Source organism: Mitsuokella sp. UBA4253 (assembly GCF_002395285.1).
In the GTDB taxonomy this organism is placed as follows: Bacteria; Bacillota; Negativicutes; order Selenomonadales; family Selenomonadaceae; genus Mitsuokella; species Mitsuokella jalaludinii.
Genome location: NZ_DGWR01000004.1, coordinates 171,163 through 286,505, shown reverse-complemented (window position 1 = coordinate 286,505; position 115,343 = coordinate 171,163). Strand labels below are relative to the sequence as shown.

Below are 115,343 nucleotides of genomic sequence, written 5' to 3'. Positions count from 1 at the left end.
TTGCCGTGGCCGAAAATGCCCTGGCGCTCGATGAGGGCCTCGGCCGGATTGACCGCGAGCCCGAAATCCTTGGCGATCAGCGAGAGGACTTCGAGTGGCTTGACGCTGCCCGACTGCGTGATGACGATGTCCATCGTCAGCTGGAGCTCACCATCTTCCATGTGGAAGGCCACCGGCTTCTTCATGTACTGCTTCGTCTCGATGTCGCGCGTCTTCTTCGGCGTCACGCGGTGCCAGACGGCCTCCTCTGCCCTGTTGTAGGCGCCGATGCTCGCCTTTGCCTGCGCCTCGGTGCCAGCAAACGGCACGCGCAGGGTGTAGATGGCCTCGTCGGCCTCCGACATCAGGGCCTTGTGCTTGCCGCGGATCTCGCGCAGCTTCAAGAGCTTGGCGCCCGGCGGCAGTTCCTTCTGCAGGCGATCGAAGATTTCGGGCTGGCATAAGGGCTTCGTGAGCTCAAAGTCCATGTACTCCGAGGCGCTCGTGACACCGAGCGAGAGCGCCGAGGCGAAGGCCACCTTCATGTGCGGGTTGAAGCCCTCAGAATAGGCCATCGGCAGCTTGGCGCGGTCAAATGCGCGCAGGAAGAGGTTCGCATAGTCAAGATGCGAGACGTAGCGGAGCTCCTCTCCCTTCGTGATCTCGGCGCGCCATGCGTAGAGCGTGCGCGGGCGGCCGGGGCCCTTCGGGTCATGCGACTGCTCGCTCTCCTGTTTCGCTGCGTCAGCCCTCTTTTCCTGCTCGCTCTGCGCTTCCTGATTTTCCTGTTCGAGGCGCGCGTCTTCCTGCTTCTTGTAGTCGATGACGTGCACGCCGAGGTTCGGGCAGATGCCGCAGGCCGTGCAGCGGCCGCGGCGACAGTCTTCCGTCAGGCTCGCGTTCATCGCGTGATGCCACTCGCGCAGCAGGAACTCCTGGTTGACGCCTGGCGAGGTGACGAGCCACGGCAGCGGCTCGTTGAAGTTGCGCGTGCGCATGTTGTAGTAGCCCATGTCGATGCCGCACTTGCGGAAGGCCTCGTGCCAGACATCATCGCGGTAGAGGTCCGACCAGCCGTCGAACTTCGCGCCATCCTGCCAAGCCTGATGAAGCACCTTGGCGAGACGGCGGTCGCCGCGCGCGAAGACGCCCTCGATGACAGAGAGGCGCGCATCATGGTAGTTGAAGGTGATGGCGCGGTCCGTGATGTGCTCCTTGAGGAGCTGCTGGCGGCGCTGGAACTCCTCGATGGGCAGTTGGCCGAACCACTGGAACGGCGTGTACGGCTTCGGCACGAAGCAGGCGACGGAGATCGTGACCTTGCAGCCGCGCTTGCCCTTGATCTCGGTGTAGAGGTCGACGACCTTCTTGGCGAGCTCGGCAATGCCGATGACGTCCTCGTCCGTCTCCGTCGGCAAGCCCATCATGAAGTAGAGCTTGACCTGCTTCCAGCCCTGACGGAAGGCAGCGCCGCAGGCCTTCATGAGGTTCTCTTCCGTCACGCCCTTGTTGATGACGTCGCGCAGGCGCTGCGTGCCCGCTTCCGGCGCGAAGGTCAGGCCAGACTTCCTCACCTGCTGCATCTTGTGGGCGAGGTCGATGGAGAAGCTGTCGATGCGCAGGGACGGCAGGGAGAAGCTGACCTTCTCGTCGCGGAAGTCCGCCATGAGGTCATCGACGAGTCGGCCGAGGCAGGAGTAATCGGCCGACGACAGCGAGGTCAGGCTCATCTCGTCGTAGCCCGTCGCATCGACGAGGCCGCGGGCCATCTTGCGCAGGTTCTCCTCCGTGCGCTCGCGGGCCGGGCGGTAGCAGATGCCCGCCTGGCAGAAGCGGCAGCCGCGCGAGCAGCCGCGGAAGAGCTCGAGCATGATGCGGTTGTGCACGATGTCCATGTACGGCACGACGGGATGCTCGACCGAGATAGCATCGTCCATATCACGGATGACACGCTTGTAGATGACGGGCTTGGCCGCCTCAACAAGCGGGCGCAGGGCTCGGTAGTTGCCCTCTTCGTCGTACTCCGGCTCGTAGAAAGACGGCACGTAGATGCCCGGGACATCGAGCAGGCGCTGCAAAAAGCCCTTGCGGCCGCCCGGACGCCCCTCTCTCTTCCAGGCCATGAAAGCGTCCGACACTTCGACGATTGCCTCTTCGCCCTCGCCGACGATGAAGAAGTCGAAGAAGTCGGCAATCGGCTCGACGTTGTAGACGCACGGGCCGCCGCCGACGACAAACGGCATCGCTTCGCCGCGGTCCTTCGCGAAGAGCGGGATGCCCGCAAGGTCGAGCATGTTGAGCACATTCGTGTAGATCATCTCGTACTGGAGCGAGAAGCCGACGAAGTCGAAGGCTGAGATCTCCGTCTTCGTCTCGAGCGAGAAGAGCGGCATCTTGCGCTTGCGCATCTCTTCTTCCATGTCCGTCCAGGGCGCGTAGACGCGCTCTGCCGCGATGTCCTCGCGCCGGTTGAGCACTTCGTACAGGATGGCGAGGCCGAGGTTGCTCATGCCGACCTCGTAGACATCTGGCAGGGCCAGCGCCCAGGTGCAGTCCACAGCCGCGTGGTCTTTGATGACGGCATTCCATTCGCCGCCCGTGTAGCGCGCCGGCTTCAGGACGGACTGCAGCACTTCGTGTTCGAGTCGTACCATTGATTGATTTCCTCCGTATCTCAAAAAAAGCCTCCCCTCTCTCGGGACCGAAACAGGGAAGGCCGGGCCTTCTGGCCCATCTAAAAGACAAGTTTTTGTTTGCGCCGCTCGATGTTGAGCAGGATGGCGATGGACATGATGTTCGTCGTCAGCGAGCTGACACCGTAGCTCATGAGCGGGAGCGGGATGCCCGTGACCGGCATGATGCCCATCGTCATGCCGACGTTGACGAGCACGTGGAAAGCCAGCATCGAGGTGATGCCCGTGGCCAGCAGGCGGCCGAATGTGTCACCCGCATCGCGCGCCGTCACGACGCCGCGCCAGAGCACGATGAGGTACAAGAAGAGCAGGAATACCACGCCGATAAAGCCAAGTTCCTCGCCCACGACGGCAAAGATGAAGTCCGTGTGGTTCTCCGGCAGGAAGTTCAGCTGGCTCTGCGTGCCGCCGAAGAGTCCCTTGCCGAACAGCATGCCCGAGCCGATGGCAATCTTGGACTGGATGATGTGGTAGCCAGAGCCCAAGGGGTCGACGTTCGGGTTCATGAAGACCGTCAAGCGCATCTTCTGGTAATCCTTGAGGAAGTGCCAGAAGATCGGGAAGGCCGCGATGCCCGCAGCGAAGATGCCCAGGAGCAGCTTCCTGTTGATGCCGGCGACGTAGACCATGCCGAAGAAGATGGCCATGAATACGAGCGAGGTTCCGAGGTCTGGCTGCTTGAGGACCAAGAGGAACGGCACGCCGACGTAGGCCGCGACGGGCAGGAGATCGTGTATCGTGTTGAGGTGGCCGACCTTATTGTCGAGCATCGTCGCGATCGAGATGATCATGATGAGCTTCGAGAACTCAGACGGCTGGATGCTGATCGGGCCGATCGTGATCCAGCGCTGGGCGCCAAGAGCCGACTGTCCGACAAGCATGACGGCCACGAGCAGGACCAGGTTGAAGATGTAGAGCTTGTTGCCGTACCCTTCGAGGACCTTGTAGTCAAAATTCATGAGGAAGGCCGCCAGTGCGACGTTCACGAGCGCAAAGATGCCCTGACGCTGGACAAACCAGTAGCGTTCCTCACTCGGTGTATTGATGTGCGTCGCACTGCCGATGATGACGAGGCTCATGACGATAATGGCCGCCGTCGCAGCAATGAGGATGTAATCCGTCCGGCGCAGATAACGTTTGTTCATCATTCCGTACGTCTTCTCACTTCTTCCCCGCATCATGCTTCATGCGGTTGACCGGGATATTCGCGACGAGGGCAACGGAGTTGTCGTCGTTCTCAAGCGAGATATCCATATCCTTCTGATTGATATCCATGTAATTCGAGATGACCTTGATGATGTCATTCTTGAGGTTGTCCATGACTTCTGGCGAGACATTGGCGCGGTCATGGATCAGCACGACCTTGAGGCGGTCATGCGCGATCTGCCCCGATCTCTCTTTCTTGCCAAAAATCTTCTTGACCAAATCCAGCATGCCTTTCCCTCCTTATGCTCCAAATACGCGGCGCTTGAGCCTCTGGAAGAAGCCCTCCTTCGGGAATTCCATGAAGGGGATGTCCTCGCCGCAGATGCGGCCAACGATGTTGCGGTAGGCCTGTCCTGCAAGCGAGTGCTCCATCGTGATGCAAGGCTCGCCCTTATTGGTGCTCGTGACGACCATCTCGTCGTCCGGCACCTGACCGATACAGTCGATCGAGAGGATGTCGTTGATATCGTTCATGTCGAGCATGTCACCGCTCTCGACCATCTGCGGGCGGATGCGGTTGACGATGAGCTTGATGTCCTCCTTGTCGGCGCGCGAGAGCTCACCGATGATCTTGTCGGCATCGCGGACAGCCGAGATTTCCGGCATCGTCACGACGATGGCCGTGTCAGCGGCGGCGATGGCCGTCTTGAAGCCCTGCTCGATACCGGCGGGGCAGTCGATGAGGATGAAGTCGAACTCCTTGCGCAGGTCCTCGCAGAGCTTGACGAGCTGCTCTGGGTTGACGCTCGTCTTGTCCTTGACCTGGGAGGTCGGCAGCAGGAAGAGGCTCTCATACTTCTTGTGGCGCACGAGGGCCTTCTTGCAGGGCACGCGGCCTTCTGCCACATCGATGAGGTCGTACATGATGCGGTTCTCGAGGCCGAGGAGCAGATCGAGATTGCGCAGGCCCGTATCCGTGTCGACGAGAACGACTTTCTTGCCGCGCATGGCGAGGCCGACGCCGAGGTTTGCCGTCGTCGTCGTCTTGCCGACACCGCCCTTGCCCGAAGTGATTACATAAACTTTGCTCATACCCCTTATTCCTACCTTTCTATCGGTTCGATGACAATCTGCCCATCTTTTATCGAAGCGCGCTCGGCGCGCTCCGTCATCTCCATGTGGTCCGGCGAGCGCGCGATGAGATTCGCGATGCGGATCTGCGTCGGCATCAGGTGATCGGCGATGATAAAGGAATCCGTATCGCCTGACGCGCCAGCATGCACGAGGCCGCGGCACGTGCCGCGGATGTCGATGCTGCCGCCTGCGATGATCTGCGCGCCGGGATTGACGTTGCCGCAGACGAGCACGGAGCTCTCCGTGCGGATCTCCTGGCCGCCGCGCAGCGTGCGGTTGACCACGACCATCTCCTGCACATGCGGGTCCTTCTTGCGGGCAGCAGATGAAGCGGCCTTCTGCTTCTTGGCGGCCGGAGCTGCTGGCTCTTCCTCAGGCTCTTCCCCCATCGTCCTGCAGATCAGGCCATGCTCGTGGAAAAGCTTCTGGAGCTTCACGAACTCCTCCTTGAGGAAGCGCTCACGCGGCACGAGCACGAGTGTGCCGCGCAGGAAAAAGCCGGAGCCGGACTCGAGCTTCTGCTCGATGTGCTTCCAGATGTCATCAAAAGAGGCGCCCTCTGCAAAACTCAGCTGCAGCCCTTTTCTCCCGCCCTTGATCTTCACAATCTCATCATGCATAATGACTGCCGATTCTCCTCTCTATCTTACGACCTTCATGACCTTACGACCGCTCATCACTTCTTATCGCCGCCGTCCTGGTTGAGGCCAAAGGCTGCCTCGAGGATCTTGCGCCCGATCGGCACGGCCGACTGGGAACCGTAGCCGCCGTTCTCGACGATGACGGCCACGACGACATTCGGATTGTCGAACGGGCCGTAGGCGACGAACCAGCCGTGATCGCGTCCCTGTGAGTTCTCGGCCGTACCCGTCTTGCCGGCGATGTCGACCGTGAAGCCACGGAAGCTCGAAGCTGCCGTGCCGTACTTCGTGACATCGTGCAGGCCGTCCTGGACGAGCTTGATGTCCTCTTCCGGAACGTCGAGCTGCGACAGGAGTTCCGGCTGGAAGTCCTTGACGACACTGCCGTCCGGCGCGATGATGCGGTTGACGACATGCGGCTTGTAGCGCTTGCCGTCAGCTGCGATCTCGCCCATGACCATGGCCGCCTGCAGCGGCGTCACAAGGTTGAAGCCCTGGCCGATGGCCGCATCAAATGTCTCCGACAGATACCATTCGCCGTCATCAAAGTTCTTCTCCTTGTAGCGGCGGTTGGCGACGAGACCCGATGCCTCGTACGGCAGGTCGATGCCCGTCTTCGCGCCCAGACCGAACATGCGCGCGTACTTTTCGAGGCGGTCGATGCCGAGGCGGTTGCCCATCTCGTAGAAGTAGACGTTATCCGAGTGCGCGAGGGCCGAGCGGAAATTCAGCCAGCCGAGCGCCTCGCCGTCGGCGTTGCCCTTCGGGATGATCCAGTGGTGGCCAGAGTCGAAGATCTGCTCGTCCGGCGTGACGACGCCCTCCGTCAGGGCAGCCGTACCCGTGACAATCTTGAAAGTCGAGCCCGGCGGATACTCACCCGTGATGGTCTTGTTGTCCATCGGGTGATACGGATTGTTGTTGAGCTGATTCCAGTCCTTCGACGAGATGCCGTGCGCAAAGAGGTTCGGGTCGAAGGCCGGGCGGCTGACCATCGCGAGAATCTCGCCCGTCTGCGGATTCATGACGACGGCGGCCGCTGCATGGGCGCCAATCTGCGTGAGCTGTTCGTCAACGGCCTTCTCGGCCGCCTGCTGCAGTTTGATGTCGATCGTGAGCTCGAGGTCATCGCCCGGCACCGGCTCCTTGCGGCCGAGAATCTGCACGGGCTTGCCCGACACGTCGACCTCGACCTGCTGGCCACCGTTCTCGCCGCGCAGCTCCTTGTCGTAGATCTTCTCGATGCCGAATTTGCCGATGATGTCGCCGGACTTGTAGCCCTCGTCCTTCATCTTCTCGAGCTCGGTGTCGTTGATCTCACTGACGTAGCCAAAGGTGTGCGCGCCTTCCTGCTTGAGGATGTAGTCGCGGATTGGCGTGACCTCGATGACGACACCAGGGTACTGGCTCTTCTGCTCCTCGATGATTGAGACGATGTCCGGCGTGACATCCGTCTTGATGCGGATGGGATTGAAGCCGCTGTGACCGGCAATCTTCGTCTTGATCTCGTCCGTCGGCACCTTCAGGAGATCTGAGAGACGCGCGATGACATCGTCCGAGATCGGCGCTGTCAGCGGCAGAAGTGAAACGGAGAAGCCCGGGCGATTCGTGACGAGCAACTCGCCGTTGCGGTCGTAGAACGTGCCGCGCGGCGCCATCGACGGCACGATGCGGATGCGGTTGCCGTCCGCGAGGCCCGCGTAGTACTCCCCCTGGTAGATTTGCAGGTAGGCAGCCCGCCCGATGAGAACGGCAATGACCAGGACCGATATGATCATCAATGTCCGTAATCTGCTGTTGATTTCATCATTATCCAAAATCGAATCTCTCCCATAACGAAAGGCACCCCGCAAGGTGCCTTAATCATTGCCAAAACGTCTGCTGCCCCAGAGAGGCTGCTGTCATGCTTTTTTCCCGTACCGCTTGTCGAGCTCGTAGGCCAGATGATGGACCGGGTAAGCGAATGCCAGCTGATAGATGAGCATCGGCAGCAGCGTGTACTGCATGTGGCCCATCAGATTAAAGCGATACCCTAATAATATCATAAGTAACGCCAAAATAAAATAGTTCACTGTCGTCACCAGCAAAGACGCGAATACCGGCAGGAAGACCTGCTCCTTGAAGACCTGGTCGGAGAACTTGCCGACGCAGAAGCCGATGAGGACGCGTGTGAACGCATTCACGCCCAAGAACGTCCCACTCGCGATGTCCTGCAGCACACCGACGGCAAAGCCCGAGAGCGCGCCGACGCGCGCCCCCTTGAGGAACGCCGTCGAGGTGACGAAGAGCAGCATGAGATCAGCCGTCACGCCGTGGTAAGCGATGAGCGGCAAGATGGAAGTCTGGAGCGCGTAGAGGATGATGACGAGTAACGCGGTTGCGCCTACATTCTTCATTGTGCGCTCCCCTCCCCGCTGTCCGCGCTGCCATCCGAGCTAGACGAGCTGGAAGAATCAGACGAGCTGTCCGCATCGCCATTTGCAGCAGCGGCCTGTTCCGCCGCCTGGGCTGCCGGATCCGTCTCCGTGCCCGGCGTCTGCATCGGCGTCTTTAAAGGCTCGGGCGGAGCCTCGCGGGAAGCCGTGATGACCATGACATCCTCGAGTTTCTGGAAGTCGACGGCCGGTTCGAGCACAGCGATCTTCAGGAGGCCGCCCTCATCGTTGCGCATCTCTGCGACAGTGCCGACGTTGAGCCCCTTCGGGTAGATCCCGCCGAAGCCGGAGGTCACGACGACATCGCCCTCATCGACATCAGACGTCTTCGGGATGTTGACCATGCGCGGCATGGTCGGGTTGTCCATATCACCCTCGACAATGCCGGCGACGCGGGAGTCGGCGCGCTGGACAAGCGTGCCGACCGACGAGCGCGGGTCGAGCAGGAGCTGGACCTTTGCTGACGTCGGGCCGGCCTCGATGACATGGCCGACGAGCCCTTTCTCCGTCACGACGGCCATGTCGACGTCAACGCCGTCACGCGTGCCGCGATTGATCTCGATGACGCTCGACCAAGTGGCCGACTCGCGGCCGATGACCCTGGCGGCGACGAGGTCGAACTGCGTCGCCGTCTGCTTGTAGCCGAGCAGTGCGCGCAGGCGCTGGTTCTCCGCATCGTACTCACTCGCGTGGAGGTTCTGGATGCGCAGCTGCTCGACTTCATTGCGCAACATCTTGTTCTGCTCGTGCATCGTGGCGAGCTCCCAGATGTTGCTCGTCACGTAGTTGAGCTGGCTGCCGACCCATGAGATCGCACCCTGGAACGGCGTGAGCACAACGGACACGACCTGCTGGGCGACGGGGACCTTGAAGCGCCCGCGCGCCGCGAAGAAGATGATGCAGAAGAGGCTGATGAGCACGAAGATCAGGATCAGGATCTTCTTGCCCGTCCCCTTGTTGTTGTTCCTTCTGTACTTTCCACTCATCACTGTCTCAGCTTCTTTGAAGTCATGACGACGCGCTTGAGGAGCTCGATGTTCTCAAGCGACTTGCCCGTGCCTTCACCGACACAGGACAGGGGATCTTCGGCCACGAGGACCGGCATGCCCGTCTCATGGGCAAGCAGCTGGTCGAGGTTCTTGAGGAGTGCGCCGCCACCCGTCATCATGATGCCGTGATCCATGACATCGGCTGCGAGTTCTGGCGGCGTCTTCTCGAGCGTCGCCTTGACGGCATCGACGATCTTGTAGATTGGCTCGCCGAGAGCCTCGCGGATTTCCTTGGCCTGGATCGTGATCGTCTTCGGCAGGCCGCTGACGAGGTCACGGCCGCGGATGTCCATCGACGTGTCCGTCTCCGGCGTCACAATGGCCGTGCCGATGTTGATCTTGATCTCCTCAGCCGTGCGCTCGCCGATCATGAGGTTGTACATGCGCTTGATGTACTGGACGATGGCCGAATCCATCTCATCGCCGCCGATGCGGATGGAGCGGCTCGTGACGATGCCGCCGAGCGAGATGACGGCGATCTCCGTCGTACCGCCGCCGATATCGACGACCATATTGCCCGTCGCCTCTTCGACCGGAAGGCCAGCACCGATGGCTGCAGCCATCGGCTCTTCGATGAGGTATGCTTCGCGCGCACCAGCCTGCTGTGCCGCGTCGATGACAGCACGCTTCTCGACTTCCGTCACACCGGAAGGAACGCCTACGACGACGCGCGGGCGCACGAACGACTTCGTGTTCATCGCCTTGCGGATGAAATACTTGAGCATGGCCTGCGTCACATCGAAGTCCGCGATGACGCCGTCCTTCATCGGACGGATCGCGACGATGTTGCCCGGCGTGCGGCCGATCATCTGCTTGGCCTCATCACCGACAGCCAAGACGTCTCCCGTATCACTCTTTATGGCGACAACAGAAGGCTCGCGCAGGACAATCCCCCTGCCTTTCACATGGACGAGCGTATTGGCCGTGCCGAGGTCAATACCCATATCGTGAGATAAACCACCAAAAAGACTCCACATTTTACTGATAAACTCCCTTCAGAATTTCCTTATCGAAACAATACATATCATTGTACCACATCTCATACTGGATTGTAACGGCAAAATAGAGGAACGTCAAGAATTATTCAGGAAATCATGCCTTTTTCCTTCAGACTCAGGAAGCGATTGTCCCCGAGGATGATGTGGTCGAGGACAGGAATGTCGAGAATCCGCCCCGCCTTGACGAGCCGGTCCGTGATGGCGATGTCCTCGCGGCTCGGATTCGGATCCCCGCTCGGATGGTTGTGCACTAGGATCATCGAGGCGGCCGCGTAGCGGATGGCCATCGCGAATACCTCGCGCGGGTGCACGACGGAAGCCGACAGACTGCCTATTGAGACATCGCGCAGGCCGAGGATGTGGTTCTTCGTGTTGAGCAGCAGCACGGCAAAGTGCTCCTTCTGCTCATAGCAGAGGTGCGGCATGGCAAAGTGCGCCGCATCCTCGGGGCCATGGACAATGTGGACCTTCTCAGCCGCCTTCTTCGCGAGACGCCGGCCGAGCTCGACAGCAGCCAGGATGCTCGCGGCCTTTGACGGGCCGATGCCGTGGATGCCCGCGAGGTCAGCCACCGTCGTGTGCACGATGGACGTGATGCCCCGCTCCTTGAATTTGCCGAGCACGGATTCCGCGAGGTGCAGGACCGACTGCTCCCGCGTCCCCGTGTGCAGCAGCACAGCGAGAAGTTCCGCATTGCTCAGTGACTCCGGCCCGTAGGCGATGAGCTTCTCACGCGGTCGCTCCTCCATCGGTAGATCTCGAACCATGATTGTCATAGAGATTCACGCCTGCCTTTCCGGCAAGCCGGCAGACTGCGTAGAGGGGAAGCCCCACGACGTTGGAGAACGAGCCCTCAATCGACTCGATGAACTGCGCCGCCCGGCCCTGGATGGCATAGGCACCCGCCTTGTCGAGCGGCTCTCCTGTCTTCACGTACGCATCGATTGCTTCCTCCGTCAGCGGGGCAAAGAAGACGCGCGTCGTCTCGACATCCGTGAAGACCTCGCCCGCATGGACCCAGGCGATGCCCGTCGCGACCTCATGCTCCCTGCCAGCCAGCGCCCGCAGCATCGCCTTTGCCTCTTCGCCGTCCTTCGGCTTGCCATACACTCTGCCGTCTAGGAAGACGATGGTGTCGGCCCCGAGCACGGCATACCCCGGGAAAGCCTCTGCCACAGCCTTTGCCTTGCGGACGGCGTTTTCCACTACGATCTCAGCAGGTGCCAGATTGCCGCCAGTCACTTCTTCCACGGAACTGACCTTCACTTCAAAGCTGGCGTCGATCTGCTGCAGGAGTTCCCTGCGGCGCGGCGACGCAGATGCCAGAATAAACATGGTATCCTTCCTTTCTCAAATCATCTCAATGCGATCTCAGTAGCGGCGGTAGAGAGCGATGGCCACGACGATGCCGAGCATGCTCATGAGATTGGGCATGAAGGCGAGGCCGACCGTCAGCCGGGTCACGTAGAGGTCGATTGTCACAGGTGCCATATCGAAGACCGGGAACGTCGTCACGAGGTAGGGCATGACGCCTTCTAGCGACGGCACATTCTTCAAGAGCTCACCGAGGATGCCGCCGAGGATTGCACCGATGATCACGAACAGGATACACATGCCATATCCACGTCCACCAAACTTAGACAAGAGAACCCCTCCAAACAAAAAAATGTTTACTACTTTATTTATTCTTGCTGCAGTCCAGAAATCCTGCCAGCTGCCAAAACTTCCCTGCATGCAAAAGCCGGCCCCCGAGAGGGCCGGCTCATATGCCGTATCTGTATCCGTTCCCGCTCCGATACCGGTCAGAGCAGATAGCGCAGGTAGACGTAGATTGTCGAGATCGCAATCGTCATGATCATGATCGGGAAGCTGATCTTGAAGTAGTTCAGGAACGAGATCTTAACGCCGCGGTCCGCCGCCATGCCAGCGACGATGAGGTTTGCCGAAGCACCGACGAGCGTACCGTTGCCGCCGAGGCAGGCGCCAAGAGAGAGGCTCCACCAGACCGGCTCGAGATTGTCTACCCCCATCGCGCCCATGTTCTGGATCAAGGGGATCATCGTCGCGACGAACGGGATGTTGTCGAGGACCGAGGAGACGAGTGCCGAGAGCCAGAGAACGAGCAGCGACGTCTTCGTCACATCGCTTTCCGTGAGTGCCACGGCCTTCGTCGCGAGGTCGCGGATAACGCCCGTCTCGCTGAGGCCGCCGACTGCGACGAAGAGGCCGATGAAGAAGAAGATCGTCGCCCACTCGACCTTGCGCATCGAGAAGTCGACGGCGTGCTGGCTGCCGCCCTCGAGGAACAGCAGCAGGAAGGCGCCAAAGAGCGCGACGACAGACGACTCGATATGCGTGAAGGAATGCGTGAAGAAGCCGAGGATCGTCAGGCCGAGCACGAAGAGCGAGCGCGCGAGCAGCTTGCGGTCCTTCAGAGATTTCGTCTCATCCATCTGCATGATCTCCGCCTGCAGCTCCGGCTTCGTGACCATCTGCTTGCGGTAGAGGACGTTCATGACGAAGAGGACTGCCACCATGCAGAGGATGACGACCGGCGTGAGGTTCTCGATGAAGGCGACAAAGGTCAGTTCCTTGACGGCACTGCCGATCATGATGTTCGGCGGGTCGCCGATCAGCGTCGCCGTGCCGCCGATATTCGAGGCGAGAATCTGCGTGAGCAGGAACGGCACGACAGGGATGTGCAGCTTATTGGTGATGGCGAAGGTGACGGGGACCATCAAGAGGACCGTCGTCACATTGTCGAGGAAAGCCGAGAAGACAGCCGTGATGATGCCGAGGTAGATGAGCAGGCGGCGCGGCTGCGCCTTCGCGGCCTTCGCCGTCTTGATGGCAACGTAATCGAAAAGCCCCGTCTTGGCCGTGACGCTGACGAGGATCATCATGCCGATGAGCAGGCCGAGCGTGTTGAAGTCGATGTGATGCAGGGCCGTGTCCACTGGCATGATGCCTGCAATGATCATGATGATGGCGCCCATCATGGCGACGATCGTGCGATGGACCTTCTCTGAGACGATCAGCATGTACATCAGCACAAAGATAATGGCAGCTAGTGTTTCCATAAAGTTCCTCCTTGATGAATGGCGTTCTTCCTTCTTCCCCATGTGCCTGCAATAAAATAGACGGAGCCTCTATTTGAACAGACTCCGCCTAAAATTCCCCTATGCAATTCACATATGTCTAGTATAACACAGATAATCCCCGATAGCAAGACAAACTTCACGCTCAGGTGGAAAAGCCCAACAAAAAAGCTCCGGCGAACCGGAGCATCTCTCTCAAATGGTGCGTCTGGCAAGATTCGAACCCGCGACCCACGGCTTAGAAGGCCGTTGCTCTATCCAGCTGAGCTACAGACGCATATGGATGGTCGGGATGACAGGATTCGAACCTGCGACATCCTGCTCCCAAAGCAGGCGCGCTACCAAACTGCGCTACATCCCGTTATTACGTACTTTACTATTATAATGACTTATCGCTGCCTTGTCAACGCATCCGCCAAAAATTTTGGAGGCATTGCGTCAGGAGGGCGGAAGAGACGTTGACAACTTTACAATTGGATGCTAACGTTAGTCATGCCGAATCTTTTATCATCACGCTATCATACGAATCATTGCCTACAGGAGGGTTCCCTATGATCAAAGAAGCCATTGAGAAGATCGTCAGCAAACAGGATCTCACTTACGACGAAGCCTACACCGTCATGAATGAGATCATGAACGGCGAGACGACACAGGTCCAGAATGCCGCCTATCTCGCAGCTCTCTCGACGAAGAGCACGAAGGCGGAGACGATCGATGAAATATCGGGCTCGGCCATGGCCATGCGCGACCATGCGCTCAAGGTCGAGCATGCGATGGATGTGCTCGACATCGTCGGCACGGGCGGCGACCACGCGCACAGCATCAACATCTCGACGACAGCAGCCATGATCATCGCCGCAGCAGGCGTCAAAGTCGCCAAGCACGGCAACCGCGCCGCTTCCTCGAAGTGCGGTGCCGCCGACTGCCTCGAAGCGCTCGGCGTCAACCTCGACCAGCCGCCCGCTAAAGTCGTCGAGGAGCTCGAGAAGATTGGCATCTGCTTCATGTTCGCCCAGAAGTACCACGCCTCGATGAAGTACGTCGGCGCCATCCGCAAGGAACTCGGCATCCGCACCGTCTTCAACATCCTCGGCCCTCTGACGAACCCGGCACATCCGACGCGCATGATCCTCGGCGTCTACGATGAGTACCTGCTCGAGCCGCTCGCCAACGTCCTGCTGACGCTCGGCGTCAAGAGCGGCATGGTCATCTACGGCCAGGACTGCCTCGACGAATTCTCGATGAGCGCTCCGACGAGCGTCTGCGAATTCAAGGACGGCTGGTATCGCCGCTACACGCTGAAGCCGGAGGACTTTGGCTTCACGCGCTGCACGAAGGATGACATCCGCGGCGGCGATCCGGCTGAGAACGCAGCCGTCACGCTCGCCATCCTCAAGGGTGCCCAGGGACCGAAGACCGACATCGTCCTGCTCAATGCCGGTGCCGCGATCTACGTGGGCGGCAAGGCTAAAAACATCGCCGAGGGCATCGAGGTTGCCCGCCAGATGATCGCGTCGGGCGCTGCCCTCAAGAAGCTCGAGGAATTCAAGCAGCTCTCAAATGCCTGAACATCATCCGGCAACGAAAAAGAGGAACCCAGACGGGTTCCTCTTTTTCGTTGTTTATCTCATGCGAGTTCACTCGTTGCGGAGCTTCTGGACCTCGTCGAGCAGGTACTCGTTGAGGACCTTGATGTAGGTGCCCTTCATGCCGAGCGACTTCGACGAGATGACGCCGGCCGACTCGAACTTGCGCAGGGCATTGACGATGACCGAGCGCGTGATCTTGACCTGGTCCGCGATTTTCGAGGCGACGAGCAGGCCTTCCGTGCTGTCGAGTGCCGAGAGAATGGCATAAGCAGCCTTGCGTTCCGAGAAGGACAGCGTGTTGATGGCAATCTGGACCGTCGCTTTCTTGCGCGCCTCAATCTCAATCTTCTCGGCGTGGTCGCGCAGCATCTCCATGCCGACGACCGTCGCGCCGTACTCGCAGAGCAGCAGGTCATCGTCATCGAACTCTTCGTCATACTTGGCGACGATCAGCGTGCCGATGCGCTCGCCGACGCCGTAGATCGGCACAACCGTCGTGTTCTTGCCGTTGAAGAGGCACTTCGTATTCTCTTCATAGGCGCACATGCCCGTTTTCGAGCGCAGGTTGGCACACGTCTCATCCATGCGCATGAGCCAGTTGACATAGTGCTTCGGGAACTCGCCCTGGTCGATGACCTTGTCGATCATGAGATCGCATTCAAAATCGTCGACAAAGGCATAGCCGTAAATCTTGCCCTTCTTGTTGGTGATATAGACATTTGCATTCAGGACATTGCTGAGGACACGCGAGATGCCATCATATTCTACATTTTCAGAACGCTGAAGCAGACGATTGATCTTGCGGGTTTTTTCTAGTAAAGATGCCATGGTATACGCTCCTTTGATCTCTTGACGAATGAATTCCGAAAGTTTTATTTTTGAACACCTTTAGTTTATCATACTTTTCAAAATAGTCAAAGAGAATCTGCTGATTTTTTTATTTTTTTCGCGAATTCTGGCCAATGAGATGCGCACCGCAATAAAAAGCAAGCAGGATACAGGCAATCCTGTACCCTGCTTACCTGACGGACCTGTATCAGAGGATGAACTGCGAGAGGTCGCGGTTGATCACGATGTCGGCCAGGCGCTCGTTAACGTAATCGGCATCGATGACGACATCCTTGTCGGTGAGCTCCGGCGCGCGGAAGCTGATGTCCTCGAGGACTTTCTCGAGCAACGTGTGCAGGCGGCGGGCGCCGATATCTTCGGCCTGCTCATTGACGTCGCAGGCGAGCTCGGCGATACGGCTGATGGCATCCGGCTTGAAGGAGAGCGTGAGCCCCTCCGTCGCAAGCAGCGCTTCGTACTGCTTGATAAGGGCGTTCTGCGGCTCCGTCAGGATGCGCTCGAAATCCTCCTTGCGCAGCGACTTGAGCTCGACGCGGATCGGGAAGCGGCCCTGGAGCTCCGGGATGAGGTCCGAAGGCTTCGCCATGTGGAAGGCGCCGGCTGCGATGAAGAGGATGTGGTCCGTGCGGACCGGGCCATACTTCGTCGAGACCTGCGAACCTTCGACGATTGGCAGGATGTCGCGCTGCACGCCTTCGCGCGAGACGTCAGCACCCGAGCTGTTGCCCTTGACCGCGACTTTATCAATCTCATCGAGGAAGACGATGCCGCTGTACTCCGTGACCTTGACAGCCTCTTCCGCAACAGCTTCCATATCGATGAGCTTGCCGGCCTCTTCCTGCGTGAAGATCTTGCGGGCCTGCGCGACCGTGACTTTGCGCTTCTTGTGGCGCTTCGGCATGATGTTGCCGATCATATCCTGCAGGTTGTCGCCCATGCCCTCGAGGCTCGAGCCCGAGAACATGCCGACCATCGGACGGCGCGACTCCTCGACATCGATCTCGATGAGCTCGTCTTCGAGCTCGCCCTTCTCCAGGCGCTTGCGGACCCATTCGCGGCCGGCCTGATACTTCTTCGGCTCGTCCGCCGGCTTGTCCTTCTCTTCCTCATCATCGCCGCCGAAGAGGCGGCCGAGCGGGTTCTGTGATTTCTTCGGCTCTGGCACAAAGACATCGAGGATGCGCTCTTCTGCCTGCTCTTTCGCCTTGTCCTGCACGTCTTCGAGGCGCTCCTGGCGGATCATGCGCACAGCGGCCTCGGTCAGGTCACGGATGATCGATTCGACATCGCGGCCGACGTAGCCGACCTCCGTGAACTTCGTCGCCTCGACCTTGATGAACGGTGCGCGGACGAGCTTCGCGAGGCGGCGGGCGATCTCCGTCTTGCCGACGCCCGTCGAGCCAATCATCATGATGTTCTTCGGGATGACCTCTTCCCTCATGGCTCCCGTGAGCTGACGGCTGCGCCAGCGGTTGCGCAGGGCGATGGCCACAGAGCGCTTCGCCTCATCCTGTCCGACGATGTAGCGGTCAAGCTCTTCTACAATCTCGCGCGGCGTCTGTTCGTTGACGCCGATACTTTCGATACGGTTCTCCATCAGTCAAGTTCCTCCACTCTGATATTGTGATTCGTGTAGACGCAGATATCGGCCGCGATCAACAGCGCCTCCTTCGCGATGTCCTTCGCCTCCATGTCGGTGTGCTTGACGAGGGCACGCGCTGCCGAGAGGGCGAAGAAGCCGCCCGAGCCGATGGCAGCGACATCGCCGTCCGGCTCGATGACCTCGCCGTTGCCGGATAGCATCAGGAGCGTGCTCTTGTCGGCCACGAGCAGCAGGGCCTCGAGCTTGCCCATCATCTTGTCGGTGCGCCACTCCTTAGCGAGCTCGACAGCCGCACGCTGCAAGTTGCCGTTGTAAGTCTCGAGCTTGGCCTCGAATTTCTCGAACAGCGTGAACGCGTCGGCAACGGAGCCGGCAAAGCCGGCCAGCACGCGGCCGTGGTAGATGCGGCGGACCTTGCGGGCCGTCGACTTCATGATCGTGTTCTGGCCGAACGTCACCTGGCCGTCGCCTGCGATGGCCGTCTTGCCATCCTTGCGCACGGCACAGATGGTCGTCGCATGGAACTGTAATTCTGTACTCATATATAATCCCTCATTTCTGGGTAATCGCTTTTATCAGCAGCCAAAGATCTGCGGTTTGAACGCCTCGATCGCTGCCAGAGCTTTCTCGGCTAGCAGCTGTTTCTTCTGTTTCTTGTCGCGGATGCGGCGCCCATTGGCATCGCGAATCTCGACGGGCGGCAGGATGCCGAAGTTGACATTCATCGGCTGGAAGTGCTTGGCCTCGCTCGTCGTGATGTAGTGGCAGAGCGCGCCGTGGCAACTCTCCTCCGGGAAGACGAGCGGCTGCTCACCGCGCGCTATGCGCGCCGCATTGACGCCGGCTACAAGGCCCGATGAGGCCGACTCGATGTAGCCCTCGACGCCCGTCATCTGACCGGCAAAGAGCAGATGGTCCTCGCCTCGAAGCTGCAGCGTCGGGCGCATGTGGCGCGGCGAGTTCAGGAAGGTGTTGCGGTGCATGACGCCGTAGCGCAGGAACTCCGCGTGCTCGAGGCCGGGGATCATGCCGAAGACGCGGCGCTGTTCCGGCCACTTGAGATGCGTCTGGAAGCCGACGATGTTGTAGAGCGTCGCGCCCGCATTGTCCTGGCGCAGCTGCACGACGGCATAGGGGCGCACCCCCGTCACGGGGTGCTCGAGTCCGACGGGCTTCAGCGGGCCGTAGAGCAGCGTGTCGATGCCGCGGCTCGCCATGACTTCGACCGGCATGCAGCCCTCGAAGAACTTCTCCTTCTCGAAGTCCTTCGTCGGCGCCTTCTCCGCCGTCACGAGCTCATGCCAGAACGCCTCGTACTCTTCCTTTGTCATCGGGCAGTTGATGTAGGCAGCCTCGCCCTTGCCATAGCGCGAGGCGCGGTATGCCTTCGTCATGTCGACCGACTCGAGGCTGACGATCGGCGCAGCGGCGTCGTAGAAATACAGCGAGTCGTTGCCCGTGCGCGCGGCGATATCGTCGGCAAGGCTGCCGGCCGTCAAGGGGCCGCTCGCCACGATCGTCACAGCATCCTCTTCCATCGGGATCTTCGGCACTTCTTCATGCACGACTGTGATCTGCGGGTGGTTCGTGACCTTCTCGGTCACGTAGTCGCTGAAACCGTGGCGGTCGACAGCGAGCGCACCGCCGGCGGGCACACGCGTCGCATCGGCTGCCTCCATGATGATGGAGCCAAGGCGGCGCATCTCTTCCTTGAGCACGCCGACTGCATTCTCGAGGCCCGCGCCGCGCAGCGAATTGCTGCAGACGAGCTCGGCAAAGCCGGCCGTCTTGTGCGCCGGCGTCGACTTCTCGGGACGCATCTCGTAGAGCGTGACTTCCGCACCTTGTCTGGCTGCCTGCCAGGCGGCCTCGCTGCCGGCCAGGCCGGCGCCGACTATGATGACTTTTTTCATGGATTCTCCTTCTTAGCGGGCGCTCCCGCCGTCTCTGCCGATTGTTCTGCGGCTTCAGCTGCCGCCTTCTCCGCCTCGCGCTTGCGCTTGGCTTCGGCGCGCTCGCGCATCTTCTCGAGTTCCTTGTTGATGGGGTGGTTGATGCGCGTCTCGCAAGCATCATTGCTGCAGTAGAGCATGCCGCGCCCGTTCTTGAAATGATGCTTCAAGAGGAAGGCACCGCATTTCTCGCACTTCTGCTGTTGCGGCGTATCCCAGGTCGTGTAATCACAGTCCGGATAGTTCTCGCAGCCATAGAATGTGCGCCCGCGGCGCGTGCGGCGCTCGACGATCTTGCCGCCGCACTTCGGACACTTGACACCTGTATCTTTCAAGAGCGGCTTCGTGTTGCGGCATTCCGGGAAGCCCGGGCAGGCGAGGAACTTGCCGTAGCGTCCCTGCTTGATGACCATCAAGCGGCCGCAGTGCTCACAGCGGACGTCCGACACCTCTACGGGCAGTTCGACGTGGCCGATGGCCTCGTCGGCCTTCTCGAGCGTCTGCTCGAACGGACCGTAGAACTCCCGCAGCAGCTGGTTCTTGTGGACCTTGCCCTCGGCGATCTCATCGAGCTCGTTCTCGAGATTGGCCGTGAACTTGACATCGACGATGTCTTTGAAGTACTCCTCGAGCATGTCGACGACGACGAAGCCGAGCTCCGTCGGCTGGAAGTGCTTGTCGATGCGCTGGACGTAACCGCGCGCCTGGATCGTCTCGATGATCGGCGCGTACGTGCTCGGGCGGCCGATCTCCTTCTCCTCGAGCGTCTTGACGAGCGAGGCATCGTTGTAGCGCGGCGGCGGCTCTGTGAAGTGCTGCTGCGGCAGCGTCTTGGCGATGTTCAGGACATCGCCTTCTTCAAGCTCCGGCAAGAGGACGTCTTTTTCCTTCTTCGTCGTCTCAGCACCGGCGTAGACTTTCGTGAAACCGGCGAACTTGAGGCGGGAACCGTTGGCGCGCAGGTCATAGCGGTCGCCGGCCTTGATGGCGATTGCCATCGTGTCGTAGATGGCCGGCGTCATCTGGCTGGCGGCAAAGCGCTGCCAGACGAGCGTGTAAAGCTTGAGCTGGTCCTTGTTGAGGTACTTCTCGAGGCTCTCCGGCGTGTGGACGAGGCTCGTCGGGCGGATGGCCTCATGCGCATCCTGCGCTTTCTTGCCCGTCACGTAGACGTTGGCCTTCTCTGGCACGAATTCCGGGCCGAACGCTTCGAGCAGGAACGACTTCGCCTCCTGCTGCGCGAGCTCCGAGATGCGCGTCGAGTCCGTGCGCATGTAGGTGATGAGACCGGTCGAGCCGTGGCGACCGAGCTCAATGCCCTCGTAGAGCTGCTGCGCGAGCATCATCGTCTTGCGCGAGGTGAAGCCGAGCTTGCGCGCGGCATCCTGCTGCAAGGAGCTCGTCGTAAACGGCGCCGCGGGCTTGCGCCTGCGCTCACTGCGCCGCACGGATACGACCGTCAGCGCTTGCTTGGCGAGGTCTTCCGTGACGGCCATCGCTTCGCTCTCATTGTGCAGGGCAATCTTCTTGCCCTCCTCATCGGTGACAGCGAGGCGCTTGCCGTCGATCTGCACGAGGTCGGCCTGGAACATCGCCGATCTCTCCTTGCGCAGCTTGAGTCCGACCGTCCAATACTCATCCGAATGGAACGCCTGGATCTCCTTCTCGCGGTCGCAGATCAGTCGGACTGTCACCGACTGCACGCGGCCGGCCGACAGACCCTTGCGCACCTTGCGCCACAGAAGAGGCGACAGCTTGTAGCCGACGATGCGGTCGAGCATGCGGCGCGCCTGCTGCGCGTCGACCTGATCGAGGTTGATGGCGCGCGGGTGCTTGACGGCCTCCTGGATGGCCGGCTTCGTGATCTCGTTGAAGACGATGCGGCAATCCGATGACGGGTCAAGTCCTAGGATGAACGCCAGATGCCAGGCGATTGCCTCTCCTTCGCGGTCCGGATCGCTTGCCAGATAGATCTTGTCGGCATGCTTCGCGTCCTTCTTGAGCGCCTTGATGAGATCGCCCTTGCCGCGTATGTTGATGTACTTCGGCGCGAAGTCATTCTCGATGTCGATGCCGAACTGGCTCTTCGGCAGATCGCGCAGATGACCCATGGAAGCGCGCACCATGTACTTCTTTCCCAGATATTTCTCGATGGTCTTGGCCTTGGCCGGAGACTCGACAACGACGAGCGTTCTCTTTGTCTTCGTCTTGGTTCTTGTCTTTGCTTTTGGTGCCGTACTTGCTTTTGTTGCAGCCAAACCGTCACTCCCTCTCGGCACGCCTGTAGGCATGCAGTTCATTTTCTATGATCAGTCCCTTGAGCTCCATCTGCAGGAGCGTGAAGGACAGATTCGGCATCTCTCCATCCGGCAGGCTCATGAGGATCTCGTCGGCGCTCAGCGCGCGGTCAAAGGACAGGACCTGATAGACCCTGCGCTCGTCCGGCGTCATGCTCTTCTGCTTCTTGGCCGTGACCTTCTGCACGAGCCCCATGTCCTCGAGGATATCGCCAGGCTTCGTCACAAGCCTCGCTCCCTGCTGGATCAGGTGGTGGCAGCCCTCACTCATCTTAGAGAAGACGCTGCCCGGCAGTGCATAGACCTCGCGCCCTTCACTAAGGGCGAGTTCCGCTGTAATCAGCGAGCCGCTCCTCGCGGCCGCCTCGACGACGAGCGTCCCCTCAGACAGACCGCTGATGATGCGGTTGCGCGCGGGGAAGAAGGCCGGTAGCGGCTGGACGCCCGGCGCGTACTCCGAGATGACCGCGCCGCTCTCCGCAATCTGCGCGAGCAGACGGCGATTTTCAGCCGGATACGCCACATCGATGCCGCAGCCGAGCACGGCGACCGTGCGGCCTGTCTTGAGCGCACCGCGATGCGACCTCGTATCGATGCCGCGCGCTGCACCGCTGACGACCGTCAGGCCCGCAGCGGCCAGCTGCTCGCCGAACTCGAGCGCCAGCGCCTCACCGTAAGGGCTCAGGCGCCTCGAGCCGACGATCGCGACGCGGCGCTCCTTTGGCATGAGCGTCCCGCGGCAGTAGAGCACGGGCGGCGGCGAAAAGATTTCCTTCAATAAATACGGGTAATCCTCATCCTGCAGCGTGCAGAGATGGACGCCGCGCTGCTCACAGATATCCGCCAGCGCTTCCGGCATATCGGGATGGTCCCTGCGGAATGCGTCAATCGTGCTGACGAGCCCCTGCGGCATCTTGACGAGCCTGCTCATCTCAAGAGCCGGCATCTGCCAGAGGCTCACGGCATCCAGGCCTGTCTGTAACAACTGGCCGAGCCTGCGGCTGCCGAGTCCCGGGCACTGCGCGAGTGCCGCCAGATAGAAATCCTGCCTTGCATCCATAGCATCGCCTTCTTCCTGGTCTATACGTTATATCATCTTACCCAAAAATCGGATAATATGCAACCTCTCGGCGTAAAGTTTCAGAAAAAATACACACTGACGTGATGACAAGAAAGGCCATCTGCCCAAGCAGACGGCCCGTTGTCATTCCGTGAAAAGTTCATCCCAGTAAGCAAAGGCAAACATCAGGATGATCAGGAACAGAAGAAAGAGATCCCCCATGGTTCCACCCCTTCGGTAAAATCCGTAAAATCCGGTAAAAACGTAAAAAAAGGGAGAGAGACGCTTGCCCCTCTCCGAAAAGATTACATGACGCGACGGGCACCGATATAGCAGGAACCCCAATAGGAACTGTACAGGGATGCAACTGATACACCCTGGCTCGACGATGCGTTGATGAAATCACCATCGCCAAGATAGATGCCGACGTGCGACGGACCCGGCTCATACGTCGAGAAGAAGACGAGGTCGCCCGGCACGAGCTCGCTCGTGGAAACCGAGTAGCCGACCTCATACTGTGCATCAGCCGTGCGCGGCAGGTAGACACCGGCATTGGCGAATACATAGCGGACGTAACCCGAGCAGTCAAAGCCGTTCGGCGTCGTGCCGCCGAAGACGTACGGGACACCAAGGTAGTTCATGGAATCCGATACGACGCGGCGTGCGATGGAGTTCGTCGTGGAGCTGACTGCCGGCATCGATTTGCCGAGCAGAGCGGCATACGTGGAAGGACCGACAAGTCCGTCTGCGTTGATGCCCTGCGTCATCTGGAAGCTCTTGACTGCCTCGACCGTGGCGGGGCCATAGGCACCGTCTGCCGTGACGTCGTAGCCCAGATTGGCCAGCTGGCCCTGGATTTCTGCTACATCGCTGCCCTGATCTCCGACGCGAAAAGCTGAAGCCCCCGCCACCGAAAACCAGCACATAAGGATCATGGATACTGCGAAAATGATACGCATTGCTTTACTCAAAAAGCCACTCCTCTCTCTCTTCGCTTACGAGGTTAGCTGCCGGGTTAGGGTAGAGAAGACCACCCTCGCCTATTTCACCATGAAGACCGCTCGGCCTGACACCGTGAGCCAGACGTTCACCCCAAAAAACTTGGTTCCCCCGCTCCTGGGCTGGACTCAGCTTATTCTTTTTGCGCCCATTTGATTTATAATCATACGACAGGAGTCGTCGTACTTCGAGAAGTTAAATCATAAAAAGTGCTTCCTTCTGTTTTCAAGCTCGTTCGTTCTCATTTCTTTCAGGTTCTTTTCAGATTAACCTCAGATATGAAAACAGGCTGCCAGAAGGGGCAGCCTCATTGCTTGCAGATGTTATAAGTCGTCAATAAGCCGAGTTCTGTTCCGCTCACGCGGTGACAATCATTTATCTAGGCACGGCAGTTGCCTGCCGGCTCAAGCGACTCAACCCGGAAGGTTCCGCGGGCCGCATCATCCCTTCCCTATTTGGTCTTGCTCCATGTGGGGTTTACCGAAGCCAGCCAGTCACCTGACTGCTGGTGCGCTCTTACCGCACCTTTCCACCCTTACCTGACGAGTCAGGCGGTCTAAATCTCTATGGCACTTTCCCTGAGGTCACCCTCGCTGGACGTTATCCAGCACACTGCCCTGTGGAGCCCGGACTTTCCTCATCAGCCTCGAGGGCTGCCGCGATTGTCCTGACAACTTATATCAACACAGCGAATTATAGCACTTTAGCACGTATCTGTCAAATCAGCTCCTAATCTATCCCGAAAATACGTGTTTTCTCACGTTTTCCCCGCAAGCCTGGACATTTGGCCTTTTCTTTTCCCGCGCATTTCACTATAATGTACGTATACGATTTAAAATCTTCAGAAAAGAAATCACGTTGTCCATCATCAAGAAAGAAAGAGGGAAACACCATGAGCACACCACATATCGCTGCCGAGAAGGGCGAGATCGCTGAGCGCATCCTGCTGCCGGGCGACCCGCTGCGCGCCAAGTTCATCGCCGAGAACTTCCTCGACAATCCGAAGCAGTACACCTCTGTCCGCAACATCCTCGGCTTCACGGGCACCTACAAGGGCGTTCCCGTATCGGTCCAGGGCACGGGCATGGGCATCCCTTCCATCTCCATCTACGTGCACGAGCTCATCCATGAATTCGGCTGCAAGAAGCTCTTCCGCGTCGGCACCTGCGGTGCCATGCACCCGGATGTCCACCTGCGCGACGTGCTGATCGCACAGGCAGCCAGCACGGACTCTTCGATCATCCGCAATATCTTCGGCGGCTCGATCAACTTCTGCCCGATTGCCGACTACGACCTGCTCTCGAAGGCAGTCGCCAACACGAAGAAGCTCGACCTCAAGGCTACCGTCGGCAACATCATCTCGGTCGACCGCTTCTACGACGAGGAGATCGACAACGACAAACTCCGCAAGTACGGCATCCTCGCCGTCGAGATGGAAGCAGCTGCCCTCTACACGCTCGCAGCTGAGGCACATGTCCAGGCACTCGCCCTCTTCACGGTCAGCGACCATCTGCTGACGGGTGAAGGCTGCACGACGGAAGAGCGCCAGACGTCGTTCAACGACATGATCAAGATCGCACTCGAAACGGCAATCGAAGACTGAGCATCAAGCTGACTTCTCTTTCTCAACATATATTTTCCATTCTTTTTCTTCTTTCCAATCTTCATGTCCAAGAAAAACGACCACATCAGACGATGTGGTCGTTTTGTCGTTTCTGTGTTCAATTCTCCTGAGGGAAGGCTCACGCCTCTGCCAGGAAGGCCATGTAGCCCTTCTTCGTCTCGTAGATGTCGACCTTGCTCGTCGCTTCCCACGGGGCGTGCATCGAGAGGACGCCGACGCCGCTGTCGATGACCTGCATGCCGTAGAGGCTCATGATGTAGGCAATCGTGCCGCCGCCGCCGAGATCGACGCGGCCGAGCTCAGCGAGCTGGAAGTGGACATCGTGCTTCTCGAGCATGCGGCGGATCTCGCCGAGGTATTCGGCATTGGCATCGTTGGAGCCCGACTTGCCGCGCGCCCCCGTGAACTTGTTGAAGACCATGCCGCGCCCGAGGTAGGCGACGTTCTTCTTGTCGTAAGCGCTGGCATAGAGTGCATCGTAGGCACTGGAGACATCAGATGAGAGCATCTTCGAGTTGGCGAGGCAGCGGCGCAGGCCGAGCTCACTGTACTGGCCGCAGGCGTTCATGAGCTCAGCGAGGATGTTCTCGAAGAAATGCGACTGCATGCCCGTCGCGCCGACACTGCCGATCTCTTCCTTGTCGACGAGCAGGCAGCAGGAGGTGCGCTTGCGCGGAGCACTGCTCTCAAGCATGGCCACGAGGCTCGTGTAGGCGCAGACGCGGTCGTCCTGTCCGTAGGCGAGGATCATGCTGCGGTCGAAGCCGAGGTCGCGCGCGCGGCCGGCTGGCACGAGGACGAGCTCAGCCGAGAGGAAATCCTCTTCTTCGATGCCGTACTGCTCCTCGATGAGCTTCAGCACGCCGGCCTTTACCGACTCCTTCTCGCCATCCTTGAGCGGGTAATTGCCGACGAGAATGTCGAGGTCTTCGCCCTCGATGACCTTGGCCGCATTCTTCTTCATCTGTTCCTGCGAGAGATGGATCAGGAGGTCCGTCACGCAGAAGACAGGATCGCCTTCCTCCTCGCCGATGCGGATCTCGACGACCGTGCCATCTTTCTTGACGACGACGCCGTGCAGAGCGAGCGGCAGCGTGACCCACTGGTACTTCTTGATGCCGCCGTAGTAATGCGTGTCGAGGTAAGCGAGGCCGCCGTCTTCGTAGAGCGGGTTCTGCTTGACGTCGAGGCGGCACGTATCGATGTGCGCGCCGAGGATGGCGAGGCCCTGCTCAAGCGGGTCTTCACCGATCTGGAACAGCACGATGCTCTTCTTCATGTTGACGGCGTAGACCTTATCGCCGACCTTGAGCTTCTCCCCCGCCTGCAGTACATCGCAAAGGTCGCGGTAGCCTGCGGCCTTTGCCTGGCGCACAGCCTCCACGACACTCTCGCGTTCTGTCTTGCAGGTGGAGAGGAAGTCACGGTAGCCTGCGGCCAGTTTCTCAAGCGCCTCTTTATCGGCCTCGGTATACGAGGACCATACGGACGCCTTTTCTTCTCTTGCCATATGCAATCTTTCCTTTCAAGTTCAGATCAAATGTATTCAACGGAAGTATTCATCGAGGATCTCCGCGAAATCCTCGCGCGTCACGGCCTTGTTGAAGCGGTCGCGCAGGACGGCACCGTGCACGATGCCGCGCGTGTACCAGGTCGCGTGCTTGCGCATCTCGCGCGGACCGACGTAGTTGCCCTTGTACTTGAGCAGCAGGTCGAGATGGCGCATGATGACAGCTGCGCGCTCCTGCATCGTCGGCCCCGGCAGGCGCTCGCCCGTCTCAAGGTAATGCGTGAACTGGCGGAAGATCCAGGGATTCCCCTGCGCAGCGCGGCCGATCATGACGCCGTCGCAGCCCGTGACCTCGCGGATCCTGTCGAGGTCATCAAAGGTGCGCACATCGCCATTGGCGATGACGGGCACCTTGACGGCGCGCTTGACGGCGCCGATGATCTCCCAGTCTGCACGGCCCGTATAGAACTGCTCGCGCGTGCGGCCGTGCACAGCGATAGCATCGACGCCGGCTGCTTCCGCGAGCTTCGCTATCTCGACGACATTGACTGAGCTGTCATCCCAGCCCTTGCGCATCTTGACGGTCACGGGCATCTTGACGGCCTTGCGGATGGCCGAGAGGATCGCGTAGGCCTTCTCGGGGTCGCGCATCAGGGCCGAGCCCTCCCCGTTCTTGACAATCTTCGGTGCAGGACAGCCCATGTTGAAGTCGAGGATGTCGGCCGTGCCGAGCGATTCGACGAAGGCAGCCGCCTCCGCCGCCATCTCCGGCGTATTGGCGAAGATCTGCATGGCCAGCGGGCGTTCCTCCGGCTCCGACTGCAGCATGGCGAGCGTGCGCTCATTGCGGAAGTGGATGCCCTGCGACGACACCATCTCAGCAAAGCAGAGCGGGCAGCCCATATCGTGCGCGATGATGCGGTAGGCCGTATCCGTCACGCCGGCCATCGGCGCGAGGAATACCGGCGCCTTGAAGCTGTACTCACCGATCTTCATGGGGATGTCCTTTCTGGTTGCGCTCGTAGAGGACGCGCAGACCCGTGAGCGTCAGGAAGTGGTCAATCTTGTCGATCGTGGCAGATTCCTTCGAGATCATGCGCGCGAGCCCGCCCGTCGCGATGACCTTGACCTCTTCCTCCACGCCGTTCTCGCGCATCTCCCGCTTGATGCGGCGCGCGATCTCGTCGATCTGGCCGACATAGCCGAAGATGATGCCCGCCTGCATGCCCTGGATCGTATTGCGGCAGATGATGTTCTTCGGCGGCACGAGCTCGATGCGCGGCAGCTGGGCTGCGCGCTGGAAGAGCGCCTCCGAGCTCGTGCCGATGCCCGGCGCGATGACGCCGCCCAGGAAGTCGCCGTTCTTCGCCACGACATCGAAGGTCGTCGCCGTGCCGATGTCGATGACAATCAGCGGGCCGCCGTACTGCTCGTAGGCGCCGACGACATTGACGATCCGGTCCGCGCCGATGGAGCGCGGGTTCTCGTAGTGGAGGCGGATGCCCGTCTTGATGCCGGGCCCGACGATCAGCGGGCGCAGGTGGAAATAGCGCTCGCACATCTTGATGAATGGCACGACGAGCGGCGGCACGACAGACGAGATGATGATGGCATGGATGTCGGCCATCTCGATGCCCTGATAGTGGAACAGGCTGTTGATGAGCATGCCGTACTCGTCGCCCGTCTTCTGGCGGTCCGTCGAGATGCGCCAGTGTTTCTGGAGCTCCTTGCCCTCATAGGTACCCATGGCAATATTCGTGTTGCCGATATCTAGAACTAATAACAAATATAATCCTCCTGTTGTAAAAGCCTGTCTCAGTCCTGCTGCGGGCGGATGGAGACGTCGCCCGCGAGGACGCGTCGGCGTCCTTCTGCCGTATCGACGAGCAGAGCGCCGTCCTCGTCGATATCGACAGCCCTGCCCGTAAAGGCATCCTTGCCGCCGCGCGCATCGATGACGCGCACCATCTGCCCCAGCGTGATGCTGTAGCGGCGCCACATGGAGAATACCTCTGCGAAGCCCTCGCGCAGGATGGAGTCGTAGAGCGCATCCATGTGCTCCAGGACGGCGCGGAAAAACGCCGCGCGCGGAATCTCCTCGCTCTTCACCTGCGAGAGTGAAGTCGCCTTGTCGCGCAGGTCCTCGGGGAAATCCTCTTCGGCGATGTTGACGTTGATGCCCGTGCCGATGATGACGTAATGGATGCGCTCCATCTCGGCGCTCATCTCGGTCAGGATGCCCACGAGCTTCCTGCCATCTGCAAGCACATCGTTCGGCCACTTGATGCCGACCTTCATGCCGAAATCCTCTGCGGCCTGCGCGACAGCGACGGCCGACAGCAGCGTACACTTCGGCGCTTCCTGCGGCAGGAAGTCGGGGCGCAGGATGACCGAGAACCAGATTCCCTTGCCCGCCGGTGAGAAGAACGAGCGCTCGAGGCGGCCGCGCCCCTTGCCCTGTTCCTCAGCGACGACGATGAGGCCGTCCGGCGCGCCCTGCTGTGCGAGCCGCTTCGCCTCGAGGTTTGTCGAATCGACGGTCGGATAGAAGCGGATCTCCCTGCCGATGCGCCTCGTGCGGAGGCCATTCTTGATTTCTTCCGGGCGAAGCGTGTCCGGCGCACTCTGCAGGGAATAGCCGCTGCGCGAGTGGCTGACGATGTCATAGCCATCGCGGCGCAGCTCCTGGATGTGCTTCCAGACCGCCGTGCGCGAAACGCCCAGGCGCTTCGCCATCTCCTCACCAGAAAGGTAGGAATCGCCTGCTGCTCTGAGCAAGTCTAATATCTTTGAGCGCAAAAACGCCACCTCCTCATTGTAACACCACTATATTATACACCGTAGCGGGGTATAAAAAAAGCAGGGATTCTCTTGCGAGAACAGCCCTGCTTTTGCTGCATCTTCTTATTTGTCGTAATGCGTGACGTTGAATTTCGGTTCGGCTTCCTTCTCGTGTTCCTCTTCCGATTCCTTCTCCGTCTCTTTTGCCACTGCCTCAGGCTTCTCTGCCTGCTCTACGGGCAGCGGCGTCACGGCCGGCGTGCCGGACTGCGGCTTGTCGTCCTCGTCCTTGTCGTCTGGATCGGTGATGCTTCCCATCGTCAGGAGCTCTTCGAGTTCCTTGGCCGTCAGTGTCTCGCGCTCCATGAGAGCCTGCGCGATGAGCTCGAGCTTGTCGCGGTTCTCCGTGATGATCTTGCGGCAAGCTTCGTACGCCTCTTCCATGTACTTGCGGACTTCCTTATCGATCTCGCTGGCCACTTCTTCCGAGTAGTTGCGCTGATGGTTGATGTCACGGCCGAGGAATACCTGATGGTTCTGGCTCTCGCCGTAGGCGACAGGTCCGAGCACATCGCTCATGCCGTACTGCATGATCATGCTGCGCACGATGCGCGATGCCTGCTGGATATCCTGCGAAGCGCCCGTGGAGATCTCCTTGAGCACGACTTCTTCCGCGACGCGGCCGCCCATCGCGACCTTGAGGCGGTCGAGGAGCTCGGAGCGCGTCGCGTAGTTGCGGTCTTCCTTCGGCAGCATCAGCGTGTAGCCGCCCGCGCGGCCGCGCGGGATGATCGTGACCTTGTGGACAGGATCGGCGTGCTTGAGCATCATGCCGACGAGCGTATGGCCGCCCTCATGGTATGCCGTCAGGCGCTTCTCTTCTTCGCTCATGACGTGCGACTTGCGCTCCGGACCTGCGATGACGCGCTCGATGGCTTCTTCCATCTCCGTCATGCCGACCTTGTGCTTGTCGCGGCGGGCGGCGAGCAGTGCCGCCTCATTGACGAGGTTCGAGAGGTCCGCACCCGTAAAGCCCGGCGTGCGGCGCGCGATGATATCGAGGTCGACATCCTTTGCCATCGGCTTGCCCTTCGTGTGGACCTTGAGGATGGCCAGACGGCCGCGCACATCGGGCTTATCGACGACAATCTGGCGGTCGAAGCGGCCCGGGCGCAGGAGCGCCGGGTCGAGGATATCCGGGCGGTTCGTCGCCGCGATGATGATGATGCCCTCGTTGGCCGCAAAGCCGTCCATCTCGACGAGCAGCTGGTTGAGCGTCTGCTCGCGCTCATCGTGACCGCCGCCGACGCCAGCGCCGCGCTGGCGTCCAACTGCATCGATCTCATCGATGAAGACGATGCACGGCGCATTCTTCTTCGCCTGCTCGAAGAGGTCGCGGACACGCGAAGCGCCGACACCGACGAACATCTCGACGAAGTCCGAGCCCGAAATCGAGAAGAACGGTACACCCGCCTCGCCTGCGACAGCGCGTGCGAGCAACGTCTTACCGGTGCCCGGAGGGCCGAAGAGCAGGACGCCCTTCGGGATGCGGGCGCCAAGCTCGTTGAACTTCTTCGGGTGCTTGAGGAACTCGACGACTTCTTCGAGCTCCTGCTTCGCCTCATCCGCACCGGCGACATCGCGGAACGTGACCTTGATCTTGTCGGCGCCGCTCATGCGCGCGCGGCTCTTGCCGAACGACATGACGCGTCCGCCGCCGCCCTGCGTCTGCTGCATGATGAAGAACCAGACGCCGATGAGCAGCAGGATGGGGATGACAGACGAGAACATCTGCGACCACCAGGGCGGCTCCGGCGGATTCTCCGCCGCGATGTCGATCCCCTTCGCCGAGAGCTTCTGGTAGAGGTCCGGGTCATTATTCGGGGCATCCGGCGTGATGGTCGTGAACTCCGTGCCATCTGCGAGCGTGCCGTGGATCGTGTTCTGGATGATCACGACTTTCGACACATCGCCCTTGTCTACCTGCTGCAGGAACTGCGTGTACTCCACTTCCTGGCGGTTCGTGTTCTTCGTCGAGAAGTAGTCGATGACGGAGATTGCCACCAGGATGATGAGCAGATAGAACCCTACATTGCGTAGAAACTTATTCAATCCATTGTCCTCCTTTGTCTCAGAGCTTTTGCTCCAGGAGCAGCTGGCCCTTATTCGTAGATCTCAGGCTTGAGCACACCGATGTACGGCAGATTGCGGTATTTCTCCGCATAATCGAGGCCATAGCCCACGAGGAATTCGTCGGGGACCGTATAACCGCAGTAGTCGATGTTCACATCGACCGTGCGGCGCGACGGCTTCGAGAGCAGCGAGCAGAGCTTGACGCTCTTCGGCTTGCGCTCGCGGAAATACTTCATGAGGTAATTCATCGTCGTGCCCGAATCGATGATATCTTCGATGATGATCAGGTGTTTTCCTTCTACATCGTAATCGAGATCCTTGAGGATCTTCACCGAGCCGCTCGACTCCGTGCCGTTGCCGTAGCTCGAAGCGATCATGAAGTCGAAATGGACCGGCAGATTGATGTTGCGCACGAGGTCCGTGTAGAAGACGACGGCGCCCTTGAGGATGCCGACGCAGTAGATCGTCTCCTTCACGTCCTTGTAATCTTCCGTGATCTCTTTGCCGAGCTCTGCGATGCGCTTCTTGAGTTCCTCTTCCGAGAAGACGACTTTCTCGATATCCGCATTCATGTCTTTAGTCATTTGTGTGCCTCTTTTCTTTTATTTGGAAATACAGGATTCTCTTTGTTCGGTCGTTGACCGGGTAATGGCTCGTGCGCCGCCTGCCTGCGATCCAGAGGATCTCCTGGCCGTTCGCCAGCAGCAGCAGCCGGCTGCGCTCTTCGCGCGGGACCTTGTCGTCGATGAGGACGTCCTTGAGTTTCTTGCGCCCAGCAGGAAGCTCGATGAAGTCGCCGGGCCGCCGGTGGCGGAAGACGAGCGGGCCGCGCGCGAGGACGTCGGCATCGAGGTAGAAGGCGCCGGGCCCGGCAGGTGCAGGCCGCTCCCGGCAGAACTCCGCCTCGATGACGAGACCGCCCACTTCGGTCACGCCCGGTATCTCCGGCCGGACGGCAAGGTCCGCCGGCGCCTCCGAGACCTCCTCGGAGGATTGCCGCAGGAAGAGCCTGTCGTACGAGAAGCAGGCCCGATACCCGCCGGAAAGTGCCAGCACCTTGCCGTTCGGCTGCTCAGAGATCGCCAGCTGGCGCAGCTCTTCCACATGGATGAAGCTGAGGTCCCTGCCGCTCCCCGCCGCCTCCCGATAGAGGCGGCGCAGCGCGCGGCGCTGCATGGCCGGATGCTGGCGGCGCAGCGAGGCGAGCATGATCTTGCGCTGTCCCTCTTCCTCGCGCGTCAGATAGGGCCAGATTGCATCGAGCTGCTGCTCGAGGTAATCGCAGTCGGCGCGTGCGAGCTCAGCGAGCTGGCAGAGCGCACGCGCGACTTCTGGATTGCATGACTGCTGCAGGTACGGCAGCACCTTGAGGCGCAGCACGTTGCGCGTGCAATCAGGGAGATCGTTCGTCGCATCGTGGCGCGGCTCAAGGCCGCGCGCCCCGCAGTAAGCGAGGATCTCCGCGCGCCGCGCAAAGAGCAGCGGGCGAATCTTCTTTCCCTCGCGCGGCTTCATGGCAGAGAGGCCGTCGAGCCCCGTGCCGCGCAGGATGCGCATGAGCACCGTCTCGGCCTGGTCATCGGCGTGATGAGCCGTCGCGAGGACATCCGCGCCGACGCGCGCCATCGTCTGCCAAAAGAACGCGTAGCGCAGTTCGCGCGCCGCAAGCTCGAGCGACTTGCCCTGTGCGCGCGCAGCAGAGGGCACATCACCGTGCCCGATGAAGCAGGGCACGCCGCGCTCCTTGCAGAACGCGGCGACAAATGATGCATCGCCTTCCGATGAGGCGCCGCGTATGCCGTGCTCGAAGTGCGCCACAGTCAGGGCGAGGCGAAGACGCCCGCGCAGCCGCAGCAGGATGTCGAGCAGGGCCAGGGAGTCCGGCCCGCCGGAGCAGGCCACGAGCACGTGCATGCCGCGGTGCAGGAGTCCCTGCGCCCTGGCATAGCGCAATGCTTCTTCAATCATAAAGCCCATAGAGCCATCTGCCTTCAACATAAAGAACAAAAGCACCCCGTCAAGAGTGCTTGTATCATTCCGATTTCAGATGATCAATCCGAGCGGCGGGAGCCACGGCCTCCGCGCTTCGAATCCGTCTTGCGGCGCAGGTCCGTCAGGCGCTCGTCACTGTCCTTGAGGAACTTCGAGAGCTTGTCTTCAAACGAGGCCGTGGAATTGCTGTAGCGGCCACCGCGGCGGAAATCCCGCGGTCCGCGGCTCTGGCGCTGCGGGCGGAAGGAAGAATTCCCTGCCGGAGCCTGTGCTTCTGGCTTCTTCTCCTGAAGCTGCTTGATGGAAAGGGCAATCTTGCCGCGATCATCGATGCTCAATACCTTAACCTTCACCTTGTCATGTTCGGAGAGGAAATCGTGGACATCCTTGACATAGACATCCGCTACCTCAGAGATATGGATGAGACCGGTCTTGCCTTCCGGCAATTCTACGAAAGCACCGAAATTCGTGATGCCCGTGACAACACCCTCAACTACATTGCCAACTTCAATGGACAAATTAATTCTTCCTCCTTAAGTCGTGATGGAAAATACACGCTTTATTATAACCTTGCGCGCTCAGCAGTGTCAAGGAAAGAACGCGATTTCAGTCAGCGCGAGCCTACGGATTTCCCTGAGCTGTACGGCAGTTCTCCCCTGCGCGTCATGCCGAGCTCCTCGCGCGCGATCTTCTCGATGTAATCGAGGCGGTTGAGGTCATCCTTCTCCTTGACGAGGCGCTCGTGCTCAGCCCTTGCCGTCGCGAGGCGCTCCTCTGCCGCAGCCTGATCGGCGCTGACCTGGTTCAGGTAGATCTGCTGCTTGACGAGGATCACGGCAAAATAACCGATGATGATGACCAAGAGGATCGTGAACCAGTTGAAGAGGCCCTTCCTCTGCTTTATCCTTTGCTTCATGAAATCAACTCCTTCTCAACAGCAAATCCTTCAGATCTTCGGCAATGGACGGCGCGGCATCGGGGCGCGCACAAGAAACGGCGGCCCGGCTCATCGCAGCGAGTGAATCGCCGTCCAGGAGTTTCCGGACAGACCGCGCGAGGTCCTCGCGCGGATGGAGCCAGACAGCCGCCCCGTGCTGCGTCGCATAGATGGCGTTCTCCGTCTCAGGCCCCGGGATGGGATCGTGCAGCAGCATCGGCAGGCCGAGCACGAACGCCTCGCTGATGGTCAGCGCCCCAGGCTTCGTGATCAAGAGGTCAGCCGCCCGCATGAGGAAGTGTACCTGATCCGTGTAACCCCAGACGAGCACCTGATGATGCGAGGCGTCCGCCATGTCCTGCACGCGCTCCATCAGGCGTTGATTGCGCCCGGCCACGACGAGGATGGTCAGGCGCGCTTCGATCTCCTCGAGGTCGCGCAGGTTCGACTCGATGCCGCCGAGGCCGAGGCCGCCGCCCATCAAGAGGACGGCTGGCTGCCCCTCCGGTATAGCCAGCGCGCGCCGCACAGTGGCTTTGTCCTTCATCTCCTGCAGGACACTCGCGACAGGGATGCCGGGCACCTCGAGCGTGTTGACGGCAAAGCCATGGCTGATCATGCCCATGCGCATCTCCTCCGTCGCCATGTAGTAGCGGTCGACGGCCGGATAGAGCCAGATCTGGTGCAGGGAGTAGTCCGTCATGACGGTCGCGAGCCGGTACGATTCCTGCTGGCGGCGGCGCAGGAGAGAGGCCGCTCCCTCAGGGAACGGGTGCGTGCAGAGCACGAGGTCCGGCTCGTAGCGGCGCACGAGCCGCTTCATGACCGGCATCATGATCCAGGCAAAGGCGTTCTGGACGAGCGTGCCGCCCGAGGAACCGCCCGAGAGCTTGTAGAAAACGTCGTAGAGGTTCGGCACGAAGGCCAGCATCGCCAGGTAGAATTCCTTCATGAACCAGTGGATGCGCGAGATGCGGCGCGCCATGAAGTCGACCGTCGTGATCTCGGCATCGGGCAGCAGGCGGCGCAGTTCCGTCTCGATGGCCTCGGCCGCCTTGATGTGCCCCGAACCAATCGAGGCCGTGAGTATCAGTATCTTATGCATCAGGCAGTCAGGCCTCCGTCAATCCCGTAGATGGCGCCCGTCACGAAAGACGCGCGCGCCGAGGCGAGGAAGACGATGAGTGAAGCCGCTTCCTGCGCCGTGCCGATGCGGCCGAGCGGATAGACAGCAGCCATCTCCCTGAGGTTCGCTTCACGCCTTTCCCCCGTACCGAGCTGCGCCTCTGTCAGAGGCGTCATGATGTCGCCCGGTGCGATGGCATTGACGCGCACGCCGAAGGCGGCCACCTCGAGTGCGAGCGCGCGCGTGAAGAGCACGACAGCGCCTTTGCTCGCGCAGTAAGCCGTACAGAAGTAGTTGCCGTGGACACCTGCGTCAGACGACACGTTGACGACAGCGCCGCGAGCGGCCTTGAGCGCAGGCAGAGCGGCCTTCGTCATGTGGAAGACGCCCTTGACATTGCAGGCGAGGATATCGTCGAGTTCCTCTTCCCCGAGGTCTTCAAGCGCCCCTTCCCGATAGATGCCCGCCGAATTGACGAGCACATCGAGGCGGCCAAAGCGCGCCACCGTCCCTTTGACCACGCGGCCGCAGTCCTCGACGCTCTTCACATCCCCCTGCAGGAAGCAGATTCGCTCTGCCCCGGCCTCCTGCGCGAGGCGTGCCGCTGCCTCACGGCCGCGCTCCTCGGAGCGCCCCATCAGGCAGACACTGGCACCTTCCTGCAGGAATTCACGCGCCGCTTCCAGTCCGATGCCGGAAGTGCCGCCCGTGAGCAGGACAACCTTTGACGATAAACCGAGATCCAAGCCTATCCCTCCAATACAAGAAGAAGCCGGGCTCCCGAAGGAACCCAGCCTCTCGTACACAAGCCAGATTATGCGTTGACCGCATCTTTCAGGGCCTTGCCAGCCTTGAACACCGGATTCTTCGAAGCCGGGATCTGGATCGTCTCGTTCGTGCGCGGGTTGCGGCCTGCGCGAGCAGAACGCTCCTTGACTTCAAACGTACCGAAGCCAATCACCTGTACTTTATCGCCCTCAACCATAGCCTGCTGGATGCTATCGAAGATAGCGACCACAGCCTTCTCTGCGTCTTTCTTCGTCAGACCTGCTTTTTCAGCAACGCTAGCTATCAATTCAGCTTTATTCACGATTGTAGCCTCCTTAAATAATGGTTTTGCTTATGTGACAGATATTCGCGGCCTGCCGCGAATATCCTGCCTGCTTATCAAAATTTAGCAGAAAACCCTTGAAAAATCAAGGGTTTTCGGAAAAATAACCGCGAACAGGCGCGTTTCGGCTCATTGTGCTGGCACAAAGAGACTCGTCAGATGGTCGACATCCTTCTGGCGGTCGAGCTCGTAGAGCGGAATCTTCCGGATGGATTCGTCGGGCAGGGCGAGATTGTGGATGTAGGTGACCTCGTACTCGTCGGGATAGAACTCCATGAGCATGAGCTTCGTGTCCGAGGCGATGATGGGATCGTAGACCTGCGTGATGACGAGCGACTGGGCCGGGCGCTCCTTGAGCGTGCTGACATCCTCTGCATCGAGTATCGTCAGGCCCTCGATGGGGTCGATGCCGAGGCGCGTGTACATGACCTCGACAAAGCTCATGCCGGGCAGGATGTCGACGGCGGTATCCGTCTCCTTCGCGAGTTCGCGCAGCAGCACGACGGTGCGCTCGGCGACGAGCGGGCTGCCGGGCACGGCGTAGACGAGGTCGCCCTGCTCAGTTGCGCGCCGCAGCAGATCTTCAGCGATATGGCGGTAGAGCGTCTCAAAATCCGGCGCTTCTTCGTAGAAGCCGTCGTATGACGAGAACGTCAGTCCGCGCTTCTCAATCTCTGCGACAGTCGGATGGATGCGCGTGCGCAGTACAAGATGCGCTGCCGCCTGCATAGTCTGCCAGGATTCCAATGTGATGAGGCCGAAGCGGCCCGGGCCAAGTCCGACTACGGTGATCTTTGGCTGTTTCATTCTGTCTCTCTTTCCTTTCCCTTCTGACTCTTCTTGATGGCGCTGGCCTTTTCCCTGGCCTTTACCTCGAGCGCCTCATCGTCACCGGCAGCGATCATGAGCACGCGCGTGACGAAATTCGTGATGTTCTTCTTGTAGCGGTCACTGAGCGCAAAGCGCAGCCCGTTCTTTTCAGGCAGGCTCCGCATGCGCTTGCCAAAGAGGTTGGCAAGTGCGAGCATCCCCTTGGCCGGCATGCGTTTTTCTGGCAGGAAGTAGAGGTCGAGCGCCAGCGGCATCTCCTTGATGGCACGGATGCCGAGGTCGCGCGCGTAGTTCTTGATGCGCGCGACCTCCAAGAGGTGCATGACCGGCTTCGTCGGGTCGCCGAAGCGGTCGATGAGCTCATCGAGCAGGCTCCGTAGCTCCTCATTGCTGCGGATGGCCGCGATGCGCTGGTAGATCTCAATCTTGTGCATGGCGTCTGTGATGAAGCCGCCATCGATGTAGGCTTCCGTCTGCAGGTCGATGACAGGCTCCGGCGGTGCTTCCTCAGGCGCCTTGCCGCTCTGCAAACGCTCTACGGCCTCTTCGAGGAGCTTACAGTACATCTCGAAGCCGACGCTGGCGATGTGACCGTGCTGCTGGGCACCGAGCAGATTGCCCGCGCCGCGTATCTCGAGGTCGCGCATGGCGATCTTGAAGCCTGCGCCGAGCTCGGCGAACTCCTTCATGGCTTGCAGGCGCTTCTCGGCCGTCTCCGTCAGGATCTTGTCCGCCTGATAGACAAAGTACGCAAAGGCCATGTGATGCGAGCGGCCGACGCGCCCGCGCATCTGATAGAGCTGCGACAGGCCGAAGTGGTCGGCGTTGTAGACGATGATCGTGTTGGCATTGGCAACGTCGAGGCCGTTCTCGACGATGCTCGTCGCGAGCAGGATGTCGTAATCGCCCTCGTAGAAGTCCATCATGACGTGCTCGAGCAGTTCCTCGGGCATCTGGCCATGTGCCGTCTGGATCCGCGCCTCGGGCACGAGCGATTCGATGTGGTCGCGCATGCGGTCGATGGTGTCGACGCGGTTGTAGATGAAGTAGACCTGCCCGCCGCGCCTCATCTCACGCTTGATGGCGTTCGCGAGGATCGTATCGTTGTTCTCGACAACGTACGTCTGCACGGGGAAGCGCTCGGCCGGCGGCGTCTCGATGATGCTCATATCGCGCGCGCCGACGAGCGACATGTGGAGCGTGCGCGGTATCGGCGTTGCCGAGAGCGTCAGGACGTCGATGCCGGCGGCGAGCTTGCGGATCTTGTCCTTCTGCTTGACGCCGAAGCGCTGTTCCTCGTCGACGATCAAGAGACCAAGGTCCTTCCACTTGACCTTGTTCTGGTTGAGGATGGCATGCGTGCCGATGAGGATGTCCACCTGGCCGAGGCGCACCTTCTCGATGGTCTCCTTCTGCTGCTTCGCCGTGCGGAAGCGGCAGATGACATCGATGACCGGCGCAAAGCCGTTGAAGCGCGTCGTAAACGTCTGGTAATGCTGCTGCGCGAGGACGGTCGTCGGCACGAGCACGGCCACCTGCTTGCCGTCCATGGCCGCCTTGTAAGCCGCGCGTATGGCGACTTCCGTCTTGCCGAAGCCGACGTCGCCGCAGAGCAAGCGGTCCATGGGCTTCTCTTTCTCCATGTCCGCCTTGATCTCCGCGATGGCGCGCAGCTGGTCTTCCGTCTCCTCGTAGGGGAATGCGTCCTCGAACTCGCGCTGGCTCACATCGTCCGGCGGGAAGGCATGGCCTTTGGCCTCCTTGCGCTTCGCGTAGATCTCGATGAGCTTCTGCGCGATGTCCTCGACCGACTTCTTGGCGCGCGCCTTGGCCTTGACCCACTCCGTGCCGCCCATGCGGTGCAGGCGCGGCACATCGCCCTCCGAGCCGATGTACTTCTGCAAGAGGCCGACCTGGTCCGTCGGCACGAAGAGCTTGTCGTCGCCCGCGTACTGGATGTGCAGGTAGTCCTTGTGGATGCCGCCGACATCGAGCGTCTCGACGCCGAGGTACTTGCCGATACCGTGGCTCTCGTGCACGACGTAGTCGCCCGGCTTGATGTCGCGGAAATGCGAGATCTTCTCGCCGTAGTCGCTGTGCTTGCGGACAGCCGTGTGGCGCTTGTGGCGGCCGAAGATGTCCTTCTCCGTCACGACGACGAGGCGCGCAGAAGCCATCTCGAAGCCCGTGAGCAGGGCCCCGCGGCGGATGTTAATGGCATTGTCATGGAGAGGCTCTGCTGCGCCCTCGATGAGAGACGGGATGCGGCGGTGCGCGAAGAACTCACGCAGGCTGTTCGCCTTCTCCCTATCGCCGAGCAGCACGAGCACGCGCTGCTTCTGCGCGAGCCAGCGATTGGCCTCGTTCTCCAAGAGGTCCATCTGGCGGCGGAACGGCGTCATCGTCGTTGCCGTCACGCCAATCGTCTCAACGGGCACAGCGCCCGGCACCTGCTGCAAGAGGAGTGCCAGGTAGACGACGCGGTTGACGCGCGCGGCTTCCAAGAGTTCCTCCCAGCTGAAGATCTTGCCCTTGATGTCCGGGTTCTCGCGCACCATCGTGCGGATCGTGTCGCGGACGCGCGTCGGCTCATCGAAGAGGACAGTCCCCTTCCCCTCGAGGTACGAGAGGAAGAGTTCCGGCCGGCCCGAATCGTCCGTCTGTGCCAGCGGCATGATGGTCGCCGCGCCGATGTTCTTGGTCGAGCGCTTCGAGTCGAGGTCGAATTCACGCAGCGAGTCGATCTCATCGTCGAAGTACTCGACGCGCACCGGCTCAGCCGCATTGATGGCAAAGATGTCGACGATGCCGCCGCGCACGCTGAACTGTCCGACGCGCTCGACCTCCTCCGCGTGCTCGTAGCCAAGGTCGACGAGGCGCTCCAAGAGGTCCTCGCGCGGCAGGACGTCGCCCATGCGCAGCGAGAGCGAGAGCCGCATGAATTCATTGCGGCCCATGCCCTTCTGCACGGCTGCTTCCGTGCGCGCGAGCACGATGACATGCTCGCCGCGCACGAGGCGGCCGAGCACCTCCATGCGCCTGGCGGCCCGCTCCTGGCTCTTGGCCGCCGCCTTGACGTCAAACGTATCAACCTCCGGCAGTTCGACGATGGGGACCTTCGGGAGCAGCAGCCTGAGATCCTCCTTCCAATCGGAGAGCGTCTCCGACGAGTGGCAGATGATGGCCATCATCTGCGGCATTGAAGCGTAGCAGGCAGCGACAGCGGCGTGCTTCTGTGAGCCGCCGAGCCCGTAGATCAGGGCTTCGCGCGGCTCGCCCTGCGTGTTCTCCCGCAGGCGCTGCAGGGCTCCGTCCTGCAGCATCGCGGTAAATAATGCATTCATACAATCATCCTTCATGTCATTCGGTGCATCATGCCATTCCATGCGATTCACGTCAAAAAGACCCGGCAATGCGGGTCTTCTCTATCGTCATGCTGTTTTACTGAGCAAGAGCGGCCTTGAGGAAGTCGCGGAACAGCGGATGCGGGTTGTTCGGGCGCGACTTGAGCTCCGGATGTGCCTGCGTGGCGACGAACCACGGGTGATCCTTGACCTCGATCATCTCGACGAGGCTGTCATCCGGCAGCGTGCCGGCGATGACCAGTCCCTTCTCCTGCAGGGCGCCGCGGAACTCATTGTTGAACTCGAAGCGGTGGCGATGGCGCTCATGGATGAGGTTCGTGCCATATGCCTCTTTAGCATGCGTGCCATTGGCGAGCGTGCAGGGATATGAACCGAGGCGCATCGTGCCGCCCTTCTTCTCGATGCCCTGCTGCGATTCCATCAGCGAGATGACAGGATGCGTCGTCTCCGGATCGAACTCCGTCGAATGCGCATCCTCCATGCCGCAGACATGGCGGGCAAACTCGATGACGGCGCACTGCATGCCGAGGCAGAGGCCGAGGAACGGGATCTTGTGCTCGCGCGCGTACTGGATGGCCTTGATCTTGCCCTCGACGCCGCGGCTGCCGAAGCCACCCGGCACGAGGATGCCCTTGCAGCCCACGAAGACTTCATCGAGGTCCATATCCGGATTCTCTTCGATTTCCTCTGCGTTGACCCAGTTGATCTTGACCTGCGCATCATTGGCAATGCCGCCGTGATGCAGGGCTTCCGTCACGGAGATGTAGGCGTCCGGCAGCTCGACATACTTGCCGACGACGGCGATCTTGACGCGCTTCTGCGGGTGGTTGATCTTATAGACCATCTTCTCCCACTCGCTCATGTCAGCCGGACCGTAGTCCATGTTGAGCTTCTTGAGCGCGATCTTGTCGAGACCTTCCTTCTGCATCATCAACGGGACTTCGTAGATTGTCGACGCGGTGCGGTTCTCGATGACAGCTTCCGGCTGCACGTCGCAGAACATGGCAATCTTGTCCTTCATCTCCTTGGAGATCGTCTTCTCCGTGCGGCAGACGAGGATGTCCGGCTGGATGCCAATGGCGCGCAGCTCCTTGACGCTGTGCTGCGTCGGCTTCGTCTTGAGCTCACCGGCTGCCGAGATGTACGGCAGGAGCGTGACATGGATGTAGAGCGTGTCATTCGGGCCGACTTCCTTCTTAACCTGGCGGATGGCTTCGAGGAACGGCTGGCTCTCAATATCGCCGACCGTGCCGCCGATCTCCGTGATGACGACATCAGCGCCGTCAGCCTTTGCCACGTCGTAGACCTTCTGCTTGATCTCGTTCGTGATGTGCGGGATGACCTGAACGGTCGAGCCGAGATACTCGCCCTTGCGTTCCTTGTTGAGGACCGACCAATAGACCTTGCCCGTCGTGATGTTGGAGTTCTTCGTCAGGTTGATGTCGATGAAGCGCTCGTAGTGGCCGAGATCGAGGTCCGTCTCCGCACCGTCATCCGTGACAAAGACCTCACCGTGCTGGTAAGGACTCATCGTGCCCGGATCGATGTTGATATACGGATCGAACTTCTGGATCGTGACCTTGATTCCCCGGCTCTTGAGGAGACGGCCGAGCGATGCGGCCGTGATGCCCTTGCCCAGAGAAGAAACAACGCCACCGGTAACGAAAATATACTTTGCCATGGAACTGCCTCCTGCTTGTTCTTTGAAACACATGTTGACTATTCTACCCCGAATCGCATGGGGATGTCAATCCATCGATTATTCCTGGATGCTCTCGAGTTTCTTCTTGCGGTTGCTGCTGGCCTTGGCTGCGGCCTTGCTCGAGCCAGACGTCGAGCGGCTGGAATGGGAGCGCTTGACCTCTGGCGGATTCCATTCCGTCAGCCCCCACTGGCCTTCGCCTTCATAGTGGAAGCGGCTGTCCATGTTGATGAGCGTGTAGACTTCCGAGATGGCAGCCGACAGCGACTGCACCGGCTTGTGCGTCTTCTCGATAACGTCGAGGACGAGATCCTTGTAGTACATTTTCTCCCCCGACTGCGTCAAGATGTAGTACGCTACATCAACTTCCGAGCTTTTCAGAAAATCCATTTCTATATCTCCCTTCGCAAAATGCGTAATCAATCCAAACTCACATGTGTTCCGGTGCCGATACGCCGAGGATGCCGAGGCTGTGGCGGATGACATACGCTGTGACCGTGACGAGCGCGAGGCGTGCCTCCGCGAGGTCGTGGTCGACGCCCATGATGCGGCACTTGTTGTAGAAGCTGTGGAACAGCGCCGCAAGGTCGTAGCTGTAGCGCGCGATGCGCTGCGGCGCGTAGTCGTCAGCAGCCTTCTTGACCTCTTCCGGATACTCCTCGATCTTCTTGATCAGGGCGACTTCACTCTCATCCGTCAGGAGGTCGAGCTTCGGTGCCTTGCCGAGCGCGAGCTTTGTCTCCTGCGCCTGGCGGAAGATGCTGCAGATGCGGGCGTGCGCATACTGGATGTAGTAGACCGGGTTGTCGTTCGACTTCTTCTTGGCGAGGTCGAGGTCAAAGTCGAGCTGGCTGTCGAGCGAGCGCATGAGGAAGAAATAGCGTGCGGCATCTGTGCCGACTTCTTCCATGAGCTCATTCAAGGTGACGCTCTGGCCCGTGCGCTTGCTCATCTTGACGAGCTCGCCGCCGCGGTAGAGGCTGACCATCTGCAAGAGCAGCACGGTGAGCTTCTCCGGGTCGTGGCCAAGTGCCTGCATGGCAGCCTTGACGCGGCAGACGTAGCCGTGATGGTCGGCGCCCCAGATGTTGATGAGGCGGTCAAAGCCGCGCTCGTACTTGTTGTGGTGATAGGCGATATCGGCCGCGAGATACGTCGGCACGCCGTTGTCGCGGATGACGACGCGGTCCTTGTCATCGCCGTACGCCGTCGATCTGAGCCAGAGGGCACCGTCCTTCTCGTAGATGTCGCCCTTCTTCTTGAGGATCTCGACGACCTTGCGCACCGCATCCGGGTGGAGCGTGCGCTCGCTGAACCACTTGTCGAACGTCACGTGGAAGCGCTCGAGGTCCTCCTTGAGGATGGCCAGCTTCTCGTGGTAGGCGAGGTCCTTGAAGATATCGAGGCGCTCTTCCTCACTGAGCGCGAGGTACTTGTCGCCGTCGCGGTCGATGATGCGCTGCGCCGTATCGATGATGTCCTGGCCGTGGTAGCCGTCCTCCGGGAACGTGACCTCCTGGCCGAGCAGTTCGAGGTAGCGCGCATTGACGGAGCGCGCGAGGTTGTTCATCTGGTTGCCGGCATCGTTGATGTAGTACTCGCTCTCGACCGGATAGCCCGCTGCACGCAACAGGTTGACGAGAGCCGAGCCGGCAGCCGCGCCGCGGCCGTGGCCGACGTGCAGCAGGCCCGTCGGGTTGGCGCTGACGTACTCGACCTGGATCTTCGGATGGTCAAGCTTTGGCAGATTGCCGAAGGACTCCCCGGCCTCCAGGATCTTCTGGAAGGAATCGTAGAGCACATTGCCCTTGAGGTAGAAGTTCAGGAAGCCTGGCCCTGCGATCTGCGTGTGATCGAGCCAGTCTCCCTTGATGCGCTTGGCGAGTTCTTCGGCAATCTGGCGCGGATTCCGATGGAAGACGCGGGCCGACTGCATGGCGAAGTTTGTCGCAAAGTCGCCGAACTCTTTCGTTGGCGGCACCTCCAGGACGATCTGAGGCAGCTGGCCTTCCGGCAGAGCGCCTTCCTGGATGGCATCTTTAGCGGCCTGTTCAATGGCCCCTGTCAATATGTCTTTGATTTCCAAAAGTGTTCCTCCTATTCCTGCGCGCACATCCGGCACGCCAACAGTCCGGCCAAAGTCCCCGAGAAGCTCAGAGGCCATGGTCTTCTTCGATCTCGATATGCAGGCGGTTCTGGCTCTGGAAGGCTCCGTTGACCCAGAGACCGTAACGGATGTCGATGCGCCCCGCCACTTCGCCGTAATCGACAGACAGCGCCTCCGTGCGGACAGAGAGGTCGATGTTGCCGTACGGCGTGCGGTAGATGCTCGTATGCTCGCGCCCATTCTCGAAGCGCTGCTCCTGTTCAAGAGCGCCCTTGCGCAAGAGCGTCATCGTACCGCCGCCAATCTTGAGGACGGTCGAGACTCTCGAGCCTTCCGAACCGTCTTTGCCGTCTTGCACAGCATCATCTTCATAGATCACGTAGTGCTTGCCGCGATGGAAATAATGATGGCCCTTCGCAATGGTGCGGACGCTGTCCTTCTGCCCCTGCGCATCCTGCCAGGAGCCCCTGACCTTCACGATGACCGGTTTCTTCTCACTCATCCGCCTGCCCCTTTCTATACATTGTATATCATTATAGACCAAACCGTCGAGCCTTGCCAACTAAAAATTTTATGCCAGGAGGCGCCTGCAGAGCGCCTTCCTGGCATATCCCATCTTGCGTCACATGCGCGCGAGGATCTGGCGCGCCACGTAGACACCGCTGGCGCCGGCCTGCGAGAGGCCGCGCGTGACGCCGGCGCCGTCGCCCGTCGCGAAGACATTGCGCAGCTTCGTCTCGAGCTGGTTTGTCAGGACGACGCGGGCGCTGTAGAACTTGACCTCGACGCCGTAGAGCAGCGTGTCATCGTTCGTCATGCCCGGCGCCACGTAGTTGAGCGCCTGGATCATCTCGATGATGTTGTCGAGGTGACGCTTCGGCAGCACGAGCGAGAGATCGCCCGGCGTCGCCGCGAGCGTCGGCTTCGTGAAGCTCTTGCTCAGTCGGTGCGCATTCGTGCGGCGACCCTTGATGAGATCGCCGTAGCGCTGCACGATGATGCCGCCGCCGAGCATGTTCGAGAACGACGCGATGCGCTTGCCGTACTGATGCGGCGCCTTGAAGGGCTCCGTGAAGTGGTTCGAGACGAGCAGCGCGAAATTCGTGTTGTGGCTCTGGAGCTTCGGGTCGCTGTAGGAATGGCCATTGACCGTCACGATGCCGTCCGTGTTCTCCATGACGACGTGGCCGTGCGGATTCATGCAGAACGTGCGCACAAAGTCGCCGTACTGCTTCGTACGGTAGAGCAGCTTTGCCTCGTAGACCTGGCTCGTGATATCGTTCCATACCTCATCCGGCACCTCGACGCGCACGCCGACGTCGACGCGATTGTTCTCCTGCTCGATGCCGAGACGGTTGCACTCATTGGAGAACCACTCCGCTCCAGCGCGGCCCGGCGCGATGACGAGGAAGTCCGCCTCGATTTTCTCGCCATTTGCGAGCTCGAGCATGTTGTCGCCCTGGCCGTCCGACTCGATGTGGGCGACGGGACACTCAAAGCGGAACTCCACCTTCTCCTTCAGGTACTCGTACGTCTGCTCGAGCATGCGCAGATTGTTCTCTGTGCCGAGATGGCGCACGCTGGCGCTCAGGAGATGCAGGTCGTGCTGCAGGGCCAGGCGGCCGATGTCGGAGTTCTTCGTCGAGAAGACCTGTGATGGCGCGCCGTGCTTCATGTTGATCTTGTCGACGTAGTCGATGAGCTCCATGACCTCCTCGTCCGGCAGATACTCGTTAAGCCAGCCGCCGAACTTCGTCGTGAAGTTGTACTTGCCGTCCGAGAACGCACCGGCCCCGCCGAAGCCGCGCATGATGCTGCACGGCTTGCAGCCGATGCAGCTCTTGACCTTGCCCGCCGAGATCGGGCAGACGCGGTGGTAGATGTCCTTGCCGCTCTCGAAGACGATGACGTGGAGTCCCGGCTTCTTCTCCACCAGTTCATAAGCTGCCATGACGCCGGCGGGGCCGCCGCCGACAATCGCCACATCGTATTTCTTCATGGAAATGCCCCCCATATGGATTCATCCGATATCTCAACTCATTCAACAAAATCTGTGCACAGCAAAAGAGCGCAGTTGACCTTGGCCCCGCCTTGCGCACGTCCGGGCCACCACCTGCGTTCAAACCTTATGTATTATACGGGATATACCATGCGATTGCAAGCGTTTTTATCGATTTTCGCAAAAAAACGCACACAATGTCTTATTTTTATACCTTCTATACAAATAAGTATTGCAATACCCCGCCGTCTTCCCATATAATTGAACTATTCTTGTAAACTTAATTCCGCGAAAAAGGAAATGGGGGATTCATTTTGACTCATGATCTTGCCATCATCAACACGTTTGTGCTCTACATCGGTTTCATGATGGCCATCGGCGTGTATTACTACCGCCGCACACGCAACATGAGTGACTACTTTCTCGGCAACCGCAAGCTCGGTGCCTGGGTCACGTCACTCTCCGCCGAAGCCTCAGATATGAGCGGCTGGATGCTCATGGGTGTGCCGGGCTACGCTTATCTCGCCGGCCTCAACGCCGGCTGGATTGCCATCGGCATCGCCATCGGCACCTGGGCCAACTGGCACTTCGTCGCCGCGCGCCTGCGCAAGTACACGGAGCTCGCCAACAACTCCCTGACGCTGCCGGAGTTCCTGCAGAACCGCTTCCACGACAAGAGCGGCCTGCTGCGCATCGTGCCGGCCATCTTCATCCTGATCTTCTTCGTCATCTACACCTCGTCGGGCTTCGTCTCGGCGGGCCGCCTCTTCGAGACGGTCTTCGGCATCCCCTATGAGTACGCCATCTTCATCGGTGCCGGCTCCGTCGTCTTCTACACGCTCGTCGGCGGCTTCCTCGCCGTCTCGCGCACGGACTTCATCCAGGGCGTCATGATGTTCTTCGCCATCCTCGTCGTGCCGATCTGCGCTGCGATGCAGTGCGGCGGCTTCGAGTCGACCGTCACGGCCATCCAGCACGTGCAGAGCACGATGCTCGAGCCGCTGACGAAGCCGGACGGCTCCACGATGAACGCCATCGAGCTCATCTCGCTGCTCGCCTGGGGCATCGGCTACTTTGGCCAGCCGCACATCCTCGTGCGTTTCATGGCCATCCGTACCTCGAAGGAAGTCAAGCAGGCCACGCACATCGCCATGACCTGGGTCATCCTCTCGCTCGCTGCAGCTGTCGCCGTCGGCATGGTCGGTCGCGTCTACCTGACGACGCCGCTCGAGGGAACGGCATCTGAGACGGTCTTCCTCGTCATGACAAACGAGCTCTTCCCGCCAATCGCCACGGGCCTCATCCTCTCGGCCGTCCTCGCGGCCATCATGAGCACGGCCTCTTCGCAGCTCCTCGTCGCGGCCTCTGCCTTCGCACAGGACTTCTACCGCACGCTGCTGCGCAAGGACGCCGAGCAGAAGGAGCTCGTCTGGATCTCTCGCGCGAGCGTCCTCGTCATCGCGAGCCTCGCGATTTTCCTTGGGCTCAACCCGAACAACTTCATCCTCGACATGGTGTCCTACGCCTGGGCCGGCTTCGGCGCCGCCTTCGGCCCGGCTCTCCTGATGAGCCTCTTCTGGCGCCACACGACAAAGTACGGCGTGCTCGTCGGCATCATCGTCGGCGGTGTCACCGTCCTCGTCTGGAAGCAGTACGCACTCTTCGGTCTCTACGAGATCGTGCCGGGCTTCCTGTTCTCCACGATCGCCATCTGGGCCGTCAGCTGGCTTGACCGTGTGCCGGAAGCCTCGATCCTCGAGACGTTCGACAAGGTCGGCAAGAGCAAGATCTGATCCATCACACCAATGCAAAGAATCCCCATCATCCACAGAGGATGATGGGGATTTTGTGTATAACTCAGCAAAGATCAGAGCAGATAGCGGATCCAGACGTAGACGCTCGAAATCGCGATCGTCATGATCATGATTGGGAAGGCGATCTTCATGAAGCCCAGGAAGGAGATCTGCTTGCCGCGCTGTGCCGCCATCGAAGCGACGACGACATTTGCGCTCGCACCGATCAGCGTGCCGTTGCCGCCGAGGCAGGCACCGAGGGCCAGCGACCACCACATCGGGTCGAGGTTCGAGAGCCCCATCTGACCCATATCCTGGATCAGCGGGATCAGCGTCGCAACGAACGGGATGTTGTCGATGAAGGCCGAGGCAAAGGCGCTCATCCAGAGAATCAGCATAGCCGTCGCATTGACACTGCCATTCGTCAGCTTGATGGCCTCAGCGGCGAGCACCTTGATGACGCCCGTCTCGACGAGAGCGCCGACGAGGACGAAGAGGCCAGCGAAGAAGAAGATGGCCGTCCACTCAATCTTCGAGAGAACCTTCGTGATCATGCCCTCATTGCGCGTGTAAGTGATGAGGAGCAGGAGGCCGGCGCCCGAAAGCGCAGCCGTTGCCGTCTGCAAGCCGAGATAGCCGTGCACGACGAAGAGACCGATGGTCAGCGCGATGACGAAGAGACATTTCTTCAACAGCTTCGGATTGGCGATCTGGCTCTTGGCATTGAGGCGCATGACCTTCTCCTGGAGATCCGGCTGCGTGTGGAGCTCCTTGCCATAGATCGCGATGAGCACGAGTTCTACGAGGATGAAGATCAGGACCGCGATGCCCGAGAGGTTCGCAAGGAAGTCCACGAAGTTCAGGCCGACAGCGCTGCCAATCATGATGTTCGGCGGGTCGCCGATCAGCGTCGCCGTGCCGCCGATATTCGAAGACAGGATCTGCGAGATCAGGTACGGCTTGACGTCAACCTTGAGCTGTGCCGTGATGCTGAACGTGATTGGCACGGTCAGAAGGACCGTCGTGACGTTGTCGAGGAATGCCGAGCAGACCATCGTCAGCGCTGAGAGCGCGACGAGCAGAGCAATCGGGCGCGCCTTGACCTTCTTGGCCGACCAGATGGCCAGGAAGTTGAAGAGTCCCGTCTCGCTCGTGATGTTGACGATGATCATCATGCCCATGAGTAGGCCCAGTGTGTTGAAATCAATGTGACGGATGGCCGTCTCCTGATCGAGCACACCAAACAGGATCATGAGCATGGCGCCGACGATGCCGACAATCGTGCGATGAACCTTTTCCGAAATGATCAACGCGTAAGCAGCCACGAAGATGACGACGGCTGCTGTCGTTGTGCTAACCAATAGAATCCACTTCTTTCCCTAAAAAACTTCCCTTTATTTCTTATACTTCGGGATCAGCACGATTTTCTCCCCATCGCGCTTGATCTGGAAGGTATAATTCTTGACATCCTCGCGGTAGAGCTCCATCTTGAGCTGCAAGAGCGCCCGGGCAAGTTCCTCCGTGAGCTGCGGCGTGAAGCCGGCGCGCAGGAAGTCGGCAGGTGCTTCCACCGACTCCTTCGCCTTCTTCTCCGCTTTCTTCTCGGCCGCGCGGAAGCGGTCTTCTATCGATGTATCTTCTACATAATCTTTGAACATGTCCTTGTCGGACAGATTCTTGGGTATCTTTGACATGTGTTCACCTTCTGCAGAATACAGGATTACTTGTTGACTTTTGCCCAGCTGTCGCGCAGGCCGACGACGCGGTTGAACACGAGGTGGTCAGGCGTCGTATCCGGGTCGACGACGAAGTAGCCGACGCGCAGGAACTGGTAGTGCGTGCCAGCAGCCGTGAGCTTCACGGACGGCTCGACCAGTGCATTCTCGATGACTTCGAGCGAATCCTTGTTGAGCGCCGCGATGAAGTCCTTCGGTACATTGCCGTTCTCATCCGTCTCGATGAGATAGTCATAGAGGCGCACTTCTGCCGGAAGGGCCGTCTTCTCGGCCACCCAGTGGATCGTGCCCTTGACCTTGCGGCCGGCCGTCTTGCCGCCCGTCTTGGAGTCAAGGTCTGCCGTGCAGTGGAGCTCGACGACATTGCCCTCTGCGTCCTTGACGACTTCCTCGCACTTGATGATGTAGGCGTGCTTGAGGCGTACCTCTCCGCCCGGCTTGAGGCGGAAGTACTTCTTGGGCGGCTCTTCCATGAAGTCCTCCTGCTCGATGTAGAGCGTGCGGGAGAACGGCACGAAGCGATGGCCACCATGAACCGGATTGTTGTCGGCAAGCAGCCACTCTTCCTTGTCCTCCGGATAATTCGTGATGACGACTTTCAGCGGGTGGAGCACCGCCATGACGCGGTCTGCATTCTCATTGAGGTCCGCACGCACTTCGTGCTCGAGCATGGAGACATCGACGATGCTGTCGGCCTTTGCCACACCGATCTCCTTGCAGAAGTTGCGGATGGCGGCCGGCGTGTAGCCGCGGCGGCGCAGACCAGAGATGGTCGGCATGCGCGGGTCATCCCAGCCGCGCACATAGCCCTCTTCGACGAGTTGGCGAAGCTTCCTCTTGCTCGTCACCGTGTTCGTGAGGTTGAGGCGCGCGAACTCGATCTGGCGCGGGCGCGTGTTCGGATCAAAGTCCAGGGAGTCGAGCAGCCAGTCGTAGAACGGGCGGTGCTCCTCAAATTCCAGCGTGCAGACGGAGTGCGTGATGCCCTCGATGGCATCGGAAAGCGGATGGGCAAAGTCGTACATCGGGTAGATGCACCACTTGTCTCCCGTGCGGTGATGCTTGGCATGCGCAATGCGGTAGATGACGGTGTCGCGCATGACGAGGTTCGGCGAAGCCATGTCGATCTTCGCGCGCAGCACTTTCGTGCCGTCGGCAAATTCGCCCGCCTTCATGCGCGCGAAGAGGTCGAGATTCTCCTCGACGCTGCGGTTGCGGTACGGGCTCTCCTTGCCCGGCTCCGTCAGCGTGCCGCGGTACGCCTTGATCTCCTCAGCAGAGAGGTCATCGACGTAGGCGAGCCCCTTCTTGATCAGCGTGACCGCGAAGTCGTAGAGCTTGTCGAAGTAGTCCGACGCATAGAACTTGCGGTTGCCCCAGCTGAAGCCGAGCCAGCGGATGTCCTCCTGGATGGAGTCGACGTACTCCGTATCCTCCTTCGTCGGATTCGTGTCATCGAAGCGCAGGTTGCAGAGACCGTGGTTGTACTCTGCCAGGCCGAAGTTCAGGCAGATCGACTTCGCATGGCCGATGTGCAGGTAGCCATTCGGCTCCGGCGGGAAGCGCGTGTGGATGCCCTCCGTGTACTTGCCGTTCTTGAGGTCTTCTTCGATCATGTTCTGAATGAAATTCGGCGTCATCGTGATCTTTTCTGCCATCTGGATTCTCTCCTTATCTCTACCCTTCTCTGCTGAACTCTGCCGAAAAGGAATCTACTACTATCGGTTATCTATGCATGCCTGCTGTGCCATCATCTATGATATCAACACTTCACTTCGTCCATCTGCAAACACCGCTTCTCCACATAGGCGCGCAGGCGCGCGATGCCCTCCGCCATGCCCGGCTGGTCCGGCAGGTAGTGGATGATGCGGTCGATGTAGCCGCGCTTGACAATCTCGCGGAGCGTCCAGCTGAAGTTGATGTCATAGACCCAGAGCAGGCGCACGAGCTTGCGATCACCATGCGTGCGCAGCTTACGGTAATCCGCCTGCCGCCCTTCTTTGAACGCCTCGATGAAATCGGGACTGACGAGCTGGCTCGCATCCGAGGCGATGAACTTCGGCGCCTTGTCCGCGCCCTCAGGGCCCAAGAACGGCGAGAGCACGCGGTAGATGTCGAGCTTGTCGGCATCACGCAGGAGCTTCGCGAAGAGCAGTGCTTTCTCGCTCGGCGCAGGGCCGATCTCCTTCTTGTTGTGGCGGCCGATGGCAAAGCGCACGAGCGCTTCGTCTCCAGGCGCGAGTTTCTTCATGAAATCGAGCTCCGACAAGACCTTGAGGCCGAGGTCGGCATGGTCTTCCGACTCGGCATCGTTGAACGTCTTGTAGAGGCTGTACTGGCGAAAGCGCCCGACATCGTGGAAGAGGCCCATGATCTCAGCAAGCTGGGCATCGTGCTCCGAAAGCTGCAGGTGCTTCGCAAGCTGCACCGCAATCGAGGTCACATATCCCGTGTGAAGCTCCTTGATGCGGATGCCCTGCATGACCTCCTCATCATCGGTATGGAAGGACTTCATGTAGGCATCCATCCAGCTGTGCATTTCCTTGAGCAGTTCCTTCACACCACTCATCTCCTTTATCTCAGGGATTCCCATAAAAATCCCGATAGAATCAATGTTTCTATTATACTACACATCTATCCAGCGTTGCAATTGTTCATCCAAGGATTACAGACCGTATCAGTTCTCTCCTTCATGGTCCGATTCATCGACGAGGATGCCCAGGTCCCTGAGGTCATGCTCGATGGCCTTGAGTGCATCCTCATCGGGCACGCGTATCGTGTGCATGTGGATGCCGCCCGTCACGACGAGCAGGGGATTGGCCTGGCACTTCTGCATCTTCGTCAAGAAACGCCGGACATCGCGGCGGCTCTCGACAAAAAGATCGCCTCGTATCGCGCCGTAGACGGGATGCTCGACGATGACATCGAGCACCGCGCCGCCGTTGTCGACGACGGCCTGCAGCTCTTTCTCCATATCAGCCGCATCGTGGCGGCAGACGATTGTCGCCTTGATATCGTGGTCTTTCGCATCCTCTGGCATGATGTAGCCGCGCGGCGTCGCGAAGATCTGCGCGCCCTCTGCGCGCAAGATGCTGATATCGCCGACGATGATCTGGCGGCTGACGCCGAGTGTGCGCGCGAGCTTCGTGCCCGTCAATGGCTGGCTGGCTTCCCGCAGGCGCTTCATCAACGCTTCGCGCCGTTTCTCCGTGTTCATGATACACCCCCTGCTTTGCTTAACAAAAAAAGCTGCCTTGCGGCAGCTATGTTTCTAAGATGGTGGGCGATAACAGGATCGAACTGCTGACATCTTGCTTGTAAGGCAAGCGCTCTCCCAGCTGAGCTAATCGCCCGAATGGTGACGCCAATGGGATTCGAACCCATGAACCCGCCGTGAAAGGGCGGTGTCTTAACCGCTTGACGATGGCGCCATTGGCTCCTCGAGCAGGATTCGAACCTGCGACAGCCTGATTAACAGTCAGGTGCTCTACCGGCTGAGCTATCGAGGAATGAGGAATAATCGGATACTCACGTACCGACTTGTATTATTATACTGGATGATCTGATAGAATGCAAGCATTTTTTATGCGGTTTCCCACAAAAAAAGACAGCCCGCTAGGAGCTGTCTCTTTATCGTCACAAGACGCCTGTATCAGAAGAATACATCGACACGGCCGAAGAGCTTCTCGGCATCTTTGTCAGCTGCGATGTCCTTGCCGTTGAAGTACTTGGCGAAGAGCTGTACGTTCTTGAACAGCGTGTAGCCCGTGCCGACTTCCCAGCCCTTCTGGCCGCCATCGACACCATCGCCGTACGTCGACCACGGAGCTGCGTACTGGCCGAGCTTGCGGTAAGCGAGGTACATGCCCCAGCTGCCCTTGTTCTGCTGCTGTGCGCCCTTGTAGTCGTACTCGAAGCTGTAGGCATCGTCGTAGTTGTCAGCCTTCGTGTTCTTCGCGTACTCTGCCTTGAAGAAGCTGTTGTGGTCGAAGCGATAGCCAGCGTTGACGAACCAGATGTTGGCCTTGTAGTCCTCATCCTTATCGTTCGTGTACGGTTTCAGCCCCGTATCGAACTTTGCATAATCGAGCGTTGCGCCATCGAGGTGCTCGTAACCCGTGTTGCCGTAGAACTTGTTCTTGGCGTAGCCGAGATTGACTGCCTGGAAGTTCGCTGTATCGTCACCATCTTTGAAGAAATCGCTGTTGCTCTGGCCCTTAAGATCACGTGCCATATCGCCAAACTGCTTTGCGTCGAGGCGGCCGGCTTCGAGCGTGACCTTGAGGTCGTTGCCGAACGTCACGGCAGCGCCGGAGTACGGATCATCCGTCGTGGAAATCAGGTTGATGGCATTCGGCAGCTTGCCAAGCTTGACATTGAAGTTGTCGTAATGGCCCTCAGCCCAGACACGCTTGAGTTTGACATTGTAGTCGCTGTTGCCGCCATCCGTATCCATCAGGCCGTTGGCATCGAGACGAGCATGGACATCCCAGTTCTTGTTGACCTCAGCCTTTGGCTCGAGACGGAAGACGTACTCATCGACATTGTTCTTGCGCTCTTTAGCCGTCGTACCCGCATCGTGACGCGTGCTCGTATACGTGTACTCGAGTACGCCGTTCCACTTGACCTTGTCGGCATTGCGCTCGAGATTTGCCACGCGGACGCCGAGGTTGTTCAGCTCATCGGAAAACTCAGCGGCGAGCTTGTCGATCAAAGCCTTGTCGGCAGCGGAGACATCGCTCTTGGCCATGGCCTTCGCGACCATCTGAGCCATCTCGTAGCGCGTGATGTTCTGGTTGCCGCGGAACGTCGTGTCGCCGTAACCTTCGATGACGCCGTCAGCTGCGAGCTGCGATACTGCATCGTATGCCCAGTGGTCTGCCGGGACATCCGAGAACGGATTGGCAGCTGCGAACGTCGTGCTTGCAGCGCCGACAACGAGTGCCGTAGTGAGTGCGGATACCAGAGTCTTCTTCATATTGAACTCCCCCTAAAAGTGATTGTTTCGCATCGCTCTTTTATGAGTGTCCATGTTTCCTCATATTCCCCCGCGATGCCTTCTTCTTGTTTCATATTGAAACTGTTTTTTAGCATAACATGTGGCAACGGTTTCTGCAAGCGTTTACATTTATTTTCTTTATAAAATTATATTTTCTAACAATCAAACAAATCAAAAAGCGCCATCTGACCTGCCAATAAGCAGGCCAGATGGCGCTGATCCGTGACCCTAGCGGTCATCGACAGTCAATCCCGGATGGAATCGCGTCGGATGTCTTCTTCAATCAATTGCTGCAGCCGCGCTTCGGTCATGTCGGACTCCGAGTAGACAGTCAGCCCGTGCTGGCGCAGCAGCTCTGTCGCCGCACCGGCGCCGCGTATCTTCCGGCCCGAGAAACTGCCATCGTAGATGCGATGTACGCCACAGGACGGGCTGCCATCCTTGAGGATGGCCACCTCTGCGTGATACGCCTCGGCAATCCGCAGGATCTTCTTGGCGCCGAGCAGCAGGGAGGAAGTCAGGTCACGGCCCGTCGCGTCGACAGCCCGCGCCCTGCCCTCAAGGAGCTTGCGCCCCGTGCCGTACTGGATCTCCATCGGCGGGCGCGGCACGGGCAGCATCGCGAAGCACTCCGGGCAGACTGCGACAAAGCGCCCGCGCGCACTACAGGCCTGCAGCAGCGCGTCATCGTTGCTGCCGCCGTTGTACTTGACCTTGTGCCCTAAAAGGCATGCACTGACAAGGATCATCGAACTCCCTCCTCTATCCTCCAGTATATCGACACAGTGTCAGCCAAAGAGCCCGCCATGAACTGCCTGTGTCGCCTGGAACGGCACAATGCGCACGCCGAGATGGCGCGCGAGCGCCTCCATGCTCGTATCGGCGAGCTCGCGCCCCGCGCGAATGGGGATGGCCGCACAGGCCTTGGCATCCTCGAGGGCGTCGTGGTGGCGGAAGTGCAGGTTGAGATAGGCACCGACCGTGCCGAGCTTGTGGTTGGCCAAGTTTGGCCAGGCCCTGCGCGCAATCGCGACGGTATCGCAGTACGAGAACACCGGAGCCTGCAGACCGTGATGCGTAAGGCAGGCGCGCAGGACGCCCATGTCAAACTTCGCGTTGTGCGCGACGACGAGCTGCCCTGCAAGATGCGCCTCGAGTTCCGGCCAGATGCCGGCAAAATCGGCGGCATCTGCCGTATCGGCCTCTGACAGCCCGTGAATCTGCGTGTTGAAGTAGCTGTACCGGTTCGCCGGCGGCTGGATCAAGGTGTAGTATGAATCCACCATCACGCCCGCGCGGATGGTCACGACAGCCACACTGCAGGCAGAATCCCGCGCACCCGTGGCCGTCTCAAAGTCTATTGCCGTGAAGTCCATCATTTTCTCTTGCTCTTGAGGTATTCGTCGATGGCGGCAGCAGCCTTGCGGCCGGCACCCATCGCGAGGATGACCGTCGCTGCGCCCGTGACGATGTCGCCGCCGGCAAAGACGCCTTCCTTCGACGTCGCGCACGTCTCTTCGTCGGCCTCGATGTTGCCGCGCTTCGTCGTCTTGAGCCCAGGTGTCGTGTGTGCGATGATTGGGTTCGGTCCCGTGCCGATGGCAATGATAACCGTATCCATCTCCATGTCAAACTCCGAGCCCTCAATGGGGATCGGGCGGCGTCGGCCCGAAGCGTCAGGCTCACCGAGTTCCATGCGGATGCAGCGCAGGCCCTTGACCCAGCCGTTCTCATCGCCGAGCACTTCGACAGGGTTCGTCAGCAGCTGGAAGTCGATGCCCTCTTCCTTGGCGTGCTCAACTTCTTCCGCGCGCGCCGGGATCTCCGCCTCACTGCGGCGGTAGATGATGGAGACCTTCTCCGCGCCGAGGCGCAGCGCCGTGCGGGCAGCATCCATCGCGACATTGCCGCCGCCGACGACGGCAACATGGCGGCCGACCTGGATCGGCGTCGCGTATTCCGGGAACTTGTAGGCCTTCATGAGATTGCAGCGCGTGAGGAATTCATTGGCCGAGTAGACGCCGTTGAAGCTCTCGCCCGGAATGCCCTGGAAGCGCGGCAGGCCGGCGCCCGTGCCGATGAAGACGGCGTCAAAGCCCTCTTCCTGCATGAGCTCATCGACCGTGTAGAGGCGGCCGGCTACCGAGTCAAGCTCGATCTTGACGCCGAGCTTCTCGATGTTCTCGATCTCCTTCTTGACGACCGTGTCCTTCGGCAGGCGGAACTCAGGGATACCGTAGGACAGCACGCCGCCCGCCTTGTGCAGGGCCTCGAAAATCGTCACATCGTAGCCCTTCTTCGCAAGGTCGCCGGCGCACGAGAGGCCGGCCGGGCCGGCACCGATGACGGCGACTTTCTGCGCATCGTCCGCGCGCTCGACCGGCTTGACCTCCTTGTTCTGGGCAAGCTCGCGGTCAGCCACGAAGCGTTCGAGGCGGCCGATGGCGACGGACTCCCCGCGCTTCGCGAGGATGCAGTGCTTCTCGCACTGATTTTCCTGCGGGCAGACGCGGCCGCAGATGGCCGGCAGGGCATTCGACTCCTTGATCGTCGCGATGGCGCCGTCGAAGTCGCGCTCCTTGATCTTGCCGATGAAGGTCGGGATGTCAATGGAGACAGGACAGCCCTTGCGGCACTGTGGTACCTTGCAGTGCAGGCAGCGCTCTGCCTCGGCCACTGCAGTCTCCTCGTCGTAGCCGAGAGCGACTTCCTCAAAGTTATGGGCACGAACTTCCGGGTCCTGTACCGGCATCTTGTGTTTCTCGAGAATCAGTGCCATTATTTATCCCCTCCGAGTCCGATGTGGCAGATGTGATCTTTCTCTACGGCTTCCTTGTCGCGGTACATGCGCTGGCGGCTCATGAGTCCCTTGAAGTCGACGAGATGGCCGTCGAATTCCGGGCCGTCGACGCAGGCGAACTTCGTCTCCTCGCCGACTGTCACGCGGCAGCCGCCGCACATGCCCGTGCCGTCGACCATGATCGGATTGAGCGAGACGACCGTGTGGATGCCGAGGTCGCGCGTCGCATCAGCGACGCTCTTCATCATGATGACCGGGCCGATAGCCGTGATCTGCGCAATCTTCTCGCCGCGGTCGACGAGCGCCTGCACGGCGTTCGTGACGAACCCTTTGATGCCGTACGAGCCGTCATCTGTCGTCACGAGGACCTCGTCCGTCACGGCCTTCATCTCATCTTCCATGATCAGGATGTCCTTCGTCTTCGCGCCCATGATCGCGATGACCTTGTTGCCAGCTTCCTTCATCGCGCGCGCAATCGGGTACGTCGGCGCGACGCCGATGCCGCCGCCGACAACGACCATCGTGCCGTCGAGCTTGGCAATTTCCGACGGGCGGCCGAGCGGCCCGACGAAATCGAGGATGGTGTCACCCGCCTCGAGGGCGGCGAGCTCCATCGTCGAGGCGCCGATGGCCTGGAACACGATGAGGATCTTGCCCGTCTCGCGGTCATAATCCGCAATCGTCAAGGGGATGCGCTCACCTTCCTCATTGACGCGCAGGACGATGAACTGCCCTGCCTGTGCTTTCTTCGCCACGCGCGGTGCTTCGATGTCCATCGCATAGACATTCGGCGACCATTCCTCTTTTCTCAAGATCTTGAACATAACAACTCTCCTATCTATAAATCAGGCAAGAACGCCCGCGAGGTACGCCTCGAGGTTCGTCTTGATCGGCATCAGGTAGACATTGGCGTCCTCGCGCTCGACGAAGTCCATGACTTCTTTCGCAAAGCCGATGCTCCAGTCGAGTGTCGGCTCGAAGGCATGCGGGAAGACGACGTGATTCTTGCGCTCCCAGTAGCTCTGCGAGCGCGCGCTCATGACGGGCGAGATGCCCCAGTAGACCTCGAGGCCCTGCAGCATGTCGGCGTAGACCGAGAGATACCGCATGTCGAAGAACGGCTGTGTGAAGAAGCCAGCGGCACCTGCCTGCAGCTTGCGCTTGATGCGGTAGAGTTCCTGCGCCATGGAGCCGCGGTACTGATCGATGCCGGCGTAGACCTTGACCTCCGGCATCTCCTTGCGGAACTTCCAGATGACGTCGACGCTGTTCGTCGGGTAGACCTCATGCATCATGTCCTGCGGCGGGTCGCCCTCGATGACGAGGACCTCGCGGATATCGTGTGCGCGCAAATAGCCCTTCATCGCGAGCTCCTTGTCGAGGTCGATATCCATTGCGCGGATGTGCGGCATCGAAGCGGGGAAATACTCCTTGGCGACAGCGGCGCCCTGCCAGCTCCGTATCGGGAAGCGCAGGAGGTCGGGGATGTTGATGACATCGACCCTGTCCTGGAACTTGCCGAGCAAGGCGAGCTCCTGGCGCAAAGCGTCCTCGTCACGTGGAACGAGTTCTACTGAGATACGTTTCATATATGTCCTCCGAAGTGTATTTTTCAAAAAAAGCACCATATATCAATCATATTGTAAAGTCTTTGCCAGTATTTTGCAAGTATGCCGACACGCAAAAAGGCCGCCGCAAAGCGGCAGCCTTCAAAAACGGACAGATTGCACCTCAGAGGACGAGGCCTAGCCATTTCCAATACGTATTCGTCAAGAGCAGGATGGTCAGGTAAGCGAAAATCGTCAGCGGGATGCCCGTCTTGATGAAGTCCTTGACCTCAAACGTATCTGTGCTGTAGGCGATCATGTTCTGCGGCGCATTGACCGGCAGGATAAAGCCGAAGCAGATCGTGTACTGCAGGATCATGACCATGCCGACGACATTGAGCGTCATGTTCTCCGAGGCCCCCTGCAGGACAGAGATGCAGATCGGGATCATCGCGGACGACAGTGCCGTCGCGCTGGCAAAGCCGAGATGGATGAGGATGAGGAAGAGCGCGAGGATGGCGATGATGAACGTCGCCGTCGCATCGTAGAGGCCAAAGTACTCGACGATGACATGGGCGATCCACTCACCCGCCTTCGTCGAGAGGATGGCCGAGCCGAGGCTGATGCCGACACCGAAGAGCAGCAGCGTGCCCCAGTTGATGCGCTCCTGGACTTCCTTCCAGGTCATGATGCCGATGCCCGGCATCATCATCAAGGTGACAGCGACGATCGTCGTCGAGGAGGTGTCAAACGGGTGCACGATCTTCTCCGTCGCCCAGAAGAAGAGCAGGACGACGGAGATGAACATGAGCTTCTTCTCATCCGCCTTCATCGGGCCGAGCGCCGCGAGCTCCTGTGCGATCTTCTCCTTGCCGCCCGGCACTTCATCCATCTCCGGCGGCATGAGCTTCAGCAGGACGAAGTAGAGGATGACGCTCATGATGATGGCGAACGGTGCGGCAGCGATGAACCAGTCGAGCCAGCTGATTGTCGTGCCGAGCTGCTTCTCGATGAAGCCGAGCGCGACCATGTTCTGTGCGGCAGCCGTCTTGATGCCGACGTTCCAGATGCTGTCGGCCTGTGCGACGGCGATCAGCATGATGGCGGCGAACTTGCTCTTGCGCGGCACGCCGAAGACGGCGATGATGCCCATGACGATCGGCACCATGCACGAGACACGGGCCGTCGTGCTCGGCACGAAGAAGCTCAGGACGAAGCCGACGCAGATGACACCCGCCAGCACATGATGCGTCTTCGCGCCGATCTTCGAGAGCACGAAGAGCGCGATGCGCTTGTCGAGCCCCGTCTTCATCATCGCCGCTGCAATCAGCAGCGCCGCACCGACGAGCGCCAGCGCCGTGCTCGAAAAGCCGCTCAGGGCCATCTTGAGCGCACCAGACGTGCCGAGCATCTTCGACGGGTTGACCATATTAGGTGCAGTGCCGAGCAGGAAGGCCATGAGCGACATGATGATGCCCGCTGAGACCGGATAGGCGACAGCCTCCGTCATCCAGATGATGACGGAGAACACGAGGATGGCCAGCATGCGGTGGCCTGCCGTCGAGAGTTCCGGCGGTGTCGGTATCAATAGCAGCAGGATGAGCACGAGGAAGCCTACGGGCAGCCCCATGCGGCTCAGATTCTTTTTCATGATGATTCCTCCCTTTACAAGATGATGGCAGCATACAAGACCATATAAAAAGGCAGACCTCTGACAGGTCTGCCCTTGTCACGACGCGTGCGCCATTGCACTTATATCGCATATTCATATGTACTATACTGAATCTGTATGGATATCATACCGCAAGCTCGCACGCTTGTCAAGTTGTAAACATCATGCAAAAGAATAATCCTCATCACAGAAGAGAACCTTGTAACAGAAAAGCCACTGCATCGCGAAAATGCAGTGGCTCTTATCCATGACAGCAGCTGTGGCGTCATGATCCAATCATCAGAACAGGCCTGTGATCTTGCCGTTGACGTCGATGTCCATGTTCTCGGCAGCCGGATGCTTCGGCAGGCCCGGCATCGTCAGGATGTTGCCCGTCAGGGCGACGATGAAGCCGGCGCCGGCGCTCACGCGCAGCTCCTTGACCGTGATGCGGAAGCCAGTCGGACGGCCGATCTTCGTCGCATCGTCCGAGAGCGAGTACTGCGTCTTGGCCATGCAGACCGGCATCTTGTCGAAGCCGAGCTCCTCGATCTCCTTGAGCTGTTTCTTGGCAGCCGGCGTGAAGTCGACGCCATCGCCGCCGTAGATCTCCTTCGTGATCTTCTCGATCTTTTTAGGGATGCTCTCATTGACATCGTAGATGAAGTGGAAGTCGTTCGGTTTCTCTGTCGCCGCGATGACCTTGTCGGCAAGCTCCAGGCCGCCTTCACCGCCCTTGGCCCAGACCTCCGACAGCGCGACTTCGGCACCGAGTTCATTGCACTTCTTCTCGACGAAGTCGAGCTCTTCCTTCGTGTCCGTCGGGAAGGCATTGATGGCGACGACAGCCGGCAGGCCGAACTTCTGGATGTTCTCGATGTGCTTCGTCAGGTTGGCGATGCCCTTCTCGAGCGCTGCCATGTCGACCTTGCCGAGTTCCTTCTTATCGAGGCCGCCGTGCATCTTGAGCGCGCGGACCGTCGCGACGATGACGACGGCATCCGGTTTGAGCCCGGCGAAGCGGCACTTGATGTCGAGGAATTTCTCGGCACCGAGGTCCGCGCCGAAGCCTGCCTCCGTGACGACGTAATCGGCGAATTTCAGCGCGAACTTCGTCGCCATGACGCTGTTGCAGCCATGTGCGATATTCGCGAACGGGCCGCCGTGGATGAAGGCTGGCGTGCCCTCGAGCGTCTGCACGAGGTTCGGCTTGATGGCATCCTTGAAGAGCAGCGTCAGAGCGCCTGTCACATTGAGCTCTTTGGCGCGGATGGCGCGGCCTTCGCGGCTGTAGCCGATGACAATCTCGCCGAGGCGCTGCTTCATGTCCTCGAGGTCCTTCGCGAGGCAGAGGATGGCCATCATCTCCGAGGCGACCGTGATGTCGAAGCCCGTCTCGCGCGGCGTGCCGTGAGCCTTGCCGCCGAGGCCGATGACGACGTGGCGCAGCGCGCGGTCATTGAGGTCGAGCACGCGCTTCCAGGTGATGCGGCGCACATCGATGTCGAGGGCATTGCCCTGCTGGATGTGGTTGTCGATGACAGCGGCGAGCAGGTTGTGGGCCGTCGTGATGGCATGGAAGTCCCCCGTGAAATGCAGGTTGATGTCCTCCATCGGCACGACCTGTGCATACCCGCCGCCGGCAGCGCCGCCTTTAAGGCCGAAGCACGGGCCGAGTGACGGCTCGCGCAGCGCAACGGCGACCTTCCGGCCCTGGCGGTGGAAGGCGTCCGCAAGGCCGACACTCGTCGTCGTCTTGCCCTCGCCTGCCGGCGTCGGGTTGATGGCCGTCACGAGGATGAGCTTGCCATTCGGCTGCTCCTTGACGCGCTCCCAGGCAGAGAGCGCGACTTTTGCCTTGTACTTGCCGTAAAGTTCCAGTTCATCATCGGAAATGCCAAGCTTTTCCGCAATCTCCTGGATGGGGCGCATCTCGGCTTCCTGTGCAATCTCAACATCGGTTTTCATTTCTGTACCTCCTGCATTCTCTGAGAAACACTTTCTATATTCATGTTATGCCTGAAGCTGCATCTCTGCGGCGCGGACAACATTTTCCATGAGCATGGCGACGGTCAAGAGTCCGACGCCGCCCGGCACCGGCGTGATGGCGCCGGCGACTTCCTTGACGGATTCGAAGTCGACGTCGCCGACGAGCTTCTTCGGCGCGATGCGGTTGATGCCGACATCGATGACTGTCGCGCCCGGCTTGACCATGTCAGCCGTGACGAACTTCGGGCGGCCGACGGCTGCGACGAGAATATCGGCCTCGCGCGTGATGGTCGGCAGGTCCTTCGTGTGACTGTGGCAGATCGTGACAGTCGCATTCTTGCCGAGCAGCAGATGGAGCATCGGCTTGCCGACGATGTTGCTGCGGCCGATGATGACGGCGCGCTGACCGTCAATCGGGATGCCGGCGAGCTCGAGCATGCGCAGGCAACCGAACGGCGTGCAGGGCACGAGTCCCGGCTCTCCCGTCACAAGGCGGCCGACGTTGACGGGATGGAAGCCGTCGACGTCCTTCTCCGGGCGGATGCGCTCGAGGATCTCCGACTCGTGCGCGGCAATCTGCTCGGGCAGCGGCAGCTGCACGAGGATGCCGTGGATTTTCGCGTCCGCATTGAGCGCATCGATCTTGGCGATGAGCTCGTCTTTTGTCGTCGTCTCGGGCATCTCAATGACTTCCGAGTAGATGCCGAGCGCCTCGCACGACTTGTGCTTGTTGCGCACGTAGACCTGCGAGGCAGGATTCGAGCCGACGATGATGACGGCAAGGCCCGGCCGCACGCCGTACTTCTTCTGCAGAGCGGCCGCCTTCTTCTGCGCGTCCTCGCGGAACGCCTGGGCAAAGACCTTGCCCTCCAAAATACGAGCTGTCATAGAATCACCTTTCCTATCTCTCTATCTCTGAAAAAACAACGTCAAGACTATCGGTCAGATATAGAAACTCATCCAGGTACAGGCAAAGATGGCCACCGAGACGATGCCATTGCGCATGAAGTACCGCTGCGTCACGCGGGAAAAATCAGTTGGGCTCACGATGCGATGCTGGTAACAGAGCGTCGCAGCGGCGATGAATACACCAACGAAGTAGAGCGCCGAGAGGTGCATCATAAAGCCGACCGCCGCGAAGCAGGCGATGCAGATGATATGCGCGGCGACGGCGATGCGGAAGGCCCCGGCTGCGCCGTAGCTGACGGCCAGCGAGTGGAGCCCCTGGCTGCGGTCGAATTCCTCATCCTGCGCGCCGTACATCGCATCAAACGCCCCGATCCAGAGCGCGACGGCCAGACAGAGCACGATGAGCGGCGCCGTGATGGTGCCGCTGACGCCGACCCAGCCGCCCGCCGGCGCCATGGCGATGGCGAGGCCAAGGAACATGTGGACCCAGCCCGTCACGCGCTTCATGAACGGGTAGATGATGAACGGGATGGCCGCCACGGGCAGCAGGTAGATGCAGATCGGCTGCAGCTGCAGGACTGAGAGCACCATGAGCACAAGGCAGATGACGATGAAGACGAGCGCCTCGCGCTTCGAGATGCGTCCTGCAACCATCGCGCGGTAGGCCATGCGCGGCTGCTGCTTGTCGTACTTGAGGTCGGCGAGGTTGTCGATGGCCATCGCCGCGGCGCGGCCCGTCGTGATGGCCATCGCGATCCAGAAGAGGTCGATGAGGCGCGGATGGCCGCCCGCAGCGAGCACCGCCCCCATGAAGGCGAACGGCAGGTCGAAGATCGTGTGGTGCAGGGCGACGTTGTTGATGTGTGCTTTGATGGAAATCACTCGAGTCCAAGCTCCTTCCACTTCACATCGACCTTCGCCTTGATGTCCTCAGACATCGCGATCTCATCCGGCCATTCGCGGCTGTGCCCCTCTTCCGGCCAGGTCTTCGTCGCATCGACGCCGAGCTTCGCGCCCCACTTCGCCATCGGCGAGGAGTGGTCGAGCACGTCGAGAGGGCCCTCGACGATCTCGAGATCATGCTTCGCGTCGATGTTGTTGAAGACGCGCCAGGCCACTTCGCTGATGTCCTGGACGTCGACATGTGCGTCGACGACGATGATCATCTTGACGTTCATCATCTGACCCATGCCCCAGAGCGCATGCATGACCTTGCGCGCCTGCATCGGGTACGACTTCTTGATGGAGACGATACAGCAGTCGTGGAAGACGCCCTCGAGCGGCATGTTGATGTCGACGATCTCCGGCTGCATCTGCTGCAGGAGCGGCAGGAAGATGCGCTCCGTCGCCTTGGCGAGGAAGCAGTCCTCCATCGGCGGCTTGCCGACGACGGTTGCCGAGTAGATGGCATTCTTGCGGTGCGTGATGGCCGTGACGTGGAAGACTGGGTAGTCGTCGGCGAGGGAGTAGTAGCCCGTGTGGTCGCCGAACGGGCCCTCGCGGCGCATCTCATCCGTGCGGACATAGCCCTCGAGGATGATCTCTGCCGTGGCCGGCACCTCGATGTCGACCGTCTTGCACTTGACCATCTCGACCGACTTGTGGCGCAGGAAGCCCGCGAAGACCATCTCATCGATGTCGCGCGGCAGCGGTGCTGTCGCCGCGTACGTCACGACAGGGTCTGTGCCGATGGCGACAGCCGCCTCGATGCGCGCGCCGCCCTGCGCCTTCATGTCGCGGAAGTTCTCCGCGCCGTTCTTATGGATGTGCCAGTGCATGCCCGTCGTCTTGCTGTCGTACTTCTGTAAGCGATACATGCCGACGTTGCGCTTGCCCGTCTTCGGGTTCTTGGTGAAGACGAGCGGCAAGGTGACGAACGGGCCGCCGTCATCCGGCCAGCACTTGAGGATGGGGATCTCGTCGAGATTCGGGTTCTCCGTCTCGACGACTTCCTGGCACGGCGCATGCTTGACGTACTTCGGGAAGTTGATGGCCCGCTTGATCATCGGGATCATCGTGACGACGCTCATCTTGTTCTGCAACGAGACGTACGGCAGCTTCATCATCTCGCGGAGCTCATCCGCGACATCGTCGAGCTTCTCGACGCCAAGGGCCATGGCCATGCGCTCGTAGCTGCCGAAGGCGTTCATGAGCACCGGCATCTTCGAGCCCTTGACGTTCTCGAAGAGCAGGGCGACATTCTTCTCGCCCTTCATCTTGGACACGCGGTCCGTGATCTCCGTGATCTCGAGCTCCGGGTCAACCTCTGTCTTGATGCGCTTCAAGAGGCCCCTGCTCTCGAGGTCCTCGATGAATTCGCGCAGATCTTTATAAGCCAAATTTATTCCTCCCTTTCTTCCCTGTCACTTCAGCCCCAGCCTATCTCCGCAGGATGAACCGCACGATGAAGTAGCCGACCTCGTAGAGGACAATCATCGGCAGCGCAATCATCGACTGCGTGAAGACATCCGGCGTCGGCGTGATGATGGCGCCGGCGACGAAGGACAGGAAGATGACGATGCGCTGATACTTCTTGAGCATAGCCGAAGTCAGTATGCCCATCTTGCCGAGGATCGTTATGACGAGCGGCAGCTCGAACACGAAGCCGAACGGCAGGACGAACGTGATGACGAAATCAAAATACTTGTTGACGGAAAAGAGCGCCTCGAGCTCCGCATTGCCGAAGCCCATGAAGAAGCGGATGCCCGCCGGCAAGACCAGGAAGAACGAGAAGGCCAGTCCCGAGAAGAACAGGACGACCGACGTCGGCACGACGATGCCGAGCACCATGCGCTCCTTGGCCGTCAGGGCCGGCAGGAAGAACCGCCATACCTGGTAAAAGACGATGGGCAGTGCCATGAGGAAGCCGGCGACGACAGCCACCTTGAGGTACGTGAAGAACGCCTCAGACGGCTGCATGTAGTAGAGCTTGCCCGCAGGCAGCGTCAGATAATGCATGATCTCCTCGATGAAGTAATATCCAACGCAGCTGCCCAGGCCGACAGCGATGAGACATTTGATGAGCCGGCTGCGCAGTTCCGTCAGATGTGCGATGAGCGACATCGTACCGTCATCGTCCGACTGCACTTCCTGCACCGTCTCTGCCGCTTCGCTCGTCTGCTGCGGCGCTTCTATTTCTTCATATTGTCTTTCTTCTGCCATTTCTGCCATGGGTACCTCTTATCCTGCTCACTTCTGCTCATCTTTCTTGACAGGCGTCTCTTTCGTCTCCGCCGTCACATTGATCATCTTGTCGTCTTTCTTCCCATCCTCGTCATTGCTGGCCGACTTGAACTCGCGGATGCTCTTGCCGAGCGCCTTGCCGACATCCGGCAGTTTTCCCGGGCCAAAGATGACAAGGCCGATGATCAAGATGAGTACGAGTTCCGGTACACCTAATCCAAACATGATATTTCCTCCCCAAATACGAAAGACTGATGAGCCTGCACACGGCTCCACACTATGCTTCTATTATACATGCTGCCCGAGCGGCTGGCCAGTCTGTTTCCCAATAGACACTATAGGCTTGGCTTATGCTTCCATAACCTTGAAATAAAAACGGGCGCAAAAAGTTGCGCCCTGCTTCAGACTGATTGTTTCTCTTTGCCCGCGGCTTCCTTCTTCGCCTGCGTCTCAGCGATCTGCTGGCGCACGCTCTCCTGTGTCGGTGCCTCATAGGCAGGCGCTTTCGGTGCGGCCTGCTGCGGCGCTTCTGCCTGTGCCTTCGCTGCTTCTACAGCAGGCGCCTGTGCTGCGCTCTGCTGTGCCTGTGCCTGCGGTGTGGGCTGCGGCTGTGGCTTTGGCTGAGCCTGCGGCGGGGGTTCCGGTGCGTTCATCGCCTGCGTCAGCGCATTCGATGCCTTGCGGAATTCACGGATGCCCTTGCCGAGCGTACGCCCCATCTCCGGCAGCTTGCCGGGGCCAAAGACGATGAGCCCGATGATCAGGATGAGCACGAGCTCCGGTACACCAATTCCAAACATATTGTCCCTCCATTTACCGTTTCACGATAGCACGATATCCATGCGGTCAAAAATCGCGGTCGCCGATAAAGTCGGCTACCATCTCATACGCTTCGCGGATGGCGTCGGGCAGTCCTTCCGGCAATGCTGCCTTGGCGCGCGCGAGGTACTCGTCCGCCTTCGCCTTGGCGAAGTCCACGCCGTCCGTCGCCTTGACTATCTCTAATGCGCGCTCGACCATCTCGTCCGTCATCTCCATGTCCGTGACGATGCGCTCGAGTTCCTCGGCATCGGGGCTCGTCTCGAGTGCCCGGATGACGGGCAGGGTCACGATCCCCTGGCGGATGTCATTGCCGGCCGGCTTGCCGATTGTCTCAGCCGTCTGCTCGATGTCGAGGAGGTCATCCGTGATCTGGAAGGCCATGCCGATGCAGTGGCCATACTCCGCGAGCTTCTTCATCTCCTCGCGGTCCATGCCGCCGACCATGGCGCCGAGCTCACAGCAGATCTCGAGGAAATCGGCCGTCTTTTTCTGGATGCGCTCGTAGTAGTCGGCCACGCCGCGCGAAGCCTGGTAAACAGCGTGGTCCTGGATGATCTCGCCGACACTGAGGTTGCAGACGAGATCGGCCAGGCGCTTCGAGACGTACGGATCATAGCCCTCCTCTGCAATCAGCGTGAAAGCTCTCGCGAAGATGTAGTCGCCCGAGAGGATGGCCACCTGATTGTTCCAGCGCGCATTGGCCGTCGCCGCACCGCGGCGCGTATCCGCCTCATCGATGACATCGTCATGGACCAGCGATGCCGTGTGGATGAGCTCAAGCGCCTCTGCCAGCGGCAGGACATGCGGCAGGTCAAAGGCTCTGCCGCCGCGAGCCGACAGCAGGCAGAGCGCCGGACGGATGCGCTTCCCGCCCGACGTCACGATGTGCATGCCGACTTCCGTCACCAGGTCATTCGTGGAAGTCACGGCCTCCTGCAGGCCCTGCTCCAGTACTTCAAGATCGCCCTTTATGACATCAAACATCTGGTTTGACAAATTCATCACCTACAAAATCTTACTCTTATTTATGACGCATAACACATTCTATAATTTTACTACAGAATCGCGGATTTGTCATGAAAAAACTCACAAGAAAAGCCTTCCCTGAAAATCTGAGAAGGCTTCTCCTGTACGGCCTGGCCGCCTAGCGCCGACGATATGGGGAATGATGGCGGTATGCCTTTGGTCTTCCCAGTATCTCGGCCATGACGAGGGCCTGCTGCACCTGATCCGGCGTGAATTGCGGCAGGATGGCAGCGCGGCGTGCAGTCTTCTTCTTTGCAAGGCCTGCCTGCTGCGCGTAGACGGCCTCTTCCTCGGCGCGGATGGCAGCTTCTTCTGCGCGGCGCTGCGCTTCGTACGCTGCGGCGCGCGCCTTGTCGGCCATCTCCTCGCGGTAGGCTTCGAGCATGTCCTGCATCTTCGTGCCGGGCTCACGATAGATGCCGCCTTCGTCCGTCATGCCCTGCGGCAGCGGGGCCCCCTTGATATCAGGAATCTCGAAGGGTACGTTCTTTTCCCCGCGCTCCGCCTTTCCCCATGGTTCCGGCATGGGGGGCGGCAGCGTGCGGTCCACATCGCGCGGCGGGAACGGCGGCATTTTCTTGGGCGGCTTCTTCTTGCCGAGCTTATCGCTGAGAATCGCCATGATGGCGAACAAGACGATGACCCATATGGATGAATCCATCCTGATCTCCCCTCTCTCAATCCTTCTGGCCGCGCATCTTCACGCGGCTCGCCGCACTCATTTCACTGGCTGCGTCGGACGCATCTTGTCGTCGGCTCCTGCCGTGCTGATGGCATTTCGCATGTCGGTGTCCGCCTGCACGTTGTTGAGGTTGTAGTAGTCCATGACGCCGAGGCGGCCTTCGCGCAGTGCCTCTGCCATGGCATGCGGGACATCGGCCTGCGCCTCGACGACCTTTGCCTCCATCTCCTGCGTGTAGGCCTTCATCTCCTGTTCCTTGGCCACGGCCATCGCGCGGCGCTCCTCTGCCTTGGCCTGCGCGATGCGCTTATCGGCCTCGGCCTGATCGGTCTGGAGCTCAGCGCCAATGTTGCGGCCGACGTCGACGTCGGCGATATCGATGGAGAGGATCTCGAAGGCCGTGCCGGCATCGAGTCCCTTGCCGAGCACCGTCTTGCTGATGTCGTCCGGGTTGGCGAGCACGTCGTTGTGGCTCTCCGACGAGCCGACTGTCGTGACGATGCCCTCGCCGACACGCGCGATGATGGTCGGCTCGCCGGCACCGCCGACGAGGCGGTCGATATTGGCTCGCACAGTGACGCGCGCCTTGATCTTGAGCTCGATGCCGTTGCGCGCGACGGCCGAGACGACCGGCGTCTCGATGACCTTCGGGTTGACGCTCATCTGCACGGCTTCCAGCACGTCGCGGCCGGCGAGATCGATGGCAGCCGAGCGCTCGAACGGCAGCGGGATCTGGGCGCGGTGCGCCGCAATCAACGCATCGACGACCTTGTCGACATTGCCGCCAGCGAGGTAATGCGCCTCGAGCTGATTGACCTGCACATTGAGCCCCGCCTTATTGGCCTTGATGAGCGGCAGGATGATCTTGGCCGGCGGCACGCGGCGCATGCGCATGCCGACGAGCGTGATGATGCTGACGTGGACGTCGGCGGCGAGCGCCGAGATCCAGAGCCCGAGCGGCACAAAGTGCAGGAACACCATGATAGCCGCTACGATGAGCACGAGAATGAACGCGGATGTGATCAGTGTTGCCATAAGAACGCCTCCAGTATTGTATCGATCTTGTTATTTCGCTGCTTCCTTCGGGAGCTTTTCCACGCGGCGCACGACGACGCGGCTGCCCTGGACCGAGATGACCCGGACGAGCTCGCCCTTGGCGATGAAAGCTCCCTCCGAGACGACGTCGACGGGATGGCCCTCGAGAAGCGCCGAGCCAGAGGGGCGCAGTTCCGTCAGGACAGGCCCCTGCTCGCCGACGAGCCCCGCTTCCTCCACCGCGCTGACGTAGCCGCGCTTGGCCGTCGACTGGTCCTTGAGCACGAAACGCTTCCAGAGACGGCTCGAGGGCAGCTGGTTGACGATCAGCGCAAAGACGCCGACAGCGGCCACCAACGCAAAGATCAGCACGGCCACTGCGGCGAGATTACCGCCGAGCGCCATCACGAGGCTGTAGAGCATGGCCGCCACGCCAACGCCGGCCAGGAGTCCGACAGTCGGCAGCAGCATCTCGACGACGATGCAGAGAATGCCGCCTAAGAACAGCCCGATCTGGAAGAGATCTGCCGCCCCCTTGACATACTGGCTGCCCCAGAAAACGATGGCCGCGACGAGTCCGAACATGATGCCTGCACCCGTGCCGCCCGTCTTGACCTCGACGAGTATCGCCAGGAACATGATGGCCAGCAGCAGGACCTGCAGGACCGGCATGGTGATGCTATCCATAAAGAATCCTCCCTTCTATGATGAAGATGATGATCGTGGTGATGCAATCGTGTTCTCTTTTTATGATTCGACGCGCCTTGCCAAAAACCTTTTCCATGCGCAGATTGCCTTATTTTCGCATCGAAAAAGGCTGCCACTCATGTGGCAGCCCCTCTCTTCTGCAAATCAGCCCTGCAGCATGCTGCGGACAATCGTGTTGACCATCTTGCCGTCGGCGCGTCCCTTGACCTTCGGCATCAGCATGCCCATGACCTTGCCCATGTCCTTCGGCGACGAAGCGCCCGTCTTCTCGACGGCTTCCTTGACAAGAACGCGGATCTCATCCTCGGAAAGCTGTGCCGGCAGATACGGCATGAGCACGTCGATCTCGGCCTGCGTCTTCGCGACGAGGTCCTCGCGGCCGCCCTTCTTGAACTCCTCGATGGAGTCCTTGCGCATTTTGACTTCCTTGCTGATGACGCCGATGACGTCCTCATCGCTGAGCTCTTTGTGGCCGCCATCGATCTCGGCCTGACGAATGGCACCGCGCACGAAGCGGATGACCGACAGGCGGTCCTTATCGTGGCTCTTCATGGCTTCTTTCATATCAGCTGTAAGCTGTTCCTTGATCGACATGATTGATCTTCCTCTCTTCTCATATAAAAAGGCACCCGCGAATCTCTCAACTCGCAGGCGCCTGGCGCAAATGACGGATTAACCTCTGTACTTGCGTTTACGAGCTGCCTCAGACTTCTTCTTGCGGCGAACGCTCGGTTTCTCGTAATGTTCACGTTTTCTCACTTCAGCAAGCGTGCCAGCCTTCTGGGACATACGCTTGAAGCGGCGGAGAGCACTATCGATCGATTCGTTTTTACCAACTTTGATTTCGTTTGCCATCTATTTTCCCCCCCTCCACTTAACATGGGAGTTTGTGTCGTTAGAATTACACCACACCATTATACAGCAGGGCGCAAGTCACTGTCAACACTCTCCAAAAGTTTTAGGACCTGCGCAGAGGGTCAGCCTGGGGGCCATTGCATGGAGCGGCCGCCAAGGAGGTGGAAATGCAGATGCTTTACGGTCTGACCGCCTTCCTCGCCCGTGTTCGCCACGACGCGGAAGCCCTTCTCGGCAATGCCGAGCTCCTGGGCAAGCTGCGGGATGACATCGACGAGGATGTGAGAGACGAGAGCCTTGTCCTCTTCCTCGAGTGCCAGCAGGCTCTCGACGTGCTTCTTCGGAATCACGAGAACGTGCTGCGGTGCCTGCGGCTCCAGGTCACGGAACGCCACGACCGTGTCATCTTCATAGACCAGTTTGGAAGGGATCTCCTTCTGTGCAATCTTGCAAAAGATACAATCTGCCATCTTCATTCACCTCCTTTTGCCACGAACGGCATCAATGGCACGAAACGGGCGCTTAACGCCCATCTATAACAATAATATTCGCCGCCATGAGCGGAAAACCTTCTTCCCGACGGAAAAAAGCAAAAATATTTACCAGCGACTCAGCGCACGCAGTGCGCCCAGACGCCATCGCGCCAGAGCTTGTCAATCTTCACGGTGTAGATCTCGCCGCAATCGACGGTATCGTCGGTGTAGACGCGAATGTAGTTGTCCGTCAGGCCATCCGTGATGCCGTCTTTTTCCGTCTCGAACAGCACGCGCATCTCGCGGCCGATGAAGCTCTTGTGGAATTCCTCTGACTTGCGGTCGGCGAGCGCCTGCATGCGGTGCACGCGCTCCTTCTTGACGGCCTCCTCTACCTGGTCGCGGCGCGCGGCGGCAGGTGTGCCCGTGCGGCGCGAATACGGGAAGACGTGCATGCGGGCGAAGTTCATCTTCTCGACGAAGTCGAGCCCTTGCTGGAAGTCCTCCTCTGTCTCGCCAGGGAAGCCGACGATGATGTCCGTCGAGATGGCGACGCCCGGCACCTCCTGCTCGACGTGCTCGATGAGGCGCGCGAACTCCGCCGTGTCATAATGGCGGTTCATGTCCTTGAGCACCTTGTCGGAGCCGGCCTGCAGCGGCAGGTGGAGGTGCGCGCAGAAACGCTCATCCTCGCGGATCAGTGCGAAGAGCTCCGGCGAGAGCTCGATGGACTCGAGCGAGCCGAGGCGCAGGCGCTTGAGCCCCGGCACGGAGAGCACCTCGCGGCAGGCATCGGCCAGCGTGATGCTGCCAGAAAGATCACGGCCGTAGGCGCCGAGGTGGATGCCCGTCAGCACGATCTCCTTGAACCCCATGGCGACGAGCTTCTCCGCCTCGCGGCGCACGTGCTCCGGCTGGCGCGACTTGACAGGGCCGCGCGCGTACGGGATGATGCAGTACGCGCAGAAATTCTGACAGCCGTCCTCGATCTTGAGGAAGGCGCGCGTGCGCTCCGGGCTGTCGTAGAGCGGGATGTCCTCGAACGTCTTTGCCTGCATAATGTCCGTGATCGTGCCCTGGATGCCGTTCTCATGCATGGCCTTCTCGACGTAGTCAACGATGTGGGCGCGCTCCTTCGTGCCGAGCACGACGCGCACGCCCTCGATGGCCCGGATCTCATCTGGTGCGACCTGTGCGTAGCAGCCGCAGACGGCCACGATGGCCTGCGGGTTCTCGCGGTGTGCGCGGCGGATGATCTGGCGGCTCTTGCGGTCGCCAAGGCTCGTGACCGAGCACGTGTTAATGACGTAGACGTCAGCACATGCGTCAAACGGCACGACTTCATAGCCGCGCTGCTTGAAGAGGCCTTCCATCGTCTCTGTCTCGAACTGATTGACCTTACAGCCAAGTGTGGTCAAAGCAACTTTCAACTTCCTAAATCTCCTTTTTCAAACTGTACAATGCTGAGGCCCGCAATGGCCGCCGTCTCGGCGCGCAGGATGCGCGGCCCGAGCGTGACGCTCTGCCCGCCGGCCTTGATGACAGCCTCTGCCTCTTCGAGCGTGAAGCCGCCCTCAGGGCCGATGAGCAGCAGGTAGCGCTCCGACGTCGTGCGCTGCAGGCACTCCCGCACCGATACATTCTGCTCGTTCTCGTAGCAGAACAGGAACTCCGAATCCATGTCGTCCTCATACCAAGCATGGCAGAGGAATTTCTGGAGCGGCTCGATGGGCCGCACCTCGACGAGCGCGGTGCGCCCGCACTGCTTGGCCGCCTCGTCGGCAATCTTCTGCCAGCGCTGCTGGCGCTGGGCGGCCTTCTTGCTGTCGTAGCGCACGACGCAGTTGTGGCTTGCGACTGGCACGATGCAGTTAACGCCGAGCTCGACAGCCTTCTGCACGACGAAGTCCATCTTGTCGGCCTTCAGGAGGCAGACGGCCAGGACGAGCCGGATAGGTGACTCTGTATCCGCATCGAGGCGCTCCACGAGCTTCATCGTCACCGTGTCGGACGTAAAAGCGGTCATCTCCATGCGCGCGACCTGGTTCTCATCGTCGACGACGATGACTTCCTGGCCAGGCTTCGCGCGCATGACGTGCATGAGATGGTGTGCATCCGCGCCGCCGATCTCGATGGTGTCCGCGAGGATGCCCTTGTAGAAAAGTCGTCTCACTGTGCATCCCCCCGGCTGATGACCATCGCAGCCCAGCCGCTCTCCTCGATGACCTTGTCGATGGCAAAGCCGTGCGAAAGAGCCGCTTCCGTCACATCGGCCACGCGCTCATCGATGATGCCCGAGGCCAGCAGATGGCCGCCCTCGGCCAGATGCGCATCGAGTTCGTCGAAGAGGCGGATGACGATGTCCGCGATGATGTTGGCGATGATGAGATCCGCCTTGCCGGTAAAAGCCTGCAGGAGATCAGAGACGCCAGTCGTCACGCGGTCCTCGACGTGGTTGCGCTCCACATTCTCCTGCGCGACGTGGGCCGCCGTGCGGTCGTAATCCATCGCGATGACCTCGCCGGCTCCGAGCTTGGCAGCAGTCACAGCCAGCACGCCGGAGCCCGTGCCGACATCGAAGACGCGCATGCCGCCTTTGACGGCCGACTCTAGCTCGCGGATGCACATGGCCGTCGTCGGATGCGTGCCCGTGCCGAAGGCCGCGCCGGGGTCGAGGTCGATGACGATGTCGTCGGGGCTCGCCTCGTAATCCTCCCAGGCCGGCTTGATGACGATGAGGCCGCCGACTTTCTCCGTGTGGAAGTAGGCCTTCCAGTTGTCGGCCCAGTCCTCATCCTGGACCGTATGCCATTCGATCGGGCACGATTCCGCGTCGAAGCCGTCGACTTTCGCGAGGTCCCGGACGCGCTGCTCGAACGTGCGCAGGCGGTCGTCAAGCTCTTCGTCAACAGGCAGATACGCCTTAATCGTCACGATATTCGTCTGCTCAGCCTTCGGCAGATTGGAGTAGTCGAAAAGTCCACTGTCGATATAACTGTTGAATTCCTCTGGATCTTCAATGACTACGCCGGATGCACCGACGTCGTGGAAAATCTCCGCGATGAGTTCCGTCTCCTCATGTGATGTCCGGATACTGACTTCAGCCCATTTCAAAGCGCATCGTCCTTTCTTGTTCTAGGTCTTTCCATTATAGGGGATATGTCTGTAAAAAACAAGGTTATCCGTCACTCGGTGCGGACGGCATTGCCGATGCGCTCGCAGAGCTTCTCGATGTAGCGGCCGGCATAGCGGCTGAGCTTGATGTGCGCATGTGTCAGGTAGCCGATCTCCATGAAGTCGTCGACGAGCAGCGGCCGCGCGATGATCTCCTCGCCGTTGAGCTCTTCGTTGATGATGCCGCTCGAGATGGTATAGCCGTCGAGGCCGATGAGCAGGTTGAAGAGTGTCGCGCGGTCCGTGACGACGATGTCCTTGCGCACGGGCAGCGTACTCTGGATCTCCTCGGCGTAGTAGAAGGCGTTGTGCGCCCCCTGCTCGTACGAGAGGCGCGGGTAGTCCGCGAGGTCCTCTAAGCGGACAGCCTCCTTTTCCGCAAGCGGATTCCTCTTGCTGATGAAGACATGCGGCTGCGCGCGGTAGAGCGGCGTGAAGCGCAGGCCGTGGTCGAGGATGGCCCGGCGGACGATTGTCTCATTGGCCGGATTGAGGTAGAGCACACCGACCTCACTGCGCAGCGCGCCGACATCCTCGAGTATCTTGTAGGTCTCCGTCTCGCGCATGTGGAATTCGTATTCTCTCCCCCTGTACTCGCGCAAAAGGTCGACAAACGCTTCGACGGCGAACGAGTAATGCTGTGACGAGACGCAGAAGAGCTGCTTCTTCTTGCGCTTCTTGCCGTAGCGCTCGCGGATCATCGCCTCCTGCTCGAGCATCTGGCGCGCGTAGGCAAGGAATTCCTCGCCCTTGACCGTCAGCGTGATGCCTTTGTTTGTGCGCCGGAAAATCGTGATACCGAGTTCCTCCTCCAGGGCGTGTATGGCCGCTGTCAGGCTCGGCTGCGTGATGAAGAGGCGCTGTGCCGCTTCCGTGATGGAGCCAGACGAAGCCGCCTCGACGACGTAGCGCAGTTGATTGAGTGTCATGCCCATCCCCCTTTTCTCTTACCATCATACCACGCATGCCACAGCAGACGCAATCTTGCCATAGAGTGAATCTATGGCAAAGCGCCCGTTTTAAGTATTTTCCATCGCGCGCCTTTTGCGGTAAAGTAGAGCCATCAACCGATTCGGTCCACAAGAACAGAAGAGAACAAACAAGTTATCCGAGAGTCATCTCGTCAATCTATCAGGAGGCAATCATATGAGCAAGCATCTTTCCACACCATTCCGCTTCGATTACGTCGGCAGTTTCCTGCGCCCCGCAGCGCTCAAAGAAGCGCGCCAGGAGTTCTCTGAGCACGCCATCTCGAAAGAGGCGCTCAAAGACATCGAAGACACGTGCATCCGCGAGCTCGTCGCCAAGCAGAAGGCGGCCGGCTACCACGTCATCACGGACGGCGAGTTCCGTCGCGCGACCTGGCACCTCGACTTCATGTGGGGCTTCCAGGGTATCGCTCATCAGAAGACCGACAAGGGCGTCTGCTTCCACGGCGAGCCGGCTCTCATCGATGACACTTGGCTGACAGGCCCGCTCTCTGCCGAGAACCATCCGTTTGTCGAGCATTTCCGTTTTGTACAGGCGCTCACAGACGAGAACACAGTCGCCAAGCAGACCATCCCGGCACCGGCTCAGTTCTTCCAGCAGATGATCCTGCCCGACAACATCGAGCGCACGCGCAAGGTCTACGCGACAGATGAAGCGCTCATCGAGGCGATTGCTGCAGGCTACCGCACCGTCATCCGTGACCTCTATGCGGCCGGCTGCCGCAACCTGCAGTTCGACGACTGCACCTGGGGCGTACTCGCCGCCGGTGGCAAGAAGGGCGGCAAATTCGCCTACGTCGAAGGCTCTGACCTCAAGAAGCTCGCCGAGCAGTTCGTGACGGTCAACAACCTGGCTATCGAAGGAAGCCCCGACGACCTCGTCATCAACACGCATGTCTGCCGCGGCAACTACCACTCCGTCTACTTCGCCAGCGGCGCCTATGACCCGGTTGCCGACCCGCTCTTCACGCGCGAGAACGTCAATGCCTACTACCTCGAGTTCGATGACGAGCGCTCCGGCGGATTCGAATGCCTCAAGGAAGTCACCCCTGGCAAGAAAGTAGTGCTCGGCCTCATCACAACGAAGCGCCCGGAGCTCGAAGACAAGGCTGCCATCATCGCGCGCATCCACGAGGCGGCCAAGTACGTGCCGCTCGAGGATCTCTGCCTGAGCCCGCAGTGTGGCTTTGCCTCCTGCGAGATTGGCAACAAGCTCACCGAGGAAGAGCAGTGGGCCAAGCTCGCCCTTGTCAAAGAGATTGCCGAAGAAGTCTGGGCATGACCGAGAAATAAAAAATACGGCTTTGCGATGTATTTCGCAAAGCCGTATTTTTATTTCTTGAAGAAGCGCTTGAGGTCGTCGAGGAAGCTCTTCTGCTCCGGATTGACCTTGTCGCCGCTGATCTCGCCGAACTCGCGCAGGAGCTCTTTCTGGCGCCCCGAGAGGTTCTGCGGCGTCAGTACCTTGATGTGGACGAGCTCGTCGCCGCGGCCCGAACCGCGCAGGAACGGGATGCCGCGTCCCTTGATGCGCAGGACCTTGCCCGACTGGATGCCAGCCGGGATCTTGAGGTCGACGGGACCGTCGAGCGTCGGCACCTGTACCGAGCCACCGAGAGCGGCCTGCACGAAGGTGATCGGCACTTCGACGATGACGTCGTTGCCCTGACGCGTGTAAAGCTTGTGCGGCTTGACAAAGATGTAGACGTAGAGGTCGCCGTAGCCGCCGCCATTGCGGCCCGCCTCGCCGGCCCCCGACAGGCGGACGCGCGAACCCTGGTCGACGCCCTTCGGGATATTGACCGTGACCTTCGACGTCTCGCGCTTGCGGCCCGTGCCGTGGCAGTCCTTGCACGGCGTCTTGACGACCTTGCCCGTGCCGTGGCAGTGTGGGCACGTCTGCGTGCTCATCATGCGGCCGAAGGCCGTGTTGCGCACGACCTGCTGCTGGCCCGTGCCGTGGCAGTGTGGGCACGTCTCCGGGCTCGTCCCCGCCGCGGCACCAGAGCCGTGGCACGTCGGGCACTCGACCGTGCGCGGCACCTCGAGCTCCACCTTCTTGCCGAAAGCAGCGTCTTCGAAGCTGATGGAGAGATCGTAGCGCAGGTCATTGCCGCGCTCCGGGCCTGGCTGACGCGCATGGCGGGCACCGGCACCGCCGAAGAACATGTCGAAGATGTCGTTGAAGCCGCCTTCGCCACCGCCGCCGAAGCCGCCGAAATCACTAAAGCCGCCGAAGCCGCCGGCTCCAGCGCCACTGAAGCCGCCCGTGCCGTCAAAGGCACCGGCGCCAAACTGGTCGTACTGCGCGCGTTTCTTCGGGTCCTTCAGGACATCGTAGGCTTCATTGATCTCCTTGAACTTCTCCTCTGCCTCTTTCGGGTTGTCCGGATTGAGGTCTGGATGATACTTGCGGGCCAGCTTCTTATAGGCACGCTTGATCTCCTTTTCATCCGCGCTCTTGTCAACGCCCAGCACTTCATAATAATCGCGTTTTTCGCTCACGTTGCACCATCCTTACAGAAAAATTGGGAGTCCAGAGGGAACCGCGTCAAGCGTCCCCCATAACTCCCAACCTTTAAACAATCATCTGCTTATTTCTTGTCGTCTTTGACTTCCGTGTAGTCCGCATCGACGACATCATCGTCATCTTTCTTCTGCTGCTGAGCGCCCTGAGCGTTCTCGGCACCAGCCTGCGCACCCTGCTGTGCACCAGCAGCCTGTGCCTGCTGATAAGCAGCAGCGCTGAGTTCATAGAGAGGCTTCTGCAGCTCTTCCGTTGCCTTCTTGATGGCTTCCGTATCGTTGCTCTTGATGGCCTCTTTGACCTTCTCGCAGGCAGCCTTGACTTCCGATACCTTGCCGGCATCTGCCTTGTCGCCGAGCTCCTTGATCGTCTTCTCTGCCTGATAGACGAGGTTGTCGGCGTTGTTCTTGGCGTCGATGGCTTCCTTCTGCTTCTTGTCCTCTGCCTCATGAGCCTTGGCTTCGTTGACCATGCGGTCGATGTCTTCCTTGCTCATGCCGCTGTCCGACTGGATCGTGATCTTCTGCTCCTTGCCCGTGCCGAGGTCCTTAGCGGAGACGTGCACGATGCCGTTCGCATCGATATCGAAGGAAACTTCAATCTTAGGTACTCCGCGCGGAGCTGGCGGGATATCCGTGAGTTCGAAGCGGCCGAGCGTCTTGTTGCCGACAGCCATCTCACGCTCGCCCTGCAGGACGTGGATATCGACAGACGGCTGATTGTCCGCAGCCGTCGAGAAGATCTGGCTCTTGTGCGTCGGGATCGTCGTGTTGCGCTCGATGATCTTCGTGCAGACACCGCCGAGCGTCTCGATACCGAGAGAAAGCGGCGTGACATCGAGGAGAAGGACGTCCTTGACTTCACCGACGAGGACACCGCCCTGGATGGCAGCACCGACGGATACGCACTCATCCGGGTTGACGCCCTTCGACGGCTCTTTGTGCAGGATATTGCGGATGGCATCCTGGACAGCCGGGATACGGGAAGAACCACCGACGAGGATGATCTTGTCGATATCGTCAGCCGTGAGGTCTGCATCGGCCATGGCCTTGCGCGTCGGGCCCATCGTGCGCTCGACGAGGTCGCTCGTGAGCTCATTGAACTTTGCACGCGTTAGCGTGAGGTCGAGGTGCTTCGGGCCCGAAGCATCGGCCGTGATGAACGGCAGGTTGATGTTCGTCTGCGTCATGCTCGAGAGCTCGATCTTTGCCTTCTCGGCAGCTTCCTTGAGGCGCTGAGCAGCCATCTTGTCCTGCGAGAGGTCGATGCCGTTCTCCTGCTTGAACTCGCCGACCATCCAGTCGATGATCTTCTGGTCGAAGTCATCGCCGCCGAGGTGCGTATCGCCGTTCGTGGCCTGTACTTCAAACGTGCCCTCCGAGAGCTCGAGGATCGAGACATCGAACGTACCGCCGCCGAGGTCGAATACGAGAATCGTCTCATCCTTGTCCTTGTCGAGGCCATAGGCAAGAGCTGCAGCCGTCGGCTCGTTGACGATGCGCAGGACATCGAGGCCTGCAATCTTGCCGGCGTCCTTCGTCGCCTGGCGCTGGCTGTCGTTGAAGTAAGCCGGGACCGTGATGACGGCCTGCGTGACCGTCTCACCGAGGTATGCCTCTGCATCGCCCTTGAGCTTCTGCAGGATCATGGCCGAGATCTCCTGCGGCGTGTAATCCTTGCCGTCGATCGTGACCTTGTAGTTCGGGTCGCCCATGTGGCGCTTGATGGACGAGATCGTGCGGTCCGGGTTCGACACAGCCTGGCGTTTTGCCAGCTGGCCGACGAGGCGCTGGCCATCTTTCGTGAAACCGACAACAGACGGCGTGATGCGGCTGCCTTCCGGATTCGTGATGACGGTCGGCTCGCCGCCTTCCATAACGGATACGACGGAGTTCGTCGTACCTAAGTCGATACCAATTACTTTAGACATGGTAACATCCTCCTAAACTTTATGTAAAACTTGAATCATCTGGTTTATGCGATCAGGACGCTCAGTTGGAGACGACCTGGACCATGCTCGGTCGGATGACGCGGCCCTTGACCATGTAGCCCTTCTGGAGCTCCTGGGCGACCGTGTCGTCTTCTTTCTCGGGGTCTTCGACCCGCATGACGGCCTGATGGAAGTTCGGGTCGAACTTCTGGCCGACGGCCTCGATGTGCTCAAGGCCGTTCTTCTTGAGGATTTCCTGGAACTGCGTGAAGATCATCTCGACGCCCTTCTGGAAGGCCTCCACATCCTTTGTCTCGGCCGCCATCGCGCGCTCGAAGTTGTCGAGCAGCGGCAGCATGTCCTTGCAGAAATTCTGCGTGACGACAGCGGAAATCTCTTCGCGTTCCTTCGCCGAGCGGCGGCGGAAGTTGTCGAAATCGGCCTGGAGACGCAGCAGGCGGTCTTTCTTCTCCTGAAGGTCTTTGTTCAGGCCGTCGACCTGGCCCTTGAGGGCCTCGATCTCTTCCTGCATCGCCGCATCTGCTGCAGCAGCCGCTTCCGGAGCTTCTTCCTCGGAGCCCTCTGCAGCATCTTCCTGCGCGGCTTCCGCCTCGTCGATCTCCTGCTGCATCTCCTCCAGCTTCTGCTCATCCTTCTTCTTCATTTCATCTTTGATAAATGATGGCAAAACTATCACCTCTTCACTCTATTCCGGGAAACCTGCGGCCCTACCAGTGGAACCGCTTGATGACTTCTGTCAGATTGGAATTCATGTATTCGAGCAGGCTCATGGCCTTCGCGTATTCCATGCGCGTCGGTCCGAGCACTGCAATCGTGCCCAAGAGCTCACCATCGAGATGGTACGTCGCGGTGATGATGCTGCTGTCCTTGAAGTGGCTGTCCTCGTTCTCCTGGCCGATCGTGACCTCGAGACCGTCGCCCATGTGGGCGTGCAGCACATCCTTCATGAGCTCTTCCTTCTCGAGCACGAGGAGGGTCTCCTTGACCTTCTCCACATCGTGGAACTCCGGCTGCTCGAGCATCTGCGTCGTGCCGCCGAGGTAGAGGCGCTCCCGCTTGCCCGAATCGAGCGCCCTGTTGATGACCTCGAGGGCTGATTCGTAGAGCGGCTCATCCTGGATTTCATCGCGGATCTTCGCGAGCGCTGGATGGTCGATGGTCGAGAGCGTGTGGCCGGCGAGATTCTTGTTGATGACGCTGGCCATGCGCTGGAAGTCCTCGAAGCTCGAGCCATTCGGCATCTCGAGAATCTTGTTCTCGATGAAGCCCGCATCCGTCATGAGCACGGTGATAACGCGCCTGTCGTCGAGCGGCAGGAACTGCAGGCAACGGAAAGCCGCCTGCGTCATCTGCGGCGCGAGGACAAGAGAGACATTCTTCGTCACCTGCGAGATGATGCGCGCTGTCTCCTGGAACACCTCGTCGATGCGCTTGACGCGCGCCCTGTACCAGCGGTTGATGAGCTCTTTCTCCTCGTCACTCACGGGCTTCGGGGGGATCAGGCCGTCTACATAGAAGCGATATCCCTTCGACGATGGGATGCGTCCAGAGGAGGTATGCAGCTGCTCGAGGTAACCTAGCATCTCGAGATCTGCCATCTCATTGCGGATGGTCGCCGGACTCACGCCGAGGTCGTACTTCCTCGCCAGTGTTCGCGAGCCGACCGGCTCGGCTGACTCGATGTAATCATCGACGATTGCCTGCAGCACGCGTTTCTTGCGCGCGTCGAGTTCATCCTTCATCTGCATGCCCCCTTCCTTCTGTTTTCATCCTCTGTTAGCACTCTATCTATCTGAGTGCTAACTTTGAATCTATAAAGAATATACACCGAAAAAAACAAAAAGTCAACACCTAAAAGTCAAAAAGTCAAAATTATTTTCGACTTTTTCCTCGCGCACGAAAAAAAGACTGCCGCACGCGCGGCAGTCTCAGCTTCCATCATCTTTCAGTGGATATCCGTCAGTCACTTGGCCTGTTCAAAGGCATCTGCGACGGCAGCCTTGATCGTATCGTAGTCCTGGCCCGGCTGCGCCTCGTACACCTTGTGCCCCTCAATGAAGAGGCTCGGCACGTAGTAGTAGTCCTTGGCATACGCCTTGGCGAGCTCCGGCTGCTCGTTCTCGTCGATGATCTCGATCTCGACACCTGCATAGGCCGGCTGCTCAGCGCGCAGCTCCTCCACGGCCTGCGCGGCCTTGGCGCAGTACGGGCAGCCCTGCATCTTGATCATGGTGATTTTCTTCATGGGAATCGTCCTTTCTATCGCTATCCTTGCTCACGCACCGCCTTCGGCGCCGCTCTTCTGGCGCAGCCAGGCTGCGAGCACCTGCGCGTGGTTCTCCTGCTGGTTCTTCGCGGCGTAGAGCAGCGTCACATCCTGCGTCTCGAGCCACTTGCGGCAGCGCTCGGCAAAGGCCGCAGCGCCTTCGCTCACCTCCAGTTCTTCGGCATAGCCCTCGCGGAATCCTGCAAAGGGCATCTCGCCGCGATGGTAGAGTTTGCGCAGCTCCGGAGACGGCGTGATCTCCTTCGGCCAGGCATCGTAGGGCAAGTCGGCCTTGCGGATGCCGCGCGGCCAGAGGCGGTCGACGAGCACGCGCACGCCATCATCGGGCGATGGCACTTCGTAGACGCGCTTGAGACGAATTTCATGCATGAGCATTCGCTTCCTTTCATTACCTCTACCTTACCATCTGGCAGAGAAAGATTCCGTGACTCGAATCACAGAAGTCATAGCAGGAATTCCTCAAAGGCCACGTTGCCGTACTTCATGCCCAGCTCTGTCAGCCGGACGCCTGCTGCATCCTCTGCGAGCAGCCCCTGGCGCTTGAGCTTGGCAATGGCATCTGCATAGATGGCGTCGAGCGGCACGCCGAATCTCTGCTCGAAGTGCCTGCGGTCGATGCCCCTTGCTGTGCGCAGGGCGAGGAAAGCGAATTCTTCCATGGCAATCTCGCGCGTCATCGCCTCTTCCTGCCGCCGCACGCCGCTCCCGCTGCGGATGCCCTCGATATAAGCGGGAATCTCTCGCACATTCTCGTAGCGCTGCCCCTCGAGATAGGAATGCGCCGCCGCGCCGATGCCAAGATACGGCACATCTTGCCAATACGAAAGGTTGTGGCGGCTCTCAAAGCCAGGCTTGGCAAAATTTGAGATCTCATAGCGCGCATAGCCGTGCTGCGGCAGGAACGATGTCATCGCATCGTACATCGCTTCGACCGTGTCGTCATCTGGAAGAGACAGTTTCCCCATCTCCTGCATCCGGGCAAAGGCCGTGCCCTCCTCAAGCTGCAGTCCGTAGATCGAGATGTGCTCCGGCTGCAGGGAAACCATCGTCTCGAGGTCATGCACGAGCATCGCCTGCGTTTCGCCCGGCAGTCCGTAGATGAGATCCATGCTGACATTGCGGAAACCCGCTGCGCGCGCGAGTTCCATGGCCTCTCTCGCCTGCGCGCCCGTGTGGATGCGGCCGATGCGTTTCAGGAGTGCATCGTCAAAAGTCTGCACGCCAAAGGACAGGCGGTTGACGCCAAGATCATGAAGCAAGGTGAGGTACGCGAGGTCAATCGTACCCGGATTGCATTCCACCGTGAACTCAACCGGCTTTTTTTGCCTCTCTCCTGACGCCGCCGGCAGAGCAAATACCTCCTGCAGCGTCTTGAGCAGGGTTTCCATCAGCTGGAACGGCAGTACACTCGGCGTACCGCCGCCCATGTATATCGTAGCAGGCGTTCCCCATTTGCCGCGATAAAGAGCGCCCTGCACCGTGATCTCACGGCACAGGGCGTCAATATAACCGCTCTCATAGCGCTCCCGTCCTGCAACGGACGGGAAGTCGCAGTAAAAGCATTTCTGGCGGCAAAAGGGAATATGGATGTATACGCCCCATTGTCTTTCCATCAATCTACCTCAATCCATTCGCTTCTCAGTCAATCTTGAGGATAGCCATGAAGGCTTCCTGTGGCACTTCGACGCTGCCGACAGCCTTCATGCGCTTCTTGCCTTCCTTCTGCTTCTCGAGCAGCTTGCGCTTGCGCGAGATATCGCCGCCGTAGCACTTCGCGAGCACATCCTTGCGGCGGGCGCGCACGTTCTCGCGCGCGATGACCTTCGAGCCGATGGCCGCCTGGATCGGAATCTCGAACATCTGCTGCGGGATGATCTCCTTGAGCTTGGCGGCGAGCTGGCGGCCGCGAGATGCCGCCCGATCTTTGTGGACAATGGTCGAGAGCGCATCGACAGGATCGCCGTTCAAGAGGATGTCGACCTTGACGAGCTTCGACTCCTTGTAGTCCGCGAGCTCGTAGTCAAGCGAAGCGTAGCCGCGCGTCGCCGATTTCAAACGGTCGAAGTAGTCGAAGATAATCTCGTTGAGCGGGATGTGGTACGTGATCATGACGCGGTTCGTGTCAAGGTAGTCCATGCCCTTGAACTCGCCGCGCTTGTCCTGCGAGATCTCCATGACGGCACCGACGAAATCGTTCGGCACGATGACCGTCGCCTTGACGTACGGCTCCTCGATGTGCTCGATCTCCGTCTGCGGCGGCAGTTCGGCCGGGTTGCTGACCTTGATCATCGTGCCGTCCGTCTTGTAGACGTGATAAATGACGGACGGTGCCGTCGTGATGAGCTTGAGGTTGTACTCGCGCTCGAGGCGCTCCTGGATGACATCCATGTGCAAGAGGCCGAGGAAGCCGCAGCGGAAACCGAAGCCGAGTGCAACAGACGTCTCCGGCTCAAAGACGAGCGCCGCATCGTTGATCTGCATCTTCTCGAGCGCGTCCTTGAGGTTGTCGTAGTCCGAGCTCTCGACAGGGTAAAGGCCGCAGTAGACCATCGGGTTGACGCCGCGGTAACCCGGCAGCGGCTCAGCAGCAGGGTTCTCCGCATACGTGATCGTGTCGCCGACGCGCACGTCGCGCACATCCTTGAGGGAGCCCGCGACGAAGCCGACTTCACCGACATCGAGGTAGCCGAGGTCGACGGGCTGCGGCTTGAAGCAACCGACATCCGTGACCTCGAAGACCTTGCCCGAGTTCATGAGCTTGAGCTTCATGCCCTTCTTGATGTGGCCCTGCACGACGCGGATGTGGGCGATGACGCCCTTGTAGGAGTCAAAGAACGAATCGAAGATCAGGGCCTGCAGCGGCGCGTTCTCATCGCCCTCCGGCGCGGGGATGTAGTCGACGATCGAGTCGAGGATCTCCTCGATGCCAATGCCCGTCTTAGCCGAAGCCAGTACGGCATTTGACGTGTCGAGTCCAATGACGTCTTCAATCTCTTTTTTGACGCGTTCCGGATCGGCACTCGGCAGGTCGATTTTGTTGATGACGGGGATGATCTCGAGGTCGTGCTCGAGCGCCATGTATACGTTGGCGAGCGTCTGCGCCTCGACACCCTGCGCCGCATCGACGACGAGCAGTGCGCCCTCGCAAGCCGCGAGGCTGCGCGAAACCTCATACGTAAAGTCGACATGGCCCGGCGTGTCGATGAGGTTGAGCTCGTACTCCTCACCGTCCTTGCCCTTGTAGTTCAGGCGCACTGTCTGCGACTTGATGGTGATGCCGCGCTCGCGCTCGATGTCCATGTTGTCGAGGACCTGCGCCTCCATCTCGCGCTTCGAAAGTGTCCCCGTATATTCAATCAGACGGTCCGCAATCGTCGATTTTCCATGGTCAATATGGGCAATGATGGAAAAGTTGCGGATGTTCTTGTTCTGCATGTTCATTTTCCTTTCAATATTCACGTCGTGCTAATCGAAAATATTATACCATTCCCAAGGCTTCTCCTGCAAGAAAAGCAAAGAAATGGTTGCTTTTTCATTTGACCCATGATATTATACTTAGGTAACGACATTAATTAAGGGGGTGAACTACTTGCCGAATATCAAAGCATCTATCCTGAGTGTGAAATCCGACGCTAAGCGCCATGCAAAGAACGCTGCCGAGAAGTCCCGTGTACGCACTGCTTCCCGCCGTGTCCTCGATGCTGTTGAGGCTGGAAACGCTGATGAAGCGAAATCCCTCCTTACGGTTGCATGCAAGACGATCGACCAGGCCGCTGCAAACAAGGTTTATCACAAGAACGCTGCTGCCCGCAAAAAGTCCCGTCTGGCTCGCAAGGTCAACGCACTGGCTAAATAATCTTTGCAGATAAGATAGAAAAGACCCGCTCCGAGGAGCGGGTCTTTTTCGTGTCTCAAGATATGTCTCAAATCATCGCGATGGCCGAGCGCACGACTTCTGGCAGCGGCAGCACAAAGTGGAACACCGTGTAGAAGTGGATGGCACTGCCGCCCATGACGAAGAGATGCCAGATGACATGGCTGTACGGCAGGCGGCGCGCCAGGTAGAAGATCGCACCGACCGAGTAGCAGAGGCCGCCCGCGACGAGCCACCAGATGGCCTCCAACGGCAGCGTCTCCAAGAGCGGCTTGACCATGAAGACGGCAAACCAGCCCATGGCGAGGTAGCAGATCGTGCGCACGATGCGGAAGCGCTTCGCGGCAAAGCACTGGAAGACGATGCCGACGAGCGCCATGCCCCAGACGAGGCCGAAGATGGTCCAGCCGAAGCTGCCGCGCAGCGGGATCAGCGCAAACGGCGTGTAGTTGCCCGCAATCAGCACGAAGATGGCCGCATGGTCGATGACCTTGAAGACCGACTTGACCTTGCGGTTCGTGAAACTGTGGTAGAGCGTCGAAGCGAGATACAAGAGGATCAAGGAGATGCCGTAGACGAGGCAGCTCGTCGTGTGCCAGACACCATCGCCGGCATAGTAGACCAACATGCCGATGAGTGCCGCTACCGCAAGTGCCGCGCCCACGCCATGCGTGACCGCATTGAGTATCTCTTCTAGTGTGACAGGTGCCTTGAGTGCAGCTGTTTGTTTCATTGTATAAGCCTCCCCTCTCATGCGAGGATAATATGATTCGACTCTCCCATTATCCGTCATTTCCTGTCTGTTGTAAACCTGCAGGAGAGGCTCTGCGGAAGCGCATGGCGGCGCATCAAGCCGCTACTGGCCAGTGGATTGCGCGCGCTCCTTCTGGGACGATGACTGCTGCATTGTAGGCCAGGCTCAGGCGCGTCGCCTCCTCGACCTCCTCGGCGGAAGAAGCCGGATTGCGGCGGATCTCATAGACCGCATGCGATGCCTGCTTGACCGCAAACGACTGCGGCGTGTGGAACTGGAGCTCGACGCGCACGCCGGAGGGGCTCACGAGATGGACATTGACGCCCTGATAGAATTTTCCGCCCCAGGCATTGCGGAACTTCTCGACGCGATAGCCCTTTTCGGTAAGGGAAGCCATGGCCTGCGGCACCATCGCGCTGTAATCTGCATCAGAGCAGGTCAGCGTGTAGCGCAAGACATCGCTGATGCCGGCAGCTGCAGCCGAAAGGCTCACCTGGTCTTCATCGGCATCGCTCACGATCTTGCGCGCCAGACTGTCCATGCTCTTGAGGCGGTAATCAAGGCCCTGCAGCTTGGCCGATGAACGCTCCAGCGTCCGCATGTCCGCTGTGACATCCGGCTCTGCCGCAGCAGCGCGGCGCAAGAGCGCCAGGGCGAGCAGGCGGCTTTTCTCCCGGCGCGTGAGCTTCTTGTCACCGCGCAGCTGACGAAGATCTGCCGCATCCGAGGCCGTCACTGCCGAGGCCAGGCTCTCTTCCGGATCGATTGGCGCCGCATACGTCGGCAGCGTATGGATGGGCGCCAGCACAGCCATGACCATCATGACTGCGGCCGTCAGGCTGCGCATCCACTTGCCTGCCCCCATGGTGCGGTATGAGAGATGCTCGGGCTTGAATTTGCGGAACGACCGCGTGAGATGGCGCGCCTTCTTTCCAGCCTGCGCCAAAGTTCCTGTATGTACTTCCGTCAGCTCTTGTCCTGCTTTCATTTGCATTCCCTCCAGACGACGTGATAGACTCTTTCTTTTCTCTTACACATCTATCCTATCACGGGAAACTTGAAAACAACTGATTGCCTCTGAAAACTATATGAAAATAGAAAAAACCGGCCAGAAATTGGCCGGTTTCTTATTGTTGCGCTTCGAGGCAGCGCCGCTGCACCATGCGCAGACGCACAGACAAGAAGATGGCGCCGAAGGCAATGCCGATGATCAGGCCGCACCAGTAGCCATACGGGCCGAGCGCGGTGAAGTTGGCGATGGCCCAGCCGGCGGGCAGGCCGATGACCCAGTACGAGATGATGGCGAGCAGGAAGGTCACATGAACATCCTTGTAGCCGCGCAGCGCACCCTGCAACGGCGAGTCGACGCTGTCCGTCAGCTGCAGGAAGACGGCGAAGACGAGGAAGACGACTAGGAGTTCCTGCACATCGGGGCTCGAGGTGTAGAGCGCCGCAATCGTCTCGCGGAACTGCACGAGCACGATGGCCAGTGTTCCCTCGAACAGGAAGGTCAAGAGGCGGCCGAGACGGATATAGTCGGCCGCCTCCAAAAAGCGCCGCGCGCCGACTTCGAAGCCGACGAGGATTGTCAGCGTCATGCTGGCCGACAGCGGGATCATGTAGACGAGCGTCGTGAAGTTCATCGCAGCCTGATGCGCCGCGACGACGGTCGTGCCGTAGACCGTCATGAAGAGGCCGACAGCACTGAAGATGCTCATCTCACAGAACATCGTGCTGCCGATCGGGATGCCGAGTGCGAGCGCGCGCTTCCACTCCGCAAGGTCAGGCCGCGGCAGGCTGCGGAAGACATGGTAGCTGCGGAACGGCTCAATGGTCAGGACCACGAGCACATTGAGCAGGAAGTTCAGCGAGAAAGCAATGGCCGAGCCGATGCCCGCACCGATGCCGCCGAAGGCGGGGATTCCCCAGGCACCGTAGATGAAGATATAGTTGGCCAGGACGTTTATGGGCACCGTCACGAGCGTGATGATCATCGTCAGGCGCGTGCAGCCATGTGCATCGATGAGGTTGCGCAGGACACCGGCGAGGAAGATCGGCACGATGCCGACGGCAATGGCAAGGAGATACCCCGCGGCGACCTGCCTGACCTTCGGCTCCAGTGCGAGAATATCCAGGATGGCGGGCACAAAGAAGATGCCGAGCAACAGGAAAACACCCGCCAGGCCCAACGACCAGTAGAAGCCCTGGCGCACGACAAAGTCGATGCGCTCGCGCTTGCCCGCCCCGTGGAGCTGTGCGACAATGGGCGTCAGGACCGAGATGATGCCGAGGAATGAGCCGAAGAACGGCATGAAGAGATTCGAGCCGACTGCAACGCCCGCGAGGTCCTGCTCACTGACATGGCCCGACATGACCGTGTCGAAGAAGCCCGTTGCCGTCAGGGCGATCTGCGTGACGAAGATCGGCAGCAGGACCGAGAAGAAGCGCTTTGCCTTCGTCCGATAGGACGGATAGGCCCGAATTGTCAGACTGCCCCTCATTGCTCATCCTTGCGCAGGCAGCAGTTCTTGTATTTCTTGCCGCTGCCGCACGGGCACGGGTCATTGCGGCCGACCTTGGCCTTGTGCACCTGATTGAACGGGATGACGCGCCCCTCGCCCGTCATGGCCATGAGTTCTTCCGGCGTGTGGCCCTTGAGCTGCCAGAGGCGCGTCGCATTGTTGAGTGCGGCCAGAGGCGCGAGGATTGCCTCTGCCTTGTCCTCGTCCTGCATGAGACGAAGGTCCTCCAGGTATTCGACAGCCTCCTGCATCGTGCCGCCGTTCTGGAGCAGGATGATGATCTCACCAGTGATATCGGCCGCTTTCATGACATCGCAGCCGTGTTCCTGCATGAAGAACTGGATAAGAGCCCGGCAGGCAGGCGTGTCCGGCGTGTAGGAATCCGCACCGGCAGCCCATGCCTCTGCGCGCGTGAGTGCGGCAAAATCGAGATCCGAACGGCGCAGCTGCTCATCCTCGAGCGCGTCCTCATCGATCAGAGTGTAGTACTTGACGCCCTGCGGCAGCGCCACGACCGTGTTCTTCCAGCAGGAAGCGTTGAGCATGATGCCGACAAAGTCCATGAAGGAGAGCGCCTGTGCCCGCTCCGCCTCGAGGTACGAGACGACGCGCTCGAAGAGCTGCTCGTAATTGAGATAGCCGCAGGCGTAGAGGATGCCGGCCGCAAAACGCGCCACCTCCGTGTTCAGCAGCACTCTGTCATGGAAGGCCTCCGTGTCCATCTGCCCAAAGACCGCAAGCACCTCTTCCGGCATATACCAGACGAGCTTCTCGCCCGACTTGCCGCAGGAGAGGAAGCCGAGGCCGCGCAGGTAGTCGAGGCGGTCGTCTTCATCGCTGAGCGACTCGGACTGGCCGCCATTTGCAGCAAAGTCGCGGAAGAGATCGTACTCCTCCTCCAGGAGCGACATCATCCAGCGCTCGGCAAAAGACGTGATGGCCGGGCAAAGGCGCTCAGCGAGCTCCGCCTTCTTCAGCGAGCTCACCCCCGTCACATTGAGGTTGAAGCGAATGTCGTCGAGCTCCGCCTTCGTCATCGCCGTCAGCATGGCCGTCAGCGTCCTCTCTTCTGGGAGCTTGTGGCGGTACAGCTGCTTCCTGCGCGCCTCCGCGCCCTCTTGCATCATCTGCTCCAGGCTCTCCTCCGGCTCCACAGCCGTCTGTCTCATATCGTGTTCCAAAAAAGATCCTCCTCTGTTCTCTCGATTCTCTCTGTTTTCTCTGTTCTTTCAAGCCAAAAGGACAGGGATGCCTTGAATCCCTGTCCAAAATCGTTATCCGGCCGCTGCTTTGGCAGCTGCCAGTCATCAGCCAAAGTAGTCGGCAATGCCGTCGGCGATGCCCTGCGCGGCCTTCTGGATGCCCTCTTCGCTGTTGAGCAGCTGCTCTTCCTGCGGATTCGAGATGAAGGCCACCTCGACGAGCGTCGCCGGCATGTCTGTGTGCTTGACGACGTAGAAGTTACTGCTCTGCGTGCCGCGGCTCTGCGTGCCGATCTGGTCGATGACACCCTGGCGCACCTTGTCCGCGAGGTCGCGCGAGCGCTGAGAGCCGAGCGAGTAGTAATAGCCCGTCGTGCCCTTGGCCGCGCTGCTCGAGAACGAATCCATGTGGATGGAGATGAAGATGTCGGACTTCGTGTTGTTCGCGACATCACAGCGCGCCTGCAGTTCCTCGATATCCGAGGCATTCGCGCCCTTCGGCGAGACTTCCGTATCTGTCGTGCGCGTCATGTAGACCGTCGCCCCCTCTGCCACGAGCAGGCGCCTCAGCTCATTGGCGATGCGCAGCGTCACGCTTTTCTCCATGACGCCCGTCGGGCCGATAGCGCCAGAGTCGTTGCCGCCATGACCAGGATCGATCGTGATCTTGCGGCCCTTGAGCCCCGTCAGGGCGGCGATGTCGGCATCCGTGTCATCTGTGATGACTGGCTGCGCATTGCTTTGATTGCTGCTGCCTGTGTCCTTGCCCGCATCCGCCGTCTGGGTGCCCGTGCCAGCAGCATCCTTGGCCGGGCCGTCGATATCTTCGCCAGCCGAAGGCTTTGCGGCCGGCTTCGACTCAGGCTTTGTTGCCGGTTTTGCTGCCGGAGCACTTGTTGCGTTCGAGCTGCTCGGAGAGTCAGACGGCTTCACCGAAGGCTGCGTCACAGGAGATGTCGTTCCCTGCGTGCTGGGCGTCGGCTTCTTCTGCACATCCGGCACAGCGATCACAGCCTTCGAGCTGTCACTCAGGTTGCCGAAATCGAGCACGACGCGGCCCGGCACCGTGCCGCCCTTCAGTGGAAATATCTTGTAGTTGCTGCTGCCGACCTTATTCTCGACGACGAGGCGCACCGTGTTCTTGTTGAACTGGCCGATGCGGATGTCGTTGACAAAGCGGCTGCTCACCGAAATCTCCCGCTTGACTTTTGCAGAGAGCCAAGCTCCCTGTATGTCGACGATGACGCGGTCGGGGTTCTTCAGCGTCATCGTCGTGTAGCGGACCGGCTTGCTCGCATCGACGACGATGCGTATCTTATCCGAGCCGCTGTTGACGCGTACCGCCGTAATCTCAGCCATACCGCTCACGCGCTCGCTGAAATCAGACGCAGCCGCCGAAACGCCTGCCATCGGCAGCACCATGACAGCGATGACAGACAACAAGAACAGTATGCGCTTCATAAGATTCCTCCCCATTCCATGCACGTGCCGCGGTCCATGCGAACCGAGCGCCATGCAGACATTCTACGTTTTATTATCGCCGCTAATCCTGAAAAAATCAAGAAAATGTCTGCAGCCCCACGCAAAAAAAGGAGCGATTGCTCGCTCCCCATGGATTTTGCTGCTCAAAGCATGTTCTGCAGGAATGCCTTCGTGCGCTCCTCCTTCGGATGCGCAAAGAACGATTCCGGCTCGCCCTGCTCGACGATCGTGCCGTCGGCCATGAAGATGACCTGGCTGGCTGCCTCGCGGGCAAACGCCATCTCGTGCGTGACGACGACCATCGTCATGCGCTCCTCTGCGAGCTCCCGCATCGTCTTCAAGACCTCGCCCGTGAGCTCCGGATCGAGCGCCGAGGTCGGCTCGTCGAAGAGCATGATGTCGGGCTTCATGCAGAGGGCGCGCGCAATGGCCACGCGCTGCTGCTGGCCACCCGAGAGCTGCGACGGATAGTAATCCGCGCGGTCCGCGAGGCCGACCTTCTCCAGAAGTTCCTTGGCATACGGCAAAATCTCCGCCTTCTTCATGCCCTTGACCTGGATGGGCGCCTCGATGAGATTCTCGAGCACCGTCATGTGCGGGAAGAGGTTGAACTGCTGGAAGACCATGCCCGTGTGCGAGAGGATCTCCCGCGTCTTAGCAGCATCGGCGTACTCTGCCGCGCCGTGCTCATCCGTATCGGCCAGGAACTCGCCCTCGATCTCGATGGAGCCCGAGTCAATCGTCTCGAGCTTGTTGATGCAGCGCAGGAGCGTGCTCTTGCCCGAGCCGGACGGCCCGATGATCGCGAGGACCTCGCCGCGGCGGACCTCCACATCGATGCCCTTGAGCACAGCGAGGTCGCCGAACGACTTGTGGATATCGTGCATGCGCAGCATGACCTGCGCTTCATTACTTGTCGTATTTGCCATAGTAGGCCTCCAATCTCTTGAACATCCAGGTCAGGACAAACGTCATCGCGAGATAGAAGATACCGGCGATGAGGAACGGCGTCATGTCAAATTCGCGCTGCACGATCGTGCGGGCAACGCGCAGCAGGTCGTTCATCGCGAGGATGTAGATGAGCGACGTATCCTTGACGAGGTTGATCGTCTCATTCGAGACAGGCGGCAGGACGATGCGGATGACCTGCGGCAGGATGATGCGGCGCATCGTCTGCGTGTAGTTCATACCGAGCGTCTTCGCGGCCTCGTACTGCCCCTTCGGCACCGACTGGATACCCGCGCGGAAGATTTCCGCGAAGTACGCCGCGTAATTCAGCGTGAAAGCCAAGAGGGCCGCCGCGATGTCCGGCAGGCGGATGCCGATCATCGGCAGCGCAAAGTAGACGAAGAGCAGTTGCAGCATCAGCGGCGTGCCGCGCATGAGCCAGATGTAGAACTCCATGAAGGCGCTGAGCAGCCGCAGCTTCGAGAGCCTCCCCAGTGCGGCCAGCATGCCGAGCGGCAATGCGATGACCAATGTGATGAAGAAGATCTCGAGCGTGATCTCGGAGCCCTCCAACATCTGTAATATCGTATTGAGCAGATTATCCATCGTTTAATTCTCCCTTGCGGATGTTCCTTTAGTCTGGCAAAGTATTAACATATTCTCCATTGTACAAAAAAAGGCTTGACGAATCAAGCCTTTTTAGAGAGAGAGCTGTATTATTTCGTGATGTCCTTGCCGAACCACTTCTCGGAAATCTTCGCGATCGTGCCGTCGGCCTTCATCTCGTTGAGGACCTTCTGGACATCGTCGCGCAGCGCCGTGTTGTCCTTGGCGAAGGCGATGCCGAACTCGCTGACCGGGCCGACTGCGACATCGACGGCATCGATGGTGTCCGGATGCTTGCTCATGTAGTAGCGGCCGACGATCTCATCGCCGACGACGGCATCCACGCGGCCATTCTCGAGGTCCATGAAGGCCGTTACGAAATCCGAGTACTTCTTGACTTCCTTGACATCCTTCTTGAAGAATTCCGTCTTGTCCATGTACTCCTCAGCCGTCGAAGCGCTCTGCGTGCCGACGACCTTGCCGGCCAGGCTCTTCTCATCCGTGATGTCCGTGCGGCCCTTCTTCACGAAGAGGATCTGGCGGTTGTCCATGTACGGGTCGGAAAACAGCATGTTCTCTTTGCGCTTCTCGGTGATGTCGAGGCCATTCCAGAGGACGTTGACGCGGCCGCTCTTGAGCTCCGCTTCCTTGCTCGACCAGTCGATGGCCTTGAACTCGACCTCGCGGCCCAGGCGCTTCGACGCCTCCTTGGCAAGATCGACATCGAAGCCCGTGATCTCGTTGTTCTCGTCCTTGAAGCCCATCGGCGGGAAATTGTCGTCAAGGCCGACGATGATCTTGCCCTTGTCGCCGGAGCCCGAACCGCTGTCCGCTGCCTTCTGGCCGCCGCAGCCCGTCACAAAAGCAGCCGTCATGACTGCCGCCATTCCCAATGCCAGTAACTTCTTCCACTTCATATGTCATCTCTCCTCATTCAGTTCTTTATCTTGCTAAAGTGTTAACATGATGTTATTATACGGAATCCCCCTCTGCTTGTCAAGCATTTCCTGATTTTTATCGTCAATAACAGCGATTTTGAATACATGATACGTTATATTTATCTTAAAATACATGAAAACTATTGCTTATTTTCTCAACTTGACGTATGATAGGGGCAAGCAAAGGAGCTGACCGGACTCGTTCCGGTTTTGCTTTTATTCACATTTGTGAAAAAAATAACGTTGATAGTCAAATGAGCGCTCAGTTGACGATAGGTTGTCGACTTTCCCACTCGACAACAGGAAAACCACGCGCTTCATTTGCATGATATGATTTTATGACGTCTGAGGAGGATCTATATGAAGAACATTCGCAAGATCTTGGTGCCGAACCGCGGCGAGATTGCCATCCGCATTTTCCGCGCCTGCCACGAGATGGGCATCCGCACGGTCGCGGTCTACTCGAAAGAAGATGTCCTGTCGCTGCATCGCAGCCGCGCCGATGAAGCGTATCTCGTCGGCAAGGGCAAGAAGCCAGTCGATGCCTACCTCGACATCGAGGACATCATCCGTATCTGCAAGGAGCACGATGTCGATGCCATCCATCCGGGCTACGGCTTCCTCTCCGAGAACGCACAGCTGGCCAAGCGCTGCGAGGATGAGGGCATCATCTTCATCGGCCCGAAAGTTGAGCACCTGCAGATGTTCGGCGACAAGGTCAACGCGCGCATCCAGGCAGAGCGCGCCGACATCCCGATGATCCCGGGCACGAACGGTGCCGTCAAGGATTTCGCTGAGGTCAAGGCCTTCGCTGAGCGCGTCGGCCTGCCGGTCATGATCAAGGCCATCAACGGCGGCGGCGGGCGCGGCATGCGCCGCGTCGACCGCATGGAAGACCTCAAAGAGGCGTACGATGAGGCGCGCTCGGAGGCCAAGCGTGCCTTCGGCGATGAGGATGTCTACGTCGAGAAGTGCATCCTAAACCCGAAGCACATCGAAGTGCAGATCATGGGCGATGAACACGGCAATGTCATCCACCTCAATGAGCGCGACTGCTCCATCCAGCGCCGCCACCAGAAAGTCATCGAGATGGCACCGGCATGGTCGCTGCCAAAGAAGCTACGCCAGAATATCTGCGCTGCTGCGCTGAAGATCATGAAGAATGTCCACTACGTCAACGCCGGCACAGTCGAATTCCTCGCCGACCAGGATGAGGAGCACTTCTACTTCATCGAAGTCAACCCGCGCGTCCAGGTCGAGCACACGGTCACCGAGGCCATCACGGACATCGACATCGTCAAGACGCAGATCCTCGTCGCCGAGGGCCATGCGCTCTCCGACCCAGAGATCGGCATCAAGAGCCAAGAAGACATCCCCTGCAACGGCGTGGCCATCCAGTGCCGCATCACGACGGAGGACCCGCAGAACAACTTCATGCCGGACACCGGCAAGATCAACGACTACCGCAGCGGCGGCGGCCCTGGCATCCGCCTCGATGCCGGCACGGCCTACACGGGCGCCGTCATCACGCCGTACTACGACTCCCTGCTCGTCAAGGTCACGGCGCATGCCAATAACGCCCCGGAGACAATCTACCGCATGCTGCGCTGCCTCGATGAATTCCGCATCGGTGGCGTCAAGACGAACATCTACTTCCTCAAGAACATGCTGCTCGACAAGAACTTCCAGGCTGGCAGCTGCAACGTCAACTACATCGACCACCATCCGGACCTGCTCAACGCCCCGCAGATCATCGATGAGCCGGCATCCGGCCTGCTCGCCTACATCGGCGAGGTCACGGTCAACGGCTTCCACGGCAACGGCTCAAACCCGAAGCCGCGCTTCGAGACGCCGGTGAAGCTCAATGCCGCCGACGAAGCCTGCCCGTCCGGCACGCGCCAGCTCCTAGAGGAGCTCGGCCCCGAGAAGTTCTCCAAGTGGATCCAGGACCAGAAGCAGGTCCTGCTGATGGACACGACGTACCGCGATGCCCATCAGTCCCTGCTCGCCACGCGCATCCGCACGCGCGACATCATGCAGGCCATCCACTACACGGCCTGCAAGGTCCCGCAGATCTACGCCTTTGAGGACTGGGGCGGCGCGACGTTCGATGTCGCCTACCGTTTCCTCGACGAGGACCCGTGGGAGCGCCTGCGCAAGATGCGCGAGGCTGCGCCGAACATCCTGTTCCAGATGTTGACGCGCGGCGCCAACACCGTCGGCTACACGAACTATCCGCCTGAAGTCGTGCGCCAGTTCCTCGCCCTCGCGGCCAAGAACGGCGTCGATGTCTTCCGCATCTTCGACTGCCTGAACCAGCTCGACCACATGACGCTGTCGATTGACGAAGTCCGCAAGCAGGGCAAGCTCGCGGAGACGGCCTTCTGCTACACGGGCGATATCCTTGACGACGGCCGCCAGAAGTACACGCTGAAGTACTACACGAATCTCGCCAAGGAGATGGAAAAAGCCGGTGCCAACATCATCGCCATCAAGGATATGGCCGGCCTCCTGAAGCCAGAAGCGGCCTACACCCTGATCTCGGCCCTCAAGGATGCCGTCGACCTGCCGATTCACCTGCACAGCCACGAGGGTGGCGGCTGCACGCTCTACACCTACGCCAAGGCGGCAGAGGCCGGCGTCGACATCGTCGATGTCGCCACGAGCGCCCTCTCCAACGGCACGAGCCAGCCGTCCATGACGGCCTTCATCCAGGCGCTCTCCAACAACCCGCGCCAACCGCAGATGGACATCGAGGAACTCGAGACGATTGACCGCTACTGGCAGGTCGTCCGCGCCTACTACGCGGGTGTCGACGGCAAGATGACGAGCCCGAACACGACGGTCTTCCAGCACGAGATGCCTGGCGGCCAGTACACGAACCTGCGCCAGCAGGCGAAGGGCGTCGGCCTCGGCGACAGATGGCCGGAAGTCTGCCGCATGTACGCCAAGGTCAACGAGATGTTCGGCGATGTCATCAAGGTCACGCCGTCCTCGAAAGTCGTCGGCGACATGACGCTCTTCATGGTCCAGAACAACCTGACCGAGAAAGATATCTACGAGCGCGGCGAGACGATGGACTTCCCGAAATCCGTCGTCGACTTCTTCGACGGCAAGCTCGGCGTCCCCTACGGCGGCTTCCCCGAGAAGCTCCAGAAGATCATCCTCAGGGGCGAGCAGCCACACCTCGAGACGCCGCCCGCCCCGATCGACCAGGAGAAGGTCACGCAGGACATGAAGGCCCTGCGCATGCCGGAGACGGAAGAGGCGCGCTCGAGCTACTGCATCTGCCCGAAGGTCTACAAGGACTACATCCAGCGCTACCATCAGTACGGCGACCTTTCCATCCTCGACACGCCGACGTACTTCTTCGGCATGAAGCCGGGCGAGGAGAGCTGGCTGCGCATCGGCGGCAAGATGGTCCTCATTCGCATGAACTACATCACGCCGCCGTCGGATGATGGCTTCCGCGAGATCCAGTTCGAGGTCAACGGCATGCCGCGCGAGATCCGCGTGCGCGATAAGGCCGCTTCGGAAGGCGCGGCGATCATCCGCCAGGCCGACCCGACTGTCCCGGGCGAAGTAGCCGCTACGCTCTCTGGCTCTGTCCTGCGCCTCATCGCAGCCAAGGGCGATGTCGTCAAGAAAGGCGACCCGCTGATGGTCACAGAGGCCATGAAGATGGAGACGACGATCACCGCGCCGATTGCCGGCATCGTCAAGGAGGTCTGTGTCGCAGCAGGCAGCCGCATCACCTCCGGCGACCTCCTCGCTGTCATCGAATAAGGCAAATCGCTCTTTCATACAGGCATATCAAAAGCCCCGCACAGAAACGTGCGGGGCTTTTCGCGTACCCATTTATTCTTATATTCGTAGCAAAGATGCATCACTCGTAGCGCAGTGCCTCGATTGGGTCGAGACGCGCGGCTTTGCGCGCGGGGTAGATGCCGAAGAAGAGGCCGATGCCGACGGCAAACGAGAACGACAGCAGGATCGGCGCCAGCGTGATTGTCGTCTGGACTGCCCCCGTGCTCGCGATGGCGTACGAGGCAGCGCAGCCCACGACGATGCCGATGAGACCGCCGACGATGCCGAGCACCATCGACTCGATCATGAACTGCATCATGATGTTCTGGAACGTCGCGCCGAGCGCCTTGCGGATGCCGATCTCGCGCGTGCGCTCTGTCACCGACACCATCATGATGTTCATGATACCGATGCCGCCGACGAGCAGCGAGATGCTGGCGATGGCGCCCAAGAGGACCGTCATCATGCCCGTCGACTGATTGACCGACTCGATGATGCTGGCCGTGCTCTGCACGTGGAAGTCGTCTTCCTTGTCGCCCGTCAGGCGATGGCGCTGGCGCAGGAGTGTCGTGATCTCTTCCTGCACCTGGTCGATCTTCTGCGTGTCCGCCGCCTGCAGGCTGATGGACTGCACGTAGGTGATGCCCATCATGCGCTCCTGGGCCGTCGTCAGCGGGATGTAGATGACATCGTCCTGGTCCTGGCCGAAGCCGGAGCTGCCCTTGGATGCCAGGATGCCGATGACCTTGAACGGCTGGTTCTTGATGCGGATGTTCTTGCCGACCGGGTTCTCCGTGCCGAACAGGTTCTCCGCGACTGTCGCGCCGATGACAGCCACGCGCGTGCGCTTCGTCATGTCGTCCTTACTAATGAACGAGCCGTTGCTGACGGTCAGCGAGCGGATTTGCATGAGTTCCGGCGTCACGCCCGTGACGGACGTATTCCAGTTCTGGTTGCCATTGACGACCTGGTACGAAGAGCTGACTGTCGGCGATACGTAGCGGACATCCTTGATCTTCGACGCAATGGCCTTGGCGTCATCGTACTTGAGCGTCTGCATCGAGCCGGCCGCACCGCGCGGGCCGCCGCGGTTCGAGGAGCCCGGCATGATCGTGATGGTGTTGGCACCGAGGCTCTCGAAGTTCGCGGTGATGCCCGTGCGCACGCCCATGCCGACGGAGACGAGCGCGATGACGGCAGCGACGCCGATGATGACGCCGAGCATCGTCAGGAGCGAGCGCATCTTGTTCGCAAGGAGCGCATGGATGGCCATGACAAAGCATTCCTTAAACAACATCCATGACCACTCCCTTCCCTTCATCGCGCGTGATCTGGCCGTCGCGCACGAGCAGCTGGCGGCTCGCGCAGGCGGCAATCTCCGGCTCGTGCGTGACGAGGATGATCGTGCGCCCCTTCTCGTGCATCGACTCGAAGATCTCCATGATCTCCTTCGTCGACTTCGTGTCGAGGTTGCCCGTCGGCTCGTCGGCCATGATGATGTGCGGGTCGTTGACGAGCGCCCGCGCGATGGCGACGCGCTGGCGCTGGCCGCCCGAGAGCTCATTTGGCAGGTGGTCGGCGCGGTCCTTGAGGCCGACGGCCTCGAGGAAGTGCATAGCGCGCTCCGTGCGCTCCCTGTGGCCAACGCCTGCGTAGATGAGCGGCAGGGCGACGTTCTCGAGCGCCGAGATGCGCGAGAGCAGGTTGAAGTTCTGGAAGACGAACCCGATCTTCTTGTTGCGCGTCCTCGCGAGGGCATCGTCGTCGAGGCCGGCGACCTCCTCCCCGTCAAGCTTGTAGGAGCCCTCCGTCGGGCGGTCGAGGCAGCCGAGGATGTTCATGAGCGTCGACTTGCCCGAGCCGGACGGCCCCATCAGAGCGGCGAACTCGCCCTGGTAGATATTCGTCGTGATGCCGTTGAGCGCGGCGAGCTCCTCGCCGCCGATGTGATAGATTTTCTTGATGCCGTTGAGCTGTATCGTCGCATACCGCTCTTCCGTCTTTTTCTCTCCTGTCATCGAACCACCTCAGAACATGGGGCCGCCGCGTCTGCTGCCGGAAGAAGAGCTCGAGCTCTTCTTCTTCGCAGTGTACGTGCTGACGATGTCCTCGCCCTCCTCGAGCCCCGAAAGGATCTCGACGTACTCATCGCTGTAGATGCCCGTCGTCACATAGCGGTTCTCCTGTGAGCCGTCTGCGTTGCGCACGACGACGTACGAGCCGTTGGCATCCGTCTTGAGGACTGAGATTGGCACGGCCAGCGCATCCGGCGTGTCGGCCGTGTTGATCTCCACGCGGGCCGTCATGGCCGGCAGCAGCAGATCTTCGGGGTCGTCGACATCGAGCGTGACATAGTAGTAGATGACGCTTGCCGAAGAAGAAGAGGACGAGCTCGAACTCGAGCTGCTCGTATCCCAGGAATTGCTCGTGTCCGTCTGCGAGATCTTCGTGACGCGAGCTGTAAACGTCTTGTCGTTATACGTATCGACGGTGAACGTCGCCTGCTGTCCGACTTTGACATTGCCGATATCCGTCTCATCGACCTTCGCCTTGATCTGCTTGCGCGAAAGGTCGGCGATGCGCATGATGACCGTCGGGTTGTCCGACGTCGCGACAGCCATCGTGCCGACTGTCTTGGGCTCGCCGACGACGGTGCCGTCAATCGGCGCGATGATGCTCGTCTCCGATGCGTCCGACTCCGCCTGTGCGAGGGCCGAGACAGCCGTGTCGTAATTCATCTGCGCGTCCTCGAGCTGCTTCTGCGTGTCGGCGCCAATGCTGTAGAGATAGCTGATGCGGTCGTACTCAGCCTGCGTATTCGTGACTTTATACTGGGCCTGGTCGCGCTTGGCCTCATAATCCTTGGCGTCGAGCGTCGCGACGGTCTGGCCGGCCGTGACCTTGTCGTTCTCCTTGACGAGCACGCTCTTGAGGCGCGCCGTGATCTTGGAGCTGACCTCGACCGAGTCGACCGGCTGGATCGTGCCCGTCGCCGAGACGGTCGACTTCATGTCCATGCGGACGACCTTCGTCGTCTCGACCGCTGCCGTCTGCTTCGCCGCCTGCTGTCCCTCGTAGTAGTGGTAGCCGCCGAAGGCGCAGCCCGCGAGGACGAGCGCTGCGATGGCGAGCTTGACTTTCCCGTTTATCTTCACTTCGTAATCTCTCCTTCTGCCAGGTCATGGATGACCTCGGCGGACGCATCGCTGGCCGCGGCTGCAGCTGCTTTCTTCTTGTCTGCCTTCTTGGCAAGTCCCTTCGTCTCTTTATCTACCCTGGCCTTGGCGTTCTCCGGCACGACGGGCTCCTGCAGCACGGCACGCTCCGCCTGCTCAGCCGGCACCGCCGTCGCCGTCATCTTGGCCGCAGCCTCTTTCTCCCCATCCGTCAGGCCGATGCCCATGGCATTCTCGACCGTCGCCTTGTAGCGCGCGTAGTCGTACTCCGCGCTGATGTAGTTGAGGCGTGCCGTCGAGAGGGCTTCCTGTGCGTCGATGATGTCGAGCATCAGGCCCTCACCAGCGCGGTACTTCTCGCGCGCGATGAAGTAGTCCTCCTCGGCCTGCTTGACGGCATCGCCCGTGGAGTTCAGCCGCTTCTCCGCCTCGCGCATGTTGTAGTAGGCCTGGCGCAGCGAGAGGTCGATGTCCTCCTGGTCCTTCGTCAAAGTGAGCTTCGCCTTGTCGCGGCTCGCTTCCGCCTGCTGGACCTTGGCGCGCGTCAGCCCGTTGTCCCAGAAGTTCCACGAGAGCGTCGCGCCCGCCGTGATGTCCGAGTCAGAGCTCGTCGACGGCTTGAACGTATGCGACCAGCTCGGGCCGGCGCTCAGCGTCACACTCGGGCCGAAGTCCGCCTTGGCCGCCTTGATGTCGTTCTCCGCCTGCTGGTACTTGTAGAGATCAATGAGAAGGTCCTTGCGATTCCGGTAGGCGTAGTCGATGCAGGCGTCCATGTCGATGTTGAACTGGTCGTAGGAGAAGTCCGACGTCAGGTTCAACGACTCGCTGCGGTCGACGTTGAGGTAATTGCGCAGCGTGGCGAGGTTGACCTCGTAGCTGTTCTGCGCCTTGATGAGATTCTGCGCCGCATTGCTGAGCTCGACGGACGAGCGGATGACATCGATGCGCGCCTTGGAGCCCGCCGCGTAGAGCTGGCTGACATTCGTGTAGTGGTCCTGGTACTTGTCGACCGTCTCCTGGCGCACATCGACCGTGCGGCGCGCCTCGAGCGCATCGTAATACGCCTTGATGACGTCGAGCTTGAGATTCTCGCGGCTGCGCTCCGTCGAGAGCTCCGCTGCCTTGAGGCCGAGCTCGCTGCTGTCGATTGCAGCCTCTGCCTTGCCGCTCGTGTAGATCGGGTACGATGCCGTGACGCCGATGCCATTCTCCGATTTCGTGTGGGACGAGCGGTGCAGCGTCGTATCGAGCGATTCATTTCCTGTGATCTTCAGGCCATTGTCGATCTTGGCCTGCTTGAGCGCCGCCTTTGCTACATCCTCATCCTTCTGCGTGATGCGCAGCCCCGTGTTCTGTGCAAGGGCCAGGTCGATGGCATCCTGCAGCGAGAGATCCGCGCAGGATGCCGTCGGCAGCCCGATGAGCATGGCAAAGGCGAGCAATGCGGCTCCCCTGCCGCACGATGTTCTCTTCATGTCTGTCCTCCCGTACTTCCCGATCTTATCTTTTATATCGATATCAAACAAATATAACAAATATATGGTAGAATAAAATTGCTATCATTATCCTATATATCGATTAAATGTCAATTAAGAAAGGAACTTGCCATCATGAACCCGTATCTTGACCAGGCACGCGAACTCCTCAGCCGCTTCTACGGCTACCGCGATTTCCGGCCTGCTCAGGTCCCCGTGATCGAGAGCCTGCTCGCCGGGCACGATGCGCTCGCCATCATGCCGACAGGCGCAGGCAAATCCATCTGCTTCCAGATCCCCGCGCTGATCTTCCCGGGACTCACGCTCGTCATCTCGCCACTGATTTCCCTGATGAAGGACCAGGTCGACGCGCTCGCCGAGCAGGGCATCCCCGCGACCTACATCAACAGCTCGCTTTCCCTCGCCGAATCCGACGCGCGTCTCTCTGCCATCGCCCAGGGACGCTACAAGCTCGTCTACGTCGCACCGGAGCGCCTCAGCACGAGCTACTTCCAGTACATCATCGACAAGCAGACCATCTCAATGGTCGCCGTCGACGAGGCTCACTGCCTCTCGCAGTGGGGTCACGACTTCCGGCCGAGCTACCAGGAGATCGCGCCGTTCATCGAGGCGCTGCCGCGCCGCCCGCTCGTCGCGGCCTTCACGGCGACGGCGACGCCAGAGGTGCGCGCGGACATCGTGCGCCTGCTCGGCCTGCAAGAACCGCGCGTCCACGTCACGGGCTTCGACCGGCCCAACCTCTACTTCGAGGTGCGCCGCGGCGAGAACAAGAAGGCCTTCATCGAGCGCTACCTAAAGGGTCACCCAGGTGACGCCGGCATCATCTACGCCGCGACGCGCAAGGATGTCGATGCGCTCTACAGCCTGCTCTTACGCAAGCACTTCGCCGTGGGCCGCTACCACGCGGGACTCAGTGACGAGGAGCGCGCGCGGGTGCAGGACGACTTCCTCTACGACAACTTGCAGGTCATCGTCGCGACGAACGCCTTCGGCATGGGCATCGACAAGAGCAATGTGCGCTTCGTCATCCACTACAGCATGCCCAAGAACATCGAGGCCTACTACCAGGAAGCGGGGCGCGCCGGGCGCGACGGCGAGCCCGGCGAGTGCATCCTGCTGTTCTCGCCGCAGGACACGCAGACGCAGAAGTACCTCATCGACATCTCGACCGAAGACGAGGCGCGCAAGCGCCACAACCTCGGGCGCCTGCAGAAGATGGTCGACTACTGCCACACGCCTGAGTGCCTGCGCCACTTCATCATCCAGTACTTCGGCGAGGAAGGTGCGCCATCATCGTGCGGCAATTGCAGCAACTGCAAGGCGGACCTGCAGGAGATCGACGTGACGGTCGACGCCCAGAAGGTCTTCTCCTGCGTCTACCGCATGCGCGAGCGCTTCGGCCTGACACTCGTCGCCCAGGTCCTCAAAGGCTCGACCGACAAGCGCATCCTCTCGCTCCACCTCGACTCACTCTCCACCTACGGCCTCATGAAAGAGCGCAGTCTCGCTGACATCAAGCTGCTCATCCAGCGCTTCGTCGCGACGGACTACCTCGCCCTGACCGAGAGCAAGTACCCCGTCCTGACGCTGCAGCCTGCCGCCTACCCCGTCCTGCGCGGCCAGGCCAAGGTGATGCAGGCCGTGCCGAAGGAGGTCACGCGGCAGGCCGCGGCACCGGAACTCTTCGACCACCTGCGTGCGCTGCGCAAGGAGATTGCGCTGCGCGACCGCATCCCGCCCTACGTCGTCTTCTCCGACGCGACGCTCAAGGACATGTGCGCCGTCCTGCCGAAGACGCGCGAGGAGATGCTCACCGTCAAGGGCGTCGGTGAGCACAAGATGAAGAAGTACGGCGAATCATTCCTTCGCTGCATCGAAGAGCATCGTTCGAAAGATTGACCGGAAAGCGACAAGCGAAATAAAAAAAAGCGCAATGCCGCGATTGGCATTGCGCTTTTTTGATGCGATATATGAGGTGCGATGACATCACTGGAGTTTTTCCTTCAGGACTTCCTTGGCCTTCTCGAGCTGTACGTCCGTCGTCGCGCCCTCGGGCAGCTCCACTTCGACATCCGGCTCGATACCTGTGCCGTCGATGCAGCGGCCGCTCGGCGTGTAGTACTTCGCGATGGTCAGCTTGAGGCCGTCGTCATGAAGCATCGGCACGACGACCTGCACCGAGCCCTTGCCGTACGACTTCGTGCCGACGAGCGTCGCCGCGCCCGTGTCCTGCAGGGCGCCCGCGAGGATTTCTGAAGCGCTCGCGCTGTTGCCGTCAATCAAGACGACGATCGGGTACTTGCTCTCCTCGAGCTTCGACTCATGGACTTCCTTCGAGCCGTCGCGCTCGACAACCGAGACGATGGGTCCCTTCGGCACGACGAGGTTCGCGACCTCGACGCAGCTCGTGACGAGGCCGCCCGGGTTCTCGCGCAGATCGATGATGAGTCCCTTCATGCCCTGTTCAGCAAGCGATTCGTAGGCGGCCTTGAACTCCTTGCCCGTGTTCTCCGAGAACGAAGCGATGCGGATGTAGCCCATGCCGTCCTCGAGCATAGTGCCCTTGGCTGTATCGATCTTGATGGTCGCGCGCTCTATCGTGTAGTCCTTCGTCTCGTCGCCGCGCTTTATCGTCAGGACGACATCCGTGCCGACTTCGCCGCGGATATGCATCGCAACTTCCTCCGGCTGCATCTCCGAGACAGGCGTGCCGTCGACGGCCATGATCTCGTCGCCGGCCTCGAGGCCGGCATTCTGCCCCGGCGTATCGTCGAGGACGGAGATGATCGTGACCTTGCTGTCCTTGAAGCCCATCGTCACGCCGATGCCGCCGAACTCGCCCTCCGTGTGCTCCTTGAGCTGCTCAAACTTGTCGGCATTCATGTAGATTGAGTGCGGGTCTCCGAGGGACTGCACCATGCCGGAGATGGCGCCGTCCATGAGCTTCGTCTCGTCGACATCCGACACGTAGCGCGTCTCGATGAAGCGTTTGACGCCGAGGAAGCGGACGATGTCCGCGACCTCACTGCTGTGGATGCCGAAGGCGAAGCAGAGGCCGGCAATCGTCAGGAAGGACGAGAGGACGGCCGTCACGATGACGCCGATGATGATTTTTTTCTTGCTCATGTTTACATCCTCTTAGAGATAGGAATACGGACTGACGGGCTCGCCGTTCTGCCGCACTTCGAAATGGCAGTGCGGCCCCGTGGAGTTGCCCGTCGAACCGCAGTAGGAAATGACCTGGCCCTGGCTCACGCTCTGCCCAGCACTGACCGCTAAGGACTGGTTGTGCCCGTAGAGCGTCGTGATGCCGCCGCCGTGATTGATGATGACAGTGTTGCCATAGCCGGAAACCCAGCCCGCGTACTCAACCGTGCCGCTCTGCGCCGCATGAATGGGCACGCCGTAATCGGCCCCGATGTCGACGCCGCTGTGGAACTTCTGCGTGCCCGTGATCGGATGGACACGCCAGCCGAATTCACTCGTCACGCTGCCGGATACCGGCCAGATCATCGCGCCGCTGCCCGAGGGTGCCGCACTGCCCATGCCGCGTTCCCGTATCATCTCGCCGACCTGCCGCGAGGCGCGCATGAGCTCCTCGTACTGCTGGTCGATGAGATCCTTATCGGTGCGCAGCCGCTCGATGAGCGCCTCGCGCCGCTTGACTTTCTCCTCCATGTCGGCGCGCGCGCGATGCGCCCGCTCCTCCTGCTCGGCCTGCGTCATCCGCTCCTTTGAGAGTTCGGCCTGCCGGAGCTCGATGCTGTCTTTCACCTCCTGCACGCCGTGCACTAGCGCGTAGTCCTGGCGGATGATGCGCTTCAGGAGGTCCATGCGCGTGAGGAAGTCCTGGAAGTCATGCGCCCCGAACAGCACGTCGAGATACGAGACCTGCCCGTTGATGTAGATGTCGCGCACGCGCCGGCCTAGCTGCGCCTGCTTCGCCTCGTAGTCCTGCTGCAGTGAGGCGAGCTCCGCCTCATTCTGCTTGAGGCGCGCATCCGTCTCGTCGAGCTCCGCTTTGCGCGCCTCGTGCTCCTTGATGGCGGCATCGGCTGCCTCGTCGAGCACGCGCTTCTCGTCCGAGATGCTGTCGATCTTGCTCTGCAGCTCGTTGCTCTGCTTCAGCTTGGCCGCCGCCTGGCTCTCATAGCCGCCCTTGTCATCGGAAAGGGCCGCCGCCAGGCTGACCGGCTCGAGCAGCAGAAAGAATGCGAGCATCAGGGATGCGGCTCTGCTGTATCGTTCCTTCATGCCATACACTCCTTCCTCATACCCGCAGGAAGCGTTTGAGCGAGATGACGGAGCCGATCGCGCCGATGACGATGCCCGCCAAGAGAATGGCCAGCGTCACATAGTTCATGAACGGGTACTGCGGCATCAGCGGGAAGAAGGCCAGTGTGCTGTAGATCTTGGCCGCCATCGCCGCGTAGAAGCTGCGCAGGGCGACGGCCGCGATACAGCCGCCGATGCAGCCGAGAACGATGCCCTCCAAGAGGAACGGCCAGCGGATGAACCAGTCCGTCGCGCCGACGTACTTCATGATGGCGATCTCTTTGCGCCGTGCAAAGACGGTCAGGCGGATCGTATTCGAGATGATGAAGAGCGTCGCGCCGCCCAGGAGTCCCATGAGGACGAAGCCGAAGATACGCATGAGCCGCGTGATGTCGAAGAGGTGCTCGACGACATCCTGGCCGTACTTCGCTTCCTCCACGCCCTGCAGCGAGTCGATGGCCTCCGCCGCCGACTCGACGACAGATGGCGTCGTGACCGTCACCTCAAAGGCGTCGGGCAGCGGGTTGTCCTCTGAAAGCGCGTCGAGCAGGTATTTCTGGTCGCCGAGACGCTCCGCCAGGCGCGCCTTGGCCTCTTCGCGGTCGACATAAGTCACCGTGTCGATGCCCTGCAGCGACTCGATGTCGTAGCCGATTTGGCGCTTCTCGCGGTCCGTCAGATGGTCCTCGAGGTAGACGCTGATCTGCACCTGCGACTCGAGCATGCCGGCCAGGCGATTCATGTTGAGCACGAGGATCAGGAAGACACCGAGGACGAAGAGCGAGACGGCGACCGTGCCGATGGAGGCAAACGTCATCCAGTTGTTGCGCCGCAGCGAGTGGAATACCTCCTGGATGAAGTACTCTCCCGTCTTAAGCCTCATAGCCGTAGCCTCCTTTCGCCTCATCGCGCACGATGTGGCCGTCCTCAATGGCGATGACGCGGCGCTGCATCGTGTCGACGATGGTCTTGTCGTGCGTGGCCATCACGATGGTCGTCCCGGCGAGATTGATGCGGTTGAAGATGTCCATGATGTCCCAGCTCGTCTCCGGGTCGAGATTTCCCGTCGGCTCGTCGGCGATGACAATGGCCGGATCGTTGACGATGGCGCGGGCGATCGCGACGCGCTGCTGCTCGCCGCCTGAGAGCTGCGAGGGGAAGCAGCGGAACTTGTCGCGCAGGCCGACGACATCGAGCACGGCATTGACATTGCGCTGCATGAGGCGACGCGGCGCCTCGATGACCTGCATCGCGAAGGCGACGTTCTCGAAGACTGTCTTGTCGGGCAGCAGCCGGTAGTCCTGGAAGATGACGCCGAGGCCGCGGCGCAGGTACGGCACCTCGCTGCGCTTCATGTGGACGACGTCGCGCCCATTGACGAAGAGGCTGCCACTCGTCGGCAGCTCCTCGCGAAACAGCATCTTGATGAACGTCGACTTGCCGGCGCCGCTGGCACCGACGATGAATACGAAATCCCCCGCCTCGATATCGACGTTCACATGGTCGAGAGCCACCGCTCCATTTTCGTAGATTTTCGAGACGTCGCGCATATGGATCATGAGCTTCTCCTTCTTGTCGTGTATATCGTGGTGTGAAAAAGAGGACTCAGCGAGGAGTCCCCTTCTCTCAATGTCCTATGAGCTGCAGAGCGAGCTCTGCATTGCGTGCCGCCAGATCGCGGAGTTTGCCCAGAAGCTCTGCATTGCGCTTGCGGAACACCGCCTTGTCGTTCCACTTGCGGCGGATCTCGGCCATGAGCTCGTCAGCCGTGACGGTGTCGAGGCTGCCGACCGGCTTCTCCCCGATCGAGGAGAGGAAGCGGTCAATCTTCGGGTCATATGAGACGCCGATCATCGGCACGCCCATGACGCCGGCGAATATCAATGCGTGCAGGCGGATGGCCAGCATGAGGTCCATGTTGCCGACGAGCGAGAGGAACTCGCTCGTCGTGTACTCATCCTTGAGCACTGTGCAGGGCTCATGTGTGCGCTCCGCGATGGATTCCGCCGCATGAACATCCTCGGGGAACTGCATGGGAAGGAAGACGACGCGGGCCGAGAGCTCGCGCACGATGCGGTCCGCGACCTCCGCCATGACATCCTTGAAGCGCGTCTCGTGCTGCCAGTTGCGCACGGAGATGCCGACGACAGGTTCCGCGCCATCGGCGTGGTAGCGCCGGAAGATGGCGCGTCCTGCCTCCTTGTCGACCGGATGGATGGCAAGGACCGGGTCCGCCGTGCACTCGATCTTCGGCTTCGTGATGCCGAGCCGCGCGAGCTCTGCAAGAGAGCCCTGGTCGCGCACCGTGATGAGATCGACGCGGTTGCCGATCACGCGCATCGCAAACTCCGCGAGGCCGCCGATGATCGGGCCGATACCCTGTGCGTAGAGCATGACCTTCTTGCGCATGATGACGGCCAGGAAGATGATGGCGAGATAGTAGTAGAGGCTCCGGCGGCTCGTGACATTCTGCAGCAGGCTGCCGCCGCCGCTGATGAGCAGGTCGGCGCGCCAGAGCGCTTTGATGATAGAAGGAAGGCTGAGCCATGAGACGGATTCGACGCCATGGCGCGCACTCGTATCAGCAGGGCTTGCCGAGATCACCGTGATATGAAGTTTTGGGTCGAGATCACCGAGGACCTCCAGCATCGCGGCCAGCATCGCTTCATCGCCAGCATTCTTGGAGCCGTAGTAGCCCGATACGACAATCCTTCTCTCCATCAGTCTGCCTTACTCTCCTTTTTACCGGCCCTGGCCATGATAGCCTGCCAGAGCTCCACCAAAATCATCGCGACAGCGCCGATGCCGGCGCCGAGGACAAGGCCCCCGATGCCGCGCATGAACGACATGTAGACCGGCGTGCGCATGTGCGCGAACGTCTCGACCATCGAGCCCTGCCCGATGGTCGCCACGAGTACGAGTGCGAAGAACACCATCGTCGGCCATTTGCGCAGCGCCGCCATCGCGGCGAGCATGAAGGCCGGATGGCCGATCATGAGCTCCTTCGTGCGCGGGCGCGCGTAGAAGGCCTGCTCGAGGAAAGCGCGGAAGCGCAGCTCCGTCTGCGAGACAGGCATGCCCGACGTATGGCCGCTGCGCGCGACGAAGACGACTCCGGCCACGAGCACGACGAGCATGACGAGCAGCGTCTTGACCTTGACCGGCATGTCGAGGATGCGTCTGAGCTGCTCGACGACACCCTCCGTGTCATCCATGCGCCCATCGAAGATGTCGAAGCGTTGCAGGAAGGCAATGCCGACGAGGATGAGCGGCAGGACAAACGTCAGCTTGATGCCGCGGAAGATGTTGAATTCCAGGAAGTACTGGGTATCGGCGAGCGATGCCGAGAGGTACGCCGCGCCGATGTACGAGAGCGCACCCGTCACAAAGAGCGCGATGGCCGCCGTCACGATGAGGCGCGGCAGCGCGATGCGCGCCTTCTCTTTGTAGGCGCGCACGCGGTCGAGCTGGAAGATGACCGCGATGGCCGGGAAGACATTCGCGCTGGCGAGCGCTGCGACGACGCGGATCTTCGAGCCGTTGCCCATGAGGACCGGCACAGCCGCGAGGAGACCGAAGACGACGAAGAGGATGTACTGATAGCGCGTGCGCGCGTTGAGGCGCGGGATCACGAGCGAGAGATAGAGCACGACGGCTGCCGCGACGCCGAGCATGACGAGCGCGCGCAAGACCTTCGAGGCATCGTAGACCGCAAAGGTGCCGGCCTTGCCGATCGTATAGCCATGTGCCACGAGCTTGTCATGCGTCTCCTGGAAGTACTTCATGTTCGTTTCCATGAGGCTCATGTTCGGCGACGGCTTGTCGTAGATGCGCAGCAGGTCGATGCGGATGTTGCGCTCCTCGTCCGTATTGGACCAGCGCTCGACAGCCGTGTCGATCTTGAGCTTCGGCTGCTCATCCTTCGGGATGGAGTAGAGGCGGGCGACGTGGTCGTAGCCGAGCCCCTTCGCGAGCTCCTCCATGCCATCCTGCTTGTAGAACTGCAGCTGGGTGACGGCCTCGATGAGGCCGAGGTTGATGCCGCGCGCCTTCATCTCGTCGATCGTCGTCTGCAGGGCCTTCGGCGCACCGAGCGTCTGCTGGCCGGAGAAGACGATCTCCGACACATCGAAGCCATCGAGGCGCGCGAAGACAGCCTTGACGTCGTCCGGTGTGCAGTCCTCGTAGTTGCTCGGGCGCGCGAGGACGTGGAAGCCCGCATCGTTGACGGCCTTCATCTCGTCAGTCGGCATGCCGAGGTTCATCTTGAGGAAGGAATCGTAGTGCGCCGTTACGGCGAGGACTTCCTCCCCGCCGACCTGCAGGGCCGTCACGCGGTCGCTGCCGAGGCGGCGCAAGAGATCTTCCTTGACTTCTCGATAGGTCTGTGGATCGTGACCGACGACGTAGACTTCCTTGCCGTCAATCTTGCCAGAGGCCACGAGCTGACGCCAGGCAGGGTCCTCGAGCGTCCCAGCATGGTAACTCTCGAGGATCTTGCTGCCGTCGATTGCCGCAGCCTTGCCGTTGTCGTTGAGCTTCTTGAAGGTTGTCTCGTAGACAGCCAGCGAAGTGATGCCCGCCTCTTTCGCCTTCTCGAGCACGACGCGCTCCGGCAGTCCCTCGCGCTGCGCAAGCTCCTGCAGTCCCTCGTAATCGATGGCGAGGTCGACCTGGCGGTTCGCGCGCTCCACAGCATGGCGCTGGAAGCCGATGGCCAGTGCCGCCAGGAGGCCGATCACGATGACCAGCACGAGCCAGCGATTGTACTTGAATCCCTTCATCTAATCCACCTTATCTCAAAAACCATTATTCTTCACCAGCACGGACGATGACACTGCCCTCCTGCTGGTCCACCGAGACGACGCGCATCTTGAGCGGCAGCTGCTCCGGCTTCACGAGCGCGATGCGCCCGAGACTATCACCGAGGCGCGCCGTGCCGAAAGGCGAGTTCTGTATGTCGAACTGGTCCGTGTCGAAGTACAGCGTCCCGTCATCCGCCACGATGTGGCCGACGAGCGAGAGCTGCGCCTTGTGCCCCAAGAGGTTCGTATCAGCCGTCACAAGGACGTTGTCATCCGTGATGTGCACCTCGACATTGTCCGCTTTGTTGATCTTGCGGGCCAGCGCTTCGCGCAGGCCGTTCTCGTCAAACATGGCCGTCAGGTCGAGTGCCTCGGCCTGCTCGAGCGCGAGCCGTCCCGCCGTGAAGGAGCTCATGTCGAGCACAGCCTTGCGGCCGGAAAGCGCCATCTCGTGGACGCGCAGCTGGCCGACCTGGCCATCCTTGACCGTGACCGAGAGGCTGTCCGTCCGCCCGAGCAGCAGCATGAGCCGCGGCGAGGCGGAGAGCTCCACATCGACATGCGGCGTCGAGAATTTCTGGGAGAGCCTGCTCTCTAGGGCGCTCTCGACGACCGTCGGCAGCAAGAGCTCTCCGAGCACGATTAATATTATGAAGAACAAGCCCGTAATAGTCAAGGCTTTTCGCAATTTCATCACCTGCCAATGGAACAAGGAGTCAGAAGCACTGCTCCTGACTCCTCTGCAAACAAGACTCAGATTTCATGATTCGCTTTCGCTGCGAGGAAGGCGCGGATGAACATATCGATATCGCCATCCATGACGGCCTGGACATTGCCCGTCTCGACGTTCGTGCGGTGGTCCTTGACCATCGTGTACGGCTGGAAGACGTAGGAGCGGATCTGGCTGCCCCACTCGATCTTCTGCTGGTCGCCCTCGAGCTTCGCGAGCTCAGCTTCCTTCTTCTCCATCTCGAGCTCAAAGAGCTTCGCGCGCAGCATCTTGAGGCACTGCTCGCGGTTCTGGAGCTGGGAGCGCTCATTCTGGCACTGCACGACGATGCCCGTCGGCTCGTGCGTCATGCGGACGGCCGACGACGTTTTGTTGATGTGCTGGCCGCCAGCGCCCGACGCGCGGTACGTGTCGACGCGGACATCCGACATGTTGATGTTGACCTCGACATTGTCATCGATCTCCGGCATGATGTCGCAGGCCGCGAACGACGTGTGGCGGCGCGCCTGCGCGTCAAACGGAGAGATGCGCACGAGGCGATGGATGCCCTTCTCCGACTTGAGGAAGCCGTAGGCATTATGGCCCTTGATGAAGAGCGTTGCGCTCTTGACGCCGGCCTCATCGCCCGGCAGCAGGTCAGCCGTCTCGACCGTGAAGCCGTGGCGCTCGGCCCAGCGGCCGTACATGCGCAGCAGCATCTGCGTCCAGTCCTGCGCCTCTGTTCCGCCCGCACCGGCATGCAGCGTCAGGATGGCATTGTTGGCATCGTACGGGCCGGAGAGCAGGACCTCAAGCTGCAGAGCCTCGAGGCCTTCAGCAACAGATGCGAGCTCCGCCTTGACGTCATCT

104 protein-coding genes, 5 tRNA genes, 1 other RNA gene and 1 riboswitch (2 of these 111 only partly in view) are annotated in these 115,343 nt (G+C 60.1%); of the genes, 7 read left to right on the top strand and 103 right to left on the bottom strand.

Annotation, left to right across the window (positions count from 1 at the left end; translation table 11 throughout):
* From B2X55_RS03040 to B2X55_RS02970, 15 genes are all read right to left on the bottom strand, one after another.
* Window positions 1–2,633: the 5' portion of a TIGR03960 family B12-binding radical SAM protein gene (locus B2X55_RS03040; protein ID WP_286820813.1), read on the bottom strand. 22 nt of this gene lie to the left of the window's left edge; only the first 2,633 of its 2,655 coding nucleotides appear in the window; its start codon is at window positions 2,631–2,633; its stop codon lies off the left edge, out of view.
* Between the two features lie 80 nt (window positions 2,634–2,713).
* On the bottom strand, window positions 2,714–3,820 hold the full coding sequence (gene rodA, locus B2X55_RS03035; protein WP_286820812.1) for a rod shape-determining protein RodA: 1,107 nt from the start codon (window positions 3,818–3,820) through the stop codon (window positions 2,714–2,716).
* 13 nt (window positions 3,821–3,833) lie between these two features.
* Window positions 3,834–4,106: a cell division topological specificity factor MinE gene (gene minE / locus B2X55_RS03030; protein WP_036373774.1), complete on the bottom strand. Its 273-nt coding sequence runs from the start codon at window positions 4,104–4,106 to the stop codon at window positions 3,834–3,836.
* Window positions 4,107–4,118: 12 nt separating this feature from the next.
* Entirely contained in the window at window positions 4,119–4,910 is a 792-nt protein-coding gene (gene minD / locus B2X55_RS03025) for a septum site-determining protein MinD (protein WP_036373777.1), read from the bottom strand.
* A gap of 11 nt (window positions 4,911–4,921) precedes the next feature.
* Window positions 4,922–5,572: a septum site-determining protein MinC gene (gene minC, locus B2X55_RS03020; RefSeq protein ID WP_286820811.1), complete on the bottom strand. Its 651-nt coding sequence runs from the start codon at window positions 5,570–5,572 to the stop codon at window positions 4,922–4,924.
* Window positions 5,573–5,628: 56 nt separating this feature from the next.
* Complete coding sequence (mrdA, locus tag B2X55_RS03015) at window positions 5,629–7,413, bottom strand: penicillin-binding protein 2 (protein WP_270527933.1); 1,785 nt, start codon at window positions 7,411–7,413, stop codon at window positions 5,629–5,631.
* A gap of 81 nt (window positions 7,414–7,494) precedes the next feature.
* A complete protein-coding gene (gene mreD, locus B2X55_RS03010; RefSeq protein ID WP_286820809.1) occupies window positions 7,495–7,989 on the bottom strand; it encodes a rod shape-determining protein MreD in 495 nt (164 codons plus the stop codon).
* Window positions 7,986–9,014: a rod shape-determining protein MreC gene (gene mreC / locus B2X55_RS03005; RefSeq protein WP_036373784.1), complete on the bottom strand. Its 1,029-nt coding sequence runs from the start codon at window positions 9,012–9,014 to the stop codon at window positions 7,986–7,988. The genes mreD and mreC overlap by 4 nt, the downstream gene beginning before the upstream one ends.
* A complete protein-coding gene (locus B2X55_RS03000; RefSeq protein ID WP_036373789.1) occupies window positions 9,014–10,054 on the bottom strand; it encodes a rod shape-determining protein in 1,041 nt (346 codons plus the stop codon). The genes mreC and B2X55_RS03000 overlap by 1 nt, the downstream gene beginning before the upstream one ends.
* A gap of 107 nt (window positions 10,055–10,161) precedes the next feature.
* The gene (gene radC / locus B2X55_RS02995; protein WP_036373792.1) at window positions 10,162–10,851 is read right to left on the bottom strand and encodes a RadC family protein; all 690 of its coding nucleotides are present in this window, start codon (window positions 10,849–10,851) and stop codon (window positions 10,162–10,164) included.
* Complete coding sequence (locus B2X55_RS02990) at window positions 10,805–11,410, bottom strand: Maf family protein (protein WP_278823427.1); 606 nt, start codon at window positions 11,408–11,410, stop codon at window positions 10,805–10,807. The genes radC and B2X55_RS02990 overlap by 47 nt, the downstream gene beginning before the upstream one ends.
* Before the next feature lie 36 nt (window positions 11,411–11,446).
* Window positions 11,447–11,719 (bottom strand): DUF4321 domain-containing protein, encoded by a 273-nt coding sequence (locus B2X55_RS02985; RefSeq protein ID WP_414683479.1) that lies wholly within the window; start codon window positions 11,717–11,719, stop codon window positions 11,447–11,449.
* A 158-nt stretch (window positions 11,720–11,877) separates the two neighbouring features.
* Window positions 11,878–13,155 (bottom strand): ArsB/NhaD family transporter, encoded by a 1,278-nt coding sequence (locus tag B2X55_RS02980; protein WP_286820807.1) that lies wholly within the window; start codon window positions 13,153–13,155, stop codon window positions 11,878–11,880.
* A gap of 218 nt (window positions 13,156–13,373) precedes the next feature.
* Window positions 13,374–13,450 (bottom strand) — tRNA-Arg (locus B2X55_RS02975).
* Between the two features lie 7 nt (window positions 13,451–13,457).
* Window positions 13,458–13,534: transfer RNA gene (locus tag B2X55_RS02970), tRNA-Pro, on the bottom strand.
* A gap of 190 nt (window positions 13,535–13,724) precedes the next feature.
* Between B2X55_RS02970 and trpD the strand changes: the two genes are divergently transcribed.
* Window positions 13,725–14,741 (top strand): anthranilate phosphoribosyltransferase, encoded by a 1,017-nt coding sequence (gene trpD / locus B2X55_RS02965; RefSeq protein ID WP_286820806.1) that lies wholly within the window; start codon window positions 13,725–13,727, stop codon window positions 14,739–14,741.
* A 69-nt stretch (window positions 14,742–14,810) separates the two neighbouring features.
* Here the strand turns inward: trpD and codY are convergent, their stop codons facing one another.
* The 8 genes from codY to rnpB form a co-directional block, all read right to left on the bottom strand.
* Window positions 14,811–15,590 (bottom strand): GTP-sensing pleiotropic transcriptional regulator CodY, encoded by a 780-nt coding sequence (gene codY / locus B2X55_RS02960; protein WP_036373807.1) that lies wholly within the window; start codon window positions 15,588–15,590, stop codon window positions 14,811–14,813.
* Window positions 15,591–15,798: 208 nt separating this feature from the next.
* Complete coding sequence (hslU, locus tag B2X55_RS02955; protein WP_414683478.1) at window positions 15,799–17,208, bottom strand: ATP-dependent protease ATPase subunit HslU; 1,410 nt, start codon at window positions 17,206–17,208, stop codon at window positions 15,799–15,801.
* Complete coding sequence (hslV, locus tag B2X55_RS02950) at window positions 17,208–17,756, bottom strand: ATP-dependent protease subunit HslV (RefSeq protein WP_286820805.1); 549 nt, start codon at window positions 17,754–17,756, stop codon at window positions 17,208–17,210. The genes hslU and hslV overlap by 1 nt, the downstream gene beginning before the upstream one ends.
* Window positions 17,757–17,789: 33 nt before the next feature.
* Window positions 17,790–19,127 (bottom strand): methylenetetrahydrofolate--tRNA-(uracil(54)-C(5))-methyltransferase (FADH(2)-oxidizing) TrmFO, encoded by a 1,338-nt coding sequence (gene trmFO / locus B2X55_RS02945; RefSeq protein WP_286820803.1) that lies wholly within the window; start codon window positions 19,125–19,127, stop codon window positions 17,790–17,792.
* Window positions 19,124–21,466, bottom strand: coding sequence for a type I DNA topoisomerase (topA, locus tag B2X55_RS02940; protein WP_286820802.1), 2,343 nt, complete (start codon window positions 21,464–21,466; stop codon window positions 19,124–19,126). Before topA ends, trmFO begins: the two co-directional genes overlap by 4 nt.
* Window positions 21,429–22,523 (bottom strand): DNA-processing protein DprA, encoded by a 1,095-nt coding sequence (dprA, locus tag B2X55_RS02935; RefSeq protein ID WP_278823421.1) that lies wholly within the window; start codon window positions 22,521–22,523, stop codon window positions 21,429–21,431. Before dprA ends, topA begins: the two co-directional genes overlap by 38 nt.
* A gap of 305 nt (window positions 22,524–22,828) precedes the next feature.
* Window positions 22,829–23,482, bottom strand: coding sequence for a C40 family peptidase (locus tag B2X55_RS02930; RefSeq protein WP_288270992.1), 654 nt, complete (start codon window positions 23,480–23,482; stop codon window positions 22,829–22,831).
* A 17-nt stretch (window positions 23,483–23,499) separates the two neighbouring features.
* A riboswitch (cyclic di-AMP (ydaO/yuaA leader) is annotated at window positions 23,500–23,666 on the bottom strand.
* Between the two features lie 178 nt (window positions 23,667–23,844).
* An RNA gene (gene rnpB / locus B2X55_RS02925) (RNase P RNA component class A) lies at window positions 23,845–24,200 on the bottom strand.
* 214 nt (window positions 24,201–24,414) lie between these two features.
* Between rnpB and deoD the strand changes: the two genes are divergently transcribed.
* Window positions 24,415–25,125, top strand: a complete 711-nt coding sequence (gene deoD, locus B2X55_RS02920) for a purine-nucleoside phosphorylase (protein ID WP_036373831.1) — start codon at window positions 24,415–24,417, stop codon at window positions 25,123–25,125.
* 139 nt (window positions 25,126–25,264) lie between these two features.
* Here the strand turns inward: deoD and B2X55_RS02915 are convergent, their stop codons facing one another.
* The 19 genes from B2X55_RS02915 to B2X55_RS02825 form a co-directional block, all read right to left on the bottom strand.
* A complete protein-coding gene (locus B2X55_RS02915; protein WP_286820800.1) occupies window positions 25,265–26,656 on the bottom strand; it encodes an aminopeptidase in 1,392 nt (463 codons plus the stop codon).
* A gap of 36 nt (window positions 26,657–26,692) precedes the next feature.
* Window positions 26,693–27,652 (bottom strand): tRNA dihydrouridine synthase DusB, encoded by a 960-nt coding sequence (gene dusB / locus B2X55_RS02910; RefSeq protein ID WP_278823416.1) that lies wholly within the window; start codon window positions 27,650–27,652, stop codon window positions 26,693–26,695.
* Window positions 27,639–28,442, bottom strand: a complete 804-nt coding sequence (locus B2X55_RS02905; protein ID WP_036373841.1) for a type III pantothenate kinase — start codon at window positions 28,440–28,442, stop codon at window positions 27,639–27,641. The genes dusB and B2X55_RS02905 overlap by 14 nt, the downstream gene beginning before the upstream one ends.
* A gap of 29 nt (window positions 28,443–28,471) precedes the next feature.
* Entirely contained in the window at window positions 28,472–29,455 is a 984-nt protein-coding gene (locus B2X55_RS02900) for a biotin--[acetyl-CoA-carboxylase] ligase (RefSeq protein WP_286820799.1), read from the bottom strand.
* Between the two features lie 105 nt (window positions 29,456–29,560).
* Window positions 29,561–31,549 carry an ATP-dependent zinc metalloprotease FtsH gene (ftsH, locus tag B2X55_RS02895; protein WP_286820798.1) on the bottom strand — a complete coding sequence of 663 codons (1,989 nt, stop codon included), beginning with the start codon at window positions 31,547–31,549 and terminating at the stop codon, window positions 29,561–29,563.
* 50 nt (window positions 31,550–31,599) lie between these two features.
* Window positions 31,600–32,142 (bottom strand): hypoxanthine phosphoribosyltransferase, encoded by a 543-nt coding sequence (gene hpt / locus B2X55_RS02890; RefSeq protein WP_036374441.1) that lies wholly within the window; start codon window positions 32,140–32,142, stop codon window positions 31,600–31,602.
* A gap of 4 nt (window positions 32,143–32,146) precedes the next feature.
* On the bottom strand, window positions 32,147–33,568 hold the full coding sequence (gene tilS / locus B2X55_RS02885) for a tRNA lysidine(34) synthetase TilS (protein WP_286820796.1): 1,422 nt from the start codon (window positions 33,566–33,568) through the stop codon (window positions 32,147–32,149).
* Window positions 33,569–33,621: 53 nt separating this feature from the next.
* Window positions 33,622–34,080 carry a S1 domain-containing RNA-binding protein gene (locus B2X55_RS02880; RefSeq protein WP_036373854.1) on the bottom strand — a complete coding sequence of 153 codons (459 nt, stop codon included), beginning with the start codon at window positions 34,078–34,080 and terminating at the stop codon, window positions 33,622–33,624.
* 92 nt (window positions 34,081–34,172) lie between these two features.
* Window positions 34,173–34,478 (bottom strand): FtsB family cell division protein, encoded by a 306-nt coding sequence (locus B2X55_RS02875; protein ID WP_036373856.1) that lies wholly within the window; start codon window positions 34,476–34,478, stop codon window positions 34,173–34,175.
* Window positions 34,479–34,482: 4 nt separating this feature from the next.
* Window positions 34,483–35,604 (bottom strand): MGDG synthase family glycosyltransferase, encoded by a 1,122-nt coding sequence (locus tag B2X55_RS02870; protein WP_036373859.1) that lies wholly within the window; start codon window positions 35,602–35,604, stop codon window positions 34,483–34,485.
* Window positions 35,604–36,371: an SDR family NAD(P)-dependent oxidoreductase gene (locus tag B2X55_RS02865; RefSeq protein ID WP_278742458.1), complete on the bottom strand. Its 768-nt coding sequence runs from the start codon at window positions 36,369–36,371 to the stop codon at window positions 35,604–35,606. The genes B2X55_RS02870 and B2X55_RS02865 overlap by 1 nt, the downstream gene beginning before the upstream one ends.
* 68 nt (window positions 36,372–36,439) lie before the next feature.
* The gene (locus B2X55_RS02860; RefSeq protein WP_036373864.1) at window positions 36,440–36,715 is read right to left on the bottom strand and encodes an HU family DNA-binding protein; all 276 of its coding nucleotides are present in this window, start codon (window positions 36,713–36,715) and stop codon (window positions 36,440–36,442) included.
* Window positions 36,716–36,865: 150 nt separating this feature from the next.
* On the bottom strand, window positions 36,866–37,543 hold the full coding sequence (locus B2X55_RS02855; RefSeq protein WP_036373867.1) for an SAM-dependent methyltransferase: 678 nt from the start codon (window positions 37,541–37,543) through the stop codon (window positions 36,866–36,868).
* Entirely contained in the window at window positions 37,540–40,911 is a 3,372-nt protein-coding gene (gene mfd, locus B2X55_RS02850; protein ID WP_286820794.1) for a transcription-repair coupling factor, read from the bottom strand. The genes B2X55_RS02855 and mfd overlap by 4 nt, the downstream gene beginning before the upstream one ends.
* 97 nt (window positions 40,912–41,008) lie before the next feature.
* Window positions 41,009–42,613 carry a CTP synthase gene (locus B2X55_RS02845; protein WP_278742465.1) on the bottom strand — a complete coding sequence of 535 codons (1,605 nt, stop codon included), beginning with the start codon at window positions 42,611–42,613 and terminating at the stop codon, window positions 41,009–41,011.
* Window positions 42,614–42,691: 78 nt separating this feature from the next.
* A complete protein-coding gene (gene rpoE, locus B2X55_RS02840; protein ID WP_036373872.1) occupies window positions 42,692–43,024 on the bottom strand; it encodes a DNA-directed RNA polymerase subunit delta in 333 nt (110 codons plus the stop codon).
* Window positions 43,025–43,064: 40 nt separating this feature from the next.
* Window positions 43,065–44,720, bottom strand: a complete 1,656-nt coding sequence (gene argS, locus B2X55_RS02835; RefSeq protein ID WP_286820793.1) for an arginine--tRNA ligase — start codon at window positions 44,718–44,720, stop codon at window positions 43,065–43,067.
* A 67-nt stretch (window positions 44,721–44,787) separates the two neighbouring features.
* Window positions 44,788–45,243, bottom strand: coding sequence for a DUF1934 domain-containing protein (locus B2X55_RS02830; protein ID WP_286820791.1), 456 nt, complete (start codon window positions 45,241–45,243; stop codon window positions 44,788–44,790).
* A 120-nt stretch (window positions 45,244–45,363) separates the two neighbouring features.
* A complete protein-coding gene (locus B2X55_RS02825) occupies window positions 45,364–46,740 on the bottom strand; it encodes an NAD(P)/FAD-dependent oxidoreductase (protein ID WP_278742469.1) in 1,377 nt (458 codons plus the stop codon).
* A gap of 314 nt (window positions 46,741–47,054) precedes the next feature.
* Here B2X55_RS02825 and putP point away from each other — a divergent pair, with 314 nt between their 5' ends.
* Window positions 47,055–48,533 (top strand): sodium/proline symporter PutP, encoded by a 1,479-nt coding sequence (gene putP / locus B2X55_RS02820; RefSeq protein ID WP_036373885.1) that lies wholly within the window; start codon window positions 47,055–47,057, stop codon window positions 48,531–48,533.
* A 74-nt stretch (window positions 48,534–48,607) separates the two neighbouring features.
* Here putP and B2X55_RS02815 read toward each other — a convergent pair whose 3' ends face one another.
* The 33 genes from B2X55_RS02815 to B2X55_RS02655 all read right to left on the bottom strand — a co-directional run bounded on the left by B2X55_RS02815 (window position 48,608) and on the right by B2X55_RS02655 (window position 77,051).
* Entirely contained in the window at window positions 48,608–49,894 is a 1,287-nt protein-coding gene (locus B2X55_RS02815; RefSeq protein WP_278742472.1) for an ArsB/NhaD family transporter, read from the bottom strand.
* Window positions 49,895–49,927: 33 nt separating this feature from the next.
* Window positions 49,928–50,227, bottom strand: a complete 300-nt coding sequence (locus B2X55_RS02810) for a hypothetical protein (RefSeq protein WP_036373891.1) — start codon at window positions 50,225–50,227, stop codon at window positions 49,928–49,930.
* A gap of 26 nt (window positions 50,228–50,253) precedes the next feature.
* Window positions 50,254–51,927 (bottom strand): glutamine--tRNA ligase/YqeY domain fusion protein, encoded by a 1,674-nt coding sequence (locus tag B2X55_RS02805; RefSeq protein ID WP_286820789.1) that lies wholly within the window; start codon window positions 51,925–51,927, stop codon window positions 50,254–50,256.
* 104 nt (window positions 51,928–52,031) lie between these two features.
* Window positions 52,032–52,829, bottom strand: a complete 798-nt coding sequence (locus B2X55_RS02800) for an HD domain-containing protein (protein ID WP_286820788.1) — start codon at window positions 52,827–52,829, stop codon at window positions 52,032–52,034.
* 117 nt (window positions 52,830–52,946) lie between these two features.
* Window positions 52,947–53,486 (bottom strand): transcription repressor NadR, encoded by a 540-nt coding sequence (locus tag B2X55_RS02795; RefSeq protein WP_286820787.1) that lies wholly within the window; start codon window positions 53,484–53,486, stop codon window positions 52,947–52,949.
* Between the two features lie 60 nt (window positions 53,487–53,546).
* Window positions 53,547–53,622: transfer RNA gene (locus B2X55_RS02790), tRNA-Val, on the bottom strand.
* 3 nt (window positions 53,623–53,625) lie between these two features.
* Window positions 53,626–53,700 (bottom strand) — tRNA-Glu (locus B2X55_RS02785).
* Window positions 53,701–53,702: 2 nt separating this feature from the next.
* Window positions 53,703–53,778 (bottom strand) — tRNA-Asn (locus B2X55_RS02780).
* A 143-nt stretch (window positions 53,779–53,921) separates the two neighbouring features.
* On the bottom strand, window positions 53,922–55,247 hold the full coding sequence (locus B2X55_RS02775; protein ID WP_286820786.1) for an S-layer homology domain-containing protein: 1,326 nt from the start codon (window positions 55,245–55,247) through the stop codon (window positions 53,922–53,924).
* A 266-nt stretch (window positions 55,248–55,513) separates the two neighbouring features.
* The gene (locus tag B2X55_RS02770) at window positions 55,514–56,017 is read right to left on the bottom strand and encodes a DUF523 domain-containing protein (RefSeq protein ID WP_286820785.1); all 504 of its coding nucleotides are present in this window, start codon (window positions 56,015–56,017) and stop codon (window positions 55,514–55,516) included.
* Window positions 56,018–56,056: 39 nt separating this feature from the next.
* Entirely contained in the window at window positions 56,057–56,647 is a 591-nt protein-coding gene (locus B2X55_RS02765) for a 3'-5' exonuclease (protein WP_286820784.1), read from the bottom strand.
* Complete coding sequence (gene gltA, locus B2X55_RS02760) at window positions 56,644–58,047, bottom strand: NADPH-dependent glutamate synthase (RefSeq protein ID WP_055159956.1); 1,404 nt, start codon at window positions 58,045–58,047, stop codon at window positions 56,644–56,646. The genes B2X55_RS02765 and gltA overlap by 4 nt, the downstream gene beginning before the upstream one ends.
* Window positions 58,047–58,892, bottom strand: coding sequence for a sulfide/dihydroorotate dehydrogenase-like FAD/NAD-binding protein (locus B2X55_RS02755; RefSeq protein WP_055159954.1), 846 nt, complete (start codon window positions 58,890–58,892; stop codon window positions 58,047–58,049). Before B2X55_RS02755 ends, gltA begins: the two co-directional genes overlap by 1 nt.
* A 21-nt stretch (window positions 58,893–58,913) precedes the next feature.
* Complete coding sequence (locus B2X55_RS02750) at window positions 58,914–59,657, bottom strand: methylenetetrahydrofolate reductase (RefSeq protein WP_286820781.1); 744 nt, start codon at window positions 59,655–59,657, stop codon at window positions 58,914–58,916.
* Between the two features lie 142 nt (window positions 59,658–59,799).
* Complete coding sequence (locus B2X55_RS02745) at window positions 59,800–61,266, bottom strand: DASS family sodium-coupled anion symporter (RefSeq protein WP_051652123.1); 1,467 nt, start codon at window positions 61,264–61,266, stop codon at window positions 59,800–59,802.
* Between the two features lie 300 nt (window positions 61,267–61,566).
* The gene (locus B2X55_RS02740) at window positions 61,567–63,234 is read right to left on the bottom strand and encodes a formate--tetrahydrofolate ligase (protein WP_286820780.1); all 1,668 of its coding nucleotides are present in this window, start codon (window positions 63,232–63,234) and stop codon (window positions 61,567–61,569) included.
* Window positions 63,235–63,279: 45 nt separating this feature from the next.
* Window positions 63,280–64,143 (bottom strand): bifunctional methylenetetrahydrofolate dehydrogenase/methenyltetrahydrofolate cyclohydrolase FolD, encoded by an 864-nt coding sequence (gene folD, locus B2X55_RS02735; RefSeq protein ID WP_286820778.1) that lies wholly within the window; start codon window positions 64,141–64,143, stop codon window positions 63,280–63,282.
* A gap of 54 nt (window positions 64,144–64,197) precedes the next feature.
* Window positions 64,198–65,046, bottom strand: coding sequence for a 4-hydroxybenzoate octaprenyltransferase (locus B2X55_RS02730; RefSeq protein WP_270527805.1), 849 nt, complete (start codon window positions 65,044–65,046; stop codon window positions 64,198–64,200).
* On the bottom strand, window positions 65,043–66,503 hold the full coding sequence (locus tag B2X55_RS02725) for a menaquinone biosynthesis decarboxylase (protein WP_286820777.1): 1,461 nt from the start codon (window positions 66,501–66,503) through the stop codon (window positions 65,043–65,045). The genes B2X55_RS02730 and B2X55_RS02725 overlap by 4 nt, the downstream gene beginning before the upstream one ends.
* Window positions 66,504–66,543: 40 nt before the next feature.
* Window positions 66,544–67,335, bottom strand: coding sequence for a twin-arginine translocase subunit TatC (gene tatC, locus B2X55_RS02720; RefSeq protein ID WP_036373935.1), 792 nt, complete (start codon window positions 67,333–67,335; stop codon window positions 66,544–66,546).
* Window positions 67,336–67,353: 18 nt separating this feature from the next.
* Window positions 67,354–67,572, bottom strand: a complete 219-nt coding sequence (locus B2X55_RS02715; protein WP_036373937.1) for a twin-arginine translocase TatA/TatE family subunit — start codon at window positions 67,570–67,572, stop codon at window positions 67,354–67,356.
* Window positions 67,573–67,748: 176 nt separating this feature from the next.
* Window positions 67,749–68,147 carry a twin-arginine translocase TatA/TatE family subunit gene (gene tatA / locus B2X55_RS02710; protein ID WP_286820776.1) on the bottom strand — a complete coding sequence of 133 codons (399 nt, stop codon included), beginning with the start codon at window positions 68,145–68,147 and terminating at the stop codon, window positions 67,749–67,751.
* A gap of 46 nt (window positions 68,148–68,193) precedes the next feature.
* The gene (locus tag B2X55_RS02705) at window positions 68,194–69,153 is read right to left on the bottom strand and encodes a polyprenyl synthetase family protein (protein ID WP_036373941.1); all 960 of its coding nucleotides are present in this window, start codon (window positions 69,151–69,153) and stop codon (window positions 68,194–68,196) included.
* 160 nt (window positions 69,154–69,313) lie between these two features.
* Entirely contained in the window at window positions 69,314–69,856 is a 543-nt protein-coding gene (locus B2X55_RS02700; protein WP_286820775.1) for a hypothetical protein, read from the bottom strand.
* A 57-nt stretch (window positions 69,857–69,913) separates the two neighbouring features.
* Window positions 69,914–70,912 (bottom strand): flotillin-like protein FloA, encoded by a 999-nt coding sequence (gene floA / locus B2X55_RS02695; RefSeq protein WP_226866892.1) that lies wholly within the window; start codon window positions 70,910–70,912, stop codon window positions 69,914–69,916.
* 30 nt (window positions 70,913–70,942) lie between these two features.
* Window positions 70,943–71,599 (bottom strand): NfeD family protein, encoded by a 657-nt coding sequence (locus B2X55_RS02690; protein WP_286820774.1) that lies wholly within the window; start codon window positions 71,597–71,599, stop codon window positions 70,943–70,945.
* Window positions 71,600–71,764: 165 nt separating this feature from the next.
* The gene (locus B2X55_RS02685) at window positions 71,765–72,214 is read right to left on the bottom strand and encodes a GatB/YqeY domain-containing protein (RefSeq protein WP_286820773.1); all 450 of its coding nucleotides are present in this window, start codon (window positions 72,212–72,214) and stop codon (window positions 71,765–71,767) included.
* 78 nt (window positions 72,215–72,292) lie between these two features.
* Entirely contained in the window at window positions 72,293–72,475 is a 183-nt protein-coding gene (rpsU, locus tag B2X55_RS02680; protein WP_005841552.1) for a 30S ribosomal protein S21, read from the bottom strand.
* A gap of 122 nt (window positions 72,476–72,597) precedes the next feature.
* Complete coding sequence (locus B2X55_RS02675) at window positions 72,598–72,945, bottom strand: histidine triad nucleotide-binding protein (RefSeq protein WP_278823362.1); 348 nt, start codon at window positions 72,943–72,945, stop codon at window positions 72,598–72,600.
* 140 nt (window positions 72,946–73,085) lie between these two features.
* Window positions 73,086–74,378 (bottom strand): tRNA (N(6)-L-threonylcarbamoyladenosine(37)-C(2))-methylthiotransferase MtaB, encoded by a 1,293-nt coding sequence (mtaB, locus tag B2X55_RS02670; protein WP_286820768.1) that lies wholly within the window; start codon window positions 74,376–74,378, stop codon window positions 73,086–73,088.
* Window positions 74,375–75,121 carry a 16S rRNA (uracil(1498)-N(3))-methyltransferase gene (locus B2X55_RS02665; protein WP_036373986.1) on the bottom strand — a complete coding sequence of 249 codons (747 nt, stop codon included), beginning with the start codon at window positions 75,119–75,121 and terminating at the stop codon, window positions 74,375–74,377. Before B2X55_RS02665 ends, mtaB begins: the two co-directional genes overlap by 4 nt.
* On the bottom strand, window positions 75,118–76,062 hold the full coding sequence (gene prmA / locus B2X55_RS02660; protein ID WP_286820767.1) for a 50S ribosomal protein L11 methyltransferase: 945 nt from the start codon (window positions 76,060–76,062) through the stop codon (window positions 75,118–75,120). The genes B2X55_RS02665 and prmA overlap by 4 nt, the downstream gene beginning before the upstream one ends.
* Window positions 76,063–76,133: 71 nt before the next feature.
* A complete protein-coding gene (locus tag B2X55_RS02655) occupies window positions 76,134–77,051 on the bottom strand; it encodes a LysR family transcriptional regulator (RefSeq protein WP_055160284.1) in 918 nt (305 codons plus the stop codon).
* 217 nt (window positions 77,052–77,268) lie between these two features.
* On the opposite strand from B2X55_RS02655, the gene B2X55_RS02650 reads away from it, so the two are divergent.
* The gene (locus B2X55_RS02650) at window positions 77,269–78,393 is read left to right on the top strand and encodes a 5-methyltetrahydropteroyltriglutamate--homocysteine S-methyltransferase (protein ID WP_286820765.1); all 1,125 of its coding nucleotides are present in this window, start codon (window positions 77,269–77,271) and stop codon (window positions 78,391–78,393) included.
* A 50-nt stretch (window positions 78,394–78,443) separates the two neighbouring features.
* Here B2X55_RS02650 and dnaJ read toward each other — a convergent pair whose 3' ends face one another.
* The 8 genes from dnaJ to lepA all read right to left on the bottom strand — a co-directional run bounded on the left by dnaJ (window position 78,444) and on the right by lepA (window position 87,311).
* Window positions 78,444–79,616: a molecular chaperone DnaJ gene (gene dnaJ / locus B2X55_RS02645; RefSeq protein WP_055159896.1), complete on the bottom strand. Its 1,173-nt coding sequence runs from the start codon at window positions 79,614–79,616 to the stop codon at window positions 78,444–78,446.
* A gap of 89 nt (window positions 79,617–79,705) precedes the next feature.
* Complete coding sequence (gene dnaK / locus B2X55_RS02640) at window positions 79,706–81,568, bottom strand: molecular chaperone DnaK (RefSeq protein WP_286820764.1); 1,863 nt, start codon at window positions 81,566–81,568, stop codon at window positions 79,706–79,708.
* A gap of 61 nt (window positions 81,569–81,629) precedes the next feature.
* Window positions 81,630–82,232: a nucleotide exchange factor GrpE gene (gene grpE, locus B2X55_RS02635; RefSeq protein ID WP_286820763.1), complete on the bottom strand. Its 603-nt coding sequence runs from the start codon at window positions 82,230–82,232 to the stop codon at window positions 81,630–81,632.
* 64 nt (window positions 82,233–82,296) lie between these two features.
* Window positions 82,297–83,331 carry a heat-inducible transcriptional repressor HrcA gene (gene hrcA / locus B2X55_RS02630; RefSeq protein ID WP_055160281.1) on the bottom strand — a complete coding sequence of 345 codons (1,035 nt, stop codon included), beginning with the start codon at window positions 83,329–83,331 and terminating at the stop codon, window positions 82,297–82,299.
* A 221-nt stretch (window positions 83,332–83,552) separates the two neighbouring features.
* Window positions 83,553–83,834 (bottom strand): glutaredoxin family protein, encoded by a 282-nt coding sequence (locus B2X55_RS02625; RefSeq protein WP_226866882.1) that lies wholly within the window; start codon window positions 83,832–83,834, stop codon window positions 83,553–83,555.
* A 30-nt stretch (window positions 83,835–83,864) separates the two neighbouring features.
* Entirely contained in the window at window positions 83,865–84,245 is a 381-nt protein-coding gene (locus B2X55_RS02620; protein WP_286820761.1) for a DUF488 domain-containing protein, read from the bottom strand.
* A 74-nt stretch (window positions 84,246–84,319) separates the two neighbouring features.
* Complete coding sequence (hemW, locus tag B2X55_RS02615) at window positions 84,320–85,489, bottom strand: radical SAM family heme chaperone HemW (RefSeq protein ID WP_286820759.1); 1,170 nt, start codon at window positions 85,487–85,489, stop codon at window positions 84,320–84,322.
* Window positions 85,490–85,514: 25 nt separating this feature from the next.
* Window positions 85,515–87,311, bottom strand: coding sequence for a translation elongation factor 4 (gene lepA, locus B2X55_RS02610; protein ID WP_055159888.1), 1,797 nt, complete (start codon window positions 87,309–87,311; stop codon window positions 85,515–85,517).
* A 154-nt stretch (window positions 87,312–87,465) separates the two neighbouring features.
* Here lepA and rpsT point away from each other — a divergent pair, with 154 nt between their 5' ends.
* Window positions 87,466–87,732, top strand: a complete 267-nt coding sequence (rpsT, locus tag B2X55_RS02605; RefSeq protein WP_036374005.1) for a 30S ribosomal protein S20 — start codon at window positions 87,466–87,468, stop codon at window positions 87,730–87,732.
* Window positions 87,733–87,799: 67 nt separating this feature from the next.
* Here rpsT and trhA read toward each other — a convergent pair whose 3' ends face one another.
* The 8 genes from trhA to B2X55_RS02565 form a co-directional block, all read right to left on the bottom strand.
* Window positions 87,800–88,483 carry a PAQR family membrane homeostasis protein TrhA gene (gene trhA, locus B2X55_RS02600; protein WP_051652128.1) on the bottom strand — a complete coding sequence of 228 codons (684 nt, stop codon included), beginning with the start codon at window positions 88,481–88,483 and terminating at the stop codon, window positions 87,800–87,802.
* Window positions 88,484–88,598: 115 nt separating this feature from the next.
* Window positions 88,599–89,492 (bottom strand): hypothetical protein, encoded by an 894-nt coding sequence (locus tag B2X55_RS02595; protein ID WP_148485413.1) that lies wholly within the window; start codon window positions 89,490–89,492, stop codon window positions 88,599–88,601.
* A 139-nt stretch (window positions 89,493–89,631) separates the two neighbouring features.
* The gene (locus tag B2X55_RS02590) at window positions 89,632–91,005 is read right to left on the bottom strand and encodes an MATE family efflux transporter (RefSeq protein WP_286820758.1); all 1,374 of its coding nucleotides are present in this window, start codon (window positions 91,003–91,005) and stop codon (window positions 89,632–89,634) included.
* On the bottom strand, window positions 91,002–92,207 hold the full coding sequence (locus tag B2X55_RS10860; RefSeq protein ID WP_414683476.1) for a YecA family protein: 1,206 nt from the start codon (window positions 92,205–92,207) through the stop codon (window positions 91,002–91,004). Before B2X55_RS10860 ends, B2X55_RS02590 begins: the two co-directional genes overlap by 4 nt.
* A gap of 126 nt (window positions 92,208–92,333) precedes the next feature.
* The gene (locus B2X55_RS02580) at window positions 92,334–93,689 is read right to left on the bottom strand and encodes an N-acetylmuramoyl-L-alanine amidase (RefSeq protein ID WP_286820756.1); all 1,356 of its coding nucleotides are present in this window, start codon (window positions 93,687–93,689) and stop codon (window positions 92,334–92,336) included.
* Between the two features lie 164 nt (window positions 93,690–93,853).
* Window positions 93,854–94,639 (bottom strand): amino acid ABC transporter ATP-binding protein, encoded by a 786-nt coding sequence (locus tag B2X55_RS02575; protein ID WP_055159878.1) that lies wholly within the window; start codon window positions 94,637–94,639, stop codon window positions 93,854–93,856.
* Window positions 94,620–95,264, bottom strand: a complete 645-nt coding sequence (locus B2X55_RS02570; protein WP_055159876.1) for an amino acid ABC transporter permease — start codon at window positions 95,262–95,264, stop codon at window positions 94,620–94,622. The genes B2X55_RS02575 and B2X55_RS02570 overlap by 20 nt, the downstream gene beginning before the upstream one ends.
* 110 nt (window positions 95,265–95,374) lie before the next feature.
* Window positions 95,375–96,181, bottom strand: coding sequence for an amino acid ABC transporter substrate-binding protein (locus tag B2X55_RS02565; protein ID WP_226866876.1), 807 nt, complete (start codon window positions 96,179–96,181; stop codon window positions 95,375–95,377).
* Window positions 96,182–96,562: 381 nt separating this feature from the next.
* On the opposite strand from B2X55_RS02565, the gene B2X55_RS02560 reads away from it, so the two are divergent.
* The gene (locus tag B2X55_RS02560; protein ID WP_286820755.1) at window positions 96,563–99,988 is read left to right on the top strand and encodes a pyruvate carboxylase; all 3,426 of its coding nucleotides are present in this window, start codon (window positions 96,563–96,565) and stop codon (window positions 99,986–99,988) included.
* Window positions 99,989–100,088: 100 nt separating this feature from the next.
* On the opposite strand, the gene B2X55_RS02555 is transcribed toward B2X55_RS02560, so the two are convergent.
* Genes B2X55_RS02555 through B2X55_RS02540 form a run of 4 tightly spaced genes read right to left on the bottom strand, consistent with a single transcriptional unit; the run spans window position 100,089 to window position 104,663 of the window.
* Complete coding sequence (locus B2X55_RS02555) at window positions 100,089–101,306, bottom strand: ABC transporter permease (protein ID WP_036374026.1); 1,218 nt, start codon at window positions 101,304–101,306, stop codon at window positions 100,089–100,091.
* Window positions 101,296–102,027 carry an ABC transporter ATP-binding protein gene (locus B2X55_RS02550; RefSeq protein WP_036374029.1) on the bottom strand — a complete coding sequence of 244 codons (732 nt, stop codon included), beginning with the start codon at window positions 102,025–102,027 and terminating at the stop codon, window positions 101,296–101,298. The genes B2X55_RS02555 and B2X55_RS02550 overlap by 11 nt, the downstream gene beginning before the upstream one ends.
* 9 nt (window positions 102,028–102,036) lie before the next feature.
* Window positions 102,037–103,158 carry an efflux RND transporter periplasmic adaptor subunit gene (locus tag B2X55_RS02545; protein ID WP_414683482.1) on the bottom strand — a complete coding sequence of 374 codons (1,122 nt, stop codon included), beginning with the start codon at window positions 103,156–103,158 and terminating at the stop codon, window positions 102,037–102,039.
* Window positions 103,159–103,160: 2 nt separating this feature from the next.
* Window positions 103,161–104,663 (bottom strand): TolC family protein, encoded by a 1,503-nt coding sequence (locus tag B2X55_RS02540; RefSeq protein ID WP_286820750.1) that lies wholly within the window; start codon window positions 104,661–104,663, stop codon window positions 103,161–103,163.
* A gap of 135 nt (window positions 104,664–104,798) precedes the next feature.
* On the opposite strand from B2X55_RS02540, the gene recQ reads away from it, so the two are divergent.
* Window positions 104,799–106,583 carry a DNA helicase RecQ gene (recQ, locus tag B2X55_RS02535; RefSeq protein WP_286820749.1) on the top strand — a complete coding sequence of 595 codons (1,785 nt, stop codon included), beginning with the start codon at window positions 104,799–104,801 and terminating at the stop codon, window positions 106,581–106,583.
* An 87-nt stretch (window positions 106,584–106,670) separates the two neighbouring features.
* On the opposite strand, the gene B2X55_RS02530 is transcribed toward recQ, so the two are convergent.
* From B2X55_RS02530 to prfB, 8 genes are all read right to left on the bottom strand, one after another.
* Window positions 106,671–107,810, bottom strand: coding sequence for a S41 family peptidase (locus B2X55_RS02530; RefSeq protein ID WP_270527788.1), 1,140 nt, complete (start codon window positions 107,808–107,810; stop codon window positions 106,671–106,673).
* Window positions 107,811–107,822: 12 nt separating this feature from the next.
* Window positions 107,823–108,938 (bottom strand): murein hydrolase activator EnvC family protein, encoded by a 1,116-nt coding sequence (locus B2X55_RS02525; protein ID WP_286820748.1) that lies wholly within the window; start codon window positions 108,936–108,938, stop codon window positions 107,823–107,825.
* A 16-nt stretch (window positions 108,939–108,954) separates the two neighbouring features.
* Window positions 108,955–109,842, bottom strand: coding sequence for a permease-like cell division protein FtsX (gene ftsX / locus B2X55_RS02520; RefSeq protein WP_286820746.1), 888 nt, complete (start codon window positions 109,840–109,842; stop codon window positions 108,955–108,957).
* Complete coding sequence (ftsE, locus tag B2X55_RS02515; protein WP_036374047.1) at window positions 109,832–110,518, bottom strand: cell division ATP-binding protein FtsE; 687 nt, start codon at window positions 110,516–110,518, stop codon at window positions 109,832–109,834. Before ftsE ends, ftsX begins: the two co-directional genes overlap by 11 nt.
* Before the next feature lie 67 nt (window positions 110,519–110,585).
* Window positions 110,586–111,680, bottom strand: a complete 1,095-nt coding sequence (gene csaB / locus B2X55_RS02510) for a polysaccharide pyruvyl transferase CsaB (RefSeq protein ID WP_055159864.1) — start codon at window positions 111,678–111,680, stop codon at window positions 110,586–110,588.
* Window positions 111,680–113,743, bottom strand: coding sequence for a DUF5693 family protein (locus B2X55_RS02505; protein ID WP_286820744.1), 2,064 nt, complete (start codon window positions 113,741–113,743; stop codon window positions 111,680–111,682). Before B2X55_RS02505 ends, csaB begins: the two co-directional genes overlap by 1 nt.
* 25 nt (window positions 113,744–113,768) lie before the next feature.
* The gene (locus B2X55_RS02500) at window positions 113,769–114,452 is read right to left on the bottom strand and encodes an LmeA family phospholipid-binding protein (RefSeq protein WP_172674649.1); all 684 of its coding nucleotides are present in this window, start codon (window positions 114,450–114,452) and stop codon (window positions 113,769–113,771) included.
* 65 nt (window positions 114,453–114,517) lie between these two features.
* On the bottom strand, window positions 114,518–115,343 hold the 3' portion of the coding sequence (gene prfB / locus B2X55_RS02495; protein WP_036374059.1) for a peptide chain release factor 2. It continues 281 nt past the right edge of the window; the window shows 826 of its 1,107 coding nt (coding positions 282–1,107); its start codon lies beyond the right edge, outside the window — the gene reads right to left on this strand; its stop codon occupies window positions 114,518–114,520.

Excerpts from the sequence above, each read along its gene's own strand:
- rodA (WP_286820812.1), bottom strand. The coding sequence starts at position 3,820 with ATGATGAACAAACGTTATCTGCGCCGGACGGATTACATCCTCATTGCT.
- minE (WP_036373774.1), bottom strand. The coding sequence starts at position 4,106 with ATGCTGGATTTGGTCAAGAAGATTTTTGGCAAGAAAGAGAGATCGGGG.
- minD (WP_036373777.1), bottom strand. The coding sequence starts at position 4,910 with ATGAGCAAAGTTTATGTAATCACTTCGGGCAAGGGCGGTGTCGGCAAG.
- minC (WP_286820811.1), bottom strand. The coding sequence starts at position 5,572 with ATGCATGATGAGATTGTGAAGATCAAGGGCGGGAGAAAAGGGCTGCAG.
- mreD (WP_286820809.1), bottom strand. The coding sequence starts at position 7,989 with ATGAAGAATGTAGGCGCAACCGCGTTACTCGTCATCATCCTCTACGCG.
- mreC (WP_036373784.1), bottom strand. The coding sequence starts at position 9,014 with ATGAGTGGAAAGTACAGAAGGAACAACAACAAGGGGACGGGCAAGAAG.
- B2X55_RS03000 (WP_036373789.1), bottom strand. The coding sequence starts at position 10,054 with ATGTGGAGTCTTTTTGGTGGTTTATCTCACGATATGGGTATTGACCTC.
- radC (WP_036373792.1), bottom strand. The coding sequence starts at position 10,851 with ATGACAATCATGGTTCGAGATCTACCGATGGAGGAGCGACCGCGTGAG.
- B2X55_RS02990 (WP_278823427.1), bottom strand. The coding sequence starts at position 11,410 with ATGTTTATTCTGGCATCTGCGTCGCCGCGCCGCAGGGAACTCCTGCAG.
- B2X55_RS02980 (WP_286820807.1), bottom strand. The coding sequence starts at position 13,155 with ATGGAAACACTAGCTGCCATTATCTTTGTGCTGATGTACATGCTGATC.
- trpD (WP_286820806.1), top strand. The coding sequence starts at position 13,725 with ATGATCAAAGAAGCCATTGAGAAGATCGTCAGCAAACAGGATCTCACT.
- codY (WP_036373807.1), bottom strand. The coding sequence starts at position 15,590 with ATGGCATCTTTACTAGAAAAAACCCGCAAGATCAATCGTCTGCTTCAG.
- hslU (WP_414683478.1), bottom strand. The coding sequence starts at position 17,208 with ATGGAGAACCGTATCGAAAGTATCGGCGTCAACGAACAGACGCCGCGC.
- hslV (WP_286820805.1), bottom strand. The coding sequence starts at position 17,756 with ATGAGTACAGAATTACAGTTCCATGCGACGACCATCTGTGCCGTGCGC.
- trmFO (WP_286820803.1), bottom strand. The coding sequence starts at position 19,127 with ATGAAAAAAGTCATCATAGTCGGCGCCGGCCTGGCCGGCAGCGAGGCC.
- topA (WP_286820802.1), bottom strand. The coding sequence starts at position 21,466 with ATGAACTGCATGCCTACAGGCGTGCCGAGAGGGAGTGACGGTTTGGCT.
- dprA (WP_278823421.1), bottom strand. The coding sequence starts at position 22,523 with ATGGATGCAAGGCAGGATTTCTATCTGGCGGCACTCGCGCAGTGCCCG.
- B2X55_RS02930 (WP_288270992.1), bottom strand. The coding sequence starts at position 23,482 with ATGCGTATCATTTTCGCAGTATCCATGATCCTTATGTGCTGGTTTTCG.
- deoD (WP_036373831.1), top strand. The coding sequence starts at position 24,415 with ATGAGCACACCACATATCGCTGCCGAGAAGGGCGAGATCGCTGAGCGC.
- B2X55_RS02915 (WP_286820800.1), bottom strand. The coding sequence starts at position 26,656 with ATGGCAAGAGAAGAAAAGGCGTCCGTATGGTCCTCGTATACCGAGGCC.
- dusB (WP_278823416.1), bottom strand. The coding sequence starts at position 27,652 with ATGAAGATCGGTGAGTACAGCTTCAAGGCGCCGGTATTCCTCGCGCCG.
- hpt (WP_036374441.1), bottom strand. The coding sequence starts at position 32,142 with ATGAATGCGGATATCGAGAAAGTCGTCTTCTCGGAAGAGGAACTCAAG.
- tilS (WP_286820796.1), bottom strand. The coding sequence starts at position 33,568 with ATGTTGAAGGCAGATGGCTCTATGGGCTTTATGATTGAAGAAGCATTG.
- B2X55_RS02875 (WP_036373856.1), bottom strand. The coding sequence starts at position 34,478 with ATGAAGCAAAGGATAAAGCAGAGGAAGGGCCTCTTCAACTGGTTCACG.
- B2X55_RS02870 (WP_036373859.1), bottom strand. The coding sequence starts at position 35,604 with ATGCATAAGATACTGATACTCACGGCCTCGATTGGTTCGGGGCACATC.
- B2X55_RS02855 (WP_036373867.1), bottom strand. The coding sequence starts at position 37,543 with ATGAAACAGCCAAAGATCACCGTAGTCGGACTTGGCCCGGGCCGCTTC.
- mfd (WP_286820794.1), bottom strand. The coding sequence starts at position 40,911 with ATGAATGCATTATTTACCGCGATGCTGCAGGACGGAGCCCTGCAGCGC.
- B2X55_RS02845 (WP_278742465.1), bottom strand. The coding sequence starts at position 42,613 with ATGGCAAAGTATATTTTCGTTACCGGTGGCGTTGTTTCTTCTCTGGGC.
- rpoE (WP_036373872.1), bottom strand. The coding sequence starts at position 43,024 with ATGGATTTTCTGAAAAGCTCGGAAGTTGATGTAGCGTACTACATCTTG.
- B2X55_RS02830 (WP_286820791.1), bottom strand. The coding sequence starts at position 45,243 with ATGAGTGAGAAGAAACCGGTCATCGTGAAGGTCAGGGGCTCCTGGCAG.
- B2X55_RS02825 (WP_278742469.1), bottom strand. The coding sequence starts at position 46,740 with ATGAAGAAATACGATGTGGCGATTGTCGGCGGCGGCCCCGCCGGCGTC.
- B2X55_RS02810 (WP_036373891.1), bottom strand. The coding sequence starts at position 50,227 with ATGTCAAAGATACCCAAGAATCTGTCCGACAAGGACATGTTCAAAGAT.
- B2X55_RS02805 (WP_286820789.1), bottom strand. The coding sequence starts at position 51,927 with ATGGCAGAAAAGATCACGATGACGCCGAATTTCATTCAGAACATGATC.
- B2X55_RS02795 (WP_286820787.1), bottom strand. The coding sequence starts at position 53,486 with ATGAACACGGAGAAACGGCGCGAAGCGTTGATGAAGCGCCTGCGGGAA.
- B2X55_RS02775 (WP_286820786.1), bottom strand. The coding sequence starts at position 55,247 with ATGAAGAAGACTCTGGTATCCGCACTCACTACGGCACTCGTTGTCGGC.
- B2X55_RS02770 (WP_286820785.1), bottom strand. The coding sequence starts at position 56,017 with ATGATCCTTGTCAGTGCATGCCTTTTAGGGCACAAGGTCAAGTACAAC.
- B2X55_RS02765 (WP_286820784.1), bottom strand. The coding sequence starts at position 56,647 with ATGATGGACTTCACGGCAATAGACTTTGAGACGGCCACGGGTGCGCGG.
- gltA (WP_055159956.1), bottom strand. The coding sequence starts at position 58,047 with ATGGCACTGATTCTCGAGAAACACAAGATGCCGGTACAGGACCCGGAA.
- B2X55_RS02755 (WP_055159954.1), bottom strand. The coding sequence starts at position 58,892 with ATGTTCAAGATCTTGAGAAAAGAGGAATGGTCGCCGAATGTCTATGCG.
- B2X55_RS02750 (WP_286820781.1), bottom strand. The coding sequence starts at position 59,657 with ATGAAACGTATCTCAGTAGAACTCGTTCCACGTGACGAGGACGCTTTG.
- B2X55_RS02745 (WP_051652123.1), bottom strand. The coding sequence starts at position 61,266 with ATGAAAAAGAATCTGAGCCGCATGGGGCTGCCCGTAGGCTTCCTCGTG.
- B2X55_RS02740 (WP_286820780.1), bottom strand. The coding sequence starts at position 63,234 with ATGAAAACCGATGTTGAGATTGCACAGGAAGCCGAGATGCGCCCCATC.
- folD (WP_286820778.1), bottom strand. The coding sequence starts at position 64,143 with ATGACAGCTCGTATTTTGGAGGGCAAGGTCTTTGCCCAGGCGTTCCGC.
- tatC (WP_036373935.1), bottom strand. The coding sequence starts at position 67,335 with ATGGCAGAAATGGCAGAAGAAAGACAATATGAAGAAATAGAAGCGCCG.
- B2X55_RS02715 (WP_036373937.1), bottom strand. The coding sequence starts at position 67,572 with ATGTTTGGATTAGGTGTACCGGAACTCGTACTCATCTTGATCATCGGC.
- tatA (WP_286820776.1), bottom strand. The coding sequence starts at position 68,147 with ATGTTTGGAATTGGTGTACCGGAGCTCGTGCTCATCCTGATCATCGGG.
- B2X55_RS02705 (WP_036373941.1), bottom strand. The coding sequence starts at position 69,153 with ATGTTTGATGTCATAAAGGGCGATCTTGAAGTACTGGAGCAGGGCCTG.
- B2X55_RS02700 (WP_286820775.1), bottom strand. The coding sequence starts at position 69,856 with ATGGATTCATCCATATGGGTCATCGTCTTGTTCGCCATCATGGCGATT.
- floA (WP_226866892.1), bottom strand. The coding sequence starts at position 70,912 with ATGGCAACACTGATCACATCCGCGTTCATTCTCGTGCTCATCGTAGCG.
- B2X55_RS02690 (WP_286820774.1), bottom strand. The coding sequence starts at position 71,599 with ATGGATAGCATCACCATGCCGGTCCTGCAGGTCCTGCTGCTGGCCATC.
- B2X55_RS02685 (WP_286820773.1), bottom strand. The coding sequence starts at position 72,214 with ATGTCGATCAAGGAACAGCTTACAGCTGATATGAAAGAAGCCATGAAG.
- rpsU (WP_005841552.1), bottom strand. The coding sequence starts at position 72,475 with ATGGCAAACGAAATCAAAGTTGGTAAAAACGAATCGATCGATAGTGCT.
- B2X55_RS02675 (WP_278823362.1), bottom strand. The coding sequence starts at position 72,945 with ATGGCAGATTGTATCTTTTGCAAGATTGCACAGAAGGAGATCCCTTCC.
- B2X55_RS02655 (WP_055160284.1), bottom strand. The coding sequence starts at position 77,051 with ATGACACTCAATCAACTGCGCTACGTCGTCGAGGCGGCTTCGTCTGGC.
- B2X55_RS02650 (WP_286820765.1), top strand. The coding sequence starts at position 77,269 with ATGAGCAAGCATCTTTCCACACCATTCCGCTTCGATTACGTCGGCAGT.
- dnaK (WP_286820764.1), bottom strand. The coding sequence starts at position 81,568 with ATGTCTAAAGTAATTGGTATCGACTTAGGTACGACGAACTCCGTCGTA.
- grpE (WP_286820763.1), bottom strand. The coding sequence starts at position 82,232 with ATGAAGAAGAAGGATGAGCAGAAGCTGGAGGAGATGCAGCAGGAGATC.
- hrcA (WP_055160281.1), bottom strand. The coding sequence starts at position 83,331 with ATGAAGGATGAACTCGACGCGCGCAAGAAACGCGTGCTGCAGGCAATC.
- B2X55_RS02625 (WP_226866882.1), bottom strand. The coding sequence starts at position 83,834 with ATGAAGAAAATCACCATGATCAAGATGCAGGGCTGCCCGTACTGCGCC.
- B2X55_RS02620 (WP_286820761.1), bottom strand. The coding sequence starts at position 84,245 with ATGCATGAAATTCGTCTCAAGCGCGTCTACGAAGTGCCATCGCCCGAT.
- hemW (WP_286820759.1), bottom strand. The coding sequence starts at position 85,489 with ATGGAAAGACAATGGGGCGTATACATCCATATTCCCTTTTGCCGCCAG.
- lepA (WP_055159888.1), bottom strand. The coding sequence starts at position 87,311 with ATGCAGAACAAGAACATCCGCAACTTTTCCATCATTGCCCATATTGAC.
- trhA (WP_051652128.1), bottom strand. The coding sequence starts at position 88,483 with ATGAAACAAACAGCTGCACTCAAGGCACCTGTCACACTAGAAGAGATA.
- B2X55_RS02595 (WP_148485413.1), bottom strand. The coding sequence starts at position 89,492 with ATGAAAGCAGGACAAGAGCTGACGGAAGTACATACAGGAACTTTGGCG.
- B2X55_RS02590 (WP_286820758.1), bottom strand. The coding sequence starts at position 91,005 with ATGAGGGGCAGTCTGACAATTCGGGCCTATCCGTCCTATCGGACGAAG.
- B2X55_RS02580 (WP_286820756.1), bottom strand. The coding sequence starts at position 93,689 with ATGAAGCGCATACTGTTCTTGTTGTCTGTCATCGCTGTCATGGTGCTG.
- B2X55_RS02575 (WP_055159878.1), bottom strand. The coding sequence starts at position 94,639 with ATGGCAAATACGACAAGTAATGAAGCGCAGGTCATGCTGCGCATGCAC.
- B2X55_RS02570 (WP_055159876.1), bottom strand. The coding sequence starts at position 95,264 with ATGGATAATCTGCTCAATACGATATTACAGATGTTGGAGGGCTCCGAG.
- B2X55_RS02565 (WP_226866876.1), bottom strand. The coding sequence starts at position 96,181 with ATGAAGTGGAAGAAGTTACTGGCATTGGGAATGGCGGCAGTCATGACG.
- B2X55_RS02560 (WP_286820755.1), top strand. The coding sequence starts at position 96,563 with ATGAAGAACATTCGCAAGATCTTGGTGCCGAACCGCGGCGAGATTGCC.
- B2X55_RS02555 (WP_036374026.1), bottom strand. The coding sequence starts at position 101,306 with ATGTTGTTTAAGGAATGCTTTGTCATGGCCATCCATGCGCTCCTTGCG.
- B2X55_RS02550 (WP_036374029.1), bottom strand. The coding sequence starts at position 102,027 with ATGACAGGAGAGAAAAAGACGGAAGAGCGGTATGCGACGATACAGCTC.
- B2X55_RS02540 (WP_286820750.1), bottom strand. The coding sequence starts at position 104,663 with ATGAAGAGAACATCGTGCGGCAGGGGAGCCGCATTGCTCGCCTTTGCC.
- recQ (WP_286820749.1), top strand. The coding sequence starts at position 104,799 with ATGAACCCGTATCTTGACCAGGCACGCGAACTCCTCAGCCGCTTCTAC.
- B2X55_RS02530 (WP_270527788.1), bottom strand. The coding sequence starts at position 107,810 with ATGAGCAAGAAAAAAATCATCATCGGCGTCATCGTGACGGCCGTCCTC.
- B2X55_RS02525 (WP_286820748.1), bottom strand. The coding sequence starts at position 108,938 with ATGAAGGAACGATACAGCAGAGCCGCATCCCTGATGCTCGCATTCTTT.
- ftsX (WP_286820746.1), bottom strand. The coding sequence starts at position 109,842 with ATGAGGCTTAAGACGGGAGAGTACTTCATCCAGGAGGTATTCCACTCG.
- ftsE (WP_036374047.1), bottom strand. The coding sequence starts at position 110,518 with ATGATCCATATGCGCGACGTCTCGAAAATCTACGAAAATGGAGCGGTG.
- csaB (WP_055159864.1), bottom strand. The coding sequence starts at position 111,680 with ATGGAGAGAAGGATTGTCGTATCGGGCTACTACGGCTCCAAGAATGCT.
- B2X55_RS02505 (WP_286820744.1), bottom strand. The coding sequence starts at position 113,743 with ATGAAGGGATTCAAGTACAATCGCTGGCTCGTGCTGGTCATCGTGATC.